The organism is Bradyrhizobium sp. CFUWI, from assembly GCF_056429085.1.
In genome coordinates, this window is the sequence record NZ_JBWJZE010000006.1 from 114330 (window position 1) to 229672 (window position 115343).

Consider the following 115343-nt stretch of genomic DNA (forward strand, 5'->3'; position numbering starts at 1 on the left):
GCGCGCGCTGGGCGTCGCGGACGTCCTCGCCCCACTCGCTGCGCGAAATCTCAAACAGGTAGCGCGCCTCGCGCCGGCTGGTCACGACCCAGTCAAGATGTGCCCGGATCAGCCGATCGATGCCCTGCTCCGCATCGGGCACAGGATCGAGCGCGGCCAGCACCGCGGCGTGATAGTGCCGCAAGACCTCCAGGAACAGCGCACCGGCAAGCTCCTTCTTCGAGCCGAAGGCGTGAAAGAAGCTGCCGTTGGAGGCGCGCGCGCGGGCGCGGATCGCGGCGACGGTCGCAGCTTCGAAGCCGACGCGGTCGAACACGGCCAGCCCGGCTGCCAACAGGTCGTCTCGCACGCTCGCCGTCATCGACGCCTCCTGGAGTATAACTCTAGAGTAGTGCTCTAAACAGGTCAATACAAGGCAAAGGCCGCGACGAACGCGGCCTCGGCATGTGGAGCGAAGCGGGCTGGCTTAGCGCGAGATCGGTGGCGCTGGTGGGCCGGACGACTCGGCCGGCGCGGCAGGCGGGGCTGCGGCGGTCGCGGGCGGGGCCGGCTCCTGCGGCTTGGCCGCCGGTTCAGAGCTCGCAGCCGGCGCGGCAGGCTTGGGAGCTGCCTCTTCAGCCGCCGGTTTGGGCTCGGCGGGCTTCGCGGCCGCCGGTGCTGCGGGCGTTACCGGCGGGACCGGATCGGGCCGCAGCGCCGGGGTCTCGCTGCCGCGGGGTTCGACCTTGGCGCTGTCAGGCTTGGCCGCGTCGGGCTTGGTCTCCGGCTTGATCTCCGGCTTAGGCTCCGACTTGATCTCCGGCTTGGGCTCGCTCTTCTTCTCTTCAGTGGCTGGCGCGCCGGCGTCGACCTTCGGCGTCGCCTCGGGACCCGGCTTGCCGCGGCGCTTGCCCTTGCGTCCCTCGGGCGCAGCCTGTTCCTCCGGCTTCGAGCCGTCCTCGGCCGGCCGCGCCGCACGCTTCTGGCGGGCGCCCTCGGCCGCCGGCGCAGCCTCGCCGTCCGGCCGGGCGGCGTCCTGGGCGCGCGGGCGACGCCCCTGAGGCTCCGGATTGGTGCTCGCGTCCTTCTCCTTGGCGCCGTCCTTCTTGCCGTCCTTGGCCTGGTAGCGGGTGTCGGTGGCGCCGTTGGAGACGAGATAGGAGGCGAGAATGCCCGCCATGTCCGAGCTCGTGGTGTAGTGCTGGCGCAGAAAGCCCGGCAGCGAACCCGGCGCGACGGACTTCAGAAGCCCGCGTGGGCTCTTGTGGCACGCATTGCAGGTCTGGGCGAAAAGCTGGGACGGGGTTTTGCCGGCCTCGAGGTTCGTCGCCTGCGCAAAGACGGCATCGGTCGCGCCGAAGCCGATCAGAAGCAGTACCGTCGCGAGGCTGAGCGCTCGGCTCGACATTCCCATCATCTCCATTGAATTTCCGAGAGGTGCAGCCGGCCTCCGGCGCGGCGGCGGGGTCACCTTTTATCCGATTGAGCCGCGAATGGAAGCAGGCTCGGCGCGCAAGGACGTGATTAAGCCCTTTTGGAATATCGGCTGTGAATACAGCGCAATAGCGCAGCCGGCCCGCCCTCCCTAGATTTGGATGCAAACGCATAGGAACCAGAGCGGGACCTGAGCGTCCGATATGAAGCCGGGTTAGTCGCGTCTCTTGGGGTTCGCTCGAGAGGAAGGTGGCGATGGACCGATTGTTGCGTAGATTCCTGTCTCAATTCATCCGCCGCGGGTCGCTGACGGTGACCGGCTCCAGTGGATCGAAATTCACCGTCGGCGACGGCACCGGCGAGCCGGTGGCGGTCCGCTTCGTCACTGCCGAGGCGGAGCGGAAGATCCTCATCAATCCCGAGCTCGGGCTTGGCGAGGCCTATATGGACGGCGAGTTCGTCGTCGAACGCGGCACCATAGCTGATGCGCTGGCGATCCTGCTCGATCAACCCGACCTATTGCCGCGCTGGGCAAGACCCTGGTGGCATCTACGCTACCTGACGCGGCACCTGAAGCAGTTCAATCCGCCCTCGCGCGCCCGCCGGAACGTCGCGCATCACTACGATCTCGACGCCCGGCTGTATTCGCTCTTCCTGGACGCCGACAAGCAATACAGCTGTGCCTACTTCGAGACGCCGGAGGCGACGCTCGACGACGCGCAGCTCGCCAAGAAGCGGCACATCGCCGCCAAGCTGCTCGTCAGACCTGGCCAGCGGGTGCTCGACATCGGCTCCGGCTGGGGCGGGCTCGGGCTTTATCTCGCCGAGACCACCGGCGCCGATGTCACCGGCGTGACGCTGTCGACCGAGCAATTGCAGATCGCCAATACGCGCGCGGCCGAAAAGGGCCTGTCCGGCTCGGCCAGATTCCTGCTCCAGGACTATCGCGACGCCGAAGGCCCGTTCGACCGCATCGTCTCGGTCGGCATGTTCGAGCATGTCGGCGCCGGCTTCTACGACACCTATTTCCAGCGCTGCGCCGAGCTGCTCGGCGAGAACGGCATCATGCTGCTGCATTCGATCGGCCGCTCGCAGGGCCCGGACTCGACCAACCCCTGGATCGCCAAATACATCTTCCCCGGCGGCTACATCCCGGCCTTGTCGGAAGTGCTGCCGGCGATCGAGCGCGCCGGCCTCCTGGTCTGCGATATCGAGATCCTGCGTCTGCACTACGCAGAAACGCTGAAAGCCTGGCGGGAACGTTTCATGGCGCGGCGGGAGGAGGCTGTGCAGCTCTACGACGAGCGCTTCGCGCTGATGTGGGAATTCTATCTGGCGGCCTGCGAGATGACGTTCCGCAAGCAAGCCATGATGAATTTCCAGATCCAGCTCACGCGCCGCCAGGGCGTGGTGCCGATGACCCGCGACTACTTGCCGCGCGAAGAAGCCCGGCTGCGGGCTCGCGAAGGCGTGGCCGGGCCGAGGCTCAAATTGGCTGGTGAATAGATCCTAGTGACGCAGGGTCGAAATTGGGGCGAACCGGACCAGGGCCGTTAACGCCAGTTGTGCCCGCAGGTCCAGCAGGATTTCGGGGGCGACGGGCTGGCGACGCACGTCGGGCCGCTCAGCGTGCTCCATGGCCGCAATCAGGCCCGACAGCCAAAGCCGGCTACCCGCCTCGCTCCGCCAAGTCTGGGACTGCCAAGTGTTGGGCTGCCGTTCTGGCCGCATCGCTTGCCTCGTTCCCTGTTGACGGACCGCGGGAGACAATTCCCGTCCCGTCCGCCTGTTCCGGTCCTACCCCCGAAAGAATCCGGGGAGATGTGATCCACTTCACATAAGTCTGGTCGGGCCTGGCCTAGACCGTCGCCATGAGCAAAGAGACTCAAACCTCGCTTGACGTGCAGGACGACCTCCGCACCGATTACGCCCTGATCGCGACCGGCGTCGGGGCGGCTCTGGTTGCGCTGGTCTACCTCCTGCTGGTCTGAAGCCGAGCCGACAGCGCGTCGGCATGCGCCTTTTCGCGCATCTCTTGGTTACGTCTGCGCGCCAATCCATAAAGTTCATGGTTTCAGGATTTTTCCGTGGCGCGGTCGCAGCCGCGTCAGGCGGAGCCGGTTCCGCAAAAATCCGTCAAGCGCGGCGCGTGCCGCGACTGCTAATCATCCACCACTTTCACTGAGCGGTTGATAGCGGCCAGCTTTCGCTTCCGCTTTGCACCGAGGCGGCGCTTTATCCCGGCCCCGCATCCGCCCAAGAAAATTGCTAAGCACGTCCGACCATGGCCCTGACTGATTCGAACGTTCTCAAACTCGCGCCCGATGCCGGAACTCCCGCCTATCGGAGCGCGCCGCATAATATCGAGGCGGAACAGAGCCTTCTGGGCGCGATCCTGGTCAACAACGATGCCTTCTACCGCGTCTCCGACTTCCTGGAGGCGAAGCATTTCTTCGAGCCGCTGCACCAGACCATCTTCGAGACCGCCGGCAGCCTGATCCGGATGGGCAAGATCGCGACGCCCGTCACGCTGAAGACGTTCCTGCCCGCCGACACCGATGTCGGCGGCATGACCATCGGGCAATATCTTGCGCGGCTTGCCGCCGAAGCGACCACCATCATCAACGCCCAGGATTACGGCCGCACCGTCTACGACCTGTCGCTCCGGCGCGACCTGATCGGCATCGGCGAAGACATGGTCAACGTCGCCTATGACGCGCCGGTCGACTTCCAGCCGCGGGCGCAGATCGAGGACGCCGAGCGCAAGCTTTACGAACTCGCCGAATCCGGCCGCTATGACGGCGGCTTTCAGAAATTCTCGCAGGCGCTGACGGTCGCGGTCGATCTCGCGGCCAAGGCATTCCAGCGCGACGGCAAGCTGTCGGGCATCTCCACGGGCCTGCGCGACCTCGACACCAAGATGGGCGGCCTGCAGCACTCCGACCTCATCATCGTGGCGGGGCGTCCTGGCATGGGCAAGACGTCGCTGGCCACCAACATCGCCTACAACGTCGCCAAGGCCTATGTGCCGGAGCTTCAGGCCGATGGCACCATGAAGGCCGCCAACGGCGGCGTGATCGGCTTCTTCTCGTGCGAAATGTCGGCCGACCAGCTTGCCACGCGTATCGTGGCCGAGCGCACCGGCATCCCCTCTTCCCACATCCGCCGCGGCGGCATCACGGAAGCCGATTTCGAGAAGATCCGCCAGGTCTCGATCGAGCTGCAGTCGCTGCCCTTCTATGTCGACGCCACCGGCGGCCTGTCGATCGCGCAGCTGATGGCGCGCGCGCGCCGGCTGAAGCGCCAGAAGGGCCTCGATCTGCTCGTGATCGACTACATCCAGCTGCTCTCGGGTTCAGGCAAGCGAAGCGATAATCGCGTGCAGGAAATCACGGAGATCACGACCAGCCTGAAGGCGCTGGCCAAGGAGCTCAACGTCCCCGTTATCGCGCTGTCGCAGCTCTCGCGTCAGGTCGAATCGCGCGACGACAAGCGGCCGCAGCTGTCGGACCTGCGTGAATCCGGTTCGATCGAGCAGGACGCCGACGTCGTGCTGTTCGTGTTCCGCGAGGAATATTACCTCGCCATGAAGGAGCCCCGACCCGGCACCGAGGAACACGCCAAATGGCAGGCCGACATGGAGCGCACCGTCGGCCGCGCCGAAGTCATCATCGGCAAGCAGCGTCACGGTCCGACCGGCACGGTCGAGCTGCACTTCGACGCCTCGGTCACCCGCTTCGGCGACCTCGCGCATGACGGTCAATTGCCCGACCGCAGCAGCGACTACTAGGTTCCTTGGGTTGAACCGCGCGGGTCTCTTGCGTAAAACGGCGCCATGACAATGGCGTCCGACCCGAAAACCCATCCGCAATCCGGCCTTCTCTCTGCCGAGGCCAACCAGGCTGCCGCGCTCGCCGCCTATGGCGGCGTCTTGACCGTCGATCTCGACGCCGTCATTGCCAACTGGCGCAAGCTCGAGAAGACGGCGGTGCCGGCCGAATGCTCGGCGGTGATCAAGGCCGACGCCTATGGCTGCGGCGCCGAGCAGGTCGCGCGTGCCCTGAACAAGGCCGGCTGCAAGACCTTCTTCGTCGCCACCATCGAGGAAGCGCGCAAGGTGCGCGCGGCCGTTCCCGAGCCCACCATCTACGTGCTCGGCGGCTATTTCCAGAACACCGGCGAGCACTACGCCAGGATCAATTGCCGCCCGGTGATTGGCGATCTCAACGAGCTCGCCGAATGGGACGTGTTCTGCCGCCGCACCGGCTGGAACGGAGGGGCTGCAATCCACATCGACACCGGCATGAACCGGCTCGGCCTGACGCTGTCCGAAGCGCAGGCCATCATCCCCCGCATCAACGCCGGCGATCACGGCATCACGCTGGTGATGAGCCATCTGGTCTCGGCCGAGCAGCTCAACAGCCCGGTGAATGCCAGGCAGCTCGCCGCCTTCCGCAGCATCGCCAGCGAATTCGCCGGCGTGCCGGCCGCGCTCGCCAATTCCTCCGGTATCTTCCTGGGCGCGCCCTTCCAGTTCGACCTGGTGCGGCCGGGGGCTGCGCTCTACGGCGTCAACCCGACGCCGGAGGCCGACAATCCGATGCAGCAGGTGGTCGACCTCAAGGCGCGCATCGTGCAGACCCGCACCATCGAGCGCGGCGAGAGCGTCGGCTATGGCGGCACCTGGACCGCGCGGCGGCCGACCAAGCTCGCGATCATCGCAGTCGGTTATGCCGACGGCTATTTCCGCGCCGCCAGCTCCAATGACGGCACCCGCGGCGCTGAGGTCATCGTCGCCGGCAAGCGCTGCCCGGTCGCGGGACGCATCTCCATGGATCTCATCGCGATCGACATCACCGATCTGCCGCCGAACGCGGCGCGGCGGGGCCATATGGTGACGCTGCTCGGCGAGGGCATCACCGTCGACGAGCTCGCGCATCATTTCGGCACCATCGGCTATGAGGTGCTGACCAGCCTCGGCCACCGCTATGCCCGCATCTACAAGGGCGGCAATGTCGAGGAGCCGCTGGTGAAGCCGGAGCCCGCGTCGAACGCCGGGCAGCCGCCTACCCCGCCGCCGATCGAGCAGCCGCCAGCGTTGCCGCCGCTGCCGAGTTAGGCGACGCTCTCGTGCCCCGGACGCAGTGCAGCGCTCCTTCAGCGATGCGCTGCAGAGCCGGGGCCCATCTCTCGTATCGCGTTCAGGGTCCAGGCTCGCGCTCCGCGCGTCCGGGACACGAGGATTATTTCTTCTTTCTGCTGTCCAGCGCCGTCTTGCAGGTGGCGCTGAGCTGGTCGCGCTTGGCGTTGAGACAGGCGACGATGCCGCTGCCCGGCGCGATGCCGGCGCAGAATTTGTCGTAGTCCGCCTTGCACGCGCCGCGCGTTTCGGCTGACTGTGCCGCGACCCCGGAGAACGCGACGACGAAGGCGATGGCGGCAAAGCTCAACTTGGACATTGTGTCTCCGGGTACGGAAGGCAGGAGCCGGTAGCTCTACATGAAGATCGCGACATTCAACATCAACAACGTCAACCGCCGCCTGCCCAACCTGTTGGCATGGCTGCGCGCGGCAAAGCCCGATGTCGTCGCGCTTCAGGAATTGAAGGCAAGTGATGGCGAATTTCCGGCGGCCGCGATCGAAAAAGCCGGTTACGGCGCGGTGTGGCGCGGACAAAAAACCTGGAACGGGGTCGCCATCCTCGCCCGCGGCACTGGTCCCATTCTCACACGCGACCGCCTGCCGGGAAAGCCCGGGGATCACGAAGCCCGCTACATCGAAGCCGCCGTGCGCGGCATCATCGTCACCAGCATCTACCTGCCGAACGGCAATCCGCAGCCGGGGCCGAAATTCGATTACAAGCTCGACTGGTTCGCGCGGCTCAAGCGCCACGCCAAGACGTTCATCAAGCAGGATCTGCCCGTGGTGCTTGCCGGCGACTACAACGTCGCGCCAACCGAGATCGACATCTATCCGACGCGCTCATGGGACAAGGATGCGCTGGTCCAGCCCAAGAGCCGCGCGGCCTATGCCTCGCTGGTGTCGCAGGGCTGGTGCGATGCGATCCGCGAATTGCATCCGGACAAACGCGTCTACACGTTCTGGGACTACAAGCGGAACCGCTGGCCGCGCGATGCGGGCCTGCGGCTCGATCATCTCCTGCTCAGCCCTGCCCTGGCTTCACGGTTGGCGAAGGCTGGTGTCGACAAGAAGATCCGCGGCGAGGAAGGTGCCAGCGATCACGCACCGGCATGGGTGGTGCTGCGGTGACCTTCACCGCAAGTTCCTTCCGTCGATGACGTCTACAGGCACCGCATCCCGATCGAAAGCGTCGAGCAAGCGCGCATTGGCGGCGTCGCCAGCAGCGAGAGCTGTTCAGACTGCCCCTTCATCCGGAATGTTGAGAAGAGTTCCACAGGCCTTGCAATGCACCGCATCGGCGTCATGCCTCTGGAGCCCGCAAGCCGGACACGGAAATCGCACCTTGTTGGGACTGAGGAGCGCGCGGGCGAGATTGAAGAACAGCGTTACGCCGAAAATCATGATCACGACGGTTATCAAACGACCGACCGTGCCCGACAGGGTAATGTCGCCAAAGCCGGTCGTCGTCAGTGCCGTGACGGTGAAATACAGGGCGTCGGCATAGTTCCGGATCTCGTCGTTGCGAAATTTCTGAGTCTCGTAAACGATCCCGGTCATGACGAATATGAAGACTGCCAGGTTCGTAACGGCGAAGATGACGTCTTCGTTGCGACGAAAGAACGGAGAATCGATGCGCAACCTCACCAGCATCTGGTAGTCACGAAGCAGCCCCAAGGTTCGCAGGATCCGGAGAAAACCGCCCGCCTCGCCGGCAAGCGGCGCCAGGAAGGATACGATCGCAACCATGTCGGCCCACGTTGCGATTTCAGCGAATTTTCGAAACGGATGCCGATCGACGAGGAGCCGAGCCGAGAAGTCGGCAAGTAGCATGACGCCGAACAGGACATCGAGCGTTTCAATGATCTCACTGGGCTGCAGGAATGAGGTTGCGATGATGAACAGCACCGTCACGATGTCGAAGACGAGCAGGGCATAGCGGAAGCGAACGCCGCTCGGCGTTGCACCCTCGTAAAGGCGGCGGACGTTGCATCTGAGAGACGTGAGGGTCACGGCATCATGATCGCGGTTTGCATGGATGATGGCAACTCGCACAGCGCGCCGCAAGATCAGACCGAAATTCAACCACTCCGTGGCCGAAGAGCGAAATTGATCTCGGGCACCTTCGTCTGGAATCTCGCGCCCGTTCCGGAGAGGATGACCCGTGAATGGCGACGGAGCTCATCAGCCTCACCGGCAACACCTTTGTCGGGGGCGTTTGCGGCCATGCTCCGTGACGGCGTGTCGCCGCAACGCGCGATTGTCGCTGCGGAGCCGCTTGCATCGAACGCCTCGGAGCCGGAGCTCACACCGGCATGCGCAGCACAGGTTCCCTCGCCCGGCGCGGATCGCCGGTATCGCTGCCAGGGGCTAAACTCTCCCGATTCGTGGAGACCGTGTTGGCCTTTCTCTTCGTCCTCAGCGTCGGGCTCGTCGCCGGCACCATCTCAGGCATCGTCGGCACCGGCTCGTCGATCATGCTGATGCCGGTGCTGGTCTATGCCTATGGGCCGAAGGAGGCGGTGCCGATCATGGCGGTGGCGTCCGTGATGGCGAACTTCTCGCGCATCCTGGCCTGGTGGCGCGAAGTCGATTGGCGGGCTTGCGCGGCCTATTCGGCCACGGGCATTCCGGCCGCCGTGCTCGGCGCGCGGACCTTGTTGGCGCTGCCCGCACATGCCGTGGACCTGGCCATCGGCGTCTTCCTGATCGCGATGGTGCCGGTCCGGCACTTCCTGGCGCGGCACGATTTGAAGGCCAATCTCTGGCATCTGGCGATCGGCGGCGCGGTCATCGGCTATCTCACCGGCATCGTGGTCTCGACCGGCCCGCTCAGCGTGCCGCTGTTCCTGTTCTACGGCCTGTCCAAAGGCGCCTTCCTCGCCACCGAAGCCGCCTCCTCGCTCGGTCTCTATTTCGCGAAGTCGGTGACCTTCGAACGTTTCGGCGCGCTGACCGGCGAGGTCTTCATGAAGGGCCTGATCGCGGGCGCCTCGCTGATGTCAGGCGCCTTCATCGCCAAGCGCTTCGTGCTGCACCTGAGGCCGGACATGTTCCGCCTGCTGATGGACGCGATCATGATCGCGGCCGGGCTCTCCATGCTGTGGAACGCGACGCAGACGTAGCGACCCGCGCTCAGGCGAATTCGGGCGCGATCGAGGGGCTGTCGGCGAGGATTCGGCTCTCGGCCGCCGGCTGCGTCTTTAGCCATCGCAGCACGGCGTCGAGCGGTTGCGGCCGCTGATACAAATAGCCCTGCCCGAACCTCACCCCCATCTCGCGCATGGCCTCGGCCTGTTCGGCGCGCTCGATGCCCTCGGCGACCAGCGTGAGTCCGAGGGTGCCGGCGAGCGATGCGATCACGCCGACGATGGCCTTGTCTTCGGCGCTATCGGGAATCTCGCTGATGAACGCCTTGTCGATCTTGACCTTGTCGAGCGGAAAGCGCCTGAGATGCGCAAGCGAGCTGTAGCCGGTGCCGAAATCGTCGAGCGCGATCGTGGCACCCAAGCGGCGCAACCGATGCAGCGTCTCGGCGGCGCTGGCGATGTTGTTGATCAGCGAGCCCTCGGTGATCTCGAGCTCCAGCAGCGAGGCGGCAACATCGAAGCGGGCGCAGGTCGCGCGCAGCGCGGCGGCGAGCGAATGGTCGGCGAGCTCGGACGGCGGCAGATTGATCGCGATCCGGATCTGCGGCCGGCCGGCGGCGGCCAGGCGTTGCAGCGCCCAGCAGGCGTCGGTCAGCACGTAGCGGGTCAGCCGCCCATTGTTGCCGCTGCGCTCGATCAGCGGCAGGAATTCGGCCGGACCGATCACGCCATGGTCGGGATGACGCCAGCGGATCAGGGCTTCCAGGCCGACGACCTCGTGGCTTTCGAGGTCGACCTGGCTCTGGTACCAGACCTCGAACTGTCCCTCGGCAAAGCCGGCGGGAATGGCGAGCTCGAGATCCCTGCGGCGGCGGTAGTCGCGCTGAAGCGCTTCATCCAGCACGGCGACCGTGCCCGGCGCCTTGCTCTTGGCATGATAGAGCGCGATGTCGGCCAGCGTCGGCAGATGCGACAGCTCCGGATCGTCGGCGTGGCGCACGGCAAGGCCGATGCTGGCGCGCGGCACCACCTGCTTGTCGTGGAGCCGGATCGGCTCGGAAATGGCGGCCAGCACGTGCTGTGCGAATGCATGCGCCGAGGCCTCGTTGCTCACCTCGGGGCGGATGACGACGAATTCGTCGCCGCCGAGCCGGGCGACCCAATCCTGCGCTTCGACCGCGCTCCGAAGACGCTGGGAAATCTGAACCAGCAACTTGTCACCGGCCTCATGGCCGAAGGTGTCGTTGATGCCCTTGAAATCGTCGAGATCGATGAAGCAGAACGCGACCAGCGCGTCCGCTCTGCCGCGATGGCGGCTCGCGACGGCCAGGCGCTCGGTCAGGGAGCGCCGGTTGGGCAGCCCGGTGAGCGGATCGTGCGCGGCCATGTGTCCGAGCCGGTCGAGCGCGCCTGACGTGGTATGCTGCATGGCGTTGAAGGCGCGCGCGAGCTGGCCGAATTCGTTCGAGGATGTGACGTCTGCCGGATAGGCCCGGCCATCCTGCTTGCTGCGCTGGATCGCCGACATCATGGCGGCCAGCGGCCTGCCGATGAAGATGTTGGCGGAGATCCGCATGGCGATCAGCGTCGCAAAGGTCGCGAGCAAGCCGACGACCAGCAGCAGCACCAGCCGGCTGCCTGCGTCCGCGTAGAGCGCCGCATTGGAATATGCGATCGCGATGCGACCGGCCTCAACGGCCATGTTGCCGTTGCTGTAGTGGATCGGACGCGAGACCTCCGCGACCGTCCGGCCTTCGGGGCGCGCCGCCACGCGGGCAATCGCCGCGCCCGTATCGTCATAGACGGCGGCCGCCGCGATGGTCTCGTCGTGCATGATCTCGTTGAGCACGCTCGTGACCTGATCGTAGCGCATCTTCCAGAGCGGCTCGGCGATCAGCTCGGCCCGGCTCTCGGCGAGGCGGGCCATGCGGGCGTCAAGCTGCCTGATCTGCGACCAGAAGCTCGAAGCCTCGACGCCGGCGGAAGCGAGCAATTGCACCAGCAGCAGAACGGGCACGGTGGCCCAGATCATGGCGCGAACGACCGACCGCAAGCGCGGCGGCGCGGCCGGCTCGTTGCTTTCAACGTCGCCCATCGCCTCATCCTTGCGCATCAGTCGGCGGCGCCTTCGGGAAGCGGCAGGGACGAAATCAGCGCATCGAGGGAGAAGTCGTAGTGACCGCAGCGTCCCGCCTTCGCCCGGAACCGCGCGAAGTCGATCCGGTCGAACGCACGCGTCTTGATGAGGTCACCGACCGAGCCGAGATTCTGCCGGGTGATCGCGGAGGTCTTGACCTCGACCCGGGGCGAGACCGACGCGAAATCGCAGCCATCGGCATAATCGCGCAGCAGGACGATCGACCAGCCGCCGAGCAGGAAATGCCCGCCGTCGGTCAGCAGCAGGCGGCCTGCCCTGATCTCGCGCAGCGCATCCTCCGACCAGTTGAGGCCGACCAGCTGGATGTCGCGGCCGGGCACGAGGCCGGCGGCGACCACCGCGCGCAGCGCGCCGAGCGCCATCGGATCGTTTCCGGCCCAGATGCCGGCGGGGCGGATCTCCTTGCGCGAGGCCCAGCCCAGATAATTGGTGGTGACCCGCTCGGCCTCCGACTGCGTCCAGTTGGCGAACAGCAGCCGGTCCACCACGACGTCAGGGGCGGCATCCACCGCCAGCTTGAGACCGGCGTTGCGCGCGATCGAGGCGGGCGTGATCTCGTCGCCGCCGATGCCGAGAATATGGATCCTGCCATCCGGGCTCTGCCATTTCTCGGCACGCGCCGCCGCGATCAGGGCGTTGGCCATCCGCGCGCCCGCGGTCTGAAGATCGGTCGTGATGTCGCCGAGCCAGGTCTTGAGCTTCTGCCGCGGCGGTCCAAGGCGCGCCGCATCCTCGCCGATCAGCGTGTTCGAGAGCAGCAGCGTCTTGACGCCCGCAGCCTCGGCCGCCTCCAGGATCGGAACGGCTGCGGATTCCTCGTTCGACAGGATGAGGAAATCGGGCTTGTCCTGACGTGCCAGCACGCCGAGGCCGAGCTCCTGCATGGTGCGATAATTGCGTTCGCTGGTCAGCACCTCGACCTGCGCGTCGAGCTTACGACCGGCGGCCTGCATGCTCTGCGCCACCATGTCCCAGAAGACCTCACCGGTCTTGCCGGGATTGACGAAGACGATCTCGAGGGGTTTGGCAAAGCTGGGGCCGGCGGACGCGAAAACGCCGCAGGCCATGCCCGCAGCGAGCAATATTCGCAGGAATCTCATCATGTCTCGTCGCCGCCCCCCGATGGTTCCGAGCGTGAACCCGCGTCCGCTAACACTTCGCAAAATCCACCCGGCCACGGCGGTACAGGGCTAATGAAAGGTATATCTGGCGGGCGAGCTGAGATCATCGAAGCGCGGCGATTGCCCCGCCATTCCGTGCTATCAGCAAGCCGAAACCTCGACTCACCGGTCCCATGGCCAAGAACACGCTCTCCTTCGTCTGCCAGAACTGCGGCGCGGCCTATAACCGCTGGCAGGGCAAGTGCGAGTCCTGCGGCGAATGGAATACGCTCGCCGAGGAGGACACCAGCGGCAGCGTGCCGGTCTCGATCCGCTCCAGGCGCAGGGGCCGGACGTTCGCGCTGGAGAGCCTTTCCGGCAAGAGCCCGGACGCGCCGCGCCTGTCCTCAGGGATGACCGAGCTCGACCGCGTCACCGGCGGCGGCTTCGTCCGCGGCTCGGTGCTGCTGGTCGGCGGCGATCCCGGCATCGGCAAATCGACGCTGCTGACGCAGGCGACCAGCCTGCTGGCGCGCGCCGGCCATCGCGTCGTCTACATCTCCGGCGAAGAGGCGGTCGCGCAGGTTCGCCTGCGCGCCGAACGGCTCGGGCTGTCGGACGCTCCGGTGCAGCTCGCCGCCGAGACCTCGGTCGAGGACATCGTCTCGACGCTGTCGGAGGGCGCGGTGCCCCGCCTGATCGTGATCGACTCGATCCAGACCATGTGGACCGACACGGTGGAATCGGCGCCCGGCACCGTGACCCAGGTGCGGGCCTCGGCGCAGGCGCTGATCCGTTTTGCCAAGAAAACCGGCGCCGCCATCATCCTGGTCGGCCATGTCACCAAGGATGGCCAGATCGCCGGTCCCCGCGTGGTCGAGCACATGGTCGATGCCGTGATGTCGTTCGAGGGCGAAGGCTCGCAGCAATTCCGCATCCTGCGCGCGGTGAAGAACCGCTTCGGCCCGACCGACGAGATCGGGGTGTTCGAAATGACGGGCCTCGGCCTGCGCGAGGTCACCAACCCCTCTGAGTTGTTCCTGTCCGAGCGCGATCTCGGCACGCCCGGCACCGCAGTCTTCGCGGGTATCGAGGGCACGCGGCCCGTTCTGGTCGAATTGCAGGCGCTGGTGGCGCCGACCTCGCTCGGCACGCCGCGGCGCGCGGTGGTCGGCTGGGATCCGAGCCGGCTCTCGATGGTGCTGGCGGTGCTGGAGGCGCATTGCGGGGTCAAGCTGTCCGGTCACGACGTCTATCTGAACGTCGCCGGCGGCCTGCGCATCCACGAGCCCGCAGCCGACCTCGCCGCCGCCGCGGCGCTGGTATCGTCCCTGGTTAATGCACAATTGCCCACCGATGCCGTTTATTTCGGCGAGATCTCGCTGTCCGGCGTGGTGCGTCCCGTGGCGCAGACCCCGGCCCGGCTGAAGGAGGCGGCAAAACTCGGCTTCCAGCGCGCCGTGCTGCCCGAATCGGCACGCGGCGAGAGCGGCGGCGATGCCGGATTGTCGCTGAACGCGGTCAACAGCCTGACGACATTGGTGGCCGAGATCGCCGCCCGCGGCTCTCGCCGGGGCGAATCGAACGCGCCGGCCGAGAAAAATGCCACACCGGCAAGATTCCGCCGTGGAGAGGGTTAGGTGGAGGTGACGCCGGAGGCGCCCGCCGCTATACAGCCGTCACAAAAGCAGCATGGGATTGCGTGGTTGCGGCCTTGCCGGGAACGCCGTCTGCCCCTCTTTTAAGGCAGCGGCCAAACACCGATTCGCTAGAGCACCTTTGAAGTACGAGCGGACCAGACCAGCCGATGCCAGTTACCATCCTCGACCTGATCCTGCTCGGTGTGATGCTGATCTCGGGCCTGCTCGCCATGGTCCGCGGCTTCATGCGCGAAATCCTGTCGATCGCGGCCTGGGGCGCGGCGGCGATCGTGACGCTCTATTCGTTCTCGAAGCTGCTGCCGACCGCCAAGACCTATTTCAACAACGACACGGTGGCGAGCGTCGTCGTGGTCGCGGGCGTGTTCATCGGCACCCTGGTCGTGGTCTCCGTGATCACGGTCCGGATATCCGACATGATCCTGGATTCGCGCATCGGCGCGCTGGACCGCACCCTCGGCTTCCTGTTCGGGCTGGCTCGCGGGCTTTTGATCGTCGTGGTCGCCTTCCTGTTCTTCACCTGGCTGGTGCCGGACAAGCAGCGCCCGGACTGGGTCACGGGGGCGAAATCCCGCGTGGTGCTGCAGGGAACCGGGGATTGGCTGATGGCCCTCTTGCCCGACGACCCCGAGAACACCATCTTGAAGAGATTCAAGAAAAACAAACCAGATGATGATCAAGCTGATGCCGAGCAGCCGCCTTCGGGCAGTGGCGACGGATACAGTAAACCTGCTCGTGACAGTTTGAAGAAACTGATCGAGAAACCTGCGGCGCGTTGATTGCCCTTAAAGAGAGGCGCGGACGAGATGCGACACCCTGACCAGGACGCCCAATTCGATCTCGATCCAAACACCGGTCCCGGTGCGGCCGCGCTAGAGGTTCAGGACGATCTGGAGGGAGATACGCTGCGCGAGGAATGCGGCGTCTTCGGCATCTACGGCCACCCCGACGCCGCCGCCATCACCGCGCTCGGCCTGCATGCGCTTCAACACCGCGGCCAGGAGGCCGCCGGCATCGTCTCCTACGATGGCGGGCGTTTTCACAGTGAGCGCCGGCTTGGCCTCGTCGGCGACACCTTCTCCCGCCGCGAGGTGATCGACCGCCTGCCCGGCAACATGGCGGTCGGCCATGTCCGCTATTCCACCACCGGCGCCACCATCCTGCGCAACGTGCAGCCGCTGTTCGCCGAGCTCAATGCCGGCGGCCTTGCGGTCGCCCACAACGGCAACCTCACCAACGGCCTGACGCTGCGCCGCGAGCTCGTCAAGAGCGGCGCGATGATGCAGTCGACCACCGACACCGAGGTGATCCTGCACCTGGTCGCGCGCTCCCGGCGCAGCCGCTTCATCGAGCGCTACATCGACGCGCTGCGCGAGATCGAGGGCGCCTATGCGCTGGTCTCGCTCACCAACAAGAAGCTGGTCGGCGCGCGCGATCCGCGCGGCATCCGCCCGCTGGTGCTCGGCGAGCTCGACGGCTGCCCGATCCTGACCTCGGAGACCTGCGCGCTCGACATCATCGGCGCGCGCTTCATTCGCGACATCGAGCCGGGTGAGGTCATCGTGTTCGACGAGAACGGCCAGGACATCCACAAGCCGTTCCCGCCGATGGCGCCGCGTCCCTGCATATTCGAGTACATCTACTTCTCCCGTCCGGATTCCATCGTGCACGGCCGCTCGGTCTACGAGGTCCGCAAGGCCTTCGGGGCCCAGCTCGCGCGCGAGAGCCACGTGCCGATCGACGTCGTCGTGCCGGTGCCGGATTCCGGCGTGCCCGCCGCGGTCGGCTACAGCCAGCATTCCGGCGTGCCGTTCGAGCTCGGCATCATCCGCAACCATTATGTCGGCCGCACCTTCATCCAGCCGACCCAAGCGATCCGCGAATCCGGCGTGCGCATGAAGCATTCGGCCAACCGCGCCGCGATCGAGGGCAAGCGCATCATCCTGATCGACGACTCGCTGGTGCGCGGCACCACCTCGAAGAAGATCGTGCGCATGATGCGCGATGCCGGCGCCAAGGAAGTGCACTTCCGCCTCGCCTCGCCCCCGATCCTGTATCCCGATTATTACGGCATCGACCTGCCCGACCGCGGCGGTCTTCTGGCGGCGACGCATTCGCTGGAGGAGATGCGCGAGATCATCGGCGCGGACTCGCTCGCGTTCCTGTCGATCGACGGCATGTACCGTGCCATGGGCGAGCCCGGCCGCGACCCCGCCAATCCGAAATTCTCGGATCATTGCTTTACCGGCGCCTATCCGACCCACCTCACCGACCAGACCCAGACCGAGCAGCAGCCGCGGCAATTGTCGCTGCTGGCGGAGGCGAGCTGACGAAGGGGGCGTCCCGGGGAGCTCGTCAGAGGCTGCCTTTTTCGTCATGGCCGGGCTTGTCCCGGCCATCCTCGTCTGTAATACCCGCCGCAAAGAACGTGGATGCCCGGGACGAGCCCGGGCATGACGGAAGTATTCGACGATGACACAACCCCTCGCCAACCGCATCGCTCTCGTCACCGGCGCCTCGCGCGGCATCGGCTATGCCACGGCCATCGCTCTGGCCAAGGCCGGCGCGCATATCGTTGCCGCCGCACGCACGCAGGGCGGGCTGGAAGAGCTCGACGACGAGATCCGTAAACTCGGCGGCAGCGCCACCCTGGTGCCGCTCAACCTCACCGATTCCGACGGGATCGCGCGCCTCGGCGCCGGCTTGCACGAGCGCTACGGCAAGCTAGACATCCTCGTCGGCAATGCCGGCGTGCTCGGCCCCTCCTCGCCGATCGGCCATATCGAGCTGAAGACCTTCAACGACGTGATGGCCGTCAACGTCTCCGCCAATTTCCAGCTGATCCGCTGCATGGAGCCGCTGCTGAGGCAGTCCGATGCCGGCCGCGCCGTGTTCATCACCTCGGGCGCCGCCAACAAGGCGACCGCCTATGTCAGCCCCTATGCCGCCTCCAAGGCCGCGCTGGAAACATTGGCGCGCGCCTGGGCGCAGGAGACCGCGAACACCAAGCTGCGCGTCAACCTGTTCAACCCCGGCCCGGTCCGCACCCGCATGCGCGCCACCCTGATGCCGGGCGAGGATCCGGCGACGCTCGACACGCCTGAGCAGGTCGTCGAATTCATCGTGCCGATGTGCGCGCCTGACTGGACCGAGACCGGCAAGTTTTACGACTACAAGACCCGCACGCTGATGAGCTTCCGCGCGCCCGCCTGAATCAATTCGATTGCTCCCCGCAAAGCGCTGATCGAGACGAGGGGTAATGCCTATACCGCCGGAGCCGATGCCGGAAAGCGCGTCCAGGAATTCAAGCCGACATCGAACGCGCTGGAATAGCGTCTCAACGCATTTTGATCAAAAGTTAACCGCCGGATGACGCTACGACGCAGCAGCATCAGGCTTTAGATGCATTGCCGCGGGACGTGGGACAGGCTACAGCCATCAGCCGGAACGAAGGCTCCGTCCAAGAGAGCCGTCCGCATATTTGACAATGGAGGAAACCTTTTATGACGACAACGTTCGCCCGCCGCTCCGCGGCCCTTCTGGCTTGTGCCGCCTTCGGTTTTGCAACATCCGCTTTCGCGCAGGACAAGACCGTCAAGATCGGCGTGCTCAACGACATGTCGAGCCTCTATGCCGACATCGGCGGCCCGAACTCGGTCGCGGCGGTGAAGATGGCGGTCGAGGATTCCGGCCTGAAGGCCAAGGGCTGGACCATTGAGGTCCTCTCCGGCGATCACCAGAACAAGCCCGACATCGGCGTCAACATCGCCCGGCAGTGGATCGATGCCGACAAGGTCGATGCCATCGCCGACACGCCGAGCTCGGGCGTTGCGCTCGCGGTGAGCAACCTCGTCAAGGAAAAGAACTCGGTGCTGCTCAACTCGGGTGCGGCCACCGCCGATCTTACCGGCAAGGCCTGCACGCCCAACACCGTTTCCTTCACCTACGACACCTACATGCTCGCCAACGGCACCGGCAAGGCGCTGACCAAGGCGGGCGGCGACAGCTGGTTCTTCCTCACCGCCGATTATGCCTTCGGCCATGCGCTGGAGCGCGACACCGGCGCGGTCGTCACCGCCACCGGCGGCAAGGTGCTCGGCGGCGTCAAGCACCCGCTGAACACGGCGGACTTCTCCTCGTTCCTGCTCCAGGCGCAGTCCTCCAAAGCCAAGATCATCGGCCTCGCCAACGCGGGTGGCGACACCACCAACGCGATCAAGCAGGCCGCCGAGTTCGGCATCGTCCAGGGCGGTCAGAAGCTCGCCGCGCTGCTGCTGTTCATCAACGACGTGCACTCGCTCGGCCTGAAGACCGCGCAGGGCCTGACCTTCACCGAGTCCTTCTATTGGGATCTCAACGACCAGACCCGCGAATGGTCGAAGCGGTTCCAGAAGGTCTCGCCCAAGGGCTCGATGCCCTCGATGACGGTCGCGGGCCTCTACGCCGAGATCCTGCATTATTTGAAGGCGATGGAAGCGCTCGGCAGCAATCCGCATGACGGCGCCAAGGTCGTCGCCAAGATGAAGGAGCTGCCGACCGACGATCCGCTGTTCGGCAAGGGCCCGCTGCGCCAGGACGGACGCCGCCTCATCCCGGCCTATCTGTTCGAGGTGAAGAAGCCCGAGGAGTCGAAGGGAGCGTGGGACTATTACAAGCTGGTTGCCACCATCGCGCCCGAAGACGCGGCCAAGCCGCTCAAGGACAGCGATTGTCCGCTGGTGAAGAAGTAACCGTGTAGCTGCCGTGCAAGGTCTTGACGGCGTCATGCCCGGGCTTGTCCCGGGCATCCACGTTTCAGACCAGAGAGAAAGCACGTGGATGGCCGGGACAAGCCCGGCCATGACGGACAATCAGGCTGTCTTCGTTCCCGCCAGCGTCCGCACGGCGATCGCCACGCACAGCACCATCAGCACCGCCGCAAGCAGGAACGGCGCGCCGGGTAGATGCAGGGGCGCGCTCGCACCGATGAAATAGGAAAAGGTCAGCGTGAACAGGAACGGGCCGACGAGCTGCGAGACGCTCTGCACGCTCGCGGTCGCGCCCTGAAGCTGGCCCTGCTGATCGGGCGTCACCAGCCGCGTCATCAGGGATTGCGAGGCGGCACCCGAGATGCCCCACAGCGCCAGAATGGGAATACCAAGCCAGGACAGCGGCCCGGTCGGCGCCGCGCCCAGGACCAGGAAACCGAGCGCGCCACAGCACAGGCCGAGCAGCAGCGCGTTCCGCTCGCCCAGCACACGCACGATCGGGCCGATCGCGAGCCCCTGCACCACCATGGCGCAGATGCCGACCATCGCCAGCGTCAATCCCACCGTCTTGGAATCCCAGCCGTAGCGATAGGTCGCATAGAGCACGAAGGTCGAGGGCAGCACGACATGGGCGACCTGCGCGATGAAATTCACGACCGACAAGGCGGCCAACACCGCGTTGGATCGCAACAGATGCAGTGCCCCGACCGGACTGGCACTCCTCCAGCGGAACGGCGCGCGCTTGTCGGGCGCCAGCGATTCCGGCAGGACGAACAGCCCATAGAGCGCATTGGCGAAGCTCAGGGCGGCCGAGGCCCAGAACGGCAGGCGCGGATCGATGTCGCCGAGCAGGCCGCCGAGCGCCGGCCCCAAGATGAAGCCGGCCCCGAAGGCCGCACCGATCCGGCCGAACACCGCCGCGCGCCGCTCCGGCGGTGTGATGTCGGCGATATAGGCGAAGGCCGTCGAGATGCTGGCCGACGTGATGCCGGAGACGACGCGGCCGATGAACAGCCAGAGCAGCGATGGCGCCAGCGCCATCAGCACGTAGTCGGCGGCCAAGCCGAAATTCGACAGCAGCACCACCGGCCGCCGCCCGAAACGATCCGACAGCGCGCCGAGCAGCGGCGAGAACACGAATTGCATCAAGGCCCAGGCGGTGCCGAACAGGCCGAAGATGCGGGCCGCGTGCGCGGTGTCGTTGTCGACGAAGCTCTCGATCAGCTTCGGCAGGATCGGCATGATCACGCCGAGCGCGAGCATGTCGAGCAGGATGGTGATGAAGATGAAAGCGACCGCGCCGCCCCTCGCCGGCACGGCGCCTTGCGCCGTCGCCTCTCCGGCACCGTCGCTCACGACGGGCGCTTGCGCTTGTGCGCGAACGGATTGGCCTTCTCGCGCAGGGTGATGCGCACCGGCGTGCCCGGCAGATCGAAGGTCTCGCGCATGGAATTGGTGAGGTAGCGCAAATAGGATTGCGGCACCGCGTCGGCGCGCGAGCAGAACAGCACGAAGCTCGGCGGGCGTGCCTTGTTCTGCGTGATGTAGTTCAGCTTGAGCCTGCGGCCCGACACTGCCGGCGGCGGATTGGCCTGGACCGCCTGCTCGAACCAGCGATTGAGCGCCGAGGTCGGCACGCGCCTGTTCCAGACCGCATAGGCGTCCTGAATGGCCTGCATCAAGCGGTCGATGCCTTCCCCCATCAGGCCCGACACGGCGACAACAGGCACGCCCTTGACCTGCGGCAGCCAGTGATCGGCATCACGGCGCAGACCCGAGATCGCGCCGCCGCCCTTGGTCTCCATCAGGTCCCATTTGTTGACGGCGAGCACGATGGCGCGGCCCTCGCGCTCGATCAGATCGGCGATACGCAGGTCCTGCTCCTCGAAGCGGTTTTGCGTATCCATCATCAGCACGACGACTTCGGCGAAGCGCACCGCGCGCAGTGCGTCGGCGACCGAGAGCTTTTCCAGCTTCTCCTCGATGCGCGAACGCCGGCGCAGGCCGGCGGTGTCGAAGACGCGGAAATCGCGGCCCTTCCAGTTGATCTCGACCGCGATGGAATCGCGCGTGGTGCCGGCCTCCGGGCTCGTCAGCAGCCGCTCCTCGCCGAGCAGATGGTTGATCAGCGTCGACTTGCCGGCATTGGGCCGGCCGACGATGGCGACCCGGATCGGGCGGGTCGCGGCCTCTTCCTCGGAGAGCGGCGCGTCGTCCTCGATCTCGTCTTCGTCGACGGGCTCCGGCATCAACTTGGCGAGCGCGTCGTAGAGCTCGCCCATGCCCTCGCCGTGCTCGGCCGAGATCTGAATGGGATCGCCAAGGCCGAGCGCGAAGGCTTCCATCGCGCCGGCATCGCCGTGCTTGCCCTCGCTCTTGTTGGCGATCAGCAGCACCGGCTTGTTGGCCTTGCGGGCGAAATCGGCGAAGGCGCGATCGGTGGGCGTGAGGCCGATGCGGGCATCGACGACGAAGAACAGCGCGTCGGCTTGCGCGATCGCCGCCTCGGTCTGCTCCTGCATGCGCGCGGTCAGCGAGCCCTTGGCGCCCTCGTCGAGGCCGGCGGTGTCGATAATGGTGAAGTGGAGATCGCCAAGCCTGGCCTCGCCCTCGCGGCGGTCGCGGGTGACGCCCGGCAGATCATCGACGAGCGCGAGCTTCTGTCCCACCAGGCGGTTGAACAGCGTCGATTTGCCGACATTGGGCCGGCCGATGATGGCGATCGTGAAGGACATCGGTCATTCGTGCGCTGCCGGGGCTGCGCGTGTCAATGAAATGAATGATCAGCGCGAGAAGCTGCCGCTCGGCAGCGGCGCCGGGAAACCGCCCTGCGATTGCTGCTGCGTGGTCTGGGTCGGTTGCGCCTGCTGGACCGGCTGATCCGGCGGCGGCGCGGTGGTGCGCTTGCGGACGATCTTGTGCTTGGGCGGCGGAGCGGCCGTGGGCGGCGCCGCCTCCGGCTGGGCCTCGCCGTCGACCTCGCCGGCAGGCGCTTCAGCCGGCCCAACCGCTGCGGCCGCCGGTTGCCTCGTCTGCTTCGCCTTGGCGCCCTTCGCCGGCTTGGCCGACCCGGGCGGCGGCTCCGCAGGCAAGGCCGCCACGGCGGGCGCGTTCGGATCGGGCTGCTGCTGCTGCGCGCCCTTGTACAAGTCCTTCGGCACGCCCTGCTCGAGGCCCGGCACACCTTCCGGGAAGACCGGCTTGCGGTCGCCGGGCAGCTTCTTCTTGGTGTCGAGGAAGTCGAGCAAGTCGCTTGGATCGAAGCTGGAGCAGCCGCCCAGGACGCCGGTGAAGGCGATCAGGACGGCGGCTGCGATCAAGCGTGGCGTACGGCGCATCTTGTGTCTCGTTTACGTCAGAGGGCCCGTCAGTTGTCAGCTCTTGGTCAGCTTTTGGCGACGGGCGGCAACAGGGCCTGGAGCGCCTCGGCGCGCGAGCGCAGGCCGGGTGGGGTTTCACCGTCCTCGGCAATCGCGTCGAGCCATTTGCGGGCCGCGGTCATGTCGTTGTTGCGCCAAGCCGACAGCGCCAGCATCTCGCGGGCACTGTGGCGGAAGGTCGCCTTGGGCGCGGCGGAGGGCTCCAGCCGCTGCAGCATGTCGGCATAGCTGGCGCTGTCGAGCACGAGGCCGGCGGCGCGGATCTTCGCCAGATCCTGCCACTCACCGCCGACGCTGCGGTCGGCAGCAAGATCGTCATACATCTTCGCGGCGGCCTTGGGATCGCGCGCGGCAGCCTCGGCGGCGGCACGCAGCCGTGCCAGGGTGCGATAGCCCGACGGCGCCTTGGCGGCGAGCTCGGTGAAGGCGGCCTCAGCCTCGGCGTGCTTGTCCTGCTCGGACAGCTCGACGGCCTTCTCGAAGGCGCCGCCGGCCTCAGCGGCCTTCTTGGCCTCCAGGTACCTATAACCCTGCCAACCGGCGGCCGCGGCCACGACCAGCACCATCAGGGCGATGAAGTAGATCGAATACTTGTCCCACAGTCTCTTGAACTGTTCGCGACGTACTTCCTCGTCGACTTCGTCAAATAATTCAGACACTTATGCTAATCCCATGCCCATTCGGGTGCGCGCGCCGAAGCGTCCGCGTCAGGAATCCCGTCCCCCGTGTGGCGGCGAGGTACCCTAACGATATGGCGGTGGCAAGGCAAAGCGAGCCCGATCAAGGCGTTAACCACCCGGGACAGTCCGGATGCCTAGGCCCGACTCAAGCTCCGAGCAGCTCCCGCAGCTGCCGCTTCAATACCTTGCCGTTGGCGTTGCGCGGCAACGGGTCGGCCGTGATCGCCATGGTCTCGGGAACCTTGTAGTCGGACAGTCGCTCCGCGCACCAGGCCCGCAAGTCGCCGGCCGCCACCGGCACCCGCGTCACCACCACGGCATGGACGCGCTCGCCCAGCACCGGGCAGGCCCTGGCGACGATCGCGCTCTCGACCACTGCGGGATGGCCGGCCAGCACGGATTCGACCTCGGCCGAATAGATCTTCAGGCCGCCACGATTGATCATGTCCTTCTGCCGGTCGAACACGCGGACGAACCCGTCTGCGTCGATCGAACCGAGATCGCCGGAATGCCAGAATCCGCCCGTGAAGCTCTCGGCGGTCGCCTTCGGATTGTTCCAGTAGCCCTTGATGACGGAGGCGCTCTGGATCCAGAGCTCGCCGATCTCGCCGCGCGGCAGTTCGCGCCCATCCGGATCCATCGCCGCGATTCGTGCGCCGGGGCACGGCAGGCCGACGCTGTCGATATGGCTCTCGGTCAGTTCGCCCGGCATGATCGTCGAAGGTGACGTCGTCTCGGTCGCGCCGTAGCAATTCATCAGCTTCAGGCCCGGAATCTTCGCCTTGAGCTTCTCGATGGTCGCGACCGGCATCGGCGCGCCGCCAAAACCGCCGATGCGCCAGCTCGACAGGTCGTAGCCGTCGAAATCGGGCTGCAGCAGGCAGAGATTATACATCGCCGGCACCATCACCGTGTAGGTGACGCGCTCGCGCGCGGCGAGCTTGAGGTAATCGGCGGCTTTGAACTCGGGCATGATGATCAGCGCGCCGCCGCAGCGGATCATGGTGGTGATGTTGGCGACGACGCCGGTGACGTGGCCGAGCGGCACCGCGGCGATCGAGCGGTCCGCTTGCGTCAATTGCAGGCAGGACACGAACACCATCGAGGAATGCACGATGTTGCAATGGGCCAGCATCGCACCCTTTGGCTTGCCGGTCGTGCCCGAGGTGTAGAGGATCATCGCCGTGTCCTCTTCACTCACCTCGACCGGCGCCGGTGCCGGCGCGTTGTCGGCGAGCAAGGCGAAACGCGATCGGGCCGGCTCCTCGTCGATGGCGATACGGTGGATCAGATCGGGCACATCCTGCGCGTCGGGCAGCCGTTCGGCGAGCGAGGCTTCGTGGATCAGGATCTTCGCGCCGCAATCGGCGAGCACATAGGCAATCTCCGGCTTCTGCTGGCGCGTACTGAGCAGCACCGTCACCAGCCCCTCATGCGCGGCGGCAAACAGCAGCAGCGGAAATTCGATGCGGTTGCCGAGCAGGATCGCGACGCGGTCGCCGCGCTGCAAGCCCAGCTTGCGAAAACCCGCCGCGATCCGCGTCGCCTGCTCGACGGCCTGGCGCCAGCTCAGCCGGACATTGCCTGCGATCAAAGCCTCGCCATTGGCATTGCGGGCGCAGGCATCCGCGATCATCGCCCACAGGCTCGCCGGCCGGTCGCAGAAGGCCGGCACCAGCCGATCGCCAAACCGCGCCTCGAGCCGCATCGGCGGGATCTGAGATTGCGACCAATCCATCGGAACGTCCTCGGCTTGTTGCTTTTGTCACGTTCCGCGCACGGCTGCGCGGAATGGTCTTGCGCTGAGCGGCTGCGCTACACCCCCACGACCGGCACGCCGATCACCACCGGATGGAACGCGAACGCCAGGGCCAGATAGGCGACGAGGCCGACCCCGACCGCGATCAGATCGTTGGTGACGCCGCCGACCGGAATTGGCGGGCCGCCGGCGTCGGTGCGATGCTTCAGCGAAATGCGGTCATAGACAGCCCAGCCCAGGAACGAGCCGAACAGGATGATGGAGCCGAGATCGCCGTTGGCCAAAAGATGCGCCGCAGCCCACAGCTTGAGACCGGCCAGCATCGGATGCTTCAGCGTCGCGTAGATGCGACCGCGCAGATAAGAGGCGACCACCAGGATCACCGCGGGCAGCATCAGCGCGACCGCGATGTGCTTCATCGCCTTCGGCGGATACCAGACGTCGATCCAGCCGGAGCTGCGGTAATGGCCAAAGCCCCAGACGATCAGCACGAGCCCCGCGAGCGAGACCAGCGTGTAGAGGATCTTGTAGGTCCCCTCGCCCAGCCGCGCGATTGCCTGCGCACGCGCCTTACGTTTCGTCGTGAAAACATGGGTGGCGAAGAACAGCACCAGCCCCAGGATCATGACCAGCAGACCCATGACATCCTCCCCTTTTGGCCACAGCCCCCGCCTCTGAGGTATCATCGATTGGCTCGCGGTCGCAACTCTTCCTCCTCATGGTGAGGAGGCGCGTCAGCGCCGTCTCGAACCATGCAGGCCCGGCTGTTGCGACAGCGGGGCCTTTCATCCTTCGAGACGCGCGCGGTGCGCGCTCCCAGCGACAACGGCTTCGCCGTTGCGCAAGGGATGAGGAGACAGAGCGGTGCTACTTCGCAAGCTCGCGATTGTCGACATAACGGATGGCGATCGGCCGTCCTGCCAGCGCGCCGCCGAGACCGCCGGTGAATTTCAGCGGCAGGCAGGCTTTCAGCGAGGAATTGACCGCGTTGAGATAGGTGGTTCGGGTCTCTGCGGGCACGCCGGGGGTTGCATAGGTGAGGCGCGGCGGGCCGATCAGGCCTCCGGCCTTGTTGAAGCTGAAGCGCACCGACATCTGCATGCCCGCGCGCGCATTGTCCGATGGCGGCGACCAGCAGCTGCGCAACGCGGCGAAGAGGTCGCCGATCGTGTCGAGATCGTGATCCGGCCTCTGGTACTTGGCGCGGTCCGCTTCCGATGGAACGCTCTGGATGGTGAGTTGGAGGTTCTGGCCGTAGGGGTAGTCAATCTCGGGAATGCAGGGGCCCGGTTCGAGCGGGCTGCAATAGGACGGCGTGCAGGGCCGGTCGTCGAGCACGCTGCACGGCTCATGCGCAAACGGAATCGGATTGATCTGGCGCGGCCGCGCGTCGGCGGCAGCCGATATCGACAGCAGGAGAAGTACGGGGATGCCGCGCCACATGCAGTTAACTCGCGGGATGACGTGGTGAACGTGGCATTGCCCCCGACAAGGTCAAGCCCGTTCCGCATTCACATGCTCGCGTTCAGGCACTCAGTCGTCGCCCGGCTTGACCGGGCGACCCAGTACGCCGTGACGGCAGTGATTGAATCGATGAGCTGCGGCGTACTGGATGCCCCGGTCAAGCCGGGGCATGACAGTGGAGTATGCGGGTGCTCTGCAGAGGACAGAACGGCCGCGCCCTACCCCTTCTTTTTGACGTCCTTGACGTTGGTGAACTCGATGCCCTCGGCGCGTTCCTTGGTGTAGCCGAGATAGAACTCGTTCCGGGCGAGATAGACGGGATCGCCGTCGACGTCGTCGGCGATGCTGGAGGTGTTGGCGGCGATGAAGGTGTCGAGCTTCTTGCGGTCCTCCGAGGAGACCCAACGCGCCAGCTGGAATTCGCTGACCTCGAACTCGACCGGCAATGAATATTCCGCCTCGAGCCGCGCCTTCAGCACGTCGAGCTGCAGCGCGCCGACGACGCCGACCAGCGCCGGCGCGCCGTCGCGCGGACGGAACACCTGCACCACGCCCTCTTCCGACATCTGCTGCAGCGCTTCCTTCAGCTTCTTGGCCTTCATCGCGTCGGTGAGACGGACGCGGCGGACGATTTCCGGCGCGAAGCTTGGCACGCCGACGAAGTTGAAATCCTCGCCCTCGGTCAGGGTGTCGCCGATGCGCAGCGTGCCGTGATTGGGAATGCCGACGACGTCGCCGGCGAAGGCTTCGTCCGCGACCGAGCGGTCCTGGGCGAAGAAGAATTGCGGGCTCGACAGCGGCATGCTCTTGCCGGTGCGCACCAGCTTGGCCTTCATGCCGCGGCTGAGCTTGCCCGAGCAGAGACGCGCGAAGGCGATGCGATCGCGGTGGTTCGGATCCATGTTGGCCTGGATCTTGAACACGAAGGCGCTCATGCGCGGATCGGTGGCCTCGACCCTGCGCTGGTCGCTGTCCTGCGCGCGCGGCTCGGGCGCGAACTTGCCGAGACCTTCCAGAAGGTCGCCGACGCCGAAATTGCGCAATGCGCTGCCGAAATAAACCGGGGTCAGATGGCCTTCGCGGAACGCCTCGAGCTCGAACGGTTTCGAGGCCTCGGTGACGAGCTCGAGCTCGTCCTTCACCGCAGACACGTCGAGATTGGCGTTGAGCTTGGCCAGTTCCTCGATCTCGATCTGCTGCGCCGCGCCGGTCTTGGCGCCGCCGCCTTCGAGCAGGCGCACGCCGCCATTGACGACGTCGTAGGTGCCGAGGAAGTCGCGGCCGCGGCCGACCGGCCAGGTCATCGGCGTGGTGTCGAGCGCCAGCGTCTTCTCGATCTCGTCGAGCAGCTCGAACACGTCGCGGCTCTCGCGGTCCATCTTGTTGATGAAGGTGATGATCGGGATGTCACGCAGGCGGCACACTTCGAACAGCTTGCGGGTGCGCGCCTCGATGCCCTTGGCGGCGTCGATCACCATGACGGCGGAATCGACCGCGGTGAGCGTGCGATAGGTGTCTTCCGAAAAGTCCTCGTGGCCCGGCGTGTCCAGCAGGTTGAAGACGAGGCCCTCGAACTCGAAGGTCATGACCGAGGTCACGACCGAGATGCCGCGCTCGCGCTCGATCTTCATCCAGTCCGAGCGCGTGTTGCGCCGCTCGCCCTTGGCCTTGACCTGACCGGCCAGGTTGATGGCGCCGCCGAACAGCAGCAGCTTCTCGGTCAGCGTGGTCTTGCCGGCGTCAGGATGCGAGATGATCGCAAAGGTGCGCCGCCGCGCGACTTCCGCGGCAAGCGGGGAACGGGCCGGCGATTCGGCATTGGTGGTGGCGATGTCGGACATGGCGGCAGCGTTTGGCAGGGAAAATGGGCCTGATCAAGCCTCAATTGGCGATTGCGCAGCCCTTCGGCCAGCCCCATATCGGCTTGACTGGATCGATCTTGGGGAAGGACGGCCTTCCCGCTCGTCAGCATATCAGCCCGCGGGGACGACCCTGCCTTGAATGGAGGGTCGCCATGGCCTGGAGCATCCTGTTCGTCGCCGGGCTTCTCGAGATCACCTGGGCAATCGGCCTGAAATACACCGAGGGCTTTAGCAGGCTTGTTCCGTCAATCGTAACACTGGCGGCCATGGCCGGCAGCGTCATCCTGCTCGGCCTCGCGCTCAAATCGCTGCCCGTCGGAACCGCCTATGCGGTGTGGACCGGGATCGGCGCGGTCGGCACCGCGACGCTGGGCATCGTCCTGTTCGGCGAACCGGCCACGGCCCTGCGGCTTGCCAGCATCGGCCTGATCGTCGCCGGGATCGTCGGGCTGAAGCTCGTCACTTGACGAAGATCTGGACCGCCCACCACGTCAGCGCCGCGACTGTGGCCGAGGCCGGAATCGTGATCACCCAGGCATAGACGATCGAGCTTGCCACGTTCCAGCGCACCGCCGAGACGCGGCGGGCCGCGCCGACGCCGACGATGGCGCCGGTGATGGTGTGCGTGGTCGAGACGGGAACGCCGAGGAAGGTCGCCATGAACAGGGTCGCCGCGCCTCCCGTCTCGGCGCAGAAGCCCTGCATCGGCGTCAATTTCGTGATGCGCAGGCCCATGGTGCGGACGATGCGCCAGCCGCCCATCAAGGTGCCCAGCGCCATCGCCGCCTGGCAGGACAGCACCACCCAGAACGGCACGGAAAACTCGCTGCCGAGATGGCCCTGCGAATACAGCAGCACCGCGATGATGCCCATGGTCTTCTGCGCGTCGTTGCCGCCATGGCCGAGCGAATAGAGCGAGGCGGAGACGAATTGCAGAATGCGGAAGGCGCGATCGACCGCGAACGGCGTCGAGCGCACCGAGGCCCACGACACGATCGCCACCAGCATCATCGCGAGCAGGAAGCCGACCAGTGGCGACAGCACGATTGCCAGCACCGTCTTGGTCAATCCGCTCCATACCGCGGCCGAGATCCCGGCCTTGGCCATGCCGCCGCCGATGAGCCCACCGATCAGCGCGTGCGAGGACGAGGACGGGATGCCGAGCGCCCAGGTCACCAGGTTCCAGACGATGGCGCCGACCAGGGCGGCGAAGATCACCTGGGCGTCGACGATCGCGGGATCGATGATACCGGTGCCGATGGTCTGGGCGACGTGCAGGCCGAACACCATGAAGGCAATGAAATTGAAGAACGCGGCCCAGAACACCGCATATTGCGGCCGCAACACGCGGGTCGAGACGATGGTCGCGATCGAATTGGCGGCGTCGTGCAGGCCGTTCAGGAAGTCGAACAGCAGAGCGACGGCGATCAAGCCGACCAGGATGGGAAGACCCAACGCTGCATCCACGGCCCTAGACCTGCTCGATGACGATGCTGTTGATCTCGTTCGCGACGTCGTCGAAACGATCGGCCACCTTCTCAAGGTGGTCGTAGATCTCGACGCCGACGATGAAGTCCATCGCATTGCCGTCGCGATGCTTCAGGAACAGCTCCTTCAGCCCGATGTCGTGGAGATCGTCGACGCGGCCCTCCAGCTTGCCCAGCTCTTCCGTGATCGCGGTGAGCATGGCCACGTTCGGGCCGATCGATTGCATCAGCGGCAGCGCACGGCCGACCAGATTGGCGCATTCGATCAGGAGCCCGCCGATCTCGCGCATCGGCGGCTCGAAGGTACGGACCTCGAACAGCATCACGGCCTTGGCCGTCTGCTGCATCTGGTCGATGGCGTCGTCCAGCGATGTGATCAGGTTCTTGATGTCGCCACGGTCGAACGGGGTGATGAAGGTGCGGCGCACCGCCGTCAGCACCTCGCGGGTGATGTTATCGGCGTCGTTCTCGAACTGGTTGACGCGCTGGCAATAGACCGGCGTCTCCTCGCCTCCATTGAGCATGCCCTGGAGCGCGATCGCGCCCTGGATCACTGTCTGGGCATGCCGGTCGAACAGGTCGAAGAACCGCTCTTCCTTGGGCAGGAATGCACGAAACCATCGCATCATGGGGATAGGCTACCGGTTGGAAAATGGGCCGGCCCGAAGGGCCGTCATGAAACTGTCATAGACCATTTTCGAGCCGCGCGCGTGTCATCTCCCGCCTGCGATGCCGGATCATCCACCGGATTATCGCACCAATAAAATTGGTGCGATATCAATCGTTTATAGCGATCTCCGGAAGTAATGCGCGATTTCACCGACGACGCCGCGGCGGAAGGTGAGCACGCAAACCACGAAGATCGCGCCCTGGATCACCGTCACCCACTGGCCGAAACCCGCCAGATATTGCTGCATGGCGATGATCACGAAGGCGCCGACCACGGGGCCGAAGATGGTGCCGAGGCCGCCGACCAGCGTCATCAGCACGACCTCGCCGGACATCGACCAATGGACGTCGGTGAGCGAGGCGTTCTGCGCCACGAACACTTTCAGCGCACCGGCAAAACCGGCCAGCGTGCCTGAAAGCACGAAGGCCAGGAACTTGTACTGGTCGGTCCGGTAGCCGAGCGAGATCGCGCGCGGCTCGTTCTCGCGGATCGCCTTCAGCACCTCGCCGAACGGCGAGTTGATGATGCGGAAGATCAGGAGGAAGCCGGCGAGGAACCCGACCAGCACGACGTAATACAGCACCGTCGGCTTGGACAGATCGAAGATGCCGAACATGTGTCCTTGCGGGATGCCCTGGATGCCGTCCTCACCGTGGGTAAACGGGGCCTGGAGGTAGATGAAGTACAAGAGCTGCGACAGCGCCAGCGTGATCATCGAGAAGTAGATGCCCTGGCGGCGGATCGAGATGTAGCCCGTGACGAGCGAGAGCACGAAAGCCGCGGCGATGCCGACGAGGATGCCGAGCTCGGGCGGCAAGGCCCAGACCTTCAACGCATGCGCGCTGCAATAGCCGGCGGTGCCCAGGAACATCGCGTGGCCGAACGACAACAGCCCGCCATAGCCGACCAGCAGGTTGAAGGCACAGGCGAGCAGCGCAAAGCACAGCGCCTGCATGACGAAGAACGGGTAGACGCCCGTGAACGGCACCGCCGCGAGCAGCAGCGCCATCATCACGAAAACGATCATCTCGTCGCGCATCGCGCGAGGGGTCACCGGCAGCGTGTCGTCCGTCAGGGTTGTCATATCAGGCCGCCCTTCCCGTCAATCCCGTTGGCTTCACCAGGAGCACCAGCACCATCAGCACGAACACGACGGTGTTGGAGGCCTCGGGGTAGAAATATTTGGTCAGACCCTCGATCACCCCGAGCGCGAAGCCGGTGATGATGGAGCCCATGATCGATCCCATGCCGCCGATCACGACCACCGCGAACACGACGATGATGAGGTCGGCGCCCATCAGCGGCCGCACCTGGTTGATCGGCGCCGAGAGCACGCCGGCGAGCGCGGCGAGGCCGACGCCGAGACCGTAAGTGAGCGTGATCATGCGCGGCACGTTGATGCCGAAGGCGCGCACCAGCGTCGGATTTTCAGTGGCGGCGCGCAGGTATGCGCCGAGCTGGGTCTTCTCGATCAGGAACCAGGTCGCAAGGCACACGACCAGCGAGAACACGACCACCCAGCCGCGATAGACGGGCAAGAACATGAAGCCGAGATTCATGCCGCCCTTGAGCTGGTCCGGAATGGCGTAAGGCAGGCCGGACGAGCCGAAATAGTTCTGGAACACGCCCTGCACGATCAGCGCGATGCCGAAGGTCAGGAGCAGTCCGTAGAGATGATCGAGCCCGGTCAGCCATTGCAGCATGGTCCGCTCGAGGATCATGCCGAAGATGCCGACGATGATGGGCGCAAGCAGCAACGCCCACCAATAGTTGATGCCGCCGATATTCAGCAGGAAATAGGCGACGAAGGCGCCCATCATGTAGAGCGCGCCATGGGCGAAATTGATGATGTTGAGCATGCCGAAGATCACGGCAAGCCCGAGACTGAGCAGCGCGTAGAACGAGCCGTTGATCAGTCCCACCAGTAGCTGAGCGTATAGAGCCTGCATCGATCAATCTCGTACCCGGTCTCGTTATGCCATTTCATTCTGCCGCGCCCGCGGGCGCGGCCAACTCACTTCTTCACCAGGGGACAGGCGCTTTCCGACAGCGGCCGGAAGGCCTGCTCGCCGGGGGTCGTGCCGATCAGCTTGTAATAGTCCCACGGTCCCTTGGATTCCTCGGGCTTCTTCACCTCGAAGAGATAGGCCGGATGCAGCTTGCGGCCGTCGGCGCGGATCGTGCCCTTGCCGAACAGCGCGTCGTCCGTCGGCATCTCCTTCATCTTGGCGACGACCTTGGCGCCGTCATGCGGATTGCCGCCCATGGCCTCCAGCGCCTTGAAATAGTGCAGCAGGCCCGAATAGACGCCGGCCTGCACCATCGAAGGCATCGCCTTGTTCTTCATGCGCTCGGAGAAGCGCTTGGAGAACGCGCGCGTACCGTCGTTCATGTCCCAATAGAAAGTCTCGGTGAAGTTCAGGCCCTGCGCCACCTTCAGCCCGAGCGCGTGCACGTCTGTGATGAAGAGAAGCAGACCCGCAAGCTTCTGGCCGCCCGAGACGACGCCGAACTCCGCCGCCTGCTTGATCGTGTTGGTGGTGTCGCCGCCGGCATTCGCCATGCCGATGATCTTGGCCTTGGAGGCCTGCGCTTGCAGCAGGAACGACGAGAAGTCGGCGGTATTCAGGGGATGCTTGACGTTGCCGATCACCTTGCCACCCGATTTCACCACGACCGCGGCAGTGTCGCGCTCGAGGGCATGGCCGAAGGCGTAGTCCGCGGTCAAGAAGTACCAGGTGTCGCCGCCCGCCTTCACCAGCGCCTGCCCCGTGCTGTTGGCCAGCATGTAGGTGTCGTAGACCCAGTGGACCGTGTTCGGCGAGCATTGCGCGTTGGTGAGATCCGACGTCGCTGCACCGGTGTCGATCAGGATGGAATTCTTCTCCTTGACGATGTTGTTGACCGCCAGCGCAACGCCGGAGTTCAGGACATCCATGAAGATGTCGACCTTCTCGACGTCGATCCATTGCCGGGCAATCGTGGAGCCGATGTCGGGCTTGTTCTGATGGTCCGCGGAGATCAGGTCGAGCTTCCAGCCCTTGGCCGCAAGCCCGGAATCCTCGATCGCCATCTGCGCGGCGACGGTCGAGCCAGGGCCGCCGAGGTCGGCATAGAGTCCGGAATTGTCGGTCAGGACGCCGATCTTGATGTTCTTGTCCTGCGCGACCGCGGCGCCTGCCGCACCGAAGGCCAGGGCTGTGCCGAGCAACATCGCCGAAATGCCGTGCTTCATAATCCGCTCCCAGTATTGCTTTGACAGTTACTCTCGATGGTCCGGCCTAGCACCGCTACACGCCGAGATAGGTGTGGAGCTTGTCCATGTTGGCGGCAAGCTCGGCATTGGAAAATCCGTCAATGATCTTGCCATGCTCGACCACGTAGTAGCGGTCGGCGACGGTGGACGCGAAGCGGAAATTCTGCTCGACCAGGAGGATCGTGAAGCCCTCCTTCTTGAGCCGCGCAATGGTGTGGCCGATCTGCTGGATGATGACGGGCGCGAGCCCCTCGGTCGGCTCGTCCAGCATCAGGAAGCTCGCGCCGGTGCGCAGGATGCGCGCAATCGCCAGCATCTGCTGCTCGCCTCCGGACAGCTTGGTGCCCTGGCTGTTGAGCCGTTCCTTCAGATTCGGGAACAGCTCGAAGATCTGATCGAGCGGCAATCCGCCTTCACGGACCACCGGCGGCAGCATCAAGTTCTCGCGCACGTCGAGACTGGCGAATATGCCCCGCTCTTCCGGGCAGAATGCGATGCCCATGCGCGCGATCTTGTCGGAGGTCGCGCGAATGATCTCCTCGTTGTTGAACTTCACCGAGCCGGTACGCTTGCCGATGATGCCCATGATCGACTTCAGCGTGGTCGTCTTGCCGGCGCCGTTGCGCCCGAGCAGGGTGACGACCTCGCCCGCGTTCACGTCGAAGTTGATCCCGTGCAGGATGTGGGACTCGCCGTACCAGGCTTCGAGGTTGCGGACTTGAAGGAGGTTTCCGCCGGTCGCAACCTTGGCCGGAGCCTCGGCAATCGCAGTGTCAGGCATGCCCGGCTCCCAGGTAAGCTTCCTTGACGCGCTCGTCCTTGGTGAGCTCGCTGTAATGACCTTGCGCGAGCACCTGCCCGCGCGTCAGCACGGTGATGATGTCGGAGAGGTTGGCCACGACGCTCAAGTTATGCTCGACCATCAGGATGGTATATTTCGCGGAGATGCGCTTGATCAGCGCCGCGATCTTGTCGATGTCCTCGTGGCCCATGCCGGCCATCGGCTCGTCCAGCAGCATCATCTCCGGGTCGAGCGCGAGCGTGGTTGCAATTTCGAGTGCGCGCTTGCGTCCATAGGGCATCTCGACCGCGGGCGTGTTGGCAAACTCGCTGAGACCGACATCGTTGAGGAGCTCGCGGGCGCGATCGTTGAAACGGTTGAGGACCGACTTGGAGCGCCAGAAATCGAACGAAGATCCGTGCTGGCGCTGAAGCGCGACACGCACGTTCTCCTGCGCGGTGAGATGCGGAAACACCGCCGAAATCTGGAACGAACGAACAAGCCCCAGGCGGGCCACGTCGGCCGGCGCCATCGCGGTGATGTCCTGCCCCTTGTACAGGATTTTTCCGGCAGACGGTTTGAGGAACTTGGTCAGAAGATTGAAGCAGGTCGTCTTACCGGCCCCGTTCGGGCCGATCAACGCGTGAATGCTCCCACGGCGAACCTTGAGCGCAACGTCGCGGACGGCGAAGAAGCCCGCGAACTCCTTGGTCAAGCCTTCCGTTTCGAGAATGAACTCATCGGCCAAACAGATTTCCCCCTGCCCGCGCGTCGCGCGTGGCTATCCTTGTTGCTTCGGCTTTCCGGAGGCCTTGGAGCCTATCCTTGAAGCCCCTCCGGAACGCCGCCTTCGGGCGCGGAATATGCCGGAGGTGACGGGGGTTAGGCAAGGCGGAAAGCTGAGCAGATCAGGTCTCCGGCCGGGATACAAATGCTCCCTTAGTCGGAGGTGTGCGATGGCGCGCCTGCCCGGCCTCCCGGTTCGCAAGACACCGGTCGTCAAGCCGTCGTTAACGGTCTTTCGTTCCGGGCGCCAGCCTTCATCAAAAATTTTCCCGCACGTGGCATCGTGCGCGGGTTTTTGATGGTCTGGAATATTGTCTTGGATTTCGCCAGCGCCGCTCCTTCCGTCGTCAAGTCGATCAGACAGCGTGATCTCCTGAACACGTGGCTGCGACTTTATGCGCGCCAGCAGATCGCGCCGGCGGTCTGGGAATATCAGCCTGCGCGGCTCGAGGAAGAGCTGTCCGATCTCATCTATTATACGGTGGATACTTCCACGCCGGCCCCGCGCCTGACCATCCAGAGCGCAAACACGCGCATCTCGCGCGCCTATGGACATACCGGCAAGGGCGTTCTGCTCGAGGAGTATCTCGGGCCGCGGCTCGCGCCCTTCGTGATGCCGATCTATCACGAATGCGTGGCGCGCGGGCTGCCGGTCTACAGCGTTGCCGACGTCGACGACATCTACGGGCACATCGTCGCTTATGAACGGCTGCTGCTGCCATTCCAGACCGACGGCAAGGTCTGTCACGTCATCGCATCGGTCAAGACCTTCTGCGAGGACGGCGGCTTCGAGATCAAGAATTTGATGCGCGGAAATGACGCGCTGCCGCGTCCGAAACTGCGCGCCCTGATCGACCGCGAACTCTTCCATCGGGCGCCCGGCCGCATCGCGACGGCCGAATTGGTCGAGTTCGCGGACCAGCCGGCTCCGGGCGTCGCCAACGAGATCATCGAGCTGAGCTAGAACGCGGAACGCGTTTGCGCGGAGACCATGCTCAAACGACAAGCCAAGGCGCGATGATGCTCTAGCGCTATTTGGTGTCAGCGCGATTTGGCGCCGACTTCCTTGGCATAGATCTCCGGCTTGAAGCCGACCAGCAGCTTGCCGCCGGTTTCCAGCACCGGCCGCTTGATCATCGATGGTTGCGCTAGCATCAAGGCCAGCGCCTTCTTCTCGGAGAGGCCTTCCTTGTCGGACTCGGGGAGCTTCTTGAACGTCGTCCCGGCGCGATTGAGCAGCGTCTCCCAGCCGACCTTGTCGCTCCACTGCTTGAGCTTGTCCTTCTCCACGCCCGCCGCCTTGTAGTCGTGAAACGCGTAAGGCGCGCCATGGGCGTCGAGCCAGGCGCGCGCCTTCTTCATGGTGTCGCAGTTCTTGATGCCGTAGATGATGTTGGGCAAGACGTTCCTCGCGCATGACGTATCGTGATGGACGCGGCGTTGTACGAAACTCCGCTTCGCGCGACAATATTGCCAACGACGCCATCTCGCCGAACGGACATCCCATGCACGTCACTCACGATCCCGCGGCCGCCGCCACGCCGATCATCGACTTCAACAGCTTCCTCGCCGTCGATATCCGCGTCGGCACCATCGTCGACGCCAAGCCGTTTCCCGAGGCGCGCAAGCCGGCGGTTCGGCTCTGGATCGACTTCGGACCCGCCATCGGCGTGCGCAAGAGCTCGGCCCAGATCACCGAAAACCATCCGCTCGAGACGCTGGTAGGCCAACAGGTCGCGGCCGTGGTCAATTTCCCGCCGCGCCAGATCGGACCTGTCATCTCGGAGGTGCTGACGCTCGGCTTCCCCGATGCCGATGGCAAGGTCGTGCTGGTGCAGCCGAGCCAGCCGGTGCCGAACGGCGGACGGCTGTTCTAGCCGCGCGGTCCAAGGCTGCCGCGTCGCTTGCGCCGCGCACTTGCAGCGAATCCTTTTTCTCTTCGGCCGGTCCGGACTTGACCAGATCCGTATTCGCTTTTAAAAATGACTGACTGATCGTTTTTTTATTGTAACCAGCCTCTTTCGCCCAAATCGGCCTCCAGCCGAAAATGATCAATCTGTCAGTTATTTGAGGCCGCTGGATGCCCAAGATCAGCGACAAGCAACGCGAAAGCCGGCGGCAGCAGATTCTCGAAGCGGCCCTCGCCTGCTTCTCCGAAGACGGTTTTCACCAGACCGGCATGGCCGACATCGTGAAGCGATCCGGACTGAGCCATGGCGCGGTCTATCTCTACTTCCAGAGCAAGGACGACCTGATCGAGGCGCTCGCCGACGACCGGCACCGCCGCGAAGCCGTGCTCAATTCGGTCGCGCAAGGATCCGGCGACCCGATCGAAGGACTTCACGCACTGATCCGCGTCTACGCGCAATGGCTGACCGATCCCGCCGGCGAAGCCCGCCGCCGTGTCGGCATCCACGGCTGGGCCGAAGCCCTGCGCAACCGCCGCGTCCGCACCGGCGTCGTCGAAGGCATCGACATGCCGCGCGCTCTGATCGTGGCGCTGGTCGAACGCGGCCAGCATGATGGCCTCATCCGCCGCGACCTCGGTGCGGACGCGATCGCGCGCATGCTGATCGCGATCTTCCAGGGGTTTGTCCTGCAAAAATGCTGGAGCGACGAATTTGACGTCGACGCCTGCATGGCGGCCGTGGCCGGCATGATCGACGGCTTGCGCACGACCAGGTCCGAGACCAGGCGACGGACCCGGACGTAGCCGATGTCGTCAGCCGGCGAGCGCGTTGCAGGACACCAAGCGCAGCGCTTGCGGCATGATGCCGTCGCTTACGGCAGATTGTCCCGCAGAAAAATATCGATGCGGATACGCTCCTGATCGGGGCTGATGGGCTCCCCCGAACAATGCGCGAGCAGGACCCGCGCCGCAGACCGCGCCTCGTGGCCAGGATCCTGGTTGATGATGGCATCGAGCGTGCCGCGCACCAGGAAACGCCGTGTATAGTGGGTGAGCTCGTGGGTGATCCAGACCACCTCGCGCGCGCGGCCAGAGGCTTCGAGCGCATCGGCGATGCCACGATTTCCGGCGCCGCAGCAATATATGCCGCGGAGATCGGCATGGCGCGCGAGCAGCGCGGCGGTAAGCTCCCGCGTGCGTGCGCTGTCGTCGCGGCCCTCGATGACCGGTAGCGCGCGCAAGTTCGGATACTCGCTGGACAGGATCTGGTGGAAGCCGAACTGCCGCTCGGTATGATCGCGCAGCGACAACGACCCGGCGATCACGGCGACGGCCCCCTCGCGGCCGGCGAGGAAGCGTCCCAACAGCGTTGCGGCCGTTCGTCCCGCGGCCGGGTTGTCGATTCCGACATAATGCAGGCGGCGCGAGCTCGGCGCGTCCGATACGAGGGTCACCACGGCGACCCCGCGCGCGGTGAGTTCGTCGATCGCGGCGCGCACCCTTGGATGGTCGAGCGCAATGACGGCGACGCCCTGATAGGCCGGCGACAAGTCCTCCAGCGTGCCGGCCAGCACATCGGGATCGAACACATCGACATGGAGGATATCGATGAAGCCGCGCTGGCCGGCAAGCCAGTCTGCGGTGCGCTGGACCTGCTCGGCCAGGTTGGTCATAAAGCTGTTGCTGCCGGACGGCAGCACGAAAGCGAAGCGAAAACTCTGCCCGCGTGCGAGCCGCGCCGCCGCAACGTCGGCGCGGTAGCCGAGCTTGGCGACGGCGGCTTCGACACGCGCGACGGTCTTGGCGCGCACGCCCTCGCGCCGGTTGACGACGCGGTCGACGGTCGCGAGCGAAACGCCCGCCGCACGCGCGACGTCTTCCAGGGTAGCGCGAACCGGCGGCTGCGTCGCGCCAGCGTTCATTCGCGCGCCGCCCACAGCATCCCGCGGGTCATCAAGGTTCGGATCTCCGGAACGTCGAGCTCGTAGGCGCGGTGGCCGAGCGAGGAATAGAACACCCTGCCCGCGCCGTATCGTTTCTTCCAGACCACGGGCATCACCACGCCCTCGATCCAGGATGCGTGCTCGCCGGTAAAGGTCGTCGTCGCCAGCACCTCGTTGGCGGGGTCAACATGCATGTAGTACTGCTCGGAACGATGCTCGAAACTTTTCAGGCCCTTCATGATGGGGTCGTCCGGCTTCGTCAAGTCGACTTTGTAGTCGATGATGTTGCCGGGATGAGCAACCCATTGCCCACCGCACAGGAATTGGTAGTCGACGGACTCGCGGAATGCATCGCACATGCCGCCATGATGGCCGGCCAGGCCGACACCTCCGCGCACCGCAGCGCAGAGATTCAGTGCGTCCGCCTTCTCGATCTTCGACATGGTGTAGATCGGGATGATCAACGAGAGATCATGGATTGCCGGATCGCCGAACGCTTCCGTCGTCGTTTCGATCCGGACCTCAAAACCTTCCGCTCTGAGCCAGCCGCGGATCATCGAGGCACATAGATCCGGATCGTGTCCCGGCCAACCACCCCAAACAATCATTGCCTTGCGCATGTTTCCGTCCTCAGTCGATCTGTCCAGTTTCACGTCCGGCCGGCAGCATCGCCGGCCGCTCGACACGGCTCTCGATCTTGACGCGGCGTCCCTCGTCGGCGGACGTCTGGAACGCCTCCACCACCTCCAGCACGTGGAAGGCGAGCGCGCCGCTGGCGCGATGCGGCCGGTTGTTGAGAATCGCGGAGGCCATATCGGCGACACCGATGGAACGGAACTCGCCCTCGACATGACCGTGCGTCAACGGCACCGTCTCCCATTCGCCGCCGGTCTTGGCGACCTGCACCTCGCCGCCGAAGCGGTTCGGGTCCGGCACCAGCATGCTGCCGCTGTCGCCATAGATCTCGATCGGCGCATGCCGGTGCTTCGGCACGTCGAAGCTCATCGCGATGGAGACGACTGCCCCGCTCTCGAATTCGAGCGTGCCTGCGACATGGGTCGAAACCTCGACCGGGATCAAGCTGCCGTTCATCGGCTGGCTGGTGACCAGACGCTCGGATTTCGGGCGCGCGGTCGAGCCCATCACGGCTGCGACCGGACCAAGCAGCTGCACGAGGTCGGTGATGTAGTACGGGCCCATGTCGAGCATCGGGCCGCCACCGCGCAGGTAGTAGAACCCCGGCGCCGGATGCCAGCGCTCATGGCCCGGGCAACCGAAGAAAGCACTGCCCGCCACGGGCGTGCCGATCGCTCCGTCGTCGATCAGCTTGCGCGCGGTCTGGTGTCCGCCGCCGAGGAACGTGTCGGGCGCGCAGCCGACGCGAAGGCTCTTCTGCGCGGCGAGATCCATCACCTTGCGGGCCTCCGCGACGTTGATACCGAGCGGCTTCTCGGAGTGGACGTGCTTGCCGGCATTCAGCACCGCCAGACTGACGTCGGTGTGGGCAAGCGGCACGGTGAGATTGATGACGATTTCGACGTCGTCACGCTTGAGCAGTTGATCGACCCGCATCGCCGGCAGCCCGAAGGCCGCGCCCTGACGCTCTGCCATATCGCTGCGCATGTCGGCCAACGCTCTCACCTCCATGACCGGGAAGCGCTGCGCTGCCTTAAGGTAGGCGGTGCTGATCACACCGCAGCCGATGATTCCGATGCCGACTTTTCTCATTATGATCTCCGTGAGGTACCGCTCATCCCTTGACCGCGCCTGCAGTGAGGCCGGCGACGATGTGCTTTTGCGCGATAAGGAAGAGAATGATCGTCGGCAGGATGGTCAGCGTGATAAAGGCCAGGATCAGGTGCCATTCGGACGAATACTCGCCCTGATACACCATGATGCCGAGCGGCCAGGGATAGAGCGCATCGGTGTTGAGCATCACGAGCGGCAGCAGATAGGCGTTCCAGCTGTTGACGAAGGTGATGGTGCCGACCGTCGCTAGGATCGGCCGAGACAGCGGCAGCGTCACGTAGCGGAAGAATTTGACATAGCTGCAGCCGTCGACCAGCGCCGCTTCGAGTAGCTCGTGGGGAATATCCTTGAAGAAGCGCCGCAGCAGCAGCACACTCATGGCGAGGCCGAAGGCCACCTGCGGCAGCGCGACGCCGAAATAGGTATCGAGCAGTCCGAGATCGCGCACCTTGATAAACAACGGAAGCACGGCGGTCGCCGCAGGAAACAGCAGACCGAGAGTGAGGTAGCTCAGCAGCATCGAGCTGCCGTAGAACTTGACATGGGCGAAGGCGAAAGCCGCCATCGATGCGACGATCAGGGTCAACGTCACCGTGAGCGTCGAGATGATCAGCGAGTTGCGCAGGAGCTGCCAGTAGCGCGCTGAGAACAGGATATCGGCATAATTCTGCCACTCCCAGTGCGCGGGCCAGCCGAACGGATTGACGCGCAATTCGCCGAGCGACTTGAAGCCCCCGAGCAGGGTCGCGAGCAGCGGCACCAGCACGAAGACGGCGACGACGGCGAGGAACACCGTCCTGAGCGGCACGGCAGGATCGAACGGCGCGCGGGCGGTTTCGGCACTACTCATCGCGCATGAACCATCGCTTGTAGGTGAAGGCAAAGGTCACGCAGATCACGAACAGGATCACGCCGATGGCGCTGCCGTAGCCGACCCGCATGCGCGAGATGCCATTGTTGTAGAGAAAGCTCACCATCGTGTTGGAGGAATCCGCAGGGCCTCCGCGCGTCAGCGGCATGACCAGGTCGAACAGCTGCAGCGAGCCGACGATGGCGAAGAACACCGAGAGCCGGATCGTCGGATAGAGCAAGGGGATGACGACGTGACGCAGGGCTTGCGAGCGCGTTGCACCGTCGATTCTCGCCGCCTCGACCAGGCTCTTGTCGAGGCCCTGGAGCGCGGCGATGAACAGCATCATGTGGAAGCCGAAATACTTCCAGACGATCACGATCAGCACCGCCAGCATCGCCGTGTCGGTCGAGGCCAGGAGATGCGGCGGTTCGGCGCCGAAGGTGCGCCAGATCGAGGCGACCAGGCCATAATCGCCGTCATAAACGAACGAGAAGATCAGCCCGGTCGCGATCTCGGCCAGGATGTAGGGCATGAAGAACAGCATGCGCAGCGCCACGGCTCCACGAAAGCGCTCGGCGAGCATCAGGGCCAGCGTCAGCGCGAGCGGCAGCTGGATCGCGAGCGAGACCGCGATGATCAGCCCGTTGTTGCGCAGCGCGAGCCAGAAGGCGCGCGTCTCCAGCACGAAACGGTAATTGTCGAATCCGATCCAGTTGGTCGGCCTGCCGAACCCGTTCCAGTTGAAGGCCGAGTACCAGGCGGCCTCGCCGATCGGCAACACCACGAACAAGGTGAACAACAGCAGCGCCGGCGGCAGGAACAGGATCAGGACCGTGAAGCGGCCGTCCCAACTCGGGCCGCGAACCGCGGCCCGCGGGGCGGTCTCGCCGGCAACGCTCATCGCCGGCGTGATCGCGATCCGCCGCGCCACCTCAATTGCCCTGCTTCCACGCCGCCTCGATGGCTTTCGCAGCGTCCTGCGGGTTCATGCTGCCACCGGCGATCTCCGCCGTGACATCATTGACGACGCGGCCGACGGAAGGCCCGAGGCTCTGGTCATAGAAGTTCTGGTGATAGTTGGACTTCGCCAGATTGGCCGCGATCTGCTTCATGAAGGCGCTGTTGAGGCCGGCCTCGCCGCCCTTGACGACGGGAACGATGAAGTTGCCGGCGGCAAGCCGCGCCTGCACGTCCTTGGAGATAAAGAATTTCAGGAAGTCGGTGGCTTCCTTGGGCGCCCCTTTGGTGATCAACCAGCCGGTGATGCCGCCGAGCGTATCTGACGGCTCACCCTTGCCGCCGGGTACGACCGGAAAATCGAACCAGCCAAGCTTGTCGTCGCCGAGACCGACTTTGTCGGCGGCGAGTGCGCGCTGGGTGTGATAGAAGGACGAGATGGCCAGGATCATCGCGGCCTTTCCGTCACCGAAATAGCCGACGGCCTGCGGGTTCTTGAAGCCGAGGAAGCCATTCTGGTACGGCTGGAGATCGACCAACTGCTTGAACAGCTCGCCGGATCTCTGGAAGGTCTCCCCGGCGAAGCCACCATTCTCACCCTTCAGCGCTGCATCGAAGGCCGGCTTGCCGCCGACGCGCACTGCGAGATGCGTCCAGTAGAAATGCAGCGGCCATTTATCGGCACCGCCAACCACAATCGGCGTAACACCCGCGGTCTTCAGCGTTTTCACCGCGCCGAGCAGATCGTCCCATGTCTTGATCTTACTTGCATCGACATTACCCTTGGCCATCAAATCCTTGTTGTAGAGGAAGCCGACCTGCGACAGCGCGATCGGAAGTCCAAAGACGCGGCCGTTCTGGGTGAAGGCGGCGAGCGCCGCCGGTGCGATCGTGTCGCTGTAGCCGCCGCTCCTCACGGAGTCGGTGATGTCTTCCAGCACGCCCGCCTCGACCTGCGCCTTCAGCACTCCGCCGGCCCAACTATAGATGATGTGCGGCCTGTCCTTCGATTGCAGGATGGTCGGCAGCTTGGCCTTGTAAGCCTCGTTCTCGAGGAACTGCATCTCGACCTTCACACCGGGGTGCGACGCCTCATAGCTGCGTGCGACCTCCTCCCAGATCTTCACCTGGGCCGGGTTGACCTCGATGTGCAGCCATTTGATCGTGGTGTCGGCTGCCGCGGAATTGGCCCAAAGCAGACATGCGGCAGCGGCGAGTCCCAGTTTCCCGAGCGATCTCATCACATCCTCCCAACTGGCTCTTATTCTTTGATCGCAATCCTGCCTTCGATTTTTGAGGTACGCAACTAAAATTCTGATCTATGCACCTCACCGCTGAAATGGCTAAGGTTTAGAAAAAGGTTCGGTGGCGGCCCGCCGCACCGGCCGCAACAAACCGAGGTGCCCATGGCTGCCATCTATTCCGACCTCGCCGGCAAGGTCGTGCTCGTCACCGGAGGTGCAGCGGGAATCGGCGCTGCGATCGTGCGACGCTTCGCGGAGCAGAAATCCAAGGTGGTGTTCTTCGACATCAAGGTCGACGAGGGACAGCGACTGGCGCGTGAGCTGTCCGACCAGGGCATGGCCGCGCATTTCCAGCACATCGACCTCACCGACATCCCCGCGCTCCGTGGCGGCGTCGTCGAGGCACGCAAGGCGCATGGGCCTATCAATATCCTGATCAACAATGCCGCGCATGACGAACGGCACAACACCGAGGAGATGACCCCGGACTATTGGGACGACCGCATCGCAGTGAACCTGAAGCACCAGTTCTTTGCGTCACAGGCCGTGTTACCGGACATGAAGGCGGCGAATGCCGGCGCCATCATCAATTTCGGATCAGTGTCGTGGATCGCCGGCCAGGGCGGCATGGCGGCGTACACCGCCAGCAAATCAGGCGTGATTGGGCTGACGCGCTCGCTGGCGCGCGACTACGGCCCTTACAACATCCGCGTCAACGCGATCGCGCCGGGCTGGATCATGACCGAGCGGCAGCTCGAGAAATGGATGACGCCGGCCGGCGAGATCGAGTTGCAGCAGCGACAATGCCTGAAGCGCAGGCTCATGCCGGATGAAGTTGCCAAATTCACCGTCTTTCTCGCGTCCGACGAGGCCTCCGCCTGCACCGCTCAGCACTACATCGTGGATGGCGGCTGGGTGTGAGATGCCGAGGACGGCGGGTGCATCGAGGCACAGCCCGGTCGGCGCTTGCACTGCAAAACAACTTGCGCCGCAACATTCAAAAATGAGACTGCCCGTCAAACCGGACGAGGCGCTCACGCAGGCACCCGCATTCGACTTCGGCTAGCTTCCCTCCAAAGCCGCGGGCCGTTCGAGAGCCACGGGCGTCCCGCGGCAATAAAGCGGTGACACAGGGAGGAGCACAATGTCGAAATGCAGTGTGGGACTGCTCGCGCTGAGCAGCTTGTTTCTTTCGGGCACGGCGATCGCCCAGGACAAGATCAAGGTCGGCGTCACCGCGACCCTCGAAGGCACCTACACGGTGCTCGGCGAGGACGGCATCCGCGGCCACCAGACCGCGCTCAACGTGCTGGGCAAGAAGGTCGGCGACAAGGAACTCGAATTCATCATCGCCTCCACGGACGCGACGCCCGACTCAGCGGTTCGTGCCGTGCGAAAGCTGATCGAGCAGGACAAGGTGCAGATCCTGCTGTCTCCGCTGTCTGGTGACGAAGGCATCGCCGTCAAGAATTTCGCAAAGACCCATCCGGAGCTGACTTTCATCAACGCCGCTTCGGGCGCCCAGGAAACGACCTATGTCGATCCCGCCCCGAACTTCTTCCGTTACAACATGGACGGTGCGCAGTGGCAGGTGGGCCTCGGCAAATACGCCTATGACGAGAAGAAGTATCGCAAGATCGCGACCGTCGGCGAGGACTATTCCTTCATCTACACCCAGGTGTTCGGCCTCGTGCTCGAATTCTGCGGCGCCGGCGGACAGGTCACCAACCGGCAATGGGTGCCGCTCGGCACCAAGGACTTTGCCTCGGTCATCGCGGCGCTGCCCGACGATGTCGATGCGATCTATCTGGGCCTCGGCGGCGCCGACGCCGTCAACTTCCTCAACCAGTATCAGCAGGCCGGCGGCAAGGCGCATCTGATGGGCGGTTCCATCATGATCGACCAGACCATCCTGTCGTCCAAGGGCAACGCCAAGAACGCTCTGATCGGCACCATCGCGGCGAGCGGACAGGCCGACACCTGGGAGGATCCGGGCTGGCAGAAATTCGTGAAGGCCTATCAGGACGCCTTCCCGCCCAACAAGCGCTTCCCGAGCCCGTCATTGCTCGCCACCAACTATTACGACTCGACCATGGCGCTGATCCTGGCGCTGCGGCAGGTCAATGGCGATCTCTCCAACAACCAGGCCAAGTACAAGGAAGCCCTCGCCAAGATCGAGATCGACGCGCCTAACGGCAAGATCAAGCTCGACTCCAACCGACAGGCGATCGGCACAAACTTCGTCACCGAAGTCGTCGACGACGGCAAGGGCGCACTGTTCTCGAAGGTCGTGAAGGTGATCCCCAACGTCAACCAGACGCTGGGCTATGACCCTGCAGTGTTCGCAAAGATCGGTTTGCCAAGCCGTACAGTACCGGAATGTAAGAAGTACTGACGTAGTCCCATTGCGGACGATGACTGACCGGGGAGAGATTTGTAAAGGGCGCGACGTGTGCGCACTTGCATTCTCTCCCCGGTTGTTGAACGCTATCGGAAAAAAGAAGAGCTTCTGGGAGGGAAGGCATGAGCCGGGCGCTCGCCGTCTTCCACGGCCGATTCGGCCGGGCGACGGTCTATCAGTTGAACCGCCCTTTCAACATCCACGCGCATCGCGAAGGTCATTTGATCTTCCATGTCGGGGGGCGTCCCGCGTGCATCGATGTCAGCGATGGACGTTACGACCTCACCGAAGGTTCCGTCGTCGCAGTCAATCCATGGGAACCGCATAATTTTCTGCCGTCCGACCTCGAAGGCGGCGCCGTTTTCTTCGTGCTCTATGTCAATGCGGAGTGGTTTGCCCCCGACGCGCCCGGCACAGACCGATTGCGCTTCGGCCGCACCCAGTTCACGAGGTCGGTCGCGCTGGACAAGCATATCAGGCACGCAGCCGCCCTCGTGTGCGGCGCACCCTCGCTCAATAGCCTCGATGGCGAGCTGAGAAGGCTGATCGACATCTGCTACGACGAGAGCTGGCAACAGGCGGAGACCGCGCGCGATCCGCGCGCGAACGGCTCCGTTACCGATTTTCGCGTGCGCAAGTGCATCAAGATAATGTCGGAAAGTCCCGGCGCCGAGATCGAGCTCGACACCATCGCGCGCGAATCCGGCCTGTCGCGACCGCACTTCTACCGGCTGTTCCGCACCCAGACCGGCGTCACGCCGCACCTCTATCTCAACACGCTGATGATGGAGCAGGCGCTGGAGGCGCTGGTGGCGAGCGAGGCGCCGATCGCCGATATCGGCTTCGATCTCGGCTTCTCCTCGCAAAGCGGTTTCACGCGTTTTTTCGCCGCCAATGTCGGGATGGCCCCGACCGATTATCGCCGCGCCGCCAAGGTTTTGCGCGCCTGACGGGCGCGCGAAAAGATACTCACGATCAAATGCGCCCCCGTCAGCCCCACTAGGATGTGCGGAACGCGGTCCCGACAAGAGGATCGCGGTCGACAGGGAGCACACGTTCATGGCAGGGCTTGCAGCCGGTGACGGTCTGCGCGCCCCCTCACCTCGCTTGCAGGGAGAGGGTTGGATTGACGTGGAGACGGAGCGGCGATCATGAGCCGCTTCGTCGAGCGCCATCCCGCCTGGGCATTGATCGTCATCATCGCGGTCGCGGTGGCACTGTGGCTGATCTTCGCGGTGTGGCCGCCGGGCCTCGAAGAGGCTGTCGGCCGCAAGCGGGTGTTCCTCAACGCGCTCTTCAACGGCATCACGCTGGGAGGTCTCTATTTCCTCGTCGCCAGCGGCTTCACGCTGATCTTCGGCCTGATGCGCAACGTCAATCTCGCGCACGGATCGCTCTATTTGTTCGGCGGCTATGTCGGCTACGCGATCAGCGCCTCCACCGGCTCCTGGGTCCTGTCGTTCATCGTCGCCTTCGTCCTGACCGCGCTGGTCGGCGTGCTGCTCCAGGTTCTCGTGTTCCGCCGCATGGAGGGCCAGGATCTGCGCCAGACCATGGTGACGATCGGGCTCTCGATCGTGTTCGCCGACCTGATGCTGTGGGCCTGCGGCGGCGACTTCTACCAGATCCAGACCCCGAACTGGCTGATCGGCCCGATCGAGCTGCCGCTGCTCACCGCGATCAAATCCTCCGGCGAGCCGGTCTATCTCAGATATCCCTCGGTGCGGCTCGTGATCTTCGCGGCGTCCGTGGTCATAGGCGTGGCGATGTGGCTCGCGCTCAACCGCACCCGGATCGGCATGATCATCCGCGCCGGCGTCGACGACCGCGACATGCTCGCTGCGACCGGCGTCCGCATCCAGGTCGTCTTCGTGCTCGTCTTCGCGCTCGGCGCCGGGCTTGCCGGCATCGCCGGCGTGGTCGGCGGCACCTTCCAGTCGCTCTCGCCCGGCGAGGACATCCGCTTCCTGCTCGCCTCGCTCGTCGTCGTGATCGTGGGGGGCATGGGCTCGATTCCCGGCGCCGCGCTCGGCGCGCTGATCATTGGCCTCGCCGAGCAGCTCGGCTCGGTCTACATCCCCACCTACGCCATCGTCGTGACCTTCCTGATCATGGTGCTGGTGCTGGCGCTTCGGCCGCAGGGCCTGCTGGCGAGGCGTTGACATGTCCGTCACTCACGACGCCAGCGTTCAGGTTCACAGGCCCGCGCCAACGGTGGGACGTCCGGCTGCACGCGGCTGGCCCGATATCAACAATCCCGCGGCCTGGATCGTCGCGGCCATCCTGCTGATCATGCCACTGATCGCCAACGGCTTCTTCCTGATCGAGATCTTTGCGACCACCTTGATCCTCGGCACCGTCGCGCTCAGCCTGATGTTCCTGGCCGGATATGGCGGCATGGTCAGCCTGATGCAGCTCAGCATCGCGGGCTTCTGCGCTTACATGGTCGCGGTGTTCGGTGTCAGCGGCAACGCCAATATCAGCCTCGGCTGGCCGTGGTGGCTGGCGGTGCCAATGGCGCTGACGCTCGCAGTCATGTTCGGCACGCTCGGCGGCGCGCTGGCGGTGCGCACCGAGGGCATCTACACCATCATGATCACGCTGGCGATCGGCGCCGCGTTCTACTACTTCACCAACCAGAACTGGGCGATCTTCAACGGCCACACCGGCATCAACAACGTCTCGACGCCGCGTTTCTGGGGTGTCGACTGGCGGGCCGACATTCCCTTCTACTATATCGTGCTCGCGATAGCCGGGCTCTGCTATTTTGCGGTCGACTACATCTCCCGTGCGCCATTCGGTCTCGCCCTCCAGGGCGTGCGCGACAATCCGCGCCGCATGTCCGCGCTGGGCTTCAACGTCAATGCCCACCGCGTCGCGGCCTATGCGGTGGCGTCCTTCATCGCGGGCCTTGCCGGTGTGCTGCAGGTCTGGAACTACCGCCAGATCTCGCCCGGCTCCGTCAGCGTCGGCGCCTGCATCGACATCCTCATCATCGCCGTGGTCGGCGGCATCACCCGCCCGGTCGGTCCCTATATCGGCGCGCTGGTCTTCGTGCTGCTGCGCACCTTCGCGCTCGACTTCCTCGTCAAGATCGGGCTCGACGGCAACCGTTTCCGCCTGCTGATTGGCCTCGGCTTTCTCGCCATCGTGTTCTGGTCATCGGACGGCGTCATCGGTCTCTGGCAGCGCTGGCGCCAGAGCCAGCTTGGCGAGGCGAACCGCCAAGGCGGAGGGGGTGGCCATGGATAGCGTCGCCCAGCGCCTCTCCGCCGTCGGCGCCGGCGCAGCGCTGGAACTGCGCGGCGTGACGCGGCTATTCGGGGCGCTGGCGGCCTTGACCGACGTCACCATCACCGTGCGTCCCGGCGAACGCCGCGCGGTGCTCGGCTCCAACGGTGCCGGCAAGACCACGCTGTTCAACTGCATCACCGGCGACTTCCCGCCGACATCAGGCACGATCCGCTTCTTCGGCGAAGACGTCACGCATTTCCCGCCTTACGAGCGCATCCGCCGGGGGCTGCGGCGCACCTATCAGATCTCCGCGCTGTTTCCCGGCCTCACCGTGCAGGACAACATCTACCTTGCCTGCCGCGGCGTCTCGCGCGAACGGTTCTCGTTCCTGCGCCCCGGCCAAAACGACGCGCTGATGCACGCCGCCGACAATCTGGTGCAGGCCGTGCATCTGACTGCGGTCAAGGACCAGCGCGTCGCCGAGCTCGCGCACGGGCAGCAGCGCCAGCTCGAGATCGCACTGGCGCTCGCCGGCGCCCCGCGCTTCGTGCTGTTCGACGAGCCGGCCGCTGGCCTCTCGCCCACCGAGCGGGCCGAGCTGATCGAGATCCTGACCTCGCTGCCGGCCCATATCGGCTACATCATCATCGAGCACGACATGGACGTGGCGCTGCGCGTCGTCGAGAGCGTGACGATGATGCACAACGGCCGCATCTTCAAGGAAGGCCTGCCGGAAGAGATTCAGTCCGATCCTGAAGTGCAGGAGCTATATCTCGGAGGCGGCCATGAATGAGGTCCGCCGCACCTCCGCTGCGCTCGAGGTCCGGGGCCTCGACGTCTATTACGGCCACTCGCACGCGCTCCAGGGCGTCGATCTCACGCTGGAGAGCGGCGTGTTCTCCGTCGTCGGCCGCAACGGCATGGGCAAGACCACGCTGTGCAAGGCCATCATGGGCCTCGTACCGGTCAGCGGCGGCTCGATCCGGGTCCGCGGCGAGGACATCACGCGGCGCCCGCCCGCTCACATTGCGCGCCTCGGCGTCGGCTATGTGCCGCAGGGCCGCCGGCTCTGGCGCTCGCTCAGCGTGGACGAGCACCTCCGACTTGCCGGCGGGATGCGGTCCGGGGCCTGGACCGTCGAGCGCATCTACGACACCTTTCCGCGCCTCGCCGAGCGCAAGGACCATGGCGGCGGCCAGCTCTCCGGCGGCGAGCAGCAGATGCTGGCGATCGCGCGCGCGCTGCTGACCAACCCGCAACTGCTGGTCATGGACGAACCGACCGAAGGACTCGCGCCCGTCATCGTCGCACAGGTCGAGGAGATGCTGCTGCGGTTGGGTGAGGACGGCGACATGTCCGTGCTCGTGATCGAGCAGAACATCGGCGTGGCGACCGCGATCTCGCGCAATGTCGCGATCATGGTCAACGGCCGCATCAACCGCATCATCGACTCGGCGCGGCTCGCCGCCGACCGCGAGTTGCAGCAGCGTCTGCTCGGCGTCGGCTTGCATGCCGAGCTTACGCCGGATCTCGACGTGCCGGCGGCAGGCTCAGAGGCGAAGTCGGCGCCGCAGGCCACCCGGCCGAGCGGCCCGATCCGGATCTACATCTCCAACCCGACGCCGCCGACACGCTGGTCCCAACCGGCGCCGATCGCACGGATCGAAGCGGCGGCACGCACGCTTTCGACGCAGGTATCGCGCCTTGACGAGACGGCGCGGCGCAAGCGCGAGCCGGCGACGTCCCAGTCGTCAGGGCCGCCGGTCGTGCTGGTCGTCGGCACGCTCGACACCAAGGGGACGGAACTCCGCTTTATCCGCGACATCGTCGCCGAGAGCGGCCTGCGCACCCGGCTGGTCGACGTCTCCACCAGCGGCAAGCACTCCAGCTGCGATGTCTCCGCGCAGGAGATCGCGCTGAACCATGGCCGCGGCGGGGCTGCGGTGTTCGGCGCCGACCGCGGCGCGGCCGTGACGGCGATGGCGGACGCGTTCGCCAACTGGCTGCGGCGCCAGGGCAATGTCGCCGGCGTGATCTCCGCCGGCGGCTCGGGCGCGGCCTCGCTGGTTGCCCCGGGCATGCGCACCCTGCCGGTCGGCGTGCCCAAACTGATCGTTTCATCCGTCGCCTCTGGCGATGTCGGACCCTATGTCGGCCCCGCCGACATCACCATGATGCACTCGGTCACCGACATTCAGGGACTGAACTCGATCTCGCGTGCAGTGCTGTCGAACGGCGCCAACGCGATCGCAGGCATGGTCAAGGCGCGCCTCGATCAGCGCGAGGCCAGGCAGCGCGCCCCCAGCGCAGGACTGCCTGCAGTCGGCATCACCATGTTCGGCGTGACGACCCCGGCGGTCCAGAAGATCGCCGCAGATCTAGGCGAGGACTTCGAATGTCTCGTCTTCCACGCCACGGGCGTCGGCGGCCGCTCGATGGAGAAGCTCGTCGAATCCGGCCAGCTCGCGGGTGTCATCGATATTACGACAACCGAAATCTGCGATTTGCTGATGGGCGGCGTGTTTCCCGCCACCGAGGATCGCTTCGGCGCGATCATCCGCGCCCGGCTGCCCTATGTCGGCTCGGTCGGCGCGCTCGACATGGTCAATTTCGGCGCGCCCGACACCATCCCGGAGCGGTATCGCGGCCGCAAATTCCACGTCCATAATCCGCAGGTAACGCTGATGCGGACGACAGTCGAAGAGAATGAGCGCATGGGCCGCTGGATCGCCGAGCGGCTCAACCAGATGGATGGTCCGGTGCGCTTCTTCCTGCCCGAGGGCGGCGTCTCCGCACTCGATGCGCGGGGCCAGCCATTCTGGGATCCGGACGCCGACACCGCCCTGTTTCGCGCGCTGGAGCGCGATGTGCGGCAGACCGGCAACCGCCGGCTCATCCGCATCCCCAAGAACATCAACGATCCCGATTTCGCCGCCGCCATCGTCAGTGCATTCCGAACCCTGTTCGGCCGCACCGGGGCGCGGCGGAGACTAGCGAGGTGACCGATGGCCCGGTTTGAACGCGCTGCACTCCTGAAACGATTCCGCGAGATGGCGAGCCGCGGCGAGCCGATCGTCGGCGGCGGCGCCGGCACCGGCCTGTCGGCCAAGTGCGAGGAGGCCGGCGGCGTCGACCTCATCGTCATCTACAATTCCGGCCGCTATCGCATGGCCGGTCGCGGCTCGCTGGCGGGGCTGATGGCTTACGGCGATGCCAACGCCATCGTGCTGGAGATGGCCAGCGAAGTACTGCCCGTGGTCAGCAAGACGCCGGTGCTCGCCGGCGTCAACGGCACCGACCCGTTCCGCGACATGGACGTCTTTCTCGACCAGTTAAAGACGCTCGGCTTTGCCGGCGTGCAGAATTTTCCGACAGTCGGTCTGATCGACGGCGTCTTCCGCGCCAACCTCGAAGAGACCGGCATGTCCTACGCGCTGGAGATCGACATGATCGCCAAGGCGCGCGAGAAGGACCTCCTGACGACGCCTTACGTCTTCAGCGAGAAGGAAGCCGCCGCGATGGCGATCGCCGGCGCCGATATCATCGTCTGCCATCTCGGGCTCACGACCGGCGGCACGATCGGCGCGCAGACCGCAGCAAAGCTGAAGGACTGCCCGGCGCACATCGACATCTGGGCCTCCGCCGCACTCAGCGTCAATCCCGATATTCTGGTGCTCGCTCATGGCGGTCCGATCGCGGATCCCGAGGATGCCGATTTCATCATGAAGAACACCCGCTACTGCCACGGCTTCTACGGCGCCTCTTCGATGGAGCGGCTGCCGGTCGAGCGAGCCTTGACGGACCAGGTACGCAAATTCAAGGCGATCGGCGCGCGATAACGCCGGAACGATCGAGGGAGAGAAACATGTCAGGGATCCTGGTCGGCGAGCTCATCCTCTGGCTGATCGTCGCAGTCGTCGTCATCGTGGTCGGCGTCTACATCGTCAACTGGCTCTACCACCGCTCATCCAAGGAGGTGTCGTTCGTCCGGACCGGCTTCCTCGGCGAGCGCGTCGTGATCAACGGCGGCGCCTTCGTGCTGCCCTTCATCCACGACTACACCTCCGTCAACATGAACGTGCTGCCGATGGGCATCGTGCGTTCAAAGCAGGATGCGGTCATCACCCGCGATCGCATGCGGGTCGACATCGAGGCCGACTTCTACGTCCGCGTCCGGGCGACCCGTGAAGCCGTCTCGATCGCGGCTGCGACGCTCGGCCGCCGCACCATGGAGCCGGAGCAGTTGCACGCGCTGCTGGCCGGCAAGTTCATCTCTGCGATCCGCTCGGTCGCTTCGGAAATGACCCTCGAGGAGATGCATGAGCGGCGCGGCGACTATGTCGAGCGGGTCAAGACCAATGCGGCAGAAGCCCTCGCCCAGAACGGTCTCGAGCTGGAATCGGTCGCCATCACCGATCTCGACCAGACCGACCTCGAATTCTTCAACCCGTCGAACCGGTTCGACGCCGAAGGCTTGACCCGCCTGATGGAGGACATCGAGGCCCGGCGCAAGCTGCGCAACGACATCGAGCAGGACTCGATGATCAAGATCCGCACCCGCAATCTGGAGGCCGAACGTCAGGCGCTCGACATCGAGCGCGAGAGCGAGACCGCGCGGCTGGAGCAGGAACGCGACATCGAAATGCGCCGCGCGCTCCAGCGCACGGAAGTCGCCCGCGAGCGCGCGCTGCGCGAGACCGAGGCCGAGCAGGCCCACATCTCGGCGCGCGAGGCGATCGAACGTGCGCGGATCGCCAATGAGCAGGCGATCGCGGAGGCCCGCATCGCCTCCGAGCGCGAGACCCGCCAGAAGGAGATTGAGCGCACCCGCACCATCGAGGAGAAGGAGCTGCTGGCGCGCGAGGAGATCGAGAAGACCCGGATCACCAACCAGCGCGCGATCGATACGACGCGGATTGCGTCGGAACGCGAAGTCCGCCAGCGCGAGATCGAGCGGATGCGCACCGTGGAGGAAGCCGAGATCGCCGCCCGCGAGGCGATCGAGAAAGCCCGCATCCAGCAGGATCGTGTCGTCACCGACGCCCGCATCGCCAACGAGGAAGAGACCAGGCGCCGCGAGATCGAACGCACCCGTGCCGTCGACGAGGCCGAGATCGCCGCCCGCGAGGCCACCGAAAAGGCACGCATCGCCCAGACCTTGATCGTCAACGTCGAGCGCATCTCCTCCGACGAGCGTACCCGCGCGCTGGAGATCCACCAGGTGCGCACCATCCAGGAGGCCGAAATCGAGGCGCAGCGCGCCGTCGAAGCCGCCCGCATCGCCCGCGAACGGACGCTCGCCGCCGAGCGCATCGCCGCCGAGCAGAATACCCGGCAGCTGGAGATCGAGCGCAACCAGGCCCTCGAAGTCGCCGGCATCGCCGCGCGCGAGACCACCGAGGCCTCGCGCATCGCCCAGGAGGAGCGCGTGCGCTCGCTGGAAATCGCCCGCAACCGGGCCGTCGAGGAAGCGGACATCGCCTCCCGCGAGGCGATCGAGGCGGCGCGCATCGCCCAGGAGAAGGCCGTCGCGGCCGAGCGCATTCAGGCCGAGCGCGACACGCGCTCGCTGGAAATCGAGCGCACCGGCGTGCTGGAGGCCGCCGAGCTGAAGCGGCGCGATGCCATCGAGCGCCAACGCATTACGGTCGATCTCGCGCTCGAAGCCGAGCGCATCAACTCGTCCAAGAAGCGCGAGGTGCTCAACATCGAGCAGAAGAAGGCGATCGAGATTGCCGACGAAGACCGCGTCATCGCACTCTCCGCGAAAAAATCGGAGCGGATCGATGCCGACCGCCAGGTCCGGCAGGCCGAGATCGTTGCCCGCAAGGAGGTCGAGACCACGGACGTCTCGCGCGAGCAGGCGCTGGAAGCCGCGCGCCTCGAGCGCCGCCGCGCCATCGAGCAGCTCGAGGTCGCCCGCGTCCAGTCGCTGCAGGAGGCCGAGATCGCCTCCCGCGAAGAGGTCGAGCGCGCCCGCATCGCGTCCGATCGCGGCCTCGACGAGGCTCGCGTCGGCCGCGAGCGCGAGCTGCGCAAGCTCGAGGTCAACCGCGAAAAAGAGGTCGAGACGGTCCTGATGGAGAAGGCGATCGCCATCCACCAGAAGTCGCTGGAAGAATCCGCGGCCAAGGCGATGGCCGAGGAGGCGCGGATGCGGGCGACGGAAGCAACCGAGCGCGTCATTACCGCCCGCGAGAGCGAAATCGCAAAACGCCGCAAGACCGTCGAGGTGATGCTCGCCGAGAAACAGGCCGAGGAGACCCGCATCGCCGCGGAGGCCGAGCGCGTACGCGCGGCCGTCGAAGCCGAGGCGCAGCGGATGCTCAACGAGGCCGAGAACGTGCTCACCGACCAGGCGCGCTACTCTCTGTTCCGCAGAAAGCTGCTCGACCGGATCGAAGGCATCGTACGCGAAAGCGTCAAGCCGATGGAGAAGATCGAGGGCATCCGCATCCTCCAGGTCGACGGCCTCAACGGCCACGGAAACGGCAATGGCGGCCGCAGCGCCACCGACGAGGTCATCGATTCCGCGCTGCGCTATCGCGTCCAGGCGCCCCTGATCGACTCCATCCTGTCCGACATCGGCGTCGAGGGCGGCAGTCTTTCGAAAATGCCGGGCCTGATCCGCGAGGCCCGCGACATGCAAGGAATCAAGGAGTCCGCACGCAAGAGCGGCGGTGGCGGCGACAAGCCGGCCGCCTCCCCGCCTGCGGCCGAAGGTGGCGAACCGCCGACCGAGCGTGGGCCGCGGAAGAAGAGCTGAGGTCGCACCATGGCCCGCGTCTATGTCTCCACCGTCATCAACGCCCGCAACGACCGCGTCTGGGCGCGAGTGCGCGATTTCAACGGTCTGCCGAACTGGCATCCGGCCATCGCCGAAAGCCGAATCGAAGGCGGGGAGCCCTCGGACAAGATCGGTTGCGTCAGAGATTTTCGCCTGCGCAACGGCGACCGCATCCGCGAGAAGCTCTTGGGCCTCTCCGACTACGACATGTTCTGCACCTATTCGATCCTGGAATCCCCGATGGGCGTCGAGAACTACGTCGCGACGCTGCGGCTGACCCCCGTCACCGACGGCGACCAGACCTTTGTGGAATGGACCGCCGAGTTCGACTGCGCGCCGGAGCGCGAGACCGAACTCGTCGGCAATATCGGCGGTGGCGTGTTCCAGGGTGGGTTCGACGCGCTGAAGCGCGTGTTCGGAGGCTGACGTGACCAGACCTGTTTCGATCAAGGCTCACTGCGCCCCCTCGCCCCGCTTGCGGGGAGAGGTGAAGAGAACAACAAAGGGCTGACCGTGCCGCATATCGTCAAGAGCACGATTTTGGACGCGCCGACCGATGCGGCGTGGGCCATGCTGCGCGATTTCAACGGGCACGATCGCTGGCATCCCGCGGTCGCGACCTCCTCCATCGAGCGCGCGCAGTCCTCCGACAAGGTCGGCTGCGTCAGGCGTTTCAAGCTCAAGGACGGCTCCGAGCTGCGCGAGCAGCTGCTGGCGCTGTCCGACCTCGAACAGACCTTCAGCTATTGCCTGCTCGATACCCCGATTCCGATGTTCAATTACGTCGCCCATGTTCGCTTGCTGCCGGTCACCGACGGTGACCGCACTTTCTGGCATTGGGAGTCCCGCTTCACCACGAAGCCCGAGGACAAGGACCGCATCACCCATATGGTCGCCGAAGACATCTATCAAGCCGGATTCGATGCGATCCGCCGACACCTAAGGGAGGCCGCATAATCATGGCCGTGACGGTCAAGACCTTTACAAGCGCCAGCGAGGCGGCCGGCGCGCTGTCGTCGGATCGCAGCGCACGCTATCTCGGCGGCGGCACGCTGGTGATGCGCGCGTTGAACGAGGGCGACGTGTCGATCTCGACCGTTGTCCGCGCGCAGGATCAGGCCCTCACCCGGATCGACGCATCGGGTCCGCGCATCACGTTGGGGGCCGGCGTCACCTTCGCCCGCATCCTCGCCGAACGCGACCTCGCCTTCCTGCATGCTCCTGCCCGCTCGATCGGCGGTCCAGCCGTGCGCAACATGGGTACCGTCGGCGGCAACCTCTTTGCGCCAACTCCCTATGGCGATTTCACCGTCGCGCTGCTGGCGCTCGATGCCACCGTGGCCGTGCAAGGCGGCTTTGGCGCGCGCGACATTCCGATCGAGGAGTTCCTGCAGGCGCGCGACCGGCAGGCCGGGACACTCGTGCTGTCGGTGTCCTGCACCCGGCCAGGCAGCGCCGAGACGTTCCGCTATCGCAAGATCGCCCGCATCAAGCCGAAGGGCGGCTCGGTCATCACGCTGGCCGCGTATCTGCCGATCAGCGGCGGCCGGATCGCGGGCGCTCGCATCGCGCTGGGATCGATGGCACCGACGCAGATCCGCGCCCGTGCCGCCGAGCGGGCGCTGGAGGGCCGCTCGCTGGATGCCGCCACCATCGCGGCGGCCGCATCCGCAGCGACCGAAGGAACGTCGCCATCCGACAATGCGCTCGGCAGCGCCTGGTATCGCCGTGAGATCGTCGGCGTCCACCTGCGGCGCCTGCTGTCGGGACAGGACTAGAGCCCATGTCGAAAATCCCGCTTCAATTTCGTCACAACGGCCGCGACGTCGCGATCTTCGTCGAGGGCGGCACCAATCTGCTGGTCGCGCTGCGCGAGCTGATCGGCGACATGACGCCGAAATTCGGCTGCGGCCAGGGCGGCTGCGGCACCTGCAGCGTGCTGATTGACGGCGAGCTGCACCTGTCCTGCCTGACGCTCGCCGAGACGGTCGCCGGCCGCTCGGTCGAAACGCTCGACGGCATGAAGCAGGGACCGAACCTGCATCCGCTCCAGCGTGCCTTTGCCGACCATTTTGCCGCCCAGTGCGGCTATTGCACGCCGGGCATGCTGATGGCCGCAAAGGCCCTGCTCGACCGCAATCCCTCGCCGAGCCGCGACGAGGTCGTGGAGGCCATCTCCGGCAACATCTGCCGCTGCACCGGCTATGAGCCGATCATCAATGCCATTCTCGCCGCCGCAGGCGGCCGGGTCAGCGCCTGAAGGACGCCGCGCCATGCTGGAACTGCGCAAGGACATCTTCGCCGACGAGCGCGACGATAATCTCAAGGAAATCGGCAAGGGCACCCAGCGCCAGGACATGCTCGGGCACATCACGGGCACCTCGAGCTATTTCAATGACCATCAACTGCAAGGCATGTTGCACCTGAAGGTCGTGCGCTCGACACAGGCCCATGCGCGGCTGCGCCGCATCGATACCACGGACGCAGAACGCTCGGCCGGCGTCCGCCGGATCATTCGCGGCGCCGACGTTCCGGTCAATCTCAACACGCTTCTCAGCCTGATCAATTTCGGCAAGGACGACGAGCCCTCGCTGGCGGTCAACAAGGTGCGCTACAAGGGCGAGCCGATCCTCGCCATCGTCGCCGACAGCGAGCGCGAGGCGTTCGAGGCGATCGCAAAGGTCAGGATCGACTATGAGCCTCTGCCGACCGTGTTCGACGTCGAGGACGCGCTGAAACCCGGCGCCCCCGTGGTCAACGAGACCTATCCGAAGAACGCCTTCATCTATCACGACGTCTACGACCATCAGCGCCTGCGCTTCGGCGATGCGGACGCGGCGCTTGCGACCGCCGACCACGTGCTGGAACAGCGCTACCAGATGTCGCCGATCGAGCACGCGCCGACCGAGACCAACGGCGCCATTGCCGCGCCCGACACCAACGGACGCTACGTCGTCTACACCTCGACCCAGGCGCTGTTCTTCTCGGTCGACACCTGCGCCAAGATCCTGGATGTGCCCTCCAACACCTTCCACTTCATCGGCGGCACGGTCGGCGGCGGCTTTGGCGGCAAGGTCGACACCTTGACCGAGCCGCTCGCCATTCTCGGCGCAATGCTGACCGGGCGACCGGTGCGCTACGTGTTCGGGCGCGAGGAGGAGATGCAGTACGGCCCGCCGCGCGGCGCCGAGCGCATCTACATCAAGGACGGCGTCATGCGCGACGGCCGCATCGTCGCGCGCAAGATCCGGGCCTATTTCGACAGCGGCGCCTATACAAGGCTGTCCAGCTACGCCGCGGTGAAATGCGCCGCGCATCTGCCGGGCCCCTACACCATCCCCAACGTCTACGGCGACGTCTATTGCGTCTTCACCAACCGCACGCCGGCGACCGCGATGCGCGGCTTCGGCGTCACCGCGATGGATTTCGCCATCGAGTGCCAGATGGACAAGCTCGCAAATCTCGTCAGCATGGACCCGATGGAGTTTCGCATTCTCAACGCCTATCGCGACGGCGACATGAAGGCACATCGACGTGAGGCGAAAAACACGGCTCTCATCGAATGCGTCCAGGTTGCGGCCGAAAAGGCCAAATGGCCGATCCGCGACGAGTTCAAGCGCGCCTCCTCGCGCAAGGACGGCGGCGGCAACCGGGCCGTAATCCCGCCGACGCCGACGGATTCTTCGCGCGCGAGGCCGACGCCGGTCCAGCAGCGCACGAGCTATGACCGCGCGCCGGTGACCACGACACGGGAGCCGCCGCGCGATCCACCGCCGCCGGCGCCGCCGCCTCCCCCGCCGCGCCCAGCCGCGCCGTCGCACGGCGCGACGCGGTTCTCATCCGTGTTCGGGACCAGGAGACGCTGACATGACCCGGCATCGCGGACGCGGCATGGCGTCGATCAACTATCCCATCGGCATGAACCTCGGCGGCGATCCGAGCCAGGCCCTGGTTCACTCCAATCCCAGCGGCAAGTTCACGGTCGCGTTGTCCTCGATCGACCTCGGCCAGGGCATGAAGTCGGTGACGCGGCAGATCTGCGCCGAAACGCTCGGCGTTCCCGTCGAGGACGTCTATGTCGACACCGCCGATTCCGACACCGGCCCGCACTGCATGGGCTCGTTCGCCTCGCGCGGCACCCACCGCGTCGGCAATGCGGTGATGGCCGCCGCCCGCGAGGCGCGCGGGGTGATGATGGAAGCGGCGGCCGAGGAGCTGGAGGTCAATGCCGCCGACCTCGAGACCGACGGACGCGGCAACATCCACGTCAAGGGCGCGCCGCACCGTTCGATCTCGACCAAGGATGTCGCGATTGCCGCGCAGTTCAAGCAGGGCAAGACCATCTCGGGCCGCGGCATCTTTCTGGTCCCGCTTTCCGATGTCGATCCGGAGACCGGCGAGATGTCGCCGGCGACCTGTTACGCCCATGCCTGTCTCGTCGCAGAAGTCGAGGTCGATGACGAGACCGGCGAGGTCGCGATGGTCCGGATGGATTCCGCCTATGAGCTCGGCCGCGCGCTCAACCCCCGCCTGGTCGAACAGCAACTGGTCGGCGGCGCCTGGATGGGCGTCAGCCATGCGCTCTACGAGACCCCGGAGCCCTATTATCCCGATCCCGTTCATGGGCCCCGCGACTTCGTCGAATATTTGATGCCCGGCCCCGGCGACATCTGCCCGCACGATATCGCGGTGCTGGAGCGTCCGGCGCCCGATGGCCCCTTCGGGGCCAAGGGACCTGGTGAGATGTGCGCCAATCCGGTGCTGCCGGCCGTCGCGAACGCGATCTTCAACGCCGTCGGCGTCCGCATCGACGACCTGCCGATCACGCCCGAAAAGGTGCTGCGCGCGATCAAGGCCCAGGGTGGCGCGCGGCCGCAGGCGCGGCGTTAGAGGATCGGCCGTGGCGGTCCGCAGCAACATCGTCGGTATCGACAGCCCGGAGGCGCTGGAGAAAGCGCTGCGTGCCGCCTATTACCTCGCCGACGAGGGACTTGCGACCGCCGCCTATCTCGGCCTCGCACTCGGCAAGCCGCTGCTGCTGGAGGGCGCGCCGGGCGTCGGCAAGACGGAAGCCGCAAAAGCGATCGCTGCCGTACTCGGCCGCCGCTTGATCCGCCTGCAATGCTACGAAGGCATCGACGCCTCTGCCGCGCTCTATGAGTGGAACTATCCGCGCCAGATGCTGGCGATCCGCCAGGCTGGGGACGAGAGCATCGATATCTATGGCGAGGCTTTCCTGATCGAACGTCCCATGCTGGCCGTGCTTCGCGCACCCGATTCGACTGTGCTCCTGATCGACGAAATCGACCGCGCCGACCAGGAGTTCGAGGCGTTCCTGCTGGAATTCCTCTCGGACTTCCAGATCTCGATTCCCGAGCGCGGCACCGTGCGCGCCGCCGAGCGGCCCGTCGTCGTGCTGACCTCGAACCGGACGCGCGATCTTCACGAAGCCCTGCGGCGCCGCTGCGTCTATCACTGGATCGACTATCCGACCGCGGAGCGCGAGGCACGGATCATCATGATGCGCGCCTCCAGCGTCGCCGAGGCCACGGCCCGCGCCGTCGTCGCCGCCGTGGAAAGATTGCGGCGCGAGCCCCTGAGCAAGGCGCCCGGCATCGCCGAGGCTGTCGACTGGGCCGAAGCCGCGACGCTCCTCAACAAGGGCGGCGCGCGCTGGCCCGACGCCTTCAAGCGGTCGATCGGCGTGGCATTGAAGGATGAGGAGGATTTGCACTTCATCTCGCCCCGGCTCGACGCCATGCTCGCGGAGGCAACCGCATGAGTACCGAGCCCCGGCTTCCGCGCGCCGCCCGCGTCTTCGTCTCCTTCGTTGCACTGCTGCGTGCCAACAATTTTGCCGTCGCGCCGGAACAGACCACCGCGTTCCTCGCCGCGATCGAGCTGCTCGGCCCGCGTGACCTCAAGGATATCAGGCAGGCGGCGCTCGCCACCCTCGCTCCCCCGCCCGAGCGCCGCGCCACTTTCGACCGGCTGTTCGATCTGCACTTCCGCGGCAGCGAGGCGATCGAGCGCGCCGACGACGGCGAAGAGGACGAAACCGTCCGGCTTCAGGAGGAAGGCCGCGGCGACGAGGAGCCAATGCTGTCCGATGACGCCAATGAATCCGGCCTGACTGCCACACGTACCGAGGCGCTCGTCGAGCGCCGCTTCGCGCAAATCTCCACGACCGACGCACTGCGCCGCCTGGCGCGCGAGGCTCCACGACGCCTGCCGCGGCGGCGCGGTCACCGTCGCATGCGGACCCGCCGCGGTCCGTTCGCCGATCTCCGCCGCACCTTGCGTGACAGCGTTCGCAGCGACGGCGAGATCCTGCGGCTCGGCCACATGAAGCGGCGTCAGCGCCCGCGCAAGATGCTGCTGCTGATCGACGTCTCCGGTTCGATGAAGAGCCGCACCGAGGAGAACATGAAGCTCGCGCATGCGCTGGTGCAGGCTGCGCCCAATGTCGAGGTGTTCACCTTCGGCACGCGGCTCACCCGCGTCACCCGTCCGTTGCGGCTGAAGCGCCGCGAGCAGGCACTGAACGCGGCCGCGCATCTGGTCAGCGACTGGGACGGCGGCACCCGCATTGGCGACGCGCTCCAGGCCTTCCTCGCCGTGCCCCGCTTCGGCGGCTATGCCCGCGGCGCCGCTGTCGTAATCGTCTCGGACGGGCTGGAGCGCGGTGAACCCGATGCGCTGCGCGACGCGGTCGCAAAGCTGTCGCGGCGGGCCTGGCGGGTGAGCTGGCTGACGCCACTGGCGACAAGCCCCGGCTTCCGGCCTCAAACCGAGGCGCTCATGGCCATCGAGCGCTTCGTTGACGACCTCGTCGACGGCGGCTCGAGCGCGTCGATCGTCGCGCACATTCTGGCGCTGGGACGAAGGAGAGCTGCGTGACCGATATGATTGACGGGCATCACCACATCTGGCGGCAGGCCGACCTGCCCTGGCTGGTCGGCCCGATGCAGCCCCGCATCTTCGGACCCTACGAGCCAATCCGGCGCGATTATCCGATCCAGGAATATCTCGACGACCTCAAAGGCACCGGCGTCACCCGCTCGGTCTACGTCCAGACCAACTGGGCCAACGACCGTTTCGAGGACGAAGCCGCCTGGGTCCAGCAAACCGCCGACGCGCATGGCTGGCCCCATGCCATTGTCGCCTACGCCAATTTCGCCGTGGACGACGTGCGCCCGCAGCTCGACCGCCTGAAGCGCTATTCCCTGGTGCGCGGCGTCCGGATGCAGCTGCACTGGCACGAGAACCCGCTCTATCGCTTTGCAGCCCGCGCCGATCTCTGCGCCGATCCGATGATCCAGCGCAACATTGCGCACCTTGCCGACTATGGCTGGAGCTTCGATTTGCAGGTGTTCACGCCGCAAATGCCGCAGGCCGCTGCGCTCGCAGAAGCCTGCCCCAACGTGACCTTCATCCTCGAGCATGCCGGCATGCTCGAGGACCTCTCGCCCGCCGGCCGCGCAGCCTGGCGCGCCGGCGTCGCGCGGCTGGCAGCCTGTCCGAACGTGGTCTCGAAGCTGTCGGGGCTCGGCACCTTCATCCATCGCAACGACCCCGCGCATATTGCCGCCGTCGTCACTGACACGGTCGCGATCTTCGGCGCCGAACGCTGCCTGTTCGGCTCCAATTTTCCGATCGAGAAATTATGGACCAGCTATCGCGAGCTCGTCGATGCGTTTCGCGCAGCCGCTGCGCCGCTGAGCGCCGAGCAGAAGGACGCGATCTTCAAGACGACGGCAATGCGCGTCTACCGGCTTTGACAGGCAAGGGACAGGACAGGGAGAGCAACGAATGGCGCTGGAGATCAAGATCCTGGACTATGGCGATATCGAGCTGGAATCGAGCTTTCTGGTTCTCGGCCGCGATTGCGGTCGCACCCGCCGCGTCCTCACCCTCGGCTTCCTGATCCTCGGCGGGAAATACCCGGTCGTGGTCGACACCGGCTACCGCTCCAACCAGATCATGGAAACGCTGGGCATGCGCGGGCTTCAGTACCACGAGAACATGATCGAGAACCAGCTGGCGCGCCACGGCGTGCGCATGGGCGACGTCCGCTTCGTCTGCCACACCCATCTGCACATCGACCATGCCGGCAAGGACGATCTGTTTCCGATGAACACGACCGTGGTGCTCAACCGCAAGGAGCTGGAATATTCCGTCTCCGGCCTGATGCATCCGCAATACCCGGCGCCCGACATCAAGCACCTGATCGACCGCCTGCATACCAAGAGCGCGCTGCGTTTCCTTGATCTCGAGATCACCGGCCCGATCGAGCTGATGCCCGGCGTCTATTGCGACGCCGCCAATGCGCATACGGAGGGATCGATGAACGTCATCGTCGAGACCGCCGACGGCATCGCGACCATCTGCGGCGACGTGATCTACGACTTCAACGACCAGATCGTCACGCCCTTCAACGAGATCCACGACTGGGAGCCGCGCACCACCGGCAACCACGGCACCAGCAAGCGGGCGGAGAAGGCCTCGATCAAGAAGCTGCTCAGCAGTTCGCGCTATCTGCTGCCCGTGCACGACCGTCCCGCCAAGATCGAAGGCGGCAACGTCGTCGGGCGCCTGCACGATCAGGTCCCCGGACCGATCGTGCAATCGCTGCCGGCACGCAACTGGTTTCCGGCGTAACGTGACTTGAGGATCGAGCGATGACCCACGTCACCTTGCGAAGCGAATTCGAGACCCTGATCGACCCCTACGCGCCGGTCGCGCAGGTCGGCACTGGCTTCGACTTCACCGAGGGACCGGTCTGGCATCCGATCGATCACTATCTGCTGTTCTCGGACATGCCTGGTGACGTGCGGCGGCGCTGGGACCCGCGGCGCGGCGTCACCGAGGTCAAGCGCCCGTCGAACAAATGCAACGGCATGACCTATGACGCCGAGCTCAACCTGATCGTCTGCGAGCACGCGACCTCGCAGCTCATCCGCGAGCGACCGGACGGCCGGCGCGAGGTGCTCGCCTCGCACTTTCAGGGTCAGGAGCTGAACAGCCCGAACGACGTCTGCGTGCACTCCTCCGGCGCGATCTATTTCTCGGACCCGTGGTACGGCCGCATGCCGGTCTATGGCGTCGAGCGACCGCGGCAACTCGGGTTCCAGGGCGTCTATCGCGTCGTGCCCGGCGGCGAGCCGAAGCTCGTGGTGGACCGCACCCTGTTCGACCAGCCGAACGGATTGTGCTTCGCGCCGGACGAGAAGCTGCTCTATGTCAACGACACCGTCCAGGCGCTGATCCGCGTGTTCGAGGTCGCTGGCGACGGCTCGCTGTCCAATGCGCGCGTGTTCGCCAGCGGCATCCGCTCCGAGCTCGAGCCCGGACTGCCCGACGGCATGAAGTGCGACCAGCACGGCAATGTCTGGGTCACCGCGCCGGGCGGCGTCTGGGTTTATTCGCCGCGCGGCGAATTGCTCGGCAAGGTCCGCCTTCCCGAGCTGGTCGCCAACCTCGCCTGGGGCGGCCCGGATTTCCGCACGCTGTATCTGACCTCGACGCACTCGGTCTACGCTATCCCGACCAAGGTCGGCCCACGCCATGAGCCATATATGAACGCCAGACCTGCAAGTGGCACCGCGGCTGCCGGCTCCGCACCTGCTGCCCCCATCCTGGCCGACGGCGAGATGCATCTCGACCCGCAGCGCTGTGCCATGATCATCCAGGATCTTCAGAATGACGTCATCATGGCCGGCGGCGCGTTTGCCGAGTCCGGAGCGCCGGAGCATGCGCGGCAGCAGCACGTTGTCGAGAACGTTCGCCGTCTTGCCGAGACCGCGCGGGCCCGCGGCGTCGTCATCATCCATGTCTGGTTCGTCGTCGAGCCGGGCGCGCCCGGGGTAACGCTGAACGCCCCGCTGTTCGAAGGCCTGGTCGACAGCAAGGCGATGGTGCGCGGCAGCTGGGGCGCGGCGCCCGTGTCGGGTCTCGAGCCAAGGCCCGGCGATTTCGTGGTCGAGAAGATGCGGATGAGCGCCTGGGAGGGCACGCGGCTGGAGACGATCCTGAAGGCGACCGGCCGCGACATGATCATCAACACCGGCGCCTGGACCAACATGTCGATCGAGCACACCGCCCGCACCGGCGCCGACAAGGGCTATTTCATCATCGTGCCCGAGGATTGCTGCTCGACCATGAATGCCGATTGGCACAACGCCTCGATCAACTTCGCCATGCAGAACGTCGCGATCGTCACCCGGGCGGACGCCGTCATCCGGGCGTTGGGATGACCGGTGGCCAAGCTCCTGCATCTGTCCTGCTCGCCCCGCCCCGACTCCGAGTCGAGCGCCGGCGCGCGCGTCTTCCTTGACGGGTTTCGGCAAGCGCGGCCCGACTGGGACATCGACGTGATGGACCTCTGGCGCGAGCGGTTGCCGGAATTCGTCGGTCCCATCGTCGAGGCCAAATATGCGCGAATGAAGTCGCAGCCGTTCGACGACGCGCAGCGCCGCAGCTTTTCCGAGGCGGAGCGGATCGCGTTGCGCTTTTCGCTGGCAGATCGCGTGCTGATCTCGACGCCGATGTGGAATTTCGGCATCCCCTACAAGCTGAAGCAATGGTTCGACATCGTCATCCAGCCCGGCCTGACATTCCGGTTCGATCCAGCGCAGGGCTATCTTCCCCTGCTCAAGGACCGACCAACCATCGTCATCCTGGCCTCCGGCGGCGATTTTGTCACCGGCATGAATCGCGGCCGCATCGACATGGCGACGCCCTATCTGCGCGAGGCGCTTCGCTTCATCGGCATCAGCGACGTGCGCTTCGTGCCGATCGGACCGACGACGGGGCCGACCGAGCCAATCCACGCTGCGCGCGAGGCGGCGTATCGGCGACTGGGGACGATGGCTGCGCGGTTTTGATCAGCGCGTACGCATCCGGTGCGACAACGGCAGCTTCACCCGCCCAGCCTGTATCGAAGTGGATTTTGGTGGCGATCTTCCGCGACGAGATGTTCGCGGACTTCACTGCGACGTGGCTGCTGATCCATGCAACGCGTCGCGAACGGGGACTTACGGAAGTCTGGATGGCATCTACGCCAATCCGTTCGAACAGCAGGTGACACAACACTTCTCAACCGGAACGAAGCGTACCGCCGTAGCTGGTACATTTCTGCACCCGAATGAGACATTTCTCGTAGCCATCGTCGTTTGGAGGCATTCGGATCTTTTCTCGCTGATCTCGGCCGCGTCAGCCTTACCGGCAAAGCGACTGAAGAATCCCCAACGAATTCGCGAACGCAAAGAGCGCGCCCGCGATGCCGCCGCCGGCGTGCCCGAGAGCTGCTCAACAAGTCCGTTATACTCATCTAGCGAAGTGAGTATAAATGGGCTGGACGCCAGGTTCCTCGCCTATTACGGCTCGATCGGTAGCCTCCGGTCGTCACGTCGCCGCTGCGTTGGCCGCAAAACGTGAGCGCTATATCTACGCAACATGGGTTCTGCCCTCCGAGCGGGCGCCCGCCGTTCGAAGCTGCTTGCCAGCCATACGCTCTGTCCTGGACATCTCCGCAATCAGAAGCGCCAGCTCAAGGGCCTGGTTGGCGTTCAATCGCGGGTCGACTGCGCTCTGGTACCGCCGCGACAACGACTCATCCGTGATGGACCCGGCACCGCCCGTGCATTCGGTAACGTCCTCGCCAGTCATCTCGAAATGCACGCCGCCCGGATGGGTGCCCTCGGCCCGATGCACGTCGAAAAAATCAAACACTTCCGACGCAATTCGATCGAACGATCGCGTCTTGTAGCCCGACCGCGAGGTGACGGTATTGCCATGCATCGGGTCGCAGACCCAGACGACGACCCTGCCTGCATCACGGACCCGGCGAAGCAGCGGCGGGAGCTTTTGCCTCACCTTGTCGGCTCCCATGCGGACAATCAGCGTCAGGCGGCCGGGCTCGTTGTTGGGATTGAGGACGTCGATCAACCGCATCAGGTCGTCGGGTTCAAGGGAGGGCCCGCACTTGAGGCCCAGCGGATTCTTCACCCCGCGCAAGAACTCGACATGCGCTCCATCTATCTGGCGCGTGCGGTCTCCGATCCAAAGCAGATGGCCGGACACGTCGTACCAATCGCCGGTGTCACTGTCGATCCGGGTCAAAGCCTGCTCATACGGCAGCAGCAGGGCCTCGTGACTAGTGAAAAATTCTGTCAGACGAAACGCCGACGTGGTCTCCCCTGCGGCGCTACAGGCCGCCGCGAACTCCAACGCTTCGTCGAGCCGACTGGCGAAGTTCTGGTAGCGCTCGGCCCACGGCAATCGGTCAATCAAACGAAGGTTCCACTGGCGTACCTTGTCCAGATTGACATAACTTCCCTGGGAGAAGGCGCGCAGCAGATTCAGGGTTGCGGCCGATTGGTTGTAGGCTTGGACCATGCGGGCCGGGTTGGGCATGCGCGCCGCCTCGTCGAAATCGGGAGCATTGACAATGTCACCGCGATAGGACGGCAGCGAAACGCCTTCGATGACCTCCAGCTCGGCAGAGCGTGGCTTGGCAAACTGTCCGGCCACGCGGCCGACTTTCACAACCGGCAGGCCACAGCCGAAAGTCAGGATAACCGCCATCTGCAGCAGCACGCGGTAGGTGTCTCGAATCTTGTCCGGATGAAACTCGGCGAAGCTTTCGGCGCAGTCGCCGCCCTGCAGAAGAAACGCCCTACCCTCAGCTACGCGTGCGAGCGCCACCTTGAGCGACCGCGCCTCGCCGGCAGAAACCAACGGCGGATAATTGCGCAGGATCTGCTCCACCGCGACCAGCATTCCCGGGTCGCGGTATTGTGGCATCTGCCTCGCAGGCTTCTCGCGCCAGGACCTTGGGGTCCAACCATGCGAGGGAGCAGCCTCGTCTGAAGCCGGCAGGTCGGTCGCGCGAACATACTGAAAATGATCCGAGACCGGGACCTTCAACCACACGTCGTTCATCCGCGGGCTCCTTGTGACCGGAATACAGCCTTACGAGTCTTGTCGACAGATCGAGAGATGGAGCTTCTTCACGTAGCGACGCACAAGGACACAGGCCAACGCGTCGGCTTCCGTGGAGCGGGTTCACGCCGCTTCTGCAGATCGCGGGAAAGCCGACCGGTCCGTTGGAACAGGAACCAGCAATCGCAGACGCTCTTCCCCTTCCTGGAGAATGACGTCAGGTCCTCCCGCCCGATCCGACATGACGATCTCTGCCGTCGCGGGCAGCCTGACGCTCTCGTATCGCGCGAGCCCGTCTGCCGGATCACGGCAGTAGGCAAGCTCTCTTGCCAGTACTTCGGCGTCGAGGATCGCCTGTCCGGCGCCGTTGGATCCGAGAGGCACCAGCGGATGGGCCGCATCGCCGAGAAGCGTCACCCGGCCGAAACTCCACCGCGGCAGCGGGTCTCGATCCATCATCGGGAATTGCAGGATCGTCTGCGCGTTGCGGATCAGTTCGGGGACGTCCAACCAATCGAAGCGCCAGTCCGCGAAGACCTCGACGAAGTCCTTCGCATCCCCCGGACAGTTCCAATCCCGCTTGCTGCAGAAATTCCCCGGGTCGGGAACTTCGACTTCAGCGACCCAGTTGATGAGCTGCGTCCCGTCGTCGTAATCGCGAATGGGATAGATCACCATCTTGCCGACCGCAGGCAGCCCGACGCGCACCATCGTGGCGCCATCGAGAAATTTGGAGCGGCGTGTCACCCCACGCCACATGAAAACTCCGGAATAGCGAGGGGCACCTTCATTGGGATAAAATTGTCGGCGCACCCTCGAGTGAATCCCGTCGCAGGCAACGACGATTCCCGCACGCTGCGGTTCGAGTTTTTGACCGGTGCGACGATCCCTGAAGTTCACACATGCCTCGTCGTCCTGCTCGGACGAAACGCCGGTGCACTCCCAACCGGTTCTTATTTGGTGGGACCCGAGACGTTCGCGCACCGCGTCAAGCATAACCGCCTGCAATTCTGCGCGATGGATCGAGAGTTGCGGCCAGATTTCGCCGGCGAAGTGCCCGACGGGCATCTGATGCAGCGAGCGACCGCAGCGATCGAAATAGGCACTCGACCGGGCGGGGATCGCGCGCTTCTCCAGTTCCTTTTCAAGTCCCAAGGCCGCCAGCACGCGCATCGCATAAGGCAGCACATTGATGCCGACACCGACTTGTTGAATGACCGGCGTCGCCTCGTAGATCGTCGAGGCAATACCCACGCTCTCGAGCGCCAAGGCAAGTGAGAGGCCGCCGATTCCGCCACCAACGATGATTACGTCACTCATTCTCGTCTCCCGCTCTCGCAACAACCCTCTGATCAAACCATCGGTGTCGCCCACCGATGGACGCTCGAATCATTGATCCGCGTGGGCGGCCATCAAACTGCCGCGCGAAGGGAATGGTGACGCGGGTGGTCGCCGTGTTCAGGCTGGCGAGCCTTGCTCTCCTGTCGGGGCGCGTCCGGCTCGTCCGCCGCATAGAAATACAAATCGGTGTTGGCGGAGAGGACGAATCCTGAGTAGATCTCCTGGATCGCGGCCTTGGTGAAGTTCTGCGCCTCGCGCTTGGTGGCCACGAGAAGCGGGATGTAGCGGTCGATCTCCCGCTCCTTCCACGCGACTTCCTCAGCCAGCACAGGCCACGCACTGAGAAGCTGCTCGGCCGTCAGATCCTCGGGGCGAGCGGCTTCCAGGCCGTACTGCGCCTTGTAGACAAAACGCTTGGCCTGAACATATTCGACATGGATCGAGGCCAGCAGCTGGCGCGGATCCTCCATGTCGCTCGACCGGAGGCTATTTGCCAGTGCGACCACCTCGCGCCATTCGGGGAGCGAGCCGGTCAATGTCCGCCACGCGAGCTCGATACGCGTACGCGCGGCTGCATACGCGATGTTCTTGACATAGCCGCGAAAGGTTGCATCCGCTCTGTACAGATCCTGCAGCTCGCCGACGTCGCGCACCGCCAGCAGGCCCGCGCCGATCAGTTCGTGGCGTACGCCGCTCAGCATCAGGGCCCGCGTCCAGGGGATCGCGCGAATGGCATCGGGCCGGGATTCCAGATCTTGCAGGTCGAAGGCGCGCGACGGAGGGCGGGTGCTCTTGCTGTTGGCGCGCACGATGTCAAAGCGCGCAATGCCACGCAGCAGCGCCGGCAGCACCGGATGTTCGAAGAAGCGCTGCTTGTAGAGGCGGACGATCGCGATCCAGTCGACTCGGGAAACGTCATCCGGTCCGCCGCCCCGCGACGGCTCCGCGATGCCAAACGGCGAGCGTCGCATTGCGCTCGCAAGAAGCAGATCCCGCAGGCACTGGTGCGCCATCACGGGCGTCAGCAGATGACTGCGCATCTCCAGAATGCCGGAGAGCATGTATCGCACGTCGCGGCCGGTGAATGCGTCAAAACGCTCGAGGTTCTCGGCGATCGGTCCGTTCGAGCGCGCATGCTCGTACCCGATCACGATGCTGGGTACGACCTCTATGCCGAAGCGGCCGGCGATCGCCCGATGGCGCCTGGCGATCTGCATGTTCGCGATGTGCATCGCCTTGCCGCCCTGCTTGCCGGTGTCGCTGGGCCCGAACGTGATGAATTGCCGACGTCCGCGCAGCTCCAGATGCTCCCGATAGACCGGATTGGCGTAGAGATCCTCGATCTGCTGCAGCATGGCTTCTGCGCCCGCGAGATCCTCGGGCTGCAGCGCGATATCGACACCGTTGCGGTGACCGGCGGCCGCAAGCAGGAACAGCAGCGCCAACGGCTCGTCGATGCTGCCGGCTTCCGCAATTCCGTGAATCGTAATCCGGTCGCTATATCTCTTCAGCAGCTTGAGCGTATTCAGCGTATTGAGGGCGTTCAGGACGCGAATGTGCTCGCGATCAACATTGTAGATGTCGATGTAGTCCCTGCCCCGGTAGTGAGCTGCCTTGTCATGGAAGGCCTGGCCGTTGTCGTCCCAGAAGCGCCGCCACAGCTCCTCAGGCAGATCCTGATGCTGACCCTTGCGCCCATGCAGCTGCGAGAGAAGCTCGACCCTTTCGGCCGTCGACAGTTGAGCATAGCGGGAAGGTCGGCCTGGGCCGAGCGTCCCCGCGATCAGGCCGGGCGGAATGATGCTGTCCACCACCTCGGTGAACATGGCTGCGTTCTGACGGAATTCGATCTTGAGATAGTGGAAACCGAAGACGCCGATGCGCAGCATCAGCGCGCGCACGCGCTCGTCAGCGCAAAGACCGCTGACCTCCAGCTCCGCCAGAAGCTGCGATGACGAAGTCACGGCTTCGGGGTGAGTGGTATCGAGTCTGTCCGCGAGCTTCCGGAAAATGTCCGAAGCCGGGTGGCCTTCGGCGATCTCGGCAAAGTCGCGCTGATAATTGGCGCGGACGCCTTTCTCGAGCGCGACAATCAGCCTTTCGGTGTGCGCGTCCGTATCGTGCGGACGCCCGTCGCGATCACCGTAGAGCCAGGTGTAGGGCCTGAGGCAGGTCTCCAGACCCGCAGGATCAATTCCCTGCCGAGAGAGCAGGCTGCTCGCCTCGCCCAGCGCCTGCGGCAGCGCCGCGTACATGCTGTCCGCGTAGAGCAGCTGCATTGCGATGAGGTCCACATCCTCATCGGACCAGATCGCATCCCACAAGCCCTGGAGCGCATCGTGGACCGCGCACTCCAGAGAGTCATCGTTCGGAAGCTGATCCAGCACCCGTTCCAGAACTTGCACCAGCCCACGCAGGCCATTGACAACCTTGGCGCGCAGGAATTCCGTCTCCTGGCAATGCAGGCCGAGCTCCATGCGCAGAGGCGCGCTGTCGCAGCGCGATGGCCGGCATTCGTTTTGGTCGAAGATGGCCACATCGCGTCGCTGGCGGTTGAGACAAGCCTGCAACGACGCGTTGATCAGGAGCTGCCGCATCAATGCGACGCGGAGCGTTCTCATCTCGTGTGGATCGAGAGAGCGCTCCTTGACGCGATTGGCTGCGCCTTGCGCGATCGAACGGATCGATTGGGGCTCGCCGTAGATCTCATCAAGATCGGCTTCGGAGACGACGACGGCATCGCCATCCGAGAGGATATCTTCCCTCAAGATACTGATGAACACGTTCCAAGTTTGCTCAAAAATCTGCTGCGATGTTGCGATGCGGGACGCGACGCCATCTCGCATCGATGGAGATATTCTTCTATATTTGCCGTCAGTCTCAGACTTTTTTGCTTCGGAAATTGCCTCGTGCGAGTACATAACCTAGCTCCTTCCGACTGTACGAGATCAGACCAGCGGTCTTGACGGAATCACTTTGAGATTTATTCGATAGTTGTGTTCCGTGATCTCTCAGAGATTTCATTTTTACTTATTATTACTTCATTCCCTTAGATCATTGGCCTGCGCTAGAAGCCCGCGCATCCTGCGTCAGCTTCGCTCTCGTCGTGATGAAACGATACCAAATATTGGCGACGCGTCAATTGAATGCGCTGCACAAATCTCGGTTTGGTTGCACTTATTGCGGGCGCCACCCTGCGTGTGTCTTGCGCATCGTCAGGAGGCTGACAGGCTTGGCCGCGCGATCGTCCGGCGACGGCAGCGTGTTCCGCCCTCGATCAGAGAGTCATGGAAGGACGAAACCATTTGATTGTGCGAGAGCCCGAGCCCACGAAGATCGTCGGCCGCGCGTACGATCCGACGCGTGGGCGATGCGTTCTGCGCGCGAGACTAAACCTGCGAGGCCGGGAACACGGCTGACAGACCTCAGCGCAGCCGGTGGTGCTGCGCCGCCGCCGAAACGACAATCGTCGCAATCACTGTTCGGTTGCCTTATGCAGGTAGGCGATCAGGTCGTCGCGGTCACTCTTCTCGGACATGCCTGCAAACGGCATGCGGTTGCCGGGCACAAGCGCCTGGGGGTCAGTCAGGAAGCTATCCAGCGTTGCATCGTCCCAGACGAGACTGCTGCGGCGCATGGCCGGCGAATAACGAAACTGCTCCAGGCTGCCGGCCTTTCGGCCGAAGATCCCCACGAGAGACGGTCCGAGGGTTACCCCCTCCTGTTTGATGGCATGACAGGCATGGCATTTCTCATACAGGCTTTCGCCTTTCGTCGGATCCACGGCCTGGACGGCATTCGCGTCGGCGAGGACGAACACACATGCGACGGACCATTGGCGCACCAGACTCTTCATGGTGTTGTCCCGATCAGATGTGCAGGAGCGGACCGGGATCCTTCAGATATTTCGTCCGGATCGCGTCAGCCGCCCAGTAGGTCAGAGCTCCAACGGCCCCCGTCGGGTTGTAGCCCGAATTGTGCGGAAAGGCGCTGGCGCCCATGACAAAGACGTTGGCAACGTCCCAGCTCTGCAGGTACCGATTGAGCGCGCTCTTGCCGGGATCGTGTCCGGCAATCGCGCCTCCGGTGTTGTGCGTGCTTTGATAAGGGACGATCGAATAAGGAGCGCGACGAGGCATCTTGGGGCCGAGATGAGTCGGCCCCATCGCGCGGCCGATGTCATGCGCGACGGTCGTCAGGTGGGCCGAAAGCTTCTCGTCATTGTCCGTGAAGTTATAGGTCATCCGCATCAGCGGCAAACCGAAGGCGTTGCGATAGGTTGGATCGAGATCGAGATAGTTGTAGCGACTGGCCATGTTCGAGCCTTGCACCGACATTTGCAGCGTGCGGCTGTACCAGTGCGCTGTCGCCTTCTTCCATTCCGCTCCCCAACGAGGGGTGCCCGGCGGAACGGCACGCTGATTGATCGGGCGCCCTCCCAGCGAAGCGCTGTAGATCGAGGCTCCGCCGATGTAACCCACCGGCCCGTGATCGAAGTTGTCGCCGTTGAAATCGTCGATGACGACGCCCAGCGACCCCGCCCCCATGAAGGGATTGAAAATCCTGTCATCGAAGAACGCCTGCACGACCGTGGCCACCTGGTAGCAATAGCCCTTCCCCACCGTGCCGGTATCGCTGACCGGATCGTAGGGCTTGCCGATGCCGGACAACAGCATCAGGTGCACATTGCCGAAACCGTAGGCGCACAGGATGACGAGGTTGGCGGGCTGCTCAAACTCCTCCCCCGTCAGCACGCTGGTGTAAGAGACTCCGGTTGCCCGCTTGCCATCCGGAGTGAGGTTGACACGCGTGACCCAGGCATGCGGCCTCAGGGAGAAGTTCTTGTTGCGAAGCGCCGCCGGAATGACCGTGATGTGCGGGCTAGCCTTGGCATTGGCCTCACACCCGAAGTTCTCGCAGAAGCCGCAATATTGGCACTCGCCGAGCTTGATGCCGTCCGGATTGGTGTAGGGCCGGCTCATATTGGCCGCCGGTCGCGGGAAAGGATGATAGCCAAGCTTCTTCGTCGTCTCCGTGAACATTTCGCTGGCAAGGCTCGGCTTGAGGGGAGGATTCGGATACTCGCGCGCACGCGGCCCCTCGAAAGGATTGCCTCCCTCCTGAATTCGCCCGGCGATGTTGCCTGCTTTTCCGGAGATACCAGCCATATACTCGAACTTGTCGTAGAAGGGTTCGAGCTCGGCATAACTCATTGGCCAGTCGGCCAGTTGCATGTCCCGCGGGATGAAGGATTTGCCGTATCGCTCCTCCACGCGGGAGCGTAGCCCATGGTCGTGCGGAGAAAAGCGGTACGTCTGTCCATTCCAGTGGACGCCGGCGCCCCCCACGCCTTCGCCCGGCAGGAACGAGCCGAGTCTCCGCATCGGCAGCGCCCGTTGGTCCGGCTTGTTCCTGAAGGTGAGCGTATCGCGGCTTACGTCCATGAACAGCTCGTTGCGGACCGCATAGCGCAGTTCGTCACGGATCATCGGCACCGAGAAACCGGCGTCCGAGCGCGGAGCGCCTCGCTCCAATCCGACCACGGTCAAGCCCGCATCCGACAGTTCCTTCGCCATGATACCGCCGGTCCAGCCCATGCCGACGATGACGACGTCGACCTCCTTGAGTTTCGTCGGCATCGAATTGTCCTCACGAGAGATCGGCAATGCCGAGCGGTTCAACCGGATACGGCTTGCCGCGGAAACGCTCGATGTTCTCGGCATGCGCAGCCATGACACCGGGAAATCCGACCAGCCTCCAGCCACGCTTGTCCTTGTTGCCGCCATAGATTGGATCGGCGAACAGACCTTCCATGACATTGGCGTAGGCCATGTCGAAAAATACCCGCGCCGGAATCTCCTGCAGAGGCAGGCTTCCGTCGGAGAGCGCCTGTACGATTTTCTGGCGCTGCGCGGGTTGAAGCCTGTCGAAACTGCCGCCGTGGACGGTCTCGCAATGCGCTTCCACGGCTCGGATGGCGCAGCGGTAAAGATCGGCGGGAGCAAGCGGCAGCTGGTAGCCCTGCTGCGATGTGCCGGCAGCCCAGGGACCGAGCAGATACATACGCGCGCCGCGGCCCCAGGCACCGGCGAGCTGCCTGTCGATATAGATGGTGATGCCAAGCTCCGTGCCCGAGGGCGAGAGCTCGTCGGCCGGAACCAGATGATCGACGAAAGCTTCGATGAACGCCGCCTCGTTGAGATCGAAGAACTGATAGGATCGCGCCGGCGCGCTCGTCGCTGGACTGCCCTGGACCTTGTCCTTCGGCAGCGCCTCCGCAGGAGCGGGTGACACGGGAATCGCGACCCCGACCCCCACGGCTCCCGCCATCGTCAACATATCACGTCGAGCTATGTCCGCCATCTCGATCTCCCTGGTCCGCTCTTCATGCGGCCAAATGTGCGGTGCCTTGTCGTCGCGGGCGTCAGGATGCGTGGAGCGAGACATCACCCGCGACAAGCGACCAAATCTCTTTCTTCAATTCGCCCCATGCAGCAGACAGCTGAACATCGATATTGCGCGGCCGCTCGAGGTCGTTGGTGATGACAGCCCTGACCTGGCCGGGATGGGGCGACATCACGACGATCCGATCGGACGTGATCAATGCCTCGTCGATGTTGTGCGTGACGAATACGATGGTCTTGAGGCTCTCCCGCTGAATGCGGCTCAGCTCCTCCTGGAGAACGTGGCGCGTCATGGCGTCGAGTGCCGCAAACGGCTCGTCCATCAACAGCACCTCCGGATCGGCCGCCAGACTGCGAGCGAGTGTCACGCGCTGCTGCATACCCCCGGACAACTCGGCCGGATAATGGTCGGCGAAGCCGCGCAGCCCGACCATCTCGATGAACCGCCCGGCGATGCTCCGGCACTCATTGGCGGGAAGGCCTTTCATGCGAGGTCCGAATTCGACGTTCTTGCGAACCGTCTGCCACGGAAACAGCGCATAGGATTGAAACACCATGCCGCAGCGCGGATCGATGCCGGTTATCGGGCTCGATCGCAGCAGGATGTCTCCCTGCGACGGAGGCGTGAAGCCCGCGAACATATTCAGCAAGGTCGACTTGCCACAACCCGATGCGCCGAGAAGGCACAGAAACTCGTGCTCGTACACATCGAGGTTCACATCGCGCAGCGCCATAACATCCTCGTTCTGACGCACGGAAAACGACTTGCTGACGTGTTGCGCGGAGAGAATGACGGACATCGAAACCTCCTTTGTCGCGGAAGCCAGGGGCTCAGCTCTGGGATCAGCTCTGGCGCCTGTGGCGCTCCCAGGGCAGCAGAGCGCGCTCCAGCCTGTTGGCCAGGAGATCGGCGACCAGCACCGTCGCGGAGATGCTGACCATGCCGACCAGCACCAGCGCGAGATTGCTCCAGTCCTTCGCCGACCAGATCAGGGCGCCGAGCCCATTCTGGGCCGCGACCATTTCGGCCGACAGGACGCAGGACCAAGCGATGGCGAGACTGACCTTGAGACCGGACAGAATGCCCGGGAGGGCACCGGGAAGGACGACCTCCCTCATGACGGCGAACTCGGAAGCGCCGAGGTTTCTCGCGGCTTTGATCAGGATGGGATCCACCCGCTTGGTGCTCTCCACCGTGTAGAGCAGGACGTAGATCCAGGACCCCATGAACACGATGGCGACCTTCTGAGCCTCGCCTATGCCGAGCCACAGCATCGTGAGCGGAATCCAGGTGATGGAGGGCAGCGGGCGCAGCAGCGAGATCAGCGGATCGAGCAGCGCCTTTGCCGGCCACCAGCTCCCCATCAGCACGCCGAGCGGGATCGCGACGGCCGCGGCAAGAGCGAAGCCGAGAAAGACCCGCAGCGATGACGCAGCAATGGCCCACCACAGCTCGTGAGTGGCGGCGACGCCGGCGGCTTCGCTTGCGACCTTGAACGGAGATGGAAGAAACAGCGGAGAAACCCATCCCCGCTCGGTCACCAGCGCCCAGGTGATGCAGAAGGCGAACACCCCGAGGATGTTCAGCAGGATGATTGGGCGGTCACGAAGACTCGAACCGTGCTTCCGCTTCGTCTGATCGGGCGGAGCCACGAGATTGCTGGCGATATCGCGTGCCGACGTCATGTCACTTGTCTTTCCGTCAAAATGAGCCGCGGGGAATGCTGCTCCGCCTTGCGGGATCAGCGAAACTTCACAGATCAGGAACGAACGACGTGTTTTCCCATTGCTTGACGTCGGGAGCACTCTCGATCTTCTTGTTCCGATGGAGCCAGGACGAGAGAAACTGCATCTGCTCGGTGTGTTTTTTCATGTGCTCTCTCCAGCCTTTCGAGCCGTAGTATTTGAAGTTCTTGATGCCCGCGAGCACGACATCGGTTGGCTGCCGGAAAAGGGGCGCGACGGCGATGGCCGCGGCTTCGGGATTCTGGTTTACATAATCGGCCCCGCGCATGATCGCGACCGCGAGCCGGCGCGCTTGATCGGGATGTTCCTCCACGACCTTCCGGGAGATGATCAGGATGTCCGGTGAGGACATCGTGCCGAAACGCTTGTAGGTCTCGGTGTCGGCGTCGGTGCCGAGAAGCTTTCCATCCGGTGCGGCCTTCTTGAGGTTGTCGAGCAGCGGTTGCCAGACACAGGCTGCATCGACATCGCCGCGTCCGAGAGCAAGCGCCATCTCATTGGGCGACAGATTGATGAACTGAACGTCCCGCACGCTCATGCCGGCGTTCTGGAGCAGGCCGTCCATCGTCACTTCGGCCGACGTGTTGGCGGCGACTTTCTTGCCCTTGAGATCGAGAAATGACTGGAAGCCGGCCCGCGCCCAGCATCCTTCGCTGCCGGGAGAATCGTCGACATTGGCAAAATAGAAAAAGCTGTTGTTGCCGCGCGACATTTCGCTGATCACCGTCGAGCGGCCGAGATTGCTGAACGCGACGGAGCCCGCGGTCACGGCCCGGATACGGTCGCTCGAACTCAAGATCACCTTGACGTTGACGTCCAAGCCTTCGTCGTTGAAGAAACCCTTCTCGATGGCAACGAGAATGGGGACCTGGCCCAACCAGGTGACGGAGCCGGCGAAATCGAGCTTGGGCATCGGTTCTGCGGCCGCAGGTCTCAAGGCGTTCTGCAGCGCAAAGATCGCCCCGATCGCTGCCGCCCAACCGAAAATCCTGGTCGATTTTCGCATCATCCGTCCTCCAGACCACACCAGCCTTCCTCTTCCAAGCAAATCGCAGGCCAATTATGAAACGGTTCCAAATAGGCATTCGAAATTGCCGATGGGCCGGATCTCGGCGCATTTTCGCGGCGAGACATTGCTTTCGGCTCTGCCGAGCGGATGGCCTTTCCCACTGCGACGCCACCGATCGCTTAATCTCTGCGCATCGTTGCAGCGATTGTCATCACGAACGCCGGCGCCGCAGCGGGCTCGTTCGTTTGTTGAAGGCTCATGCGTGCTCTGTCACGCGCCACACCGAGCGCATGATCGTTCCGCCTATGCAGGCTTGCCAGTTCTTCAGGGATGAAGATCATCGCGATGAAACGAGATCCGGCGACGCTTGGCGGCGCCTGTGCGCGCGCAAGTGTTGTGATCGACGACACGCTCGATGCGCGGCCCCGATCAAACGGCGCTTCGAGCGAAGCGACAAGCGGGCGCATGACGCCGATCCGGATCCGGCCTCGCCCGGCACGGCTCGTGGGATCAGTTCGCGGCGTGTCGGTGGATCTCGCGTTGGGAAGCGCTGGGAATACGTCCCCAGCGGCGTTCGTTCCAGAGGTCGACGCGATCCATCCATCTGCGCTGCAGCGCCGCTGCGCCGGCGATAGCTTTGGCGCCCATCGGCCAGCGCGGGCCGTCCTGCGGGCCGACGACGGGGAAGGCAAGCTCTCGATAATGCGCTCCGGCGCACAGGCGCGCGAGGTCGCGGCCAATCAACGGGCCGAGAGCAAGGCCGCGCCCGCTGAGGCCGAGCCCGACCATGATGCCTGGCGCCGCCTCGATGATGCGCGGGTACTGGTCCGGCGCCATATCGATCCAACCGCTCCAACTCGACTGCCAGGTCACGCGCCCGAGGTGCGGAAAAAGTCCGGCAATGCGCGCAGACGCGTGCCCGATATTGCCACCGCCGCTTGAAAACAAAGGCCCCTCGATGGTCACCACAAGACGTCCGTCCCTGGTGAGACGAACTCCGGACGGCAGGCGGCGCGTATCCGTCAGGGCTCGTCCGCCCGGAAGGATCGTGCTTGCGATCTCGGCGCGGAGCGGCTCGCTCGCCACTTGATGTACGCGGATCGGAAGGACGTGAGCGCCGACGCCAGGCGCCAGATCGTTTCGATAAGCGTTTGTGCAGACCAATATCTTGTCGGCAATCAATGTACCGGAGCCGGTCTTCAACTCCCAACTGCTCGCATCATGTCGACGGATCGCTTCCGCCGGCGAGCGGCAGAACAGGCCGACACCGTTCGCTGCCGCGGCCCGCGCGAGACCGACGGTGAACGCGAAGGAGTTCAGCGTACCGCCGCGGTGATCAAGCAGCGCGCCCGGATAATCCCCGCCGCCGATCGCCTGTGAAGTCTCGTCCCGATCGAGAATGTCGACGGTCAATCCACGCTTCCGCCAAAAGGCCGCCCGTTGCTTCAGGCGTTCGAGACCTTCGGAGGAATGAGCCGCGAAAATCAGCCCGCCTTGCACCGCCTCGCAGGCGATCTGATAAGTCTTGACCAACTCGAAGACGAAATCAGGGCCGCTGGCGGCTGCCGTCACCAGCCGCTCGCCCAGAGTTTCGCCGAACAGTTTCAGTGCATGCCCAGGTTCATGCTTCAGGTAGGGAACAACCTGGCCGAAGCTTCGCCCGCTTGCGCCGGTGCCGATCCCATTGGCTTCCACGACAGCAACCTTCATCCCAAGTCTCGCGGCATGGAGCGCCGCCGACAAGCCGGTGAGCCCTGCACCGACGACCGCCACGTCGGCACGCTCGCATCCCGTCAGGACTCGGGTCGGGAGATCGTCGACACCCGCCGTGTATACCTGAGGCAGCGAAGTTTCATTGTCATGCAACAACCCATCTCGCACGACGCTCTCCTTCTCCAGAAACATCACATCAGGCTCCCGGGTGGCAGAGCCTGCTGTCGATTGGCCAGGGCACGATCAAGCATGAGCAACAGCGGTGGAGCGGCCCAGGTCATCGCGAGAGCCAGCAAGGCGACAGCATCCATTCCGACGAGCTGCCCATCCGGCGCGATACCGAGCAGGAACGGCGCGCTGGCTGCTCCCGCGGCTTGCGCAAGATTGGTGATCGCCGCGATGAGGGATTGAAATGCTGCGCGCTCGGCGACAGCCGGCACCCTGGTCACCCAGGCCTGGTTGACCGTGCTGCGAACCAGTTGAAACGCGATGACAAGGGCAAACAATGGAATCGCAGGCAAGTCGATCACGCCACGGTCGATGAAGACCACCCCCAGCAGGCCTGTGGTCACGACGGCGACGGCAATCGAGACCGCCGTCGCGCCGAAGCTGTCGACAAGACGGCCTGTGAGCGGCATCACCAGCACGCTCAAGATGCCACCCAGCAGATAGACATCGGCCAGGCGCGCAGGTGACAGGCCGGCATTATGGACTGCGAAGATGGCCAAGTTCGGGGAGATCAGCAGGGCCGCAAAGGATGCACTTGCGATCAACATGAACGCGAGGACGCTGGCGCGCGCGGTGACGAGCTCAATCATGGCCGCATATTGCTCGGACCAATTCCACCTGCGCAATTCGGCCAGGTGCCGGCGTTGTGCGCCGATTTGCCAGCTGACGATTCCAGCCAGAACGAGGCCGATGACAGCAATGCCGACGAAGTTCATCTGCCAGCCCATGTCGGAGGCCGCGACCATGACGCCGATGGGCAGCCCGGCGATCAATGCCAGGCCGTAGGCGCCGATCAATGTCCCGACCGCGGCACCGCGCCGTTCCGGCGGCACATTGTCCGATGCGATCGCGATCAGCAGGCCCCACAAAGGACCGGCGAACAACCCGGCGAGAGCCCGCATGAGAACGAGGCCGACGAAGCTCGTCGCCGTCGGACAGAGGGCTGTCGCGGCGACGAAACCGAGCGCACAGGCAAGCAGCGCGGTGCGGCGGTCAAATCTGTCGAGGAAGCCGGCCGATACGAAGCCGCCGACGGCAGCGGCGATCGAATAGCTGCTGCCGAGGAAACCGACTTGCTGAGGTGAAAAGCCGAGGCTGTCCGCAAGGAAAGGGCCCAGCGGAAAAATGATAATGGAATTCAAGGCGACCACGAACGCGACCGTGCTGAGCAGGACGATGGTCTGCCGCTGCTCCGAAAGCCGGGGCCGATCGGTCACGGCCATGCCTCGCGCCGAACCGATCAGACGGCCCTCCTGCGAATGGTCATAAAGACCCACCGGGGACTCCTTGTTGTTTGGCGTCGACGGCTTCGCGGGACCGAGAGGTGCCGGCCGCGCTCGAGCAGACAATGCAGCGTCGACAACCGGACCGGTCAGGCCATGGCAGCCACGTCGATACGTTCAAGCTCGGCGCAGGCCGCGGTGATCCGCTCCAGCCCCTGTTCCAGCCGCTGATTGGACGCCGCATAGGACAACCGGAAATGTCCAGGCATGCCGAACGCGGTGCCGTGCACGAGGCCGACGCCGGCCCGATCCAGCAGATACAGTACGAAATCCTCGTCGCCGGCGATGACGCCTCCATCCGGACGCCGTGCCCCGGTGAACGCCGCACACGACGGAAAGACATAGAAGGCCCCCTCCGGCTTGTGGCAGACGATTCCATCGATTGCGTTGAAGCCCTCGACAATCATGTCGCGCCGCTTTTCGAATGCAGAGACGTGTCCGGTAATGAAATCCTGGGAGCCGGTGAGAGCCGACAGAGCGGCAGCCTGACTGACCGACGACGGATTCGTCGTCGAGTGGGACTGAATAGCCGCCATGGCCTTGATGAGAGGGCGCGGCCCGGCGCCGTAACCGATGCGCCAGCCGGTCATGCAATATGTCTTCGACACACCGTTCATCGTCAGGGTGCGATCGTAGAGCTTGGGCTCGACCTGAGCGGGGGTCACAAATTCGAAGTCGCCGTAAGTCAGATGCTCGTAAATGTCGTCGGTGAGCACCCATACATGCGGGTGACGGACGAGGACTTCGGTGAGCGCCTTGAGCTCCGACCTCGTATAGGCGGCGCCTGACGGATTGGACGGAGAATTGAGAATCACCCAGCGCGTCCTGGGCGTGATCGCCGCCTCGAGGTCCGCAGCAGCGAGCTTGAAGCCCCGCTCCGCCGAGCACGGCACGATCACGGGCGTTCCCTCGGCGAGCAACACGATTTCCGGATAGGACACCCAGTACGGAGCCGGAATGACGACCTCGTCTCCCGGGCTCACGCTTGCGATCAAGGCGTTGTAGACGACCTGCTTTCCCCCGGTGCTGACGACGACCTGATCACGCTCATAGCTCAATCCATTCTCGCGCCGGAATTTGCTGGCGACCGCGTCCTTCAGCGCGGGCGTGCCATCGACCGCCGTGTATTTGGTCTCCCCACGCGCGATCGCGTCGCACGCGGCCGCCTTGATGTGGTCCGGAGTGTCGAAATCGGGCTCCCCGGCAACCAGGCTAAGAACATCCCGGCCGGTTGCAGCGAGAGCCGCCACACGGGCCGAGAGAGTGACCGTCGGCGAGGGCTTGACGCGCGTGAGGCGCTGAGCGACTTGGAACAAGTTCATCTCCCAAAATGCCAGAGTGGCGCTGATTATCACCGCTTTCGCGAGCGTGTCAATGAACCGTTTCCAAAGGACCCGAGGACCTCGTCATCTAGTTCGCATGACCCGTTCATTTCCGTGTTAATGGGCGCGACAGCGCCCTGGGGCGCACGCGAGACTGCCAGAGGGGAGATCCGGCCGATGGGAAAGGCAACGAAACGCACCGTCACCATTCGCGATGTCGCAGCCGCAGCCGACGTCGCCGTCGGAACGGTTTCCCGAGTCTTGAACGATCATCACTCGGTCACCAAGCAAGTGCGGGAACGCGTCCAGAAAACGATTCTCACACTGGGCTATCAGCGAAACGCCATCGCTCAGAGCATGCGCAGCTCACGAACCAAGATGGTTGCCTGTGCCATACGTGACTTCGATATCCCGGCATTCGCCAGCTATGTGAAGGCAGCGGAAGCAACCTTCCGGAGCGCGGGCTACACCTTCATTCTTGCAAGCACCGCCAACGCAAAGGACGTCGAACTCTCCCTGCTGCAGACATTCAGCCAGCGCCGCGTCGACGGCGTCATGATGACGATGAGCGACGAGACCGACCCCGATCTCGTCAATGCAATCACCCACGGAGCCATGCCGATTGTGCTGATTGATCGCGAACTCGTCCAATCCGTGGATAGCGTTTCGGCAGATCACCGGGCCGGCGCCCGTCAAGCCACAGAGTATCTGCTGTCGCTTGGCCATCGCCGCATTGCGCTTCTGGTCGGTGATCCGAAGGCCTATCCTTCCCGTAGCCGCATCGAAGGCTATACGGAAGCTCATCGTTCTTTCGGGGTTCCGGTCGATTCGTACCTCATTCGCGATCGCCTGCTCTCAAACGAGGCGACGTTTCGCGAAACCGCTGCCCTGCTGGGCCGCAGCGAACGACCGACGGCGATCTATGCCGCAGGTCTCGACACGCTGCCCGGCCCCCTGCGCGCAGTGCGCACGGCGGGCTTGGTGGTAGGACAGGACATCTCCATCATCAGCGGAAACGATTCCGATCTCGCCGAGCTCAACACGCCGCCGATCACCGCGCTGCGCTGGGACCGATCGGAAATGGGCCGTCATGCCGCCGAAATACTACTCGACAGGATTGACCACGGAAGGCAGTCGCCGCCCCGCCGCATCCGGCTTCCCGTATCCCTTGTCGTCCGCGGCTCTTGCAGACCGGTTTGACTCTCACGACACCCATCGATCCGTATCCTCCAGAGTTAAGGCAAGCATTGTCGTCGCAGGTGATACCTGCCGCACGATCACCGCCCCCTCGACTGTCGTGAAATTGCAGCGCCGGACCAGTTGACTGTCTTGAGCGCGAGCTGCTTGGCACGATCGCGCTCGTCGGCGCCCCAGCCTCTCTAAGTCTGAAGCCCGCACCAATGCCGGACGTGGGATTGAGATCGGTCGAAAAATTTGATGAAACGGTTCATTGACACCGCTGGGCCGAGCTGCAAAGATTGCTCATGTTCAGGGTCCTTTTGGAGCATCGGATGCAGCATCCCAGAATCGGTTTTGTTGGTTTTGGAGAAGCCGCGCAGTGCTTTGCCTCGCACCTGACGACGCAGGCCGTGGGCCCGATCATGGCCTATTGCCACGGGAACGTGAATCGACCGCCCTATTCCGAGGCGTTCGTCGCCCAGGCCGCCCGATGCGGCGTGACGTTGGTCGACACGCTCGAGAGCCTCTCCGACATGGACGTCATCTTCTCGGCCGTGGTCGTCGCCGTCGCCGGGACGACAGGGGAAGCGATCGCGAAAATCATCAGACCGGACACACTGGTCGTCGACATCAATGCCTCGACGCCCACCACCAAGAAGCGCGTGGCAGAAGCCGTCGAAGCGCGCGGCGGCTTGTTCGCCGACGCCAATCTGATGGGCGCGGTCAGCCTCTATAAGGCGGCCGTCCCACTCTACACCTCGGGCAGCGGTGCTGCGCAGTTCGCCGGCACATTTGCGCCGCTTGGCTTCACAATCGACGTCGCAGGCCCGGAAGCGGGCACGGCGGCCGCGGTCAAGATGCTGCGCAGCGTCGTGACCAAAGGAATTGAAGCGCTGGTGGTGGAGGCGCTGACGGCGGCTTCATTGGCGGGTGTCCGGCAGGAAGCCCTGCGCGGCATCTGCGACACGATGGATGCGACGACTTTCAGCAAGTTCGTGGACATGTGCATCCGCACGGATGTCCTGCACGCCGAACGTCGGGCAATCGAAATGGAAGGCGCGCGCGACGGCCTGCAGGAACTCGGCTTGGAGCCTGTCATGACCGAGGCGGTTGTAAAGCGGCTTCGCTTGTCGTCGGATTCGGCACTACGGAGCAACTTCGCTGCGCGCCAGAGCTACAGTGCCGACGATGTACTCGACGCATACCGTCAGAAGATTGCGTTATAGCTCTGGCGAGTGTGACGCTTGTGGCCGCGCCATGACCATGATGCTGGTCCAGCGATCGGGTTCGTGAGGATTGATGGCTTCGACCAAGGGGCGCTCGCTGGCTTATGTCCGCCCGCGCTTCGGCATCGCTCTTCCGCACCTGTCTTCCGTATCTGCGGTCATCTGCTTCGCGCCAGCAGCACTCGGCCAAAACACATCACTCCCGCCGGCGGGTGAAGTGCACCTTATGCAATTGATACGGAGTCACCGTATCGCTAGAATCCGAGCATTGGTCCACGGAGACATCCAATGCTCGGAACGGACGGGCGCGACCCCCGCGCCCCCGGGGATCGGCGGATGTACCTTTACTTCAATTATTCCGAATCTGGCTCGCTGCGCTGGTACGTGAAGGTTAGCCGCAAGCTGGACCGACCCCAGAATGCCCGCCCACTACATCGCGCAGGCGAATCGAGAGAAGCTTGGCATCAGTGGAATGGAGAAGATCGTGACGTTCGATCAGAGCCAGTCACTCGACGACTGGCCGGCAGTGCCGCGTGCGAACAGTACGCGAACGCCGCGCCGGAACGGAGTGGTAACATTCCCGGGTAACACCCAGAAAAAAGCCTAATCATTTCAATTGGAAATGTGGGTTTATGGTGCGCTCGGAGGGACTCGAACCCCCACGATTTTACTCACTGCCACCTCAAGGCAGCGCGTCTACCAGTTCCGCCACGAGCGCTTTGGGGATGCCGGCTTGAGGCTTGAAGGCCGGCCGGATCAACGGCGCCGATCTAACAAATCCATCAAAGGGGTACAAGCCTGCAAAGGCCCTGAATTCCACAAGCTTTGCACGAAAGTTCGGGCCCCTCGCCGAATCGGCCCTATCCCCCGCTGCCCAGGCCGCTGCTGCGTGCCCAGGCTGCTATACCGCATGCCCGGGCCGCTACCGGGTGCCTGGTGAACGCGGCAACATCTGTTTGACCTCAACCGCGATTCGGTTGCGATCCACCAGCACGACGCCGGAGGCGACCGGCAGGTTGTTGGCCAAAACCTTGACCTCGTCGGCCTCGGTTGCGTCCAGCTCGATGATGGCGCCGCGGGAAAGACGTAATACCTGATGGATCGGCATCGTGGTCGTCCCGAGGACGACCATGAGATCCACGGTGACTTTATCAAGGGTGGGCACTGTCAGGACCGCCGCAACTTGGGACTTGGAATGTGGGACCAACCAAGGGACTTGGACTTGGACTTAGACTTGGCATTTGCCCCCGAGATGATCACCACGTTATGGTTAGCCAATGGTTAATTCACTGCAGAACCCTCGCCAAAACCAGCGTGAAGAGCTCGATTTGACGCGGTTTTCCGCTACAGGCGGCGAGCCGGTCGAGTGGCGAATCTCGGACGCGCCGGTGCCCTATCCGGAGGCGGTGGCCGCGATGGAAGCCCGGGTCGCCGCCATCGCGGCGGGCGAAGCCCGGGAGCTGGTCTGGCTGCTCGAACACCCCCCGCTCTACACCTCCGGCACCTCGGGCAAGGACACCGACCTGCACGATCCCCGATTCCCGGTCTTTGCCACGGGACGCGGCGGCCAGCTCACCTATCACGGGCCCGGCCAGCGCGTGGCCTACATCATGCTCGATCTCAAGCGCCGCCGGCCGGACGTCCGGGCCTATGTCGCGAGCCTGGAGGAGTTGATCCTGCGCACGCTCGCCGCCTTCAACGTCCGCGGCGAGCGCCGCGAAGACCGGGTCGGCGTCTGGGTCAAGCGGCCCGACAAGGGCGCGGACCACGAGGACAAGATCGCGGCGATCGGCGTGCGATTGAAGCGCTGGGTCTCGTTCCACGGCATAGCCATCAACATCGAGCCGGAGCTGTCGCATTTCGCCGGCATCGTGCCGTGTGGCGTCGTCGATCCCCGCTACGGCGTCACCTCGCTGGTCGATCTCGGCCAGCTCGTGACCATGGCCGACGTCGATATCGCGCTACGCCAGGCGTTCGAACAGCTGTTCGGACCGACCCGCGCGCTGCTGCCGGAAGCGGCGGCCTGACCTTTCCCGTTGGACGCGGTGCCTCCGCGTTCTCCGCCGCCGCCGAATCGGCTATGTCTCGGCGCGGCCACGCTCACGCCTCCCCCCTCCGCCGGGAAAGCAGACCTCATGCCGGGCGATGAGATCATCGGACCGACTGTTCGAGCGCCAGGCATAAGGAGGGATTGCGATCATGCTCGCAATGGGAGGTTTTGACGATGAAGCTGTCTGCGCCGATCTATCATCTGAAGCGAAAAGCAAAACGCCTGTCCCGCGAGAAAAACATTCCGCTGCACGACGCGCTTGACCGCATCGCCACGACGGAAGGGTTTTCCGCCTGGAGCATGCTCGCAGCAAAAGCCGCCGCACTGACGCCCGCGAACAGGCTGTTCCCGCAGTTCCGGGCGGGCGATCTGGTGCTGGTCGGCGCGCGGCCGGGTCAGGGCAAGACCTTGATGAGCCTCGAACTTGCCGTGGAGGCCATGCGGTCGGGCCATCGCGCCGCGTTCTTCTCGCTCGAATATACCGAGAAGGATGTTTTGGATCGCTTGCGTGCGATCGGCGTGGAGCCCGCGCAATTCGACAAGCTCTTCGAGGTCGATTGCTCCGACGCCATCAGCGCCGATTACGTCGTCAAGCACATGGCCGCGGCGCCCCGCGGCACAGTCGTGGTGATCGACTATCTGCAACTGCTCGACCAGAGACGCGAAAACCCCGACCTCAATGTTCAGGTGCGCGCGCTGAAATCGTTCGCACGCGATCAGGGGCTGATCGTCGTCTTCATCTCGCAGATCGACCGATCCTATGATCCCTCGGTCAAGCCCTGCCCCGGCCTCGACGATATCAGGCTGCCCAACCCGCTCGACCTGACGCTGTTCGACAAGACGTGCTTCCTGAACAATTCCGAAGTCCAGTTCCGGGCGGCGAGCTGACGATCAGGCCGCCGGGTGAGACCGCTCACCCGGCGGCTTGCAGCCTTACGCCGCCTTCAGCGCCACCTCGAGCTTGCCGGCGATGTAGCGCCGCTCTTGAGTGAGGCCGCCAAAGCCGTAGGCGTCGCCCCTGACCTCGTCGACATGCAGATAGGTCTCGGGATGCAGCGGGCCCAAAATCTCGGCCATGCGCTTGAACATGGCGGCGAGATAGGCCGCCTTTTCGTCCTTGGTGTTGGTGCCTTCGCTGACGTGGATGTCGAGCCAGTAGCTTGCAAGCTTCTGCTCGGCCAGCGACTTGCCGCCGGCGAACCAGTCATCGGCATCCACCGACTTGACGATGATGGCGGTCACCTTGGGATCCTTGTGCAGGATCTCGGCGGTGAGCTCGGACACGGCGTTCGCGATGTCGGCCTTCAGGGACGGCGACTGGCGGGAGGTGGTGTAGGACACGGTGATCAGGGGCATTGTGGCTCTCCTCGAGATGCTGCGCCGCTCGGGCGGCGTTGGTGAGAAGCTAGACCTCCGCTCGTCATTTTGGTATCTTATCTATATTGATATCAATGATAAGAATTCATAATGACACCAACGCTCGACATCGCCACCGTCCAGGCCTTCCTGCTGGTCGCCGACCTCCGGAGCTTTACGCGCACCGCCGAAGCGCTCGGCACGACGCAAGCGGCGGTCAGCCTGAAGCTGCAGCGGCTGGAGATGCTGCTGGGAAAACGTCTCGTCGAGCGCTCGCCGCGCGCGGTCCGGCTCACCGCCGACGGCGCCAGCTTCCTCGAACGTGCCCGTGTGCTGATCGCGGCGCATGATCGCGCACTGTCGGATGAGGCACCGGCCGCGCAATCGCTCTCGCTCGGCATCTCCGATCATGCGGCAGGCCCCGAACTGGTGCCGCTGCTCGAACGGCTGCACGCAATGTCCTCAAACCTCACCCTCGCCGTCACCATCGGCTTCTCGCGCGAGATGCAGGATGCTTACGACGCAGGCGAGCTCGATGCGGTGATCGTCCGCCAGGAAGGCAGCCGCCGCGGCGGCGAGAAGCTGACCGAGGACGAGTTCGGCTGGTTCGCCGCACGGCGCTTCACCCTGGCGAAAGGCGAGCCGCTGCCGCTGGCGACCCTGGCCCCGCCCTGCGGCGTCCGCGCCGTCGCCGTGCGCGCGCTCGACAAGGCCGGCCTCGCCTGGCGCGAGCGCTTTGTCGGCGGCGGCGTCACGGCGGTGGTCGCGGCGACGCTCGCCGGCCTTGCCATCGCACCGCTGGCGCGGCGGATCGCGCCGCCCGGCCTGGTCGACATCGGCCCTCCGCACAAGCTGCCCAGGCTCGGCAGCTCAAAGGTGATGCTGCATTCGAAGGTCAGCGACCCCGCGAAGCTTGCGGCGCTGCGCGCGGTGGCGGCGACGTTCCGAAGCGTGGCGGCCTGACGATATGGGCGTTTTGGCGACCCTTAACGGGCCCCCCTGCCCAAAAATGTCCCACCCTTAGGGAACCATCCCTTGCCTGCGGCGTTTGTTCCGGTCGAGGCGGGGTCCCGGGAATGGTCGAAAAGTTCAGTCAACAGAGAGACTTGTTCGAGAGCGAACGCAGTTTCCGGCTGTTGGTTGAGGGAGTCGCGGACTACGCCCTCTATATGCTCGATCCCAAGGGGATCATCACCAGCTGGAACATCGGCGGTGAGCGCATCAAGGGCTATTCACCCGAGGAAATCCTCGGCCAGCATTTCTCCCGCTTCTACACCGAGACCGACCGCGCCAACGGCAAGCCGGCCCGTGCGCTCGGCATCGCCAGGGAAAAGGGCCGCTATGAGGAGGAAGGCTGGCGCGTCCGCAAGGACGGCACCTTCTTCTGGGCCAGCGTCGTGATCGATCCGATCTACGAGGACGGCGAACTGGTCGGATTCGCCAAGATCACGCGCGACGTCACCGAACGCCGCAATGCCCAGATCAGGCTCGACGCGATGCAGAAGCAGCTCGCCGAGTCCCAGAAGTTCGACGCGCTCGGTCAACTCACCGGCGGGGTCGCCCACGACTTCAACAACCTCCTGATGATCATCAGCGGCAGCCTCCACATGCTGAAGCGAGGGGCCGACGACGCGGCCAAGCTTCAGCGCGCGATCTCGGCGATCGAGACCGCCACCAGGCGCGGCGCCGCGCTGACCAACCAGTTGCTCACCTTCGCGCGGCGGCAGAGCGTCAACCCGCAGGCGATCGACTTCGCCGAACGCATCGCCGCCATCCGCGAGGTGCTCGATGCCGGCGTCGGCAGCTCCGTCCGGCTGGCCTTCGACATCCGCCGCGACGTCTGGCCGATCAAGACCGACGCCTCCGAACTCGAGACCGCGCTGCTCAACCTCGTCATCAATGCCCGCGACGCCATGCCCGATGGCGGCACGGTGACCATCGGCGCGCGCAATGTCGTGCTGGACGAAGCGCCGCTCGTCGGCGATTTCGTCGCGATCGACGTCTCCGATACCGGGCTCGGCATCCCCTCCGACGTGCTCGACAAGATCTTCGAACCGTTCTTCACGACCAAGCCGATCGGAAAGGGCACGGGCCTCGGCCTTTCTCAGGTGCACGGCTTCGCGCATCAGGCCGGCGGCACCGTGAAGGTCGCAAGCGAGCTCGGCAAGGGCACCACATTCACCGTCCTTCTGCCGCGCGGAGAAGACGCCCCATCGCAGGACACGACCGGGGAGCCGGCGTTCCGGGGCAGCGGCACGGTGTTGCTGGTGGAGGACAATCCGGACGTCGCCCTCGTCAGCATTGGCCTGCTGGAGCAGCTCGGCTATCAGGTGCGCCGGGTCGCCGACGCCGAAGCCGCCTTGCGCGAGATCGAGACCAACGGCGTCGACTTCGTGTTCTCGGACATCGTCATGCCCGGCAAGATGGACGGCCTCACCCTCGCCTATCATCTCCGCCAGATTCGCCCCGGCCTGCCCATCCTGCTCGCCACCGGCTACAGCGAGGTCGCCGCCGGCGTGCGTGGCGACTTCCCGATCCTGCGCAAGCCGTATGAGATCCACGAGCTGAGCGAGGCCATCGCCAAGTTGCCGAGGTGAACTTTTTCTTCTTCACCTCTCCCCGCCCCTCACTGCGTCATGGCCGGGCTTGACCCGGCCATCCACGCCTCGCCGCTCGGCATAAGAACGTGGATGCCCGGGACAGGCCCGGGCATGACGACTCTTCGTCAGAGCCACCTACACCGTCGGCAACACCGAAAACGCCTCCCCTGCCCGGCGCAAGTTCAGCTCATCCGCACCGGCGGTCTCGCTCGTCACACTGTCGACGCGCGAGGATGGCGGGCCGTGGCGGCAAAGTGCGACCATGTCGGCGACATGCTTCGGCGCGCCGGCGAACAGCGCTTCCACGCTGCCGTCGCGGCGGTTGCGAACCCAGCCTTCAAGGCCGCTTGCCGTCGCCTGATACTCGACCCAGGCCCGATAGCCGACGCCCTGCACGCGCCCGCGGATCATCACCTGGAGAATTGCCCGGCTCATTTCTTCAATCCGAGGAGGTCGGCGCTGCGCGCCCTGACATCGGCCTCGCGCATGATGCGGGCCGTCAGCTCCGAGGATGCGAGCCCTCTGAGGCTTTTTGGCGAAGCACCCTCGCGAAGCGCCTTCAGGGTCTCGTACACGGCCTGTGTCGCGGCGGCGATCGGCGCATGGCCCTGCAGCGCGATGCGAACGCGCTGACCCGCGAGGTAATCGAGCGCGTTCAAGTCCTCGGGCGCGCCGCCGAGCACGATCGGCAGGCGCGTCGCAGCGCTCACCGCCTCGAGCTCGGCGCGCGACTTGATGCCGGTGAAGAACAGCGCATCGACACCGGCGGCCTCATAGGCCTTGGCGCGGCGGATCGCGTCCTCGAGCGAGGTGATCGAAGCCGCTCCCGTGCGGCCTATGATGACCAGCGAGGCATCAGTGCGGCCGCCGAGCGCGGCCTTCATCTTGCCGACGCCTTCCTCAAGCGAGATCAGCTGCGTCTTCGCCTCGCCGAAGGCAGCCGGCAGCAGCGTGTCCTCGATGGTGAGACCGGCGGCGCCCGCGGCCTCCAGCTCCTGCACGGCACGGCGCACATTGAGCGCATTGCCGTAGCCGTGATCGGCATCGACCAGCACGGGCAGCGCGGAGGCGCGCGACATCCGCCGCATCTGCTCGGCAAGTTCGGTGAGCGTGATCAGCGTGTTGTCGGGATCACCGAGCACCGCAAGCGAGGCAACCGAACCGCCGAACATGCCGAGCGGAAAGCCGAGGTCCTCGGCGATGCGGATCGAGATGGCGTCGTAGACCGAGCCGGGATGGACGCAAGTTGCGCCCGACAGGATGGAGCGAAGTTGCTCGCGGCGGGAACGAAAGGCCATGGGTGCCTCACTCATTTGTAGCGACGCAGCCGCAACAGACTCGATCATTGCGAGCGCAGCGAAGCAATCCAGGATCTTTCCGCAGAGGCAGTCTGGATTGCTTCGCTGCGCTCGCAATGACGGTGTTCGCGGGGACGCTGAGATCCCCACGAAGCGCTTTACGCAAACTCCAGGATCAGCGCGTCCACCGCCAGCGTCGCGCCGGCGCTGGCGTGGATCTTCTTCACCGTGCCGTCCTGCTCGGCGCGCAGCACGTTCTGCATCTTCATGGCTTCGACCACCGCCAGCGTCTCGCCGGCCTTGACCTCCTGCCCCTCGCTCACCGCGATCGAGACCACGAGGCCGGGCATCGGACAGAGCAGCTTCTTGCCGCTGTCGGAGGCCGTCGTCACCGGCATCAGCCGCGCAGAGGTCGCCTCCGCTTCGGTCCAGACATAGACCGGCACCTCGACACCCTGATGCGCGAGGCGGATGCCGTTGGCGATCGGACGCGCCTGCACCGCGACGAGGTGGCCGTCGATGGTGCCCTGCCAGACCGGATCGCCGGGCTTCCACGGCGACTGCAGCAGATGCGCATTGCCGGCCTTGCCCTCCGCGTCGACGAAGCGGATCGCGATCGCCTCGCCCTCGCGCGCGACCTCGAGCTGGATCTCCTGGCGGTCGAGCCAGACCGCGCGGCGCCGCTCGCGCTGCACGACGCGGCCGCCCATCTGGCCCGAGATCTGCCGCTTGCGCTCCCCCAGCACGTGATCGATCGCGGCGCCGACCGCGGCGATGCGCCGTGCGACCTCGCCTTCCGGCACGCGCACCGCAAAGCCCTTGGGAAATTCCTCGGCAATGAAGCCGGTCGACAGCCGCCCCTCGCGCCAGCGCGGATGATGCATCAGCGCCGACAGGAACGGGATGTTGTGACGGATGCCGTCGACATAGAACGAATCCAGCGCGGTCGACTGCGCCTCGATCGCAGCCGCGCGCGACGGCGCGTGGGTGACGAGCTTGGCGATCATCGGATCGTAATGGATCGAGATCTCGCCGCCCTCCTGCACGCCGGTGTCGTTGCGGATGGTGATGCCGTCCTGGCTCGCTTCCGCCGGCGGGCGATACTTCACGAGCCGCCCGATCGAGGGCAGGAAGTTGCGGAACGGATCTTCGGCATAGAGACGCGATTCCACCGCCCAGCCGGTCAACGTGACGTCCTTCTGCGCGAGGGCGAGCTGCTCGCCGGCGGCAACGCGGATCATCTGCTCGACGAGATCGATGCCGGTGACGAGTTCGGTAACGGGATGCTCGACCTGGAGGCGCGTGTTCATCTCCAGGAAATAGAAGCTCTTGTCCTGCCCGGCGACGAACTCGACGGTGCCGGCGGAATCATAGTTCACGGCCTTGGCCAGCGCGACGGCCTGCTCGCCCATCTTGCGGCGCGTCGCCTCGTCGAGCAGCGGCGACGGCGCCTCCTCGATGACCTTCTGGTTGCGGCGCTGGATCGAGCATTCGCGCTCGCCGAGATAGATGACGTTGCCGTGCTTGTCGCCCAGCACCTGGATCTCGATGTGGCGGGGATCGACGATGAACTTTTCGACGAAGACGCGGTCGTCGCCGAACGAGGCTTTCGCCTCGGCCTTGGCGAGATTGAAGCCTTCGGCGACCTCGGCCTTCGAATGCGCGATGCGCATGCCCTTGCCGCCGCCGCCCGCGGACGCCTTGATCATCACGGGATAGCCGATCTCGTCGGCGATCTTGACCGCGTGCTTGTCGTCCTCGATGACGCCGAGATGGCCCGGCACGGTCGAGACCTTGGCCTTGGCGGCCGCCTTCTTCGACTCGATCTTGTCGCCCATCGCCGCGATCGCGCCGGGGTTGGGACCGACGAAGACGATCCCGGCCGCCTCCAGCGCGCGCGGAAACGACTCGCGCTCGGACAGGAAGCCGTAGCCGGGATGCACGGCCTCGGCGCCTGTCTTGCGGCAGGCCTCCACGATCTTCTCGATCACCAGATAGCTCTCGGCGGCCGCCGGCGGACCGATCAGCACGGCCTCGTCGGCCATCTCGACATGGAGGGCGTCGCGGTCGGCCTCGGAATAGACCGCAACGGTCTGAATTCCCATGCGGCGAGCGGTCTTGATGACCCGGCAGGCGATTTCACCGCGATTGGCGATCAGAATGCGTTTGAACATGCTTTTTCTTGAGTCTCGACCTTGGGCGGGACCCTTCCCTGACCGTTGGGGCCTATGGGGGACGGGGCGTGTGGCTTCCGTGGTACATCAAAATGGGCTGGAGGCAACGGTCTAAATCCGGCCCGCTGCTGGCGTACCAGCGCAAGACCGAGACCGGTTCGGGAACGGGGCTGCCGAGCCCCCTTGTGCCCTACGCCTTCCCGGGCCTGGACGCGGACTTGGCCACGTCCTGGACCAGGCCGTGAATGAAGCCCAGCTTGCCGACGACCGCGGGCGACAGGATGAACGGATAGAGGTCGCGCAGGCCCATGGCGCGGTTGACGTTGTTCATGGCGAAGGTGAAGGGCAGCCATGCGTTGACCAGCGCCTCGACATCGCGGGCCTCGTAGGGGTTGAAGCGGATGCGCGCCGTCAACTCCCCGTCGCGGTCGACCTTGGGGCGCACCTCCATGCCGAACTCGCCGGCCATCTCCAGAGCATCCACGATGTGGACGTAGTGCGCCCAGGTTTCGGCGAAATCTTCCCAGGGGTGGGTCGTGGCATAGGCCGAGACGTAGGTCTGCTGCCAATCCGGCGGCGGGCCGTCGGCATAATGGCGCTGCAGGGCCTGGCCGTAATCGATGGAATCATCACCGAAGACGGCGCGGCATTCCTCGAGCTTGCCGCCGCCCTGCACCAGCACGTCCCAGAAATAGTGCCCGACCTCGTGACGGAAATGCCCGAGCAGCGTGCGGTACGGCTCGCCCATCTCGAGCCTGCGCCGCTCGCGCTCGATGGTGTCGGCTTCGGTGAGCGCGATCGTGATCAGACCGTTGTCGTGGCCGGTCAGGATCCTCTCGCCGCTGTTTGGATCGTCGGCGAGGAAATTGAAGATCAGACCATGCTCGTGGTCTTCATGCCGCGTCCGGAGCGGCAGCTTCCAGCGGATCAGGGAATAGAACAGACGGTGTTTCGCCACCTCCAGCTCGCGCCAGCCGGCGAGCTGGGCCGGATCCGAGAGGTTCGGCACCATCCCATTGTGGCGGCAGGCGCGGCAATAGCCGGTGGCGTCGTCCGCGTCCGTGAGCCAGTTGCAGGCGTCGTACCCGGCGTTCCGGCACAGCATCCGGCTTTCGCCCTTGCTGGCCAGCATCCTCCAGGCCTCTCCGTCGGGTTCGATCGCCGACATCGTTTCCTGCTCCGGCAGGAAAGCGACCCGATGGCCGCAGCGTTCGCAGGCGCGATTCTCGAAATACAGCACGTTGCCGCAGGTCTGGCAGAGAAAGAGCTTCAAGATTTAGCCTCTTCGGAAAGGAGAGCTTCATGGAAGCTGGTCATTGCGCCTCGCGACGACGCGTCCGCCGGCTGATCGTTCCAGTCTCTGGAACAAATTGCCAGACCAGGCATTGGCATGACGTAGTCTTTGCGGTCCGCGCAAGTCCTCATTTTCCCGCGACGCGCTCCCTCGTAGGCAATGGCCATCACGCTCCGTCTGTGTGAATATCGGTCCGGCACGTGCGCTCCCGCATGACAACGGCCGACGCCTTGAACGATCCCTTACCCGAGACCATCGCCGCCGAAAGGCTGCGCCAGCACCTCGAAGACGTCGCGCGCGAGCGCGACAACGCCTATCGCGCGCTCCAGGAGCGCGAGGCCGAGCTGGCACGCGTCCAGCGCATCGGCAAGGTCGGTGGCGTCGAGGTCGACTTTCGCGAGGGCTTCAAGAATCGCCGTTCACCTGAGTATCTGATCATCCACGGCCTGCCGCCGGAAGCTGCCCAGGAGTCGCACGAGGATTGGGTCAATCGTCTCCATCCCGACGACCGCGACGCCGCCGTCAAGCACTTCATCGATACGCTCGCCGGCACCAGCGAAGACTACACCGCGGAATACCGCATCATCCGCCCCAATGACGGCGAGACCCGCTGGATCCGGGTCGTCGCCAAGATCGAACGCGACAAGGATGGCCGCGCCGTCCGCCTCGTCGGCGCCCATATCGACATCACCGACCAGATGCTCGCCCGCGAGACCCTGCGCGAGAGCGAGGAGCGCTTCCGCCTGATCGCCGACAGCGCGCCGGTGCCGATCTGGGTGACCAAGCTCGACCGCAAGCGCTCCTTCGCCAACCAGGCCTATGTCGACTTCGTCGGCCTGCCCTACGATCAGGCCATCGACTTCGACTGGCGCAAGGTGCTGCACCCCGACGACCTGCCGCACGTGCTGCAGCAATCCGTTGAGGGCGAAGCGTCACTCAAGCCCTTCGTGCTGGAAGCGCGTTACAGGAATGCCAGCGGCGAATGGCGCTGGCTGCGCTCGGAATCGCAGCCGCGTTGGGATCCGACCGGCAAGCATATCGGCTTCATCGGCGTGGCCCACGACATCACCGTCGCCAAGCAGGCCGAGATCGAGCTGCGACAACTCAACGAGACGCTGGAACAGCGCATCGCCGAGCGGACTGCCGAGCTCGAGTCCAACGAGTCCCGGCTCCGCGCCATCCTGGCCACCAGCAACCAATATCAGGGCCTGGTCAACCTCGAGGGCGAATTGCTCTATGCCAACCGCACCGCGCTCGACGGCATCAAGGCGAGCGCCGCGGACGTGATCGGAAAGCCGTTCTGGGACACGCCCTGGTTCACCGGCACCGAGGGCATGAGCGCCGCCGTGCGCGAGGCCTTCGACACCGTGCTCAAGGGCGAGCCCGTGCGGCTGGAGATGCGCCTGCGCCTTCCCATCGGCGAGCGCGATTTCGACTTCGGCATGCGCCCCGTGCTCGACCGCCAGGGCAACATCACCGGCGCCGTGCCCGAGGCCGTCGACATCACCGAGCGACGCCTCGGCGAGGAAGCCTTGCGGCAGTCGCAGAAGATGGAAGCGATCGGCCAGCTCACCGGCGGCGTTGCGCATGACTTCAACAACCTCCTCACCATCATCCGCTCGGCCACCGATTTCCTGCGCCGCCGCGAGCTGCCGGAAGAGCGCCGCCGCCGCTACGTCGATGCCATCTCCGAGACGGTCGAACGCGCTTCCAAGCTGACCGCGCAACTCCTGGCGTTCGCGCGACGGCAGCCGCTGAAACCCCAGATTTTCAACGTCGGCAGCCAGGTGGAGGCCGTCGCGCAACTGGTCCGGCCGCTGGTCGGCGGCCGTATCGACATCGCGGTGGAGATTCACGACGCCGACTGCTTCACCGTCGCCGACATCGCCCAGTTCGAGGCCGCGCTGATCAACCTCGCCATCAACGCCCGCGACGCCATGGACGGCGAAGGCCGCCTCACCATCGCCGTGCGCAAGGTCTCCGGCATCCCCAGCCTGCGCGCGCAGTCTGCGCGCAGCGGCGACTACGTCGCCATCTCCGTCGCCGACACCGGCAGCGGCATCGCGCCGGAACATCTCGAATCGATCTTCGAGCCGTTCTTCACCACCAAGGAGGTCGGCAAGGGCACCGGCCTCGGCCTCAGCCAGGCCTTCGGCTTCGCGAAGCAGTCCGAGGGCGACATCGCGGTGACGAGCAGGCAAGGCAAAGGCGCCACCTTCACCATCTACCTGCCGCAGGCACAGAGTCCAGTCGCCGAGAAGGAAGCCGCGGCGCTGACCCACGAAGCCGCCACCACCGGGCGCGGCTACCGCGTGCTCGTGGTCGAGGACAATGACGATGTCGGTCAGTTCTCGACCGAGCTGCTGGAAGATCTCGGCTATGTCGTCCGCCGCGTCGCCAACGCCAACGCGGCCCTTGCCATCCTCGGCGAGAACGAATTCGCCGTCGACCTCGTCTTCTCCGACGTCATCATGCCCGGCATGAACGGCGTCGAGCTCGCCGGCGTCATTCGCGAGCGCTATCCCGGCCTGCCCGTGGTGCTCACCTCCGGCTACAGCAACGTGCTCGCCGAAAACGCCCATCGCGGTTTCGAACTGATCCAGAAGCCGTATTCGGTGGAATCGCTGTCGCGCATCCTGCGCAAGGCTATCACGGAGAAGCTGTCGGTGGCGCGGTAGATGTGAGCCAGCCAGAAAGCTGTCGTCCCGGACATGCGCGCCTCCAAGCGCGCGCCGATCCGGGTTTTGCAGGTTTTGCCCGCTACATGGGCGGCACCGTATTGAGGCTGGCGGATCCGTCCCGGGCACGGTAGTCAGGGGCGGTTTTTGGAGATCGACTTGCCGACCCCGCCGTCTGCCGCCATCTGGGCCTGGAGCATCATCGTCGTCGCGACCGCAGGCGTCATCATCCGTCCGTTTCGCCTGCCCGAGGCGGTCTGGGCCGTGATCGGCGCGAGCGCGCTGGTGCTGCTCGGCCTGCTGCCATGGCAGGACGCGCTCACCGGAATCGAAAAGGGCCTCGACGTCTACCTCTTCCTGATCGGCATGATGCTGATCGCCGAGCTCGCGCGGCTCGAGGGCCTGTTCGACTATCTCGCCGCGCTCGCGGTGGAATACGCGGCCGGCTCGCCGCAGCGTCTGTTCCTGCTGATCTATCTCGTCGGCACGCTGGTGACGGTGCTGCTCTCCAACGACGCCACCGCGATCGTGCTGACGCCCGCCGTCTATGCCGCGACGCGCGCGGCCGGCGCAAAGCCGCTGCCCTATCTCTTCGTTTGCGCCTTCATCGCCAATGCCGCAAGCTTCGTGCTGCCGATCTCCAATCCGGCCAATCTCGTCGTGTTCGGCGCGCGCATGCCGCCGCTGACCGAATGGCTGCGCCTGTTCGCCCTGCCGTCAATGGCCTCGATCCTGCTGACCTACATCGTGCTGCGCCTGACCCAGCACCGCGCGCTGAAGGAGGAGACGATTGCCCGCCGCGTGCCGCATCCCAAGCTCGGCCGCGGCGGCAAGCTGACGGCCGTCGGCATCGTCGCGATCGGCGTCGTGCTGGTCACGGCGTCGGCGCTGGACAGGCAACTGGGCCTGCCGACCTTCATCTGCGGCGGCGTGACGGCCACGATCGTGCTGCTGCTCAGCAGGCAGTCGCCCATGCCGGTGCTGCGGGGCGTGTCCTGGAGCGTGCTGCCGCTGGTCGGCGGGCTCTTTGTCATGGTGGAGGCGCTGATCAGGACCGGCGTGATCGCGCAGCTCAGCGCGCTGCTGCACCAGGCGGTGGCGCAATCGGTTCCCCAGGCGGCCTGGAGCGTCGGCATTGCGACCGCGCTCGCCGACAACATCGCCAACAACCTGCCGGTCGGCCTCGTCGCCGGCTCGGTCGCCGCTAGCGATCATTTGCCCGCACCTGTCGTCAGCGCCATCCTGATTGGCGTCGACCTCGGCCCCAATCTGTCGGTCACCGGATCGCTCGCCACCATCCTCTGGCTGGTCGCGCTCCGCCGGGAAAAGATCGAGGTCGGCGCCTGGCCGTTCCTCAAGCTCGGCCTCCTGGTGACGCCGCCCGCATTGATCGGGGCGCTGGCGGCGGCCATCAGGTAAGGCGCAGCTTTCGAAATTGAATGCAAGCTGTTTGCGGTGCGTCAATGCCGGTGGCGACGCCATGGCTAAGAATCGAGTGTCGCGCAAATCGGATGGATATCGCGCGGCAAGGAAGGTTCATCATGCCGATCCAATCGAAGGCGTTGCCGCAGAGCTCCTTTGTGCGCCGCGCGTTCCGGCGCCTCACCGCAGCGAGCGAGGGCGGCGCCGAGACGGCCCACCCCCTGCTGGTCGTCACCGCATTGGTGCTGTTCACCCTGTTCGCCATGGTGGAAATCGACCTCCACTCGGCCCAGCTTCAGGCGATCGGCCTGCTCGGCCATGGCACGGGAATCGATCCGGTCTTCCTGGGTCCGTAGTCGCCGGCGCGCAGCACCCCGAAAATATCTCCCGATCGCGGCGACGACGCCGCGACCGGGCAGCCTTTCTCAGTCGTTCTCGTAGCCGTAGACTTCCGGCAGGATGAAGATCGCGGCAAGCAATCCGATCAGCGGAAAGATCGCGACCATCAGCGTGGCATTGGCCTGCCCGATCGCGGCGAACACCGTCGGAAACAGGAAGATCGCCAGGAACGACGGCAGCTTCACGAACATGTAGGCGAAGCCGCTCGCGGTGCCCCGATACTTGGGCTTGGCGACCATGGTCGGGATCGTCATGCAGTTCGACGCGTCCCAATAATGGCCCCACAACATCGCAGCGGCCGCGAACGGCAGCAGGATCTTGTTGTCGGTGTAGAGCGCGAAGGCCGCGACCAGCAGCGCGGCCAGCACGATCGAGAAGCCCGCGATCGAGATGCCGCGGTGGCCGATCTTCGGCGTCAGCAGCGGACCGACCCAGCCCGACAATGCGGCGAAGGAGAACAGCGCCATCGTCACCAGATTGATGCCGAGCACACTCGACACGCCGACCATGACGAACAGGACCGGCAGATAGAACGCGAAGGTCGAGAACTCGCTGGCCTGCACGAAGCAGGCGATCCAGCCGTAGATCGTCGCACGCCAGCGGATCGGATCCTTCCTGAGATCGGCGAGGAATGCGCGGGTCGAGACCTTCGGCACCTCGACGTCCCGGTCCGGCAGCATGTCGAGATTGTCGTTGAACATCTCGCGCGCGACCTGCTTGGCCTCGCGGTAGCGGCCTTTCTGCACCAGCCATACCGCCGTCTCCGGCACGTCGTGCCGCATGATCAGGATGATCAGCGCCGGCACCGCGCCGAGGCCGAGCGTCACCCGCCACAGCATCTCGTGATTCATGTCGATCAGGAGGAAGATCACGATGACGCCGATGGTGAGGACCTCGCCGACCGCGAACATGAACTGCCAGCGGTTGCCCATGACCTCGCGCTCACCCTTGGCCATGGATTCCATGATGTAGGTGTAGCCGGTCGAGATGTCGGAGCCGAGCGGAATGCCGAGCAGGAAACGGATCACGATCAGCCAGGTGATATCGGGCACGAAGGCCTGCGCCAGCGCCAGCACGATGAACAGCACCATCGTGGCCAGGAACATGACGCGGCGGCCGATCTTGTCGGAGAGCCAGCCGCCGAGCAGTGCGCCGATCAGCGCGCCGCCCTGCGTGCCCGCCGCAGCAAGTCCGAGCATCAGTGCAGTGGGGTTGTACTGTTCCTTGATGAAGATCAGCACGAAGGCGATCGAATAGAGGTCCCAGGCCTCGACCAGGATCGAGGCCATCATCAGCCAGCCGACCTTGTTGCCCTTGGGGCTGTAGTTCGTGATGAGGTAGCGGACCGCGGCTTCGCTCGCGGTCGGTTGTGGCATCGCCATCGTTGACATTTTCTTGGGTCCTCTTCTTCGAAACTCTCTAGGTGCCGAGCAGCGGCTCGATGCTGCAATCAAGCAGGCGCGGGTCGATCCCCGCCTCCATGCCCGTGAACATCTCGCCCATGTAGTCGATCAGGGCATCGCTCGCCCTCACCGCGTCCTCGACGCGGCGGTTGGCAACGGCCGCGAGAATGGCGAGATGATGATCGATCGTGCCTGACAGATCCGCCTGCCCCGGCATGAAGCGATGGTGGATGTAGCCGATGCGCCGATACAGCGTGTGCAGCGGCCGCATCGTGTGCACCAGGAACGGCTCGCCGGCCGCCTCCAGCACCAGCGCGTCGATGCGGCGGTCGATATGATTGAATTGGTCGAGCGTCAGATTGGCGCGGCGCTCGCGCAGCAGCCGCTCGATATGCAGCGCCTGATTGCGATGCGACAGGCTGGCGCGATCAGCGGCGAGGCGGATCACGAAACGCTCCATGTCGCGGCGCAGCCCCAGCAGCATGCGCTCGCGCGCCAGATCGATCGGCGCGATGTGCAGGCCGTGACGGGGCCGGATGATGATCAGGGTATCGGCCGAGAGACGATTGACGGCGTGATGCACCGGTGTGCGCCCGAAGCCGGTGATGTGCTGCAATTCCAGCATCGTGATGAATTGTCCGGGCTTGAGCTCGCAGTGGACAAGGAGCTCTTCGATCTTCTGGTAGGCCAGCTCGAAGAAATTGAGCCGGTTGCGCCGCGAGGGCTTGCCCTCGCCGTCGTCGTCCTTTCTCACCACCTCGAGCGCGCGTTTGCGCTTTGCCATGTCGTTCTCTCCCGTCGGCCCGCGCTCTCGTTGCTGGATGGCGCCCTGTTTGTGCGAGCCTTAAAACATGTTGTGATATATTACAAGCGGGCGTAAAACTCCCGCGCGACCTGCAACATGTTGCAGTGCGAAATGAACGACGGACGCGCGACGTCTGTAATGGGAGGACAATTGCCGTGAAGATCACGTCGATCGAGACGCTGCGTACCGAGGAATTTTCCAACGTCATTTGGGTCCGCGTTCACACCGACACAGGTGTGATCGGGCTCGGCGAAACGTTCTACGGCGCAGGCGCGATCGAGGCGCAGATCCACGACACCTTTGCCGGCCGCCTGCTCGGCCGCAATCCTCTGCACATCGAAGCGATCCATCGCGACATGCTCAACCTGCCGATGGCACAGTCCTCCACCGGCGTCGAATATCGCGCGGCCTCGGCGATCGACATCGCGCTGTGGGATCTGTTCGGCAAGGTCTGCAATCAGCCGGTGCACCAGATGCTCGGCGGCCTCTGCCGTGACAAGCAGCGCATCTACAACACCTGCGCCGGCACGCAATATGTCCGCTCCACCAATATCAGCCCGGTCTCGAACTGGAATCTCGGCGCCGCCAAGGGGCCCTACGAAGACCTCGACGGCTTCATGAACCGCGCCGATGCGCTGGCCGAAAGCCTGCTCGAAAGCGGCATCTCCGCGATGAAGATCTGGCCGTTCGATCCGGCGGCGCAGGAGAACAAGGGGCTCTACATCACCGCCGCCCAGATGAAGCAGGCGATCGAGCCGTTCGAGAAGATCCGCAAAGCCGTCGGCGACAGGATGGAGATCATGGTCGAGCTCCACTCGCTGTGGAATCTGCCGACCGCCAAGCAGATCGCGCGCGCGCTCGAGCCCTACAAGCCGACCTGGTACGAGGATCCGATCCGGATGAACTCGCCGCAGGCGCTCGCCGAATACGCCCGTTCGACCGACGTCTGGGTCTGCGCCAGCGAGACGCTGGGCTCGCGCTTCCCCTACAAGGACATGCTCGACCGCGACGCCATGCACGTGGTGATGGCCGATCTGTGCTGGACCGGCGGCCTCACCGAAGGCCGCAAGATCGCCGCGATGGCCGAGACCTATCACCGGCCCTTCGCGCCGCACGATTGCATCGGCCCGATCGGCTTCATCGCCGCCATCCACATGTCGTTCAGCCAGCCCAACACGCTGATCCAGGAATCGGTGCGCGCCTTCTACAAGGGCTGGTATAATGAGCTCGTCACCACGATGCCGGTGATCAGGGACGGTTTCGTCTATCCGATGGAGGGTCCCGGCCTCGGCGTCGACCTCCTGCCTGATGTCTTCGACCGCTCCGATCTCACCGTGCGCCGCTCCAACGTCTAAAGGACTTCCGACATGAGCACTTCCCTGTTCGATCTCTCCGGCCGCACCGCGCTCGTGACCGGCTCGTCCCGCGGGCTCGGCCGCGCCATCGCCGAGGGCATGGCGAAGGCCGGCGCCAGGATCATCATCAACGGCGTCGATCCCAAGCGGGTCGAGCAGGCCGTCGCCGAATTCCGTGCGGCCGGCCATCAGGCCGAAGGCGCCGCGTTCAACGTCACCGACGAGCCCGCCATCCTCGCCGCGTTCAGCGACTTCGACAAAAAGGGTATCGCGGTCGACATCCTCGTCAACAATGCCGGCATCCAGCACCGCAAGCCGCTGGTCGAGTTCACCACCGACGAATGGCGCAAGGTGATCGAGACCAACCTCACCAGCGCCTTCGTGATCGGCCGCGAGGCGGCCAAGCGCATGATCCCGCGCAAGCACGGCAAGATCATCAATATCGGCTCGCTCGGCAGCGAGCTCGCCCGCCCCACCATTGCGCCCTACACCGCGGCCAAGGGCGGCATCAGGAACCTGACCCGCTCGATGGCGGTGGAATGGGCCCAGCACGGCATCCAGGCCAATGCGATCGGCCCCGGCTACATGCTGACCGACATGAACGAGGCGCTGGTCAACAATCCCGACTTCAACAATTGGCTGATGGGCCGCATTCCCTCGAAGCGCTGGGGCAAGCCGGACGAGCTGGTGGGTGCGGCGATCTTCCTGGCGTCGGACGCCTCCACCTACGTCAACGGCCAGATCATCTTTGTCGATGGCGGCATGATCGCCGCGATGTGATCGCGAACCAGGAGCAGCCCCATGCGTGCCGTCGTCATTCACGCCCCGAAGGATCTGCGGATCGACCTCTACCCCGATCCGGCGCCCGGCCCGGGCGAGGTCCGCGTCAAGATCGCCAATGGCGGCATCTGCGGCTCCGACCTGCATTACTACCATCACGGCGGTTTCGGCGTCGTCCGCATCCAGCAGCCGATGGCGCTGGGGCATGAGATCGCCGGCGTGGTCGCTGATGTCGGCGACGGCGTCACCTTCGTGAAGCCGGGCACGCGCGTTGCGGTCAACCCGAGCAAGCCGTGCGGTGTGTGCCTGCATTGCCAGGAGGGCATGCGCAACCAATGCCTCGACATGCGCTTCCTCGGCAGCGCGATGCGCTTTCCCCACGTGCAAGGCGGTTTCCGTGAGTTCATCACGGTCGACGCCACGCAAGCCGTGCCGATCGCGGACAAGCTCTCGCTCGCGGAAGCAGCGGTCTCCGAGCCGCTGGCGGTCTGCCTGCATGCCGGCAAGCAGGCCGGCCCCCTGCTCGGCAAGCGCGTGCTGATCACCGGCTGCGGCCCGATCGGCGCGCTGATGATTTTGGTGTCACGCTTCGGCGGCGCGGCCGAGATCGTGGTGACCGATGTCGCCGAGGCGCCGCTCGCGGTAGCCAGGAAGCTCGGCGCCAGTCACGCCATCAACGTCGCGGCCGATGCCACCGCGCTCGATCCCTGGCGCGCCGGCAAGGGCGTGTTCGACACGTTGTTCGAAGCCTCCGGCAACCAGGCCGCGCTCCGTACCGCGCTCGATGTGCTGCGCCCCGGCGCCACGCTGGTGCAGCTCGGCCTCGGCGGCGAGATGACGCTGCCGATCAACTCCATCGTCGCCAAGGAATTGCAGCTGCGCGGCACCTTCCGCTTCGACCCCGAGTTCGAGTTGGCGGTGCGCCTGATGGGCGAAGGCCTGATCGACGTCAAGCCGCTGATCACGGCCACCATGCCGTTCGACAACGCCGTCGCCGCCTTCGAGCTCGCCAGCGACCGCTCGCAGTCGATGAAGGTGCAGCTGACGTTCTGAACCGCGCTACTGGCTCTCGATCAGCCGGTCACTGACCAGCCGCACGGCCCCGCGCTTCCAGGAATAGTCCGCGCCCATGCGCAGGCCGCTGTCACCACGCGTCAGCACCGTGCCGGTCCTGGCGTCCCGCACCTGGAAGCCGAGCGTGTATTCGGTGCGGCTCACCCGCCGCACCACGCCGATCAGCGACTGATCCGCGCCGAGCTCTTTCGCGATCGCCGCCTCGCAACCGCCGCAATCGCGCAAGGCACGCCCCTTCTCCGTCTCGCCGCGCGCGCCGCCGACGTCGACGATGCGGTAGCGGCCGGATTGGCCCAGTGCCTCCCGCACGCTGCCGGTCACCTCGGCCATGTATGCCGCATCCGACGCCGCCGATGTGCCGGCCGAGGCTGCGGTCGTATCCTCGAGCTCGAAATCGAACACGGCGAGCGCAATCGGCGCGGGCGCTGCCAGCGCAGCCATGATCTCGCGGGAGACGAAGATCTCGGCGCGCTCCCAGGCTTCATCATTGTCGCCGCGGAAGCTGTAGAGCTTGTCCATCACGAGCCTCTTGGCGCCGACGTCGATCACCGCGACCTTGGCCCATTGCACCAGCGTGCTCGTCTTCTGGATGCCGCCGATGACCTTGAACGCGGCACCGTCCTCGGCAGAGGGCACCAGCCGATAGCGTCCACCCTCGCCGATATCCCGCCTGAGCGCGGCCATGAACGCCTGAAGCCGGCGTTCGTGGGCAGCAATCTGGTTGGTGGGCTCGCCCGATGTGTCGGTATAGCTGAAATCCTCCATGGCAACGCCAATGGCGGCCTCGGCGGCAGCAGGAGCATGGGGCAGGACCAAGAGGAGAACAGCAGCAAGGATCAATCGGAAGAAGTGCATGAGCAGGGCCTCGCCAAGACCAGCGGTTGGCAAATCTCGGCGGCAGGCCGAGGCCTCTGCAACGGCGACCGTCCCGGTGAGCCCCGGGAAAATTTCACGACGTTGCACTGCGATAACGCGCGGCGCTTTCCGCGGCCGGCGTTCTGCCGTTTAATGCGGAGGCGACAAAACCGTTCGCGCAAGGTGCCCCGATGTGGAACCGCCCGAGATTCGATCTCAAGGTCCGTCTGACGTTGCGCGTGGCCGCCATAACCGCCGCCTGCTTCGCCGCAATCTCCGCCTATTTCCTGATCGCCGCCGACCGCGACGCCCATGCCCGCATCGACGGCATCGCCGCGATCGTGGCGAAGTCGCTGGAGCTGCAACAAGGCAAGATCCAATGGGTGCCCGGTCCGCGCTCGGACTTTCCCAACCTTGACCCTGTCGCGGCCTATGTGATGACGCCCGGCCTATGCCTGGCATTCCGCGGCGCGAGCGGCGAGATGCTGCAGCGGTTCTGCAGCGGTGCGCCGGCCCCGGCGAGCCCGCCGCCGCAGGCCTTCGCGGCCTTCTATCGCAGCCTGTTCGATCCGGGCCGCGAGGCGGCACGGCCCGTGACGGTGCGCGGAGCCAGGCTCGGCGAGATCGTGGTGTCGGTCGATCCGGCGGTGCGGACGGCGGAGGCCTGGCACGACGCCGGCCGTCTGACGATCGCGCTTGCGATCGCGCTGCCGCTGTTGTGCCTCCTGGTCTACGCCGCGCTGGCACGCGCGCTGCGCCCGACCCGCCTGATCTGCACCGGCCTCGAGCGGATCGCGGCCAACGATCTCACGGCGCGGCTGCCGCCGTTCGATCTCGCCGAACTGTCCGCGATCCGCGACGGCTTCAACCATCTCGCCGAAAGCCTCGACAATGCGCTGGCCGAACGCAGCGAGCTGACGCGCAAGCTGATCGCGCTGCAGGACGACGAGCGCCGCCATCTCGCCCGCGAGCTGCACGACGAGTTCGGTCAGTCGCTGGCCGCCATCCGCGCGCTGGCCTCCTCTGCCCGCCACACCGCGGCCCAGGACTGCCCTGCTTTGCTGTCCGAATGCGACGGCATCGCGCGAACCGCGACCGGCATGATGGAGACGCTGCGCGGCGCGCTGTTCCGGCTGCGGCCGCCCGACGTCGAGGAGCTCGGCCTCGTTGCGAGCCTGGAAGGCCTCGTCGCCGGCTGGAACGGCCGCAGCCGCGGCGAGACGCGCTTCACGATCCAGTTCGACGGCGCGTTCGAGACCCTGCCGGCCGCGATCAGCGCCAATCTCTACCGCATCGTGCAGGAGGCGCTCACGAACGCCGCCAAGCATGCCGGCGCCACCAAGGTCGGGGTCCAATTGACGATGGCCGGAGAGGAGATCGCACTGGCAATCGACGACGACGGCCGGCCCGGCGATGCCTCGAGCAAGTCCGGCATGGGCCTGCTCGGCATGCGCGAGCGCGTGGCCGCCTTGCGCGGCCGGATGAGCTTCGACGTCGGCCCCAACGGCGGCTCGGCGCTGCGCGTCGTCATTCCGCTCGCCGCCACCGAGCCGCCGGTGCTGGAGCATGCGGCATGACCGCGGCCGATGCGTCGATCCTGCTGGTCGACGACCATTCCGTCGTCCGCGAGGGCTATCGCTCGGTGCTCCAGAAGCAGCCGGGCCTGCGCGTCATTGCCGAAGCGGCCGACGGCGCCGAGGCCTACCGGCTGTATAAATCGGAGGCGCCCGATCTCGTCATCATGGATTTGAGCATGCCCGGCATCGGCGGCATCGAGACGGTCAGGCGGATCAGGCAATGGGACAAGGGTGCGAGGATCCTCATCTTCACCATGCACCAGAATGCGGGTTTCGCGGTGCAGGCGATCCGCGCCGGTGCCAGGGGTTACGTCACCAAGACCAGCCCGCCGGAAACGCTGGTGCGCGCCGTGATGGACGTGCTCGCCGGCAAGATCGCTATCAGTCCCGACATCGACCACGAGCTCGCGCTGAGCCGGCTCGGCGGCGAAAGCTCGGCCGCCGACGTCCTCACCGCCCGCGAGTTCGAGGTGCTGCGGCTGCTGCTCGCCGAGAAGACGACGGACGAGATCGCCGGAACGCTCCATGTCAGCCCAAAGACGGTGGCGAACCTGCATTCGCTGATCAAGGACAAGCTCGGCGTCGGCTCCGACATCGAACTGGTCCGCCTCGCGCTCCGCCAGGGCCTGCTGACGGAGCCCGATCTCGGCGAGGGCTGATCGTCCTCGCGCCACCGCGGATCATTCGCGCGCGACCACCTGGTCCAGCCACGCGCAGTTCAGCGGCGGCACGCGCGGATCGGCGACGCGAACGCCACGGGCGGCCGCATCCAGCCGCATGTCGCGCAATCGCTTGCGCTGCTCTTCCGGCATATGGAGCCGCTCATGGCCCCACAGCGACGGCCCGTCGAAGGTCTCGTGCGGCTGCCAGGTCTCAGGATCGATCACGCGCCCGCCCCAGCCATATTCGATGAAGAAGCCGGAGGGCGTGTTCACGTAGAACGACGTCATGTGATCGTTGGTATGCCGGCCCAGCGTGTAGGCGACGCGGCCCTCGTCCAGCTGCGCCAGGTCGTAGCCCTGACCAACATCGTCGAGGCTGCCGAGCTCGACCATGAAATGATGCATCGCTTTCCGCCCGGAGCCGACCATCGCAAAGCTGTGGTGGCGGCCGTTGACGTGGAAGAAGTACAGTCCATAGGGCTTCAGGCCGAAATCAGAGACGTGAAAGCCCAGCACGTCGCGATAAAATGGCAAGAGCAGCTCGACATCCTCCACATTGAGCACGACGTGCCCCATGCCCAGCGCGCCGGTGCGAAAACCCGAGATCGGCCGGCCCGGCCTGAAGGGCTCGGCCGCAAGCTCGGGCTTGCAGAAGGCCTCGAGCCGATTGCCCGCTGGATCGGCGAACGAGATCAGCTCGGTGACATGCCGCTCATCGGCAAGCGAGCGCGATCCAGGCGTCACCTTGACGCCGTGGCTTTCCAGCCGGCCGGCGAGGCGGTCGAGCTCTGCGCTTGACGGAACTTCCCACCCCATCACAGCGAGGCCGGCATCGCTGCTGCCATCGACGATCAGCCGCTGCTTGCGATCGTCCATCCGGAAGGCGCGCATCTTGCCGCCGCGGTCGACCTGCTGCATGCCGAGCAGCCCCGTCGCCATCCGGCCCCATTGGTCGAGCTGCGATGAATTGATTCCGATATAGCCGAGCGCGGTGATTTCCATCGAAGTCCTCCCGAAGGCATCGCGTGTGCCGCAATGCGGCGAACTTGATACCGGCCGCGCACGATCCTACGGTGGCGCTCCGCAATCGCTTCGCGCTCGCAACGATAATCGCGGTACCGTGCACCACAAGGGAGGAAATGCGAAGTGTCCAAGGAGCGGACGGGGCCGAGGGCGCCGCGGCAGTCGGAAGGCGTCCGCGCCTTCAAGCGCGGGCTCGACGTGCTGCGGGAGGTCAACCGCTCCGGCGGCATCCGTGCCGGCGACGTTGCCCGCGCGCTCGACCTGCCCCGCCCCACCGTCTATCGCCTGCTCGAAACGCTGGAGGAACTCGGCTACATCGCCCGCAGCGCCAGCGACGACCGTTTTCGCGTGACCCGGCGGGCGCTGAGCCTCGGCGACGGCTACGATCCCGGCGTCGTGATCTGCCAGGCGGCGGCGCCCTATCTCGCCGAGCTCAGCAAGACCCTGGTCTGGCCGGTCGATCTCTCCACTTATGAGAACGCCGCGATGGTCGTGCAGGAGACCACTCACGCGCGCAGCCCGCTCTCGATCGACCGCGGCATGATCGGCAAGCGGCTGCCGATGCTGCGCACCTCGGCCGGCCGCGCCTATCTCGCCGCCTGCCCCGACCACGAGCGCGAGCTGATCCTCAATCACCTGCGCCGCATCGACGAGGCGGACGACCGCCCCTTCCTCGAGACAGGTCGGCTCGCCCGCATGATTGCCGAGACGCAATCGCGCGGCTACGCCATCCGCAGCGAGGGAGAGTACAATGCGAAGACCGCGTCGATCGCCGTGCCGATCGTGCGGGGCGGCGCGGTGTTCGGCTGCATCTCCATCATCTGGATTCGCTCGGCATTGGCGATCGAGGACGCGATTGCGCAGTTTGTCGGACCGATGCGCGATACCTCCGAGGCGATCCCGGTCGGCGCCTAAAGCATGATCCGGAAAAGTGCGCAGCGGTTTTCCGAAAAGATCATGCTTAAACAACAACCTAAAGCGCGATGACGATTCATCCTAATCGCATCGCGCTTTAGCTCACCCGTACCGGCAAGGATGCCAGGCCCCGCAACACGTTGTTGAGCGCCAGGACGGGCTCGCCGATATCGAAGTGCCGGACCTTCTCGACCAGAACTTCGAGCAGCGCGGTCATCTCCAACCGGGCCAGATGCAGGCCCGCACACATGTGGCTGCCATTGCCGAACCCGAGATGATCGCTGGCACGCCGACGCACATCGAAGCGCTCCGGATCCTGCCACTTCCGCTCGTCGCGATTGGCCGATGCATAGAGCAGCAGCACGCGACTGGCCTTCGGGACGGTGACGTCCCCGATCGTCGCGTGATCGGTCAGATGGCGCGTAAATCCCCGTATCGGAGATTCCAGGCGCAATGCTTCGTTGATCGCGCCCGGAATCAAGGCGGGGTCCTGCCGCACAAGATCCCATTGATCGGGATATTTGCCGAACAACAGGATCAGGTTCGCCGTCGCAAAGATCGTCGTGTCGAGGCTCGGCCCCAGATAATCGCGCATCAGCACCGGGCAGCGCTCGGGCTCGATCTCTCCACGGTCCGCGGCCGCGAAAATCCTGTCACCCCAGCTGCCCGGCCGCAGGCGCTCGCGGATGGCGGAACCGCCGAGATAGTGACGCATCTCCTGCACATCGGCCATGGCCGCACAGGCGCGATCATTCATCGCTCCGAGCACGTTGAACGTCGCTGACGCCCATCGAAGCATGCTGCCGCGCCCATACTCCTCCAGACCCACGAGCTTGGATACGATGGTCAGCGGCAGATGCTGCGCCAGATCCGTCACGGCGTCGAACCGCCCCCGGCTCACGAGATCCTCGACGAGTCGCCGCGCCTCCGCCCTGATCTCGGGTCCGATCTCGTCCAGCGCTCTCGGCAGCAAGGGAGCTGCGATGATCGCACGCAAGCGATCGTGCAACGGTGCATCGCTCGCGAGCGTCGTGCCTCTCGACATCTCGTTGACATGATCGTTGGCGGCAACGCCCTCGGCCGAGGAGAACAGGCCGGAATTGCGCAAGGCTGCGCGGACGTCCTCGAAACGGCCGACCGCGTAGAGCCCGTTGCGCGGGAGCCAAACAGCTGCCCCCAGATCGCGCAACGCGCGATAGTGCCGATAGGGTTGGCGCAGGACGTCGTCGGCGTAGAGATCGACGTCATAGACCGGACATTCCGTCACAGGCATGTTCCCCGCTCCGTTCTGCCGCTCAGCGCACTGCGATCCATTCGCCCTTGTCGAGCTTGCCGAGCGTCAGCGCGCTCGGGTCCAGTCCGGTGTGGTCGTTCGGCCCGTAATTGTAGACGCCGCGCGATCCCGCGACGCCCCTCAGCCCCTCGATGGCGCTTCGCAGACCTTCCCGAAATTCCGCGGTTCCCGGCTCTCCCGTCTTCAATGCCGCGGGCACCGCCTGCTCGATCAGGATCAACGCGTCGTAGGCCGAACCTGCAAAGATGTTGCGGCTGCCGGGTCCAAACTTGGCCTCGTAGCGCTGGATGAACGCGAGCGCCGCCTTCTTGGCGGGATAATCGTCCGGGAAAGACGCAGCGCCCACGGCCGGGCTCAGCGGCACGTAGATGCCGTTGCCCTGGGTGCCCGTCAGCTTGCGGAAATCGCCGAATGTGGCACCGAGCGTCCCGTAGATCTGCCCCTCATATCCCTTCTCCCGCAATTGCATCAGCGGAAGGGCCGCCGGTGCGCCCGAGGCCGCAATCAGAACCGCATCCGGCCGAGTTGCGATGATCTTGAGGATCTGCCCAACCACCGTGGTATCTGTCCGCGCGTATTTCTCGTCGGCGACGAGCTCGATCCCGGCAGTCGCGCACATGTCGGCGCTGACCTTGCTCCAGGCATCGCCATAGGAATCGCCAAAGCCGATCAGCGCGAGCTTCTTGACGCCGGTCTTCTTCATGTTCGCGAACAGCGGCGCCGCCTCGTGATCGTCATTGGTTGTGGTCTTGAATATCCAGCGCCGCCTGGCATCGACCGGGGCCACCAACGCATTGACGGGCGCAAGCGTGATCACCGGCAACTTGTATTCAACCGCCGGATCGATCACGGCGAAAGAGCCCGGCGTCGAGGTCGGCCCGACGAGGATGTCGATCTTGCTCTCCTGGTAGAGCTTCCGCAGCGCGCTGACCGCCGCGGTGCTGTCGGAGGCTTCGTCAAGGAAGAGATAGTTGACCTTCCTGCCGGCAATCTCGGCCGGGCCGAAAGCCGTGCCGTTCCGCTCGGCATTGCCGATCGCTGCGGCCGGTCCGGTTGCCGAGAGGATGATCCCGACGTTGATATCGGCAGCAAAACCCGGCGCGGCGCAGAGTTGCACCGCAAGGCATACGCCCAGCATCGTTCGCAGCATCGCCATCTCCTCCCGGCGGCCGCCTCGCAGGCAGCCTGCACTTTATTGCTGTTGCACTGATCCTCCTTAGCCACATGGAGCCTGAAGTGCTTAGTGCGATCGTCGAATCGTCCGGCTGGTGGACAGTGGGCGGAAGCCGGGACCGGCGTCCGCTGGGCGGACACTTCGGCCAGCGGCGTTGATGCTGCGGCGCAGCTTGGGGAAGAGATAGCTCCATGCAAGATAACGCCACGCCCGAAAACTTCGACGTCGTGATCGTCGGCCGCGGCCCGGTCG

At 64.9% G+C, this 115343-nt stretch carries 104 protein-coding genes and 1 tRNA gene (2 of these 105 cut by a window edge); 51 read left to right on the plus strand and 54 right to left on the minus strand.

The window, feature by feature from the left end; genetic code table 11:
• Together AC066S_RS15175 and AC066S_RS15180 are read right to left on the minus strand one after the other, a co-directional pair.
• Positions 1–361 carry the 5' portion of a TetR/AcrR family transcriptional regulator gene (locus tag AC066S_RS15175; protein ID WP_135164348.1) on the minus strand. 236 nt of this gene lie to the left of the window's left edge, so the window shows 361 of its 597 coding nt (coding positions 1–361); the start codon lies at positions 359–361; its stop codon lies beyond the left edge, outside the window.
• 105 nt (positions 362–466) lie between these two features.
• Complete coding sequence (locus AC066S_RS15180) at positions 467–1387, minus strand: hypothetical protein (RefSeq protein WP_478270073.1); 921 nt, start codon at positions 1385–1387, stop codon at positions 467–469.
• Positions 1388–1668: 281 nt separating this feature from the next.
• On the opposite strand from AC066S_RS15180, the gene AC066S_RS15185 reads away from it, so the two are divergent.
• The 3 genes from AC066S_RS15185 to alr all read left to right on the plus strand — a co-directional run bounded on the left by AC066S_RS15185 (position 1669) and on the right by alr (position 6532).
• The gene (locus AC066S_RS15185) at positions 1669–2919 is read left to right on the plus strand and encodes an SAM-dependent methyltransferase (RefSeq protein WP_167767567.1); all 1251 of its coding nucleotides are present in this window, start codon (positions 1669–1671) and stop codon (positions 2917–2919) included.
• Positions 2920–3697: 778 nt separating this feature from the next.
• Positions 3698–5203 (plus strand): replicative DNA helicase, encoded by a 1506-nt coding sequence (locus AC066S_RS15190; RefSeq protein ID WP_028136855.1) that lies wholly within the window; start codon positions 3698–3700, stop codon positions 5201–5203.
• A 51-nt stretch (positions 5204–5254) separates the two neighbouring features.
• On the plus strand, positions 5255–6532 hold the full coding sequence (alr, locus tag AC066S_RS15195) for an alanine racemase (protein WP_167767577.1): 1278 nt from the start codon (positions 5255–5257) through the stop codon (positions 6530–6532).
• Between the two features lie 124 nt (positions 6533–6656).
• Here alr and AC066S_RS15200 read toward each other — a convergent pair whose 3' ends face one another.
• A complete protein-coding gene (locus AC066S_RS15200) occupies positions 6657–6872 on the minus strand; it encodes a cysteine rich repeat-containing protein (RefSeq protein ID WP_126258263.1) in 216 nt (71 codons plus the stop codon).
• A gap of 40 nt (positions 6873–6912) precedes the next feature.
• On the opposite strand from AC066S_RS15200, the gene AC066S_RS15205 reads away from it, so the two are divergent.
• A complete protein-coding gene (locus tag AC066S_RS15205; protein ID WP_135169978.1) occupies positions 6913–7683 on the plus strand; it encodes an exodeoxyribonuclease III in 771 nt (256 codons plus the stop codon).
• A 105-nt stretch (positions 7684–7788) separates the two neighbouring features.
• On the opposite strand, the gene AC066S_RS15210 is transcribed toward AC066S_RS15205, so the two are convergent.
• Complete coding sequence (locus AC066S_RS15210) at positions 7789–8565, minus strand: potassium channel family protein (RefSeq protein ID WP_135170032.1); 777 nt, start codon at positions 8563–8565, stop codon at positions 7789–7791.
• Positions 8566–8951: 386 nt separating this feature from the next.
• On the opposite strand from AC066S_RS15210, the gene AC066S_RS15215 reads away from it, so the two are divergent.
• Entirely contained in the window at positions 8952–9677 is a 726-nt protein-coding gene (locus AC066S_RS15215) for a sulfite exporter TauE/SafE family protein (RefSeq protein ID WP_126258261.1), read from the plus strand.
• Between the two features lie 10 nt (positions 9678–9687).
• Here AC066S_RS15215 and AC066S_RS15220 read toward each other — a convergent pair whose 3' ends face one another.
• The gene (locus tag AC066S_RS15220; RefSeq protein ID WP_478270074.1) at positions 9688–11736 is read right to left on the minus strand and encodes a putative bifunctional diguanylate cyclase/phosphodiesterase; all 2049 of its coding nucleotides are present in this window, start codon (positions 11734–11736) and stop codon (positions 9688–9690) included.
• A gap of 17 nt (positions 11737–11753) precedes the next feature.
• Positions 11754–12902: an ABC transporter substrate-binding protein gene (locus tag AC066S_RS15225; protein WP_478270075.1), complete on the minus strand. Its 1149-nt coding sequence runs from the start codon at positions 12900–12902 to the stop codon at positions 11754–11756.
• A gap of 191 nt (positions 12903–13093) precedes the next feature.
• On the opposite strand from AC066S_RS15225, the gene radA reads away from it, so the two are divergent.
• From radA to AC066S_RS15250, 5 genes are all read left to right on the plus strand, one after another.
• On the plus strand, positions 13094–14539 hold the full coding sequence (gene radA / locus AC066S_RS15230; protein ID WP_478270076.1) for a DNA repair protein RadA: 1446 nt from the start codon (positions 13094–13096) through the stop codon (positions 14537–14539).
• 167 nt (positions 14540–14706) lie between these two features.
• Positions 14707–15336, plus strand: a complete 630-nt coding sequence (locus tag AC066S_RS15235; RefSeq protein WP_126258257.1) for a CvpA family protein — start codon at positions 14707–14709, stop codon at positions 15334–15336.
• 27 nt (positions 15337–15363) lie between these two features.
• On the plus strand, positions 15364–16887 hold the full coding sequence (purF, locus tag AC066S_RS15240) for an amidophosphoribosyltransferase (RefSeq protein ID WP_478270077.1): 1524 nt from the start codon (positions 15364–15366) through the stop codon (positions 16885–16887).
• 142 nt (positions 16888–17029) lie between these two features.
• On the plus strand, positions 17030–17770 hold the full coding sequence (locus AC066S_RS15245) for an SDR family NAD(P)-dependent oxidoreductase (RefSeq protein WP_478270078.1): 741 nt from the start codon (positions 17030–17032) through the stop codon (positions 17768–17770).
• Positions 17771–18060: 290 nt separating this feature from the next.
• Positions 18061–19287, plus strand: a complete 1227-nt coding sequence (locus tag AC066S_RS15250; RefSeq protein WP_126258254.1) for an ABC transporter substrate-binding protein — start codon at positions 18061–18063, stop codon at positions 19285–19287.
• A gap of 120 nt (positions 19288–19407) precedes the next feature.
• On the opposite strand, the gene AC066S_RS15255 is transcribed toward AC066S_RS15250, so the two are convergent.
• The 8 genes from AC066S_RS15255 to AC066S_RS15290 form a co-directional block, all read right to left on the minus strand.
• Entirely contained in the window at positions 19408–20661 is a 1254-nt protein-coding gene (locus AC066S_RS15255; protein WP_478270079.1) for a TCR/Tet family MFS transporter, read from the minus strand.
• A complete protein-coding gene (der, locus tag AC066S_RS15260) occupies positions 20658–22040 on the minus strand; it encodes a ribosome biogenesis GTPase Der (protein ID WP_126258252.1) in 1383 nt (460 codons plus the stop codon). Before der ends, AC066S_RS15255 begins: the two co-directional genes overlap by 4 nt.
• Positions 22041–22088: 48 nt before the next feature.
• Positions 22089–22643: a hypothetical protein gene (locus tag AC066S_RS15265; protein ID WP_478270080.1), complete on the minus strand. Its 555-nt coding sequence runs from the start codon at positions 22641–22643 to the stop codon at positions 22089–22091.
• Positions 22644–22690: 47 nt separating this feature from the next.
• Entirely contained in the window at positions 22691–23344 is a 654-nt protein-coding gene (locus AC066S_RS15270) for a tetratricopeptide repeat protein (RefSeq protein WP_126258250.1), read from the minus strand.
• Between the two features lie 166 nt (positions 23345–23510).
• The gene (locus tag AC066S_RS15275) at positions 23511–25103 is read right to left on the minus strand and encodes a class I adenylate-forming enzyme family protein (RefSeq protein WP_478270081.1); all 1593 of its coding nucleotides are present in this window, start codon (positions 25101–25103) and stop codon (positions 23511–23513) included.
• A 77-nt stretch (positions 25104–25180) separates the two neighbouring features.
• The gene (locus AC066S_RS15280; protein ID WP_126258248.1) at positions 25181–25765 is read right to left on the minus strand and encodes an NnrU family protein; all 585 of its coding nucleotides are present in this window, start codon (positions 25763–25765) and stop codon (positions 25181–25183) included.
• A 226-nt stretch (positions 25766–25991) separates the two neighbouring features.
• Entirely contained in the window at positions 25992–26567 is a 576-nt protein-coding gene (locus tag AC066S_RS15285) for a hypothetical protein (protein WP_478270082.1), read from the minus strand.
• Between the two features lie 239 nt (positions 26568–26806).
• Positions 26807–28429 carry a peptide chain release factor 3 gene (locus AC066S_RS15290; protein ID WP_135169969.1) on the minus strand — a complete coding sequence of 541 codons (1623 nt, stop codon included), beginning with the start codon at positions 28427–28429 and terminating at the stop codon, positions 26807–26809.
• Positions 28430–28602: 173 nt separating this feature from the next.
• Between AC066S_RS15290 and sugE the strand changes: the two genes are divergently transcribed.
• Entirely contained in the window at positions 28603–28917 is a 315-nt protein-coding gene (gene sugE, locus AC066S_RS15295; RefSeq protein ID WP_126258245.1) for a quaternary ammonium compound efflux SMR transporter SugE, read from the plus strand.
• Here the strand turns inward: sugE and AC066S_RS15300 are convergent.
• The 7 genes from AC066S_RS15300 to AC066S_RS15330 form a co-directional block, all read right to left on the minus strand.
• Positions 28910–29917 (minus strand): inorganic phosphate transporter, encoded by a 1008-nt coding sequence (locus tag AC066S_RS15300; protein ID WP_478270083.1) that lies wholly within the window; start codon positions 29915–29917, stop codon positions 28910–28912. The genes sugE and AC066S_RS15300 overlap by 8 nt on opposite strands.
• Before the next feature lie 4 nt (positions 29918–29921).
• Complete coding sequence (locus AC066S_RS15305) at positions 29922–30566, minus strand: DUF47 domain-containing protein (RefSeq protein WP_008551979.1); 645 nt, start codon at positions 30564–30566, stop codon at positions 29922–29924.
• 156 nt (positions 30567–30722) lie between these two features.
• A complete protein-coding gene (locus tag AC066S_RS15310; RefSeq protein WP_126258243.1) occupies positions 30723–31691 on the minus strand; it encodes a branched-chain amino acid ABC transporter permease in 969 nt (322 codons plus the stop codon).
• Position 31692: 1 nt separating this feature from the next.
• A complete protein-coding gene (locus AC066S_RS15315; protein ID WP_126258242.1) occupies positions 31693–32556 on the minus strand; it encodes a branched-chain amino acid ABC transporter permease in 864 nt (287 codons plus the stop codon).
• A gap of 65 nt (positions 32557–32621) precedes the next feature.
• Positions 32622–33842, minus strand: coding sequence for an ABC transporter substrate-binding protein (locus AC066S_RS15320; RefSeq protein WP_135169968.1), 1221 nt, complete (start codon positions 33840–33842; stop codon positions 32622–32624).
• A 55-nt stretch (positions 33843–33897) separates the two neighbouring features.
• A complete protein-coding gene (locus AC066S_RS15325; RefSeq protein WP_126258240.1) occupies positions 33898–34644 on the minus strand; it encodes an ABC transporter ATP-binding protein in 747 nt (248 codons plus the stop codon).
• The gene (locus AC066S_RS15330; RefSeq protein WP_028136885.1) at positions 34637–35392 is read right to left on the minus strand and encodes an ABC transporter ATP-binding protein; all 756 of its coding nucleotides are present in this window, start codon (positions 35390–35392) and stop codon (positions 34637–34639) included. The genes AC066S_RS15325 and AC066S_RS15330 overlap by 8 nt, the downstream gene beginning before the upstream one ends.
• Before the next feature lie 336 nt (positions 35393–35728).
• Here AC066S_RS15330 and AC066S_RS15335 point away from each other — a divergent pair, with 336 nt between their 5' ends.
• Positions 35729–36394 carry a hypothetical protein gene (locus tag AC066S_RS15335; RefSeq protein WP_478270084.1) on the plus strand — a complete coding sequence of 222 codons (666 nt, stop codon included), beginning with the start codon at positions 35729–35731 and terminating at the stop codon, positions 36392–36394.
• A 77-nt stretch (positions 36395–36471) separates the two neighbouring features.
• Here AC066S_RS15335 and AC066S_RS15340 read toward each other — a convergent pair whose 3' ends face one another.
• The gene (locus AC066S_RS15340; RefSeq protein WP_478270085.1) at positions 36472–36831 is read right to left on the minus strand and encodes an ArsC family reductase; all 360 of its coding nucleotides are present in this window, start codon (positions 36829–36831) and stop codon (positions 36472–36474) included.
• Between the two features lie 104 nt (positions 36832–36935).
• Here AC066S_RS15340 and AC066S_RS15345 point away from each other — a divergent pair, with 104 nt between their 5' ends.
• On the plus strand, positions 36936–37307 hold the full coding sequence (locus AC066S_RS15345) for a tRNA-binding protein (protein WP_478270205.1): 372 nt from the start codon (positions 36936–36938) through the stop codon (positions 37305–37307).
• A 203-nt stretch (positions 37308–37510) separates the two neighbouring features.
• The gene (locus tag AC066S_RS15350; RefSeq protein WP_135169966.1) at positions 37511–38143 is read left to right on the plus strand and encodes a TetR/AcrR family transcriptional regulator; all 633 of its coding nucleotides are present in this window, start codon (positions 37511–37513) and stop codon (positions 38141–38143) included.
• Positions 38144–38211: 68 nt separating this feature from the next.
• Here the strand turns inward: AC066S_RS15350 and AC066S_RS15355 are convergent, their stop codons facing one another.
• The 6 genes from AC066S_RS15355 to AC066S_RS15380 are packed head-to-tail and all read right to left on the minus strand — an operon-like array spanning position 38212 to position 44082.
• A complete protein-coding gene (locus tag AC066S_RS15355) occupies positions 38212–39261 on the minus strand; it encodes a LacI family DNA-binding transcriptional regulator (protein WP_126258236.1) in 1050 nt (349 codons plus the stop codon).
• Positions 39258–39902 carry a ThuA domain-containing protein gene (locus tag AC066S_RS15360; RefSeq protein ID WP_126258235.1) on the minus strand — a complete coding sequence of 215 codons (645 nt, stop codon included), beginning with the start codon at positions 39900–39902 and terminating at the stop codon, positions 39258–39260. The genes AC066S_RS15355 and AC066S_RS15360 overlap by 4 nt, the downstream gene beginning before the upstream one ends.
• A gap of 10 nt (positions 39903–39912) precedes the next feature.
• The gene (locus AC066S_RS15365; protein ID WP_126258234.1) at positions 39913–41010 is read right to left on the minus strand and encodes a Gfo/Idh/MocA family protein; all 1098 of its coding nucleotides are present in this window, start codon (positions 41008–41010) and stop codon (positions 39913–39915) included.
• A gap of 22 nt (positions 41011–41032) precedes the next feature.
• On the minus strand, positions 41033–41881 hold the full coding sequence (locus tag AC066S_RS15370; protein WP_126258233.1) for a carbohydrate ABC transporter permease: 849 nt from the start codon (positions 41879–41881) through the stop codon (positions 41033–41035).
• Positions 41874–42815 carry a carbohydrate ABC transporter permease gene (locus AC066S_RS15375; protein ID WP_478270086.1) on the minus strand — a complete coding sequence of 314 codons (942 nt, stop codon included), beginning with the start codon at positions 42813–42815 and terminating at the stop codon, positions 41874–41876. Before AC066S_RS15375 ends, AC066S_RS15370 begins: the two co-directional genes overlap by 8 nt.
• 1 nt (position 42816) lies before the next feature.
• A complete protein-coding gene (locus AC066S_RS15380) occupies positions 42817–44082 on the minus strand; it encodes an extracellular solute-binding protein (RefSeq protein ID WP_478270087.1) in 1266 nt (421 codons plus the stop codon).
• Between the two features lie 165 nt (positions 44083–44247).
• On the opposite strand from AC066S_RS15380, the gene AC066S_RS15385 reads away from it, so the two are divergent.
• The 21 genes from AC066S_RS15385 (at position 44248) to AC066S_RS15485 (ending at position 67393) form a co-directional block, all read left to right on the plus strand.
• The gene (locus AC066S_RS15385; RefSeq protein ID WP_478270088.1) at positions 44248–45006 is read left to right on the plus strand and encodes an SDR family NAD(P)-dependent oxidoreductase; all 759 of its coding nucleotides are present in this window, start codon (positions 44248–44250) and stop codon (positions 45004–45006) included.
• Between the two features lie 223 nt (positions 45007–45229).
• Positions 45230–46480, plus strand: a complete 1251-nt coding sequence (locus tag AC066S_RS15390; protein WP_478270089.1) for an ABC transporter substrate-binding protein — start codon at positions 45230–45232, stop codon at positions 46478–46480.
• A gap of 128 nt (positions 46481–46608) precedes the next feature.
• The gene (locus tag AC066S_RS15395; RefSeq protein ID WP_478270090.1) at positions 46609–47436 is read left to right on the plus strand and encodes a helix-turn-helix transcriptional regulator; all 828 of its coding nucleotides are present in this window, start codon (positions 46609–46611) and stop codon (positions 47434–47436) included.
• A 201-nt stretch (positions 47437–47637) separates the two neighbouring features.
• Entirely contained in the window at positions 47638–48648 is a 1011-nt protein-coding gene (locus AC066S_RS15400; protein ID WP_478270091.1) for a branched-chain amino acid ABC transporter permease, read from the plus strand.
• A 1-nt stretch (position 48649) separates the two neighbouring features.
• Positions 48650–49738, plus strand: a complete 1089-nt coding sequence (locus tag AC066S_RS15405) for a branched-chain amino acid ABC transporter permease (RefSeq protein ID WP_478270092.1) — start codon at positions 48650–48652, stop codon at positions 49736–49738.
• Positions 49731–50513 carry an ABC transporter ATP-binding protein gene (locus AC066S_RS15410; RefSeq protein ID WP_478270093.1) on the plus strand — a complete coding sequence of 261 codons (783 nt, stop codon included), beginning with the start codon at positions 49731–49733 and terminating at the stop codon, positions 50511–50513. Before AC066S_RS15405 ends, AC066S_RS15410 begins: the two co-directional genes overlap by 8 nt.
• Positions 50506–52722, plus strand: coding sequence for a Tm-1-like ATP-binding domain-containing protein (locus tag AC066S_RS15415; RefSeq protein ID WP_478270094.1), 2217 nt, complete (start codon positions 50506–50508; stop codon positions 52720–52722). Before AC066S_RS15410 ends, AC066S_RS15415 begins: the two co-directional genes overlap by 8 nt.
• Positions 52723–52725: 3 nt before the next feature.
• Positions 52726–53559, plus strand: a complete 834-nt coding sequence (locus tag AC066S_RS15420) for a phosphoenolpyruvate hydrolase family protein (RefSeq protein ID WP_478270095.1) — start codon at positions 52726–52728, stop codon at positions 53557–53559.
• Positions 53560–53585: 26 nt separating this feature from the next.
• The gene (locus AC066S_RS15425) at positions 53586–56486 is read left to right on the plus strand and encodes a flotillin family protein (RefSeq protein ID WP_135169959.1); all 2901 of its coding nucleotides are present in this window, start codon (positions 53586–53588) and stop codon (positions 56484–56486) included.
• 9 nt (positions 56487–56495) lie between these two features.
• Positions 56496–56933: an SRPBCC family protein gene (locus AC066S_RS15430; RefSeq protein ID WP_028136904.1), complete on the plus strand. Its 438-nt coding sequence runs from the start codon at positions 56496–56498 to the stop codon at positions 56931–56933.
• An 87-nt stretch (positions 56934–57020) separates the two neighbouring features.
• Entirely contained in the window at positions 57021–57464 is a 444-nt protein-coding gene (locus AC066S_RS15435; protein ID WP_135164304.1) for an SRPBCC family protein, read from the plus strand.
• Positions 57465–57466: 2 nt separating this feature from the next.
• Entirely contained in the window at positions 57467–58285 is an 819-nt protein-coding gene (locus tag AC066S_RS15440; RefSeq protein WP_126258219.1) for an FAD binding domain-containing protein, read from the plus strand.
• Positions 58286–58290: 5 nt separating this feature from the next.
• The gene (locus tag AC066S_RS15445) at positions 58291–58767 is read left to right on the plus strand and encodes a (2Fe-2S)-binding protein (RefSeq protein ID WP_478270096.1); all 477 of its coding nucleotides are present in this window, start codon (positions 58291–58293) and stop codon (positions 58765–58767) included.
• Between the two features lie 13 nt (positions 58768–58780).
• Positions 58781–60373: a xanthine dehydrogenase family protein molybdopterin-binding subunit gene (locus AC066S_RS15450; RefSeq protein WP_478270097.1), complete on the plus strand. Its 1593-nt coding sequence runs from the start codon at positions 58781–58783 to the stop codon at positions 60371–60373.
• A 1-nt stretch (position 60374) separates the two neighbouring features.
• The gene (locus AC066S_RS15455; RefSeq protein ID WP_027521178.1) at positions 60375–61397 is read left to right on the plus strand and encodes a xanthine dehydrogenase family protein molybdopterin-binding subunit; all 1023 of its coding nucleotides are present in this window, start codon (positions 60375–60377) and stop codon (positions 61395–61397) included.
• A 10-nt stretch (positions 61398–61407) separates the two neighbouring features.
• Positions 61408–62289: an AAA family ATPase gene (locus AC066S_RS15460; RefSeq protein ID WP_126258215.1), complete on the plus strand. Its 882-nt coding sequence runs from the start codon at positions 61408–61410 to the stop codon at positions 62287–62289.
• Entirely contained in the window at positions 62286–63407 is a 1122-nt protein-coding gene (locus AC066S_RS15465; protein ID WP_478270098.1) for a vWA domain-containing protein, read from the plus strand. The genes AC066S_RS15460 and AC066S_RS15465 overlap by 4 nt, the downstream gene beginning before the upstream one ends.
• Positions 63404–64288, plus strand: a complete 885-nt coding sequence (locus AC066S_RS15470) for an amidohydrolase family protein (protein WP_478270099.1) — start codon at positions 63404–63406, stop codon at positions 64286–64288. The genes AC066S_RS15465 and AC066S_RS15470 overlap by 4 nt, the downstream gene beginning before the upstream one ends.
• Positions 64289–64319: 31 nt before the next feature.
• A complete protein-coding gene (locus AC066S_RS15475; RefSeq protein WP_126258212.1) occupies positions 64320–65168 on the plus strand; it encodes an N-acyl homoserine lactonase family protein in 849 nt (282 codons plus the stop codon).
• A 20-nt stretch (positions 65169–65188) separates the two neighbouring features.
• The gene (locus tag AC066S_RS15480; RefSeq protein WP_126258211.1) at positions 65189–66763 is read left to right on the plus strand and encodes an isochorismatase family protein; all 1575 of its coding nucleotides are present in this window, start codon (positions 65189–65191) and stop codon (positions 66761–66763) included.
• A gap of 3 nt (positions 66764–66766) precedes the next feature.
• Positions 66767–67393, plus strand: a complete 627-nt coding sequence (locus AC066S_RS15485; protein ID WP_126258210.1) for an FMN-dependent NADH-azoreductase — start codon at positions 66767–66769, stop codon at positions 67391–67393.
• Between the two features lie 562 nt (positions 67394–67955).
• Here AC066S_RS15485 and AC066S_RS15490 read toward each other — a convergent pair.
• The 13 genes from AC066S_RS15490 to AC066S_RS15550 form a co-directional block, all read right to left on the minus strand.
• Complete coding sequence (locus AC066S_RS15490; RefSeq protein WP_478270100.1) at positions 67956–69452, minus strand: class II 3-deoxy-7-phosphoheptulonate synthase; 1497 nt, start codon at positions 69450–69452, stop codon at positions 67956–67958.
• Between the two features lie 123 nt (positions 69453–69575).
• Positions 69576–70772 (minus strand): FAD-dependent monooxygenase, encoded by a 1197-nt coding sequence (locus tag AC066S_RS15495; RefSeq protein WP_478270101.1) that lies wholly within the window; start codon positions 70770–70772, stop codon positions 69576–69578.
• Positions 70773–70864: 92 nt separating this feature from the next.
• Positions 70865–73714, minus strand: a complete 2850-nt coding sequence (locus AC066S_RS15500; protein WP_478270102.1) for a hypothetical protein — start codon at positions 73712–73714, stop codon at positions 70865–70867.
• A gap of 554 nt (positions 73715–74268) precedes the next feature.
• Positions 74269–74649 carry a c-type cytochrome gene (locus AC066S_RS15505; RefSeq protein ID WP_126258206.1) on the minus strand — a complete coding sequence of 127 codons (381 nt, stop codon included), beginning with the start codon at positions 74647–74649 and terminating at the stop codon, positions 74269–74271.
• 13 nt (positions 74650–74662) lie between these two features.
• Positions 74663–76432, minus strand: a complete 1770-nt coding sequence (locus AC066S_RS15510; protein WP_478270103.1) for a GMC family oxidoreductase — start codon at positions 76430–76432, stop codon at positions 74663–74665.
• Between the two features lie 10 nt (positions 76433–76442).
• Positions 76443–77123 carry a gluconate 2-dehydrogenase subunit 3 family protein gene (locus tag AC066S_RS15515; RefSeq protein WP_478270104.1) on the minus strand — a complete coding sequence of 227 codons (681 nt, stop codon included), beginning with the start codon at positions 77121–77123 and terminating at the stop codon, positions 76443–76445.
• Positions 77124–77217: 94 nt separating this feature from the next.
• Positions 77218–77997 carry an ABC transporter ATP-binding protein gene (locus AC066S_RS15520; RefSeq protein ID WP_478270105.1) on the minus strand — a complete coding sequence of 260 codons (780 nt, stop codon included), beginning with the start codon at positions 77995–77997 and terminating at the stop codon, positions 77218–77220.
• 43 nt (positions 77998–78040) lie between these two features.
• Positions 78041–78883: an ABC transporter permease gene (locus AC066S_RS15525; protein WP_478270106.1), complete on the minus strand. Its 843-nt coding sequence runs from the start codon at positions 78881–78883 to the stop codon at positions 78041–78043.
• A gap of 67 nt (positions 78884–78950) precedes the next feature.
• On the minus strand, positions 78951–79952 hold the full coding sequence (locus tag AC066S_RS15530) for an ABC transporter substrate-binding protein (protein WP_478270107.1): 1002 nt from the start codon (positions 79950–79952) through the stop codon (positions 78951–78953).
• A gap of 179 nt (positions 79953–80131) precedes the next feature.
• Positions 80132–80419 (minus strand): hypothetical protein, encoded by a 288-nt coding sequence (locus tag AC066S_RS15535; RefSeq protein ID WP_478270108.1) that lies wholly within the window; start codon positions 80417–80419, stop codon positions 80132–80134.
• Between the two features lie 43 nt (positions 80420–80462).
• Positions 80463–81857 (minus strand): NAD(P)/FAD-dependent oxidoreductase, encoded by a 1395-nt coding sequence (locus tag AC066S_RS15540; RefSeq protein WP_135169942.1) that lies wholly within the window; start codon positions 81855–81857, stop codon positions 80463–80465.
• Positions 81857–83116 carry an MFS transporter gene (locus AC066S_RS15545; protein ID WP_478270109.1) on the minus strand — a complete coding sequence of 420 codons (1260 nt, stop codon included), beginning with the start codon at positions 83114–83116 and terminating at the stop codon, positions 81857–81859. The genes AC066S_RS15540 and AC066S_RS15545 overlap by 1 nt, the downstream gene beginning before the upstream one ends.
• A gap of 149 nt (positions 83117–83265) precedes the next feature.
• Complete coding sequence (locus tag AC066S_RS15550) at positions 83266–84498, minus strand: pyridoxal phosphate-dependent aminotransferase (RefSeq protein WP_430644577.1); 1233 nt, start codon at positions 84496–84498, stop codon at positions 83266–83268.
• A gap of 177 nt (positions 84499–84675) precedes the next feature.
• On the opposite strand from AC066S_RS15550, the gene AC066S_RS15555 reads away from it, so the two are divergent.
• Positions 84676–85698, plus strand: a complete 1023-nt coding sequence (locus AC066S_RS15555; protein WP_126258197.1) for a LacI family DNA-binding transcriptional regulator — start codon at positions 84676–84678, stop codon at positions 85696–85698.
• A 311-nt stretch (positions 85699–86009) separates the two neighbouring features.
• Positions 86010–86903, plus strand: a complete 894-nt coding sequence (locus AC066S_RS15560; RefSeq protein WP_478270110.1) for an NAD(P)-dependent oxidoreductase — start codon at positions 86010–86012, stop codon at positions 86901–86903.
• A 633-nt stretch (positions 86904–87536) separates the two neighbouring features.
• On the opposite strand, the gene AC066S_RS15565 is transcribed toward AC066S_RS15560, so the two are convergent.
• Positions 87537–87621 (minus strand) — tRNA-Leu (locus AC066S_RS15565).
• Positions 87622–87825: 204 nt separating this feature from the next.
• On the minus strand, positions 87826–88068 hold the full coding sequence (locus tag AC066S_RS15570; RefSeq protein WP_018647371.1) for a FliM/FliN family flagellar motor switch protein: 243 nt from the start codon (positions 88066–88068) through the stop codon (positions 87826–87828).
• Between the two features lie 112 nt (positions 88069–88180).
• On the opposite strand from AC066S_RS15570, the gene lipB reads away from it, so the two are divergent.
• Together lipB and AC066S_RS15580 are read left to right on the plus strand one after the other, a co-directional pair.
• The gene (gene lipB / locus AC066S_RS15575; protein ID WP_478270111.1) at positions 88181–88930 is read left to right on the plus strand and encodes a lipoyl(octanoyl) transferase LipB; all 750 of its coding nucleotides are present in this window, start codon (positions 88181–88183) and stop codon (positions 88928–88930) included.
• Between the two features lie 197 nt (positions 88931–89127).
• The gene (locus AC066S_RS15580) at positions 89128–89841 is read left to right on the plus strand and encodes a DNA helicase (protein ID WP_478270112.1); all 714 of its coding nucleotides are present in this window, start codon (positions 89128–89130) and stop codon (positions 89839–89841) included.
• Positions 89842–89886: 45 nt separating this feature from the next.
• Here the strand turns inward: AC066S_RS15580 and AC066S_RS15585 are convergent, their stop codons facing one another.
• On the minus strand, positions 89887–90309 hold the full coding sequence (locus tag AC066S_RS15585; protein ID WP_135169936.1) for a tautomerase family protein: 423 nt from the start codon (positions 90307–90309) through the stop codon (positions 89887–89889).
• Between the two features lie 111 nt (positions 90310–90420).
• On the opposite strand from AC066S_RS15585, the gene AC066S_RS15590 reads away from it, so the two are divergent.
• Positions 90421–91272 (plus strand): LysR substrate-binding domain-containing protein, encoded by an 852-nt coding sequence (locus tag AC066S_RS15590; RefSeq protein ID WP_478270113.1) that lies wholly within the window; start codon positions 90421–90423, stop codon positions 91270–91272.
• A 113-nt stretch (positions 91273–91385) separates the two neighbouring features.
• Positions 91386–92906, plus strand: coding sequence for a PAS domain-containing sensor histidine kinase (locus tag AC066S_RS15595; RefSeq protein WP_126258192.1), 1521 nt, complete (start codon positions 91386–91388; stop codon positions 92904–92906).
• Positions 92907–93044: 138 nt separating this feature from the next.
• Here the strand turns inward: AC066S_RS15595 and AC066S_RS15600 are convergent, their stop codons facing one another.
• The 4 genes from AC066S_RS15600 to AC066S_RS15615 form a co-directional block, all read right to left on the minus strand.
• Complete coding sequence (locus AC066S_RS15600) at positions 93045–93344, minus strand: acylphosphatase (RefSeq protein WP_126258191.1); 300 nt, start codon at positions 93342–93344, stop codon at positions 93045–93047.
• Positions 93341–94207, minus strand: coding sequence for an isocitrate lyase/PEP mutase family protein (locus AC066S_RS15605; RefSeq protein ID WP_478270114.1), 867 nt, complete (start codon positions 94205–94207; stop codon positions 93341–93343). Before AC066S_RS15605 ends, AC066S_RS15600 begins: the two co-directional genes overlap by 4 nt.
• 158 nt (positions 94208–94365) lie before the next feature.
• Positions 94366–96381: an acetyl-CoA carboxylase biotin carboxylase subunit gene (locus AC066S_RS15610; RefSeq protein WP_478270115.1), complete on the minus strand. Its 2016-nt coding sequence runs from the start codon at positions 96379–96381 to the stop codon at positions 94366–94368.
• 190 nt (positions 96382–96571) lie between these two features.
• Positions 96572–97654, minus strand: a complete 1083-nt coding sequence (locus AC066S_RS15615; protein WP_135169931.1) for a zinc-binding metallopeptidase family protein — start codon at positions 97652–97654, stop codon at positions 96572–96574.
• Positions 97655–97875: 221 nt separating this feature from the next.
• On the opposite strand from AC066S_RS15615, the gene AC066S_RS15620 reads away from it, so the two are divergent.
• The 3 genes from AC066S_RS15620 (at position 97876) to AC066S_RS15630 (ending at position 102131) form a co-directional block, all read left to right on the plus strand.
• A complete protein-coding gene (locus tag AC066S_RS15620; RefSeq protein ID WP_478270116.1) occupies positions 97876–100353 on the plus strand; it encodes a hybrid sensor histidine kinase/response regulator in 2478 nt (825 codons plus the stop codon).
• A gap of 159 nt (positions 100354–100512) precedes the next feature.
• Complete coding sequence (locus tag AC066S_RS15625; protein WP_478270117.1) at positions 100513–101772, plus strand: arsenic transporter; 1260 nt, start codon at positions 100513–100515, stop codon at positions 101770–101772.
• 122 nt (positions 101773–101894) lie between these two features.
• Positions 101895–102131: a hypothetical protein gene (locus AC066S_RS15630; protein WP_164718682.1), complete on the plus strand. Its 237-nt coding sequence runs from the start codon at positions 101895–101897 to the stop codon at positions 102129–102131.
• Positions 102132–102200: 69 nt separating this feature from the next.
• Here AC066S_RS15630 and AC066S_RS15635 read toward each other — a convergent pair whose 3' ends face one another.
• Both AC066S_RS15635 and AC066S_RS15640 read right to left on the minus strand, forming a co-directional pair.
• Positions 102201–103565, minus strand: a complete 1365-nt coding sequence (locus AC066S_RS15635) for an MFS transporter (RefSeq protein WP_135164287.1) — start codon at positions 103563–103565, stop codon at positions 102201–102203.
• 28 nt (positions 103566–103593) lie between these two features.
• The gene (locus tag AC066S_RS15640) at positions 103594–104361 is read right to left on the minus strand and encodes a GntR family transcriptional regulator (protein ID WP_478270118.1); all 768 of its coding nucleotides are present in this window, start codon (positions 104359–104361) and stop codon (positions 103594–103596) included.
• A 176-nt stretch (positions 104362–104537) separates the two neighbouring features.
• On the opposite strand from AC066S_RS15640, the gene AC066S_RS15645 reads away from it, so the two are divergent.
• From AC066S_RS15645 to AC066S_RS15655, 3 genes are read left to right on the plus strand one after another with little or no spacing between them, the layout of a single operon-like run.
• Positions 104538–105737, plus strand: coding sequence for a mandelate racemase/muconate lactonizing enzyme family protein (locus tag AC066S_RS15645; protein ID WP_135169927.1), 1200 nt, complete (start codon positions 104538–104540; stop codon positions 105735–105737).
• Between the two features lie 12 nt (positions 105738–105749).
• A complete protein-coding gene (locus AC066S_RS15650) occupies positions 105750–106517 on the plus strand; it encodes a glucose 1-dehydrogenase (RefSeq protein WP_126258182.1) in 768 nt (255 codons plus the stop codon).
• A gap of 21 nt (positions 106518–106538) precedes the next feature.
• Positions 106539–107570 (plus strand): L-idonate 5-dehydrogenase, encoded by a 1032-nt coding sequence (locus AC066S_RS15655; RefSeq protein ID WP_135169925.1) that lies wholly within the window; start codon positions 106539–106541, stop codon positions 107568–107570.
• 6 nt (positions 107571–107576) lie between these two features.
• Here the strand turns inward: AC066S_RS15655 and AC066S_RS15660 are convergent, their stop codons facing one another.
• Positions 107577–108446, minus strand: a complete 870-nt coding sequence (locus tag AC066S_RS15660) for a DUF3280 domain-containing protein (protein WP_478270119.1) — start codon at positions 108444–108446, stop codon at positions 107577–107579.
• Positions 108447–108637: 191 nt separating this feature from the next.
• On the opposite strand from AC066S_RS15660, the gene AC066S_RS15665 reads away from it, so the two are divergent.
• Positions 108638–110023, plus strand: coding sequence for a sensor histidine kinase (locus tag AC066S_RS15665; protein ID WP_478270120.1), 1386 nt, complete (start codon positions 108638–108640; stop codon positions 110021–110023).
• Positions 110020–110682, plus strand: coding sequence for a response regulator (locus AC066S_RS15670; RefSeq protein ID WP_478270121.1), 663 nt, complete (start codon positions 110020–110022; stop codon positions 110680–110682). The genes AC066S_RS15665 and AC066S_RS15670 overlap by 4 nt, the downstream gene beginning before the upstream one ends.
• A gap of 21 nt (positions 110683–110703) precedes the next feature.
• Here the strand turns inward: AC066S_RS15670 and AC066S_RS15675 are convergent, their stop codons facing one another.
• A complete protein-coding gene (locus AC066S_RS15675; protein ID WP_478270122.1) occupies positions 110704–111687 on the minus strand; it encodes a VOC family protein in 984 nt (327 codons plus the stop codon).
• Positions 111688–111831: 144 nt separating this feature from the next.
• Here AC066S_RS15675 and AC066S_RS15680 point away from each other — a divergent pair, with 144 nt between their 5' ends.
• Positions 111832–112623 carry a DNA-binding transcriptional regulator gene (locus AC066S_RS15680; protein ID WP_375304289.1) on the plus strand — a complete coding sequence of 264 codons (792 nt, stop codon included), beginning with the start codon at positions 111832–111834 and terminating at the stop codon, positions 112621–112623.
• Between the two features lie 97 nt (positions 112624–112720).
• Here AC066S_RS15680 and AC066S_RS15685 read toward each other — a convergent pair whose 3' ends face one another.
• Together AC066S_RS15685 and AC066S_RS15690 are read right to left on the minus strand one after the other, a co-directional pair.
• Entirely contained in the window at positions 112721–113896 is a 1176-nt protein-coding gene (locus AC066S_RS15685; RefSeq protein ID WP_478270123.1) for a cytochrome P450, read from the minus strand.
• A gap of 22 nt (positions 113897–113918) precedes the next feature.
• Complete coding sequence (locus tag AC066S_RS15690) at positions 113919–115067, minus strand: ABC transporter substrate-binding protein (RefSeq protein WP_478270124.1); 1149 nt, start codon at positions 115065–115067, stop codon at positions 113919–113921.
• Between the two features lie 215 nt (positions 115068–115282).
• Here AC066S_RS15690 and mhpA point away from each other — a divergent pair, with 215 nt between their 5' ends.
• Positions 115283–115343 carry the 5' portion of a bifunctional 3-(3-hydroxy-phenyl)propionate/3-hydroxycinnamic acid hydroxylase MhpA gene (gene mhpA / locus AC066S_RS15695; RefSeq protein WP_478270125.1) on the plus strand. It continues 1448 nt past the right edge of the window, so the window shows 61 of its 1509 coding nt (coding positions 1–61); it begins with the start codon at positions 115283–115285; its stop codon lies beyond the right edge, outside the window.

What these genes read in the sequence shown, in the direction of transcription:
- AC066S_RS15180 (WP_478270073.1), bottom strand. Translation starts at nt 1,387, where the DNA reads ATGTCGAGCCGAGCGCTCAGCCTCGCGACGGTACTGCTTCTGATCGGC.
- AC066S_RS15185 (WP_167767567.1), top strand. Translation starts at nt 1,669, where the DNA reads ATGGACCGATTGTTGCGTAGATTCCTGTCTCAATTCATCCGCCGCGGG.
- AC066S_RS15190 (WP_028136855.1), top strand. Translation starts at nt 3,698, where the DNA reads ATGGCCCTGACTGATTCGAACGTTCTCAAACTCGCGCCCGATGCCGGA.
- alr (WP_167767577.1), top strand. Translation starts at nt 5,255, where the DNA reads ATGGCGTCCGACCCGAAAACCCATCCGCAATCCGGCCTTCTCTCTGCC.
- AC066S_RS15200 (WP_126258263.1), bottom strand. Translation starts at nt 6,872, where the DNA reads ATGTCCAAGTTGAGCTTTGCCGCCATCGCCTTCGTCGTCGCGTTCTCC.
- AC066S_RS15205 (WP_135169978.1), top strand. Translation starts at nt 6,913, where the DNA reads ATGAAGATCGCGACATTCAACATCAACAACGTCAACCGCCGCCTGCCC.
- AC066S_RS15220 (WP_478270074.1), bottom strand. Translation starts at nt 11,736, where the DNA reads ATGGGCGACGTTGAAAGCAACGAGCCGGCCGCGCCGCCGCGCTTGCGG.
- AC066S_RS15225 (WP_478270075.1), bottom strand. Translation starts at nt 12,902, where the DNA reads ATGATGAGATTCCTGCGAATATTGCTCGCTGCGGGCATGGCCTGCGGC.
- radA (WP_478270076.1), top strand. Translation starts at nt 13,094, where the DNA reads ATGGCCAAGAACACGCTCTCCTTCGTCTGCCAGAACTGCGGCGCGGCC.
- AC066S_RS15235 (WP_126258257.1), top strand. Translation starts at nt 14,707, where the DNA reads ATGCCAGTTACCATCCTCGACCTGATCCTGCTCGGTGTGATGCTGATC.
- purF (WP_478270077.1), top strand. Translation starts at nt 15,364, where the DNA reads ATGCGACACCCTGACCAGGACGCCCAATTCGATCTCGATCCAAACACC.
- AC066S_RS15245 (WP_478270078.1), top strand. Translation starts at nt 17,030, where the DNA reads ATGACACAACCCCTCGCCAACCGCATCGCTCTCGTCACCGGCGCCTCG.
- AC066S_RS15250 (WP_126258254.1), top strand. Translation starts at nt 18,061, where the DNA reads ATGACGACAACGTTCGCCCGCCGCTCCGCGGCCCTTCTGGCTTGTGCC.
- der (WP_126258252.1), bottom strand. Translation starts at nt 22,040, where the DNA reads ATGTCCTTCACGATCGCCATCATCGGCCGGCCCAATGTCGGCAAATCG.
- AC066S_RS15265 (WP_478270080.1), bottom strand. Translation starts at nt 22,643, where the DNA reads ATGCGCCGTACGCCACGCTTGATCGCAGCCGCCGTCCTGATCGCCTTC.
- AC066S_RS15275 (WP_478270081.1), bottom strand. Translation starts at nt 25,103, where the DNA reads ATGGATTGGTCGCAATCTCAGATCCCGCCGATGCGGCTCGAGGCGCGG.
- AC066S_RS15280 (WP_126258248.1), bottom strand. Translation starts at nt 25,765, where the DNA reads ATGGGTCTGCTGGTCATGATCCTGGGGCTGGTGCTGTTCTTCGCCACC.
- AC066S_RS15285 (WP_478270082.1), bottom strand. Translation starts at nt 26,567, where the DNA reads ATGTGGCGCGGCATCCCCGTACTTCTCCTGCTGTCGATATCGGCTGCC.
- AC066S_RS15290 (WP_135169969.1), bottom strand. Translation starts at nt 28,429, where the DNA reads ATGTCCGACATCGCCACCACCAATGCCGAATCGCCGGCCCGTTCCCCG.
- sugE (WP_126258245.1), top strand. Translation starts at nt 28,603, where the DNA reads ATGGCCTGGAGCATCCTGTTCGTCGCCGGGCTTCTCGAGATCACCTGG.
- AC066S_RS15305 (WP_008551979.1), bottom strand. Translation starts at nt 30,566, where the DNA reads ATGATGCGATGGTTTCGTGCATTCCTGCCCAAGGAAGAGCGGTTCTTC.
- AC066S_RS15310 (WP_126258243.1), bottom strand. Translation starts at nt 31,691, where the DNA reads ATGACAACCCTGACGGACGACACGCTGCCGGTGACCCCTCGCGCGATG.
- AC066S_RS15315 (WP_126258242.1), bottom strand. Translation starts at nt 32,556, where the DNA reads ATGCAGGCTCTATACGCTCAGCTACTGGTGGGACTGATCAACGGCTCG.
- AC066S_RS15320 (WP_135169968.1), bottom strand. Translation starts at nt 33,842, where the DNA reads ATGAAGCACGGCATTTCGGCGATGTTGCTCGGCACAGCCCTGGCCTTC.
- AC066S_RS15325 (WP_126258240.1), bottom strand. Translation starts at nt 34,644, where the DNA reads ATGCCTGACACTGCGATTGCCGAGGCTCCGGCCAAGGTTGCGACCGGC.
- AC066S_RS15335 (WP_478270084.1), top strand. Translation starts at nt 35,729, where the DNA reads ATGGTCTGGAATATTGTCTTGGATTTCGCCAGCGCCGCTCCTTCCGTC.
- AC066S_RS15345 (WP_478270205.1), top strand. Translation starts at nt 36,936, where the DNA reads ATGCACGTCACTCACGATCCCGCGGCCGCCGCCACGCCGATCATCGAC.
- AC066S_RS15350 (WP_135169966.1), top strand. Translation starts at nt 37,511, where the DNA reads ATGCCCAAGATCAGCGACAAGCAACGCGAAAGCCGGCGGCAGCAGATT.
- AC066S_RS15355 (WP_126258236.1), bottom strand. Translation starts at nt 39,261, where the DNA reads ATGAACGCTGGCGCGACGCAGCCGCCGGTTCGCGCTACCCTGGAAGAC.
- AC066S_RS15360 (WP_126258235.1), bottom strand. Translation starts at nt 39,902, where the DNA reads ATGCGCAAGGCAATGATTGTTTGGGGTGGTTGGCCGGGACACGATCCG.
- AC066S_RS15365 (WP_126258234.1), bottom strand. Translation starts at nt 41,010, where the DNA reads ATGAGAAAAGTCGGCATCGGAATCATCGGCTGCGGTGTGATCAGCACC.
- AC066S_RS15370 (WP_126258233.1), bottom strand. Translation starts at nt 41,881, where the DNA reads ATGAGTAGTGCCGAAACCGCCCGCGCGCCGTTCGATCCTGCCGTGCCG.
- AC066S_RS15380 (WP_478270087.1), bottom strand. Translation starts at nt 44,082, where the DNA reads ATGAGATCGCTCGGGAAACTGGGACTCGCCGCTGCCGCATGTCTGCTT.
- AC066S_RS15385 (WP_478270088.1), top strand. Translation starts at nt 44,248, where the DNA reads ATGGCTGCCATCTATTCCGACCTCGCCGGCAAGGTCGTGCTCGTCACC.
- AC066S_RS15390 (WP_478270089.1), top strand. Translation starts at nt 45,230, where the DNA reads ATGTCGAAATGCAGTGTGGGACTGCTCGCGCTGAGCAGCTTGTTTCTT.
- AC066S_RS15395 (WP_478270090.1), top strand. Translation starts at nt 46,609, where the DNA reads ATGAGCCGGGCGCTCGCCGTCTTCCACGGCCGATTCGGCCGGGCGACG.
- AC066S_RS15400 (WP_478270091.1), top strand. Translation starts at nt 47,638, where the DNA reads ATGAGCCGCTTCGTCGAGCGCCATCCCGCCTGGGCATTGATCGTCATC.
- AC066S_RS15405 (WP_478270092.1), top strand. Translation starts at nt 48,650, where the DNA reads ATGTCCGTCACTCACGACGCCAGCGTTCAGGTTCACAGGCCCGCGCCA.
- AC066S_RS15410 (WP_478270093.1), top strand. Translation starts at nt 49,731, where the DNA reads ATGGATAGCGTCGCCCAGCGCCTCTCCGCCGTCGGCGCCGGCGCAGCG.
- AC066S_RS15415 (WP_478270094.1), top strand. Translation starts at nt 50,506, where the DNA reads ATGAATGAGGTCCGCCGCACCTCCGCTGCGCTCGAGGTCCGGGGCCTC.
- AC066S_RS15420 (WP_478270095.1), top strand. Translation starts at nt 52,726, where the DNA reads ATGGCCCGGTTTGAACGCGCTGCACTCCTGAAACGATTCCGCGAGATG.
- AC066S_RS15425 (WP_135169959.1), top strand. Translation starts at nt 53,586, where the DNA reads ATGTCAGGGATCCTGGTCGGCGAGCTCATCCTCTGGCTGATCGTCGCA.
- AC066S_RS15430 (WP_028136904.1), top strand. Translation starts at nt 56,496, where the DNA reads ATGGCCCGCGTCTATGTCTCCACCGTCATCAACGCCCGCAACGACCGC.
- AC066S_RS15440 (WP_126258219.1), top strand. Translation starts at nt 57,467, where the DNA reads ATGGCCGTGACGGTCAAGACCTTTACAAGCGCCAGCGAGGCGGCCGGC.
- AC066S_RS15445 (WP_478270096.1), top strand. Translation starts at nt 58,291, where the DNA reads ATGTCGAAAATCCCGCTTCAATTTCGTCACAACGGCCGCGACGTCGCG.
- AC066S_RS15450 (WP_478270097.1), top strand. Translation starts at nt 58,781, where the DNA reads ATGCTGGAACTGCGCAAGGACATCTTCGCCGACGAGCGCGACGATAAT.
- AC066S_RS15455 (WP_027521178.1), top strand. Translation starts at nt 60,375, where the DNA reads ATGACCCGGCATCGCGGACGCGGCATGGCGTCGATCAACTATCCCATC.
- AC066S_RS15465 (WP_478270098.1), top strand. Translation starts at nt 62,286, where the DNA reads ATGAGTACCGAGCCCCGGCTTCCGCGCGCCGCCCGCGTCTTCGTCTCC.
- AC066S_RS15475 (WP_126258212.1), top strand. Translation starts at nt 64,320, where the DNA reads ATGGCGCTGGAGATCAAGATCCTGGACTATGGCGATATCGAGCTGGAA.
- AC066S_RS15480 (WP_126258211.1), top strand. Translation starts at nt 65,189, where the DNA reads ATGACCCACGTCACCTTGCGAAGCGAATTCGAGACCCTGATCGACCCC.
- AC066S_RS15490 (WP_478270100.1), bottom strand. Translation starts at nt 69,452, where the DNA reads ATGAACGACGTGTGGTTGAAGGTCCCGGTCTCGGATCATTTTCAGTAT.
- AC066S_RS15495 (WP_478270101.1), bottom strand. Translation starts at nt 70,772, where the DNA reads ATGAGTGACGTAATCATCGTTGGTGGCGGAATCGGCGGCCTCTCACTT.
- AC066S_RS15500 (WP_478270102.1), bottom strand. Translation starts at nt 73,714, where the DNA reads ATGTACTCGCACGAGGCAATTTCCGAAGCAAAAAAGTCTGAGACTGAC.
- AC066S_RS15505 (WP_126258206.1), bottom strand. Translation starts at nt 74,649, where the DNA reads ATGAAGAGTCTGGTGCGCCAATGGTCCGTCGCATGTGTGTTCGTCCTC.
- AC066S_RS15510 (WP_478270103.1), bottom strand. Translation starts at nt 76,432, where the DNA reads ATGCCGACGAAACTCAAGGAGGTCGACGTCGTCATCGTCGGCATGGGC.
- AC066S_RS15515 (WP_478270104.1), bottom strand. Translation starts at nt 77,123, where the DNA reads ATGGCGGGAGCCGTGGGGGTCGGGGTCGCGATTCCCGTGTCACCCGCT.
- AC066S_RS15520 (WP_478270105.1), bottom strand. Translation starts at nt 77,997, where the DNA reads ATGTCCGTCATTCTCTCCGCGCAACACGTCAGCAAGTCGTTTTCCGTG.
- AC066S_RS15525 (WP_478270106.1), bottom strand. Translation starts at nt 78,883, where the DNA reads ATGACGTCGGCACGCGATATCGCCAGCAATCTCGTGGCTCCGCCCGAT.
- AC066S_RS15530 (WP_478270107.1), bottom strand. Translation starts at nt 79,952, where the DNA reads ATGATGCGAAAATCGACCAGGATTTTCGGTTGGGCGGCAGCGATCGGG.
- AC066S_RS15535 (WP_478270108.1), bottom strand. Translation starts at nt 80,419, where the DNA reads ATGCGCCCGCTTGTCGCTTCGCTCGAAGCGCCGTTTGATCGGGGCCGC.
- AC066S_RS15540 (WP_135169942.1), bottom strand. Translation starts at nt 81,857, where the DNA reads ATGTTTCTGGAGAAGGAGAGCGTCGTGCGAGATGGGTTGTTGCATGAC.
- AC066S_RS15545 (WP_478270109.1), bottom strand. Translation starts at nt 83,116, where the DNA reads ATGGCCGTGACCGATCGGCCCCGGCTTTCGGAGCAGCGGCAGACCATC.
- AC066S_RS15550 (WP_430644577.1), bottom strand. Translation starts at nt 84,498, where the DNA reads ATGAACTTGTTCCAAGTCGCTCAGCGCCTCACGCGCGTCAAGCCCTCG.
- AC066S_RS15555 (WP_126258197.1), top strand. Translation starts at nt 84,676, where the DNA reads ATGGGAAAGGCAACGAAACGCACCGTCACCATTCGCGATGTCGCAGCC.
- AC066S_RS15560 (WP_478270110.1), top strand. Translation starts at nt 86,010, where the DNA reads ATGCAGCATCCCAGAATCGGTTTTGTTGGTTTTGGAGAAGCCGCGCAG.
- lipB (WP_478270111.1), top strand. Translation starts at nt 88,181, where the DNA reads ATGGTTAATTCACTGCAGAACCCTCGCCAAAACCAGCGTGAAGAGCTC.
- AC066S_RS15580 (WP_478270112.1), top strand. Translation starts at nt 89,128, where the DNA reads ATGAAGCTGTCTGCGCCGATCTATCATCTGAAGCGAAAAGCAAAACGC.
- AC066S_RS15585 (WP_135169936.1), bottom strand. Translation starts at nt 90,309, where the DNA reads ATGCCCCTGATCACCGTGTCCTACACCACCTCCCGCCAGTCGCCGTCC.
- AC066S_RS15590 (WP_478270113.1), top strand. Translation starts at nt 90,421, where the DNA reads ATGACACCAACGCTCGACATCGCCACCGTCCAGGCCTTCCTGCTGGTC.
- AC066S_RS15595 (WP_126258192.1), top strand. Translation starts at nt 91,386, where the DNA reads ATGGTCGAAAAGTTCAGTCAACAGAGAGACTTGTTCGAGAGCGAACGC.
- AC066S_RS15600 (WP_126258191.1), bottom strand. Translation starts at nt 93,344, where the DNA reads ATGAGCCGGGCAATTCTCCAGGTGATGATCCGCGGGCGCGTGCAGGGC.
- AC066S_RS15605 (WP_478270114.1), bottom strand. Translation starts at nt 94,207, where the DNA reads ATGGCCTTTCGTTCCCGCCGCGAGCAACTTCGCTCCATCCTGTCGGGC.
- AC066S_RS15610 (WP_478270115.1), bottom strand. Translation starts at nt 96,381, where the DNA reads ATGTTCAAACGCATTCTGATCGCCAATCGCGGTGAAATCGCCTGCCGG.
- AC066S_RS15630 (WP_164718682.1), top strand. Translation starts at nt 101,895, where the DNA reads ATGCCGATCCAATCGAAGGCGTTGCCGCAGAGCTCCTTTGTGCGCCGC.
- AC066S_RS15635 (WP_135164287.1), bottom strand. Translation starts at nt 103,565, where the DNA reads ATGTCAACGATGGCGATGCCACAACCGACCGCGAGCGAAGCCGCGGTC.
- AC066S_RS15640 (WP_478270118.1), bottom strand. Translation starts at nt 104,361, where the DNA reads ATGGCAAAGCGCAAACGCGCGCTCGAGGTGGTGAGAAAGGACGACGAC.
- AC066S_RS15650 (WP_126258182.1), top strand. Translation starts at nt 105,750, where the DNA reads ATGAGCACTTCCCTGTTCGATCTCTCCGGCCGCACCGCGCTCGTGACC.
- AC066S_RS15655 (WP_135169925.1), top strand. Translation starts at nt 106,539, where the DNA reads ATGCGTGCCGTCGTCATTCACGCCCCGAAGGATCTGCGGATCGACCTC.
- AC066S_RS15660 (WP_478270119.1), bottom strand. Translation starts at nt 108,446, where the DNA reads ATGCACTTCTTCCGATTGATCCTTGCTGCTGTTCTCCTCTTGGTCCTG.
- AC066S_RS15665 (WP_478270120.1), top strand. Translation starts at nt 108,638, where the DNA reads ATGTGGAACCGCCCGAGATTCGATCTCAAGGTCCGTCTGACGTTGCGC.
- AC066S_RS15670 (WP_478270121.1), top strand. Translation starts at nt 110,020, where the DNA reads ATGACCGCGGCCGATGCGTCGATCCTGCTGGTCGACGACCATTCCGTC.
- AC066S_RS15675 (WP_478270122.1), bottom strand. Translation starts at nt 111,687, where the DNA reads ATGGAAATCACCGCGCTCGGCTATATCGGAATCAATTCATCGCAGCTC.
- AC066S_RS15685 (WP_478270123.1), bottom strand. Translation starts at nt 113,896, where the DNA reads ATGCCTGTGACGGAATGTCCGGTCTATGACGTCGATCTCTACGCCGAC.
- AC066S_RS15690 (WP_478270124.1), bottom strand. Translation starts at nt 115,067, where the DNA reads ATGCTGCGAACGATGCTGGGCGTATGCCTTGCGGTGCAACTCTGCGCC.